Raw genomic sequence first — 115,343 nt, 5'->3', positions numbered from 1 at the left:
AAAATTGGAGATACGATTGAAATAGAATTTTACCGGGATGGGAAAGCCCAAACCGCTGAATTGCAGTTACAGGCTAGAGAATAGGTTTTTGTGAAATCGGCTTGCACGGATATCCCACCTGCCAACGAATAATCTAAATAATTTACCAAACTTAAAGAAGGGTGAAATTAACCCTTCTTTTTTTGCTTCCTTTCGATATATTTAAATAGAAGTACTTTCGTCATTTTTAAATCCCAAATAAACAAGGATTTCAAAAAAATTTGTCGAATAGTATCATTAGGTTTACAGATAGTGCACAGTTAGCGTATTATCCAGAGATTACCGAAAGGAAGTGCTATTATGATTTGTCCGAATTGCGAACAACAGACTGAACCGGGAAAATTTTGCACCAATTGTGGGGCTCAGTTGTCTGGCGAGGAAGCCGCAGCCGCTTCAGATCCAATGAACAATGTTGGCCAAGGTGCCGCGCCACCAATTGAAAATTCACAGGGAGGGGCAAAAGCCAGTGAAGGCAATGAGACAGTAGATAAACTAAAAAAAGAGGCATCTGATTTTGGAGGGTTCTTCCTAAAGCTGTTAAAAGAGCCAAGTGCAGCACAAAAAACAAGCAGCACCAGCTTAATACCCGGAATCATTACAATGGTTATTTTTTCATTATTTATTGCTTTAGGCACTTATCTTGTTGCCAGACAAATAAGTTCCATCTTCATGGAAATTTCTTTTGTTGACAGCTTTTTACTTCCATTAGGTCAGTTTCTTGTGTTATTTGCAGTCCTTGCTGTATTGACATTTGCAGGCGCAAAGCTGGCGGCACAAACATTATCATTTACCAAAGCTTTGGCTAAATTTGGCGCATATTCTGTTCCTTTTCTGGTGTTAGCCGTACTTGGATTCCTGTTATCATTAATCAGTATCCCATTTTCCGGGACAATCATCGTATTAAGCTTAATCGGACCGATATTGCTAATTCCTGTCTTCATTATTATGGAACAGCCCGCAAATGGATTTGACCGCATTTTTATCATCCTTGGGGTTTGCCTGGTTTCATTAATTGTCTCCAGCTTCCTCATCCAAAACGTTTTGGGAATGTTCATGGGTGGTATGATGGACAGTATACTTGGCGGATTTTAATTTCAGACAAAAATTCAAAAAGGCAGTTCCACAGGCTATCAGCCATGGAACTGCCTTTTTATCTGCAGGAAATTATAAAATTTTTGACCTGTGGATAAATTAACAACCGAATCAGCCACGTCCGGCTCCAGCGCCCAACGACTAGCGGACTTCCCTCACCTTCGTACGATAAAGAAGACTTGCCGATTGGTGGAACCAGAGGCTTAGTCGCACTTATACCCTTGTGGTGAAAGTCAACATCGGCTCCCTACGGTCGCCGTGTTTCCTTTATCTCCTACGGCTCAGTCCAGTCCGTACGTCACTAAACGGGCGCTTGCGCCTTTGCTCCTCTATCCAAAAAACAGGTCAACAATATTGCTTCCACGGGAACTTTTCTTATTATAGAACTCTGAATACCCACAGCTTTTACAAAAAACAACGATGAATTGGTTATTCTGAACATCAAACATTTTCGATAAACCTGTTCCAGTCATTGCGACTTCCTTGGAATCCGCATCCGTACTTCCACACTTTATACAGCCTTTACTATCTTTCATATAATCACCTCTTGCCTTTTAATACGAATAATGTGACTATTTTGTTTCAAATCCCGAAAAATTAAAGCGTGCACCTTTTCAATTTCTTGAACATTGTGCACGCTGCAATCTTTTATTATTCATATTCATCTTCATATTTATTATGATTCGGTGTGACACCCTGGTATTTACCATCTATATCAGCTGATAAAAAACCTTCCAGATCCTCCACTTCCCCGACGTTTTCATCACTGTTTGGATACATTTCATCGTAATTATCCTGGTCACCGTAGAAATCTGATGGCGTTTCAGATGTACCATAACGGCTTACTTCCTGCCACGCATCTTCAGCATCATAGCCAGTTTGCTCTTCAGCTGTTACCTCATCCGGGTTAATGTTCGGACTAAAAACCTGTTCCTCTATTGTACGGTGAGTCTCAAATATAGTGTCGCTTGCATGCTCCACACACCTGTCTGCAGCCGGGGCAGCCTCAAGTCTTTCGAAAGGTATATCGGCTCCACATTTGCTGCAAATTCCATATGTTCCTTCCTCAATAGCATGTAGCGCTTTATTTATGTCTTCCAGTTCTTTTTCTGCATGTTCATTTAATGCAAGATCCTTCCCTCTCTCAAATAGCTCTGTTCCATGATCAGCAGGATGATTATCGTAATTGGAAAGCTCGCCCAAAGATTCCTGGGAGAATTCTTCCGTTAAATCAAAATGATCCTGCAATTGATTGATTAATTCAGTTTGCCTCTCCAGCAAAGTATTTTTACACTGAGACAGCTGTTCATTTGTAATCATCATAATCAGCCTCCTTAGTAGTTATACTTTGTGTAAAAGCAATGATATCATTCTTTATTTCTGTTCCCAGAGCATGTCAATATGTGGTATATCATCCTCTAAATAGATTTTGGAAATTTGCCTGAAACCAAGAGATGTGTAAAATGTTTTCAAATAGAGCTGACCTTGTATTTTTATCGTCCTTTCCTTCCACTCATCTACAACAAAGTCCATCGCTTTCTGCATAATCTCCCGGGCAAAGTTATTTCCACGAAATTTTTTAACCACCATTACACGACCAATCGAAACTTCCGGGTATTTGGAATTTTTCGGTAAAACCCGCACACTCGCTGCAATTTCCCCATTAACCTTCAGGAAAAGATGAATGGATTCCTGATCATAATTATCCAATTCAGGGTAAGGACATTCCTGCTCCACTACAAAAACATCCACCCTTGCTTTCAAAAGCGCATACAATTCATCTTTGGTCAATTGCTTATATGTTTTTATGTGCCACCCCATAAAAATCCCCTCTTTTTTCTTTTTAATATACCATGAAAAGGAATCGCCGGTGATTTTGTCGAATAGAATTAATAGCATGAAAAAAAGGAGAACTGATAGCAATGCACGAAAATAATCAAAAAATAGGTTTTATTGGAACAGGTGTTATGGGAAAAAGCATGGCAGCAAACCTGCAAAAGGCAGGATACCCACTGAATATTTATACACGTACAAAAGTAAAGGCAAAAGAACTTCTGGAACTTGGAGCGAAATGGAAGGATTCAGTAGCCGAACTCGCCAAATCCTCTGATGTTATAATTACAATCGTAGGTTATCCAAAAGATGTAAAAGAAATTTACTTTGGAAATGAAGGCATATTGGAAAATTCCAAAGCTGGCACTGTTGTAATTGATATGACTACATCAAAGCCATCACTGGCGAAAGAAATTTATGAGAAAGCGAACTCAAAAGGTATTGACGCAATGGATGCTCCAGTTTCAGGCGGGGACATTGGTGCTAAAAACGGAAGCTTATCCATTATGGTTGGTGGTGAAAAACATACCTTTGAAGCAATTTTACCTATTTTTAACGTTCTTGGAGAAAATATTGTTTATCAGGGTGAGGCTGGAGCAGGACAGCATACAAAACTCGCTAATCAAATAACGATTGCTTCAAACATGATAGGTGTCTGTGAAGCGATTATGTACGCCAAAAAAGCAGGGTTAAATCCGGAGACAGTCCTTAAAAGCATTACAGCAGGGGCAGCAGGAAGCTTTTCTTTATCCAAACTTGCACCGCGAATGATTAAGAATGATTATGCGCCAGGTTTTTATGTAAAGCATTTTATTAAAGATATGAAAATTGCACTGGAGTCCGCACAGGAGCTTGGTCTGACAACACCAGGTCTCGCCCTTTCACTGGAGCTTTATGGGGAACTTGCTGAAAAAGGAGAAAATGACAGTGGTACTCAAGCTTTGATTAAACTTTTTGAGGAGTAATTTGGAAGTAGTAATGTGAAGCATCCGTTTAGCGATACATCAAGGATGCATCTATGAAAGTTGAGAGATAATTGTTGAGAGTTGAGAGGTATAGCAGCAAAGATGAGAGACAATGGATAAAAGTTGAGAGACAACAAAGGAATAGGTAATTATCTCTCAACTGTTCGGGATTCTCTCTCAACTTTATACAGTTTTCTCTCAACTTATTGCACACGTCTCTCAACTTTTCTGTTTTTGGACATACTTTGCGCCTAAACTTCCAGCCCTAACCTTACATAATGAGACAGGCAAAGTTTATCTATCCCCATCTTCTATCAATCCCTGGACAACGAAAGCTAAATCATCATTTCCAAAAAGCTGAAGTACTTGGAGAACAGTCTGATCAGGAATGTCATCTGATTCCTTTTTAGGGACAGTTAGCTCCAATGCTTCTGTTAAAGTATTGTTTTTTGCTTGACCAGGATAAGCTTGTTCATATACCGCCACAGGGTCCAGATCATTATTGATGCACCATTGAGCATAAATCAATACCATCATATTCTCATCTTGCTGATAGTTCTCGATGACCCGTTTTTCCATTTCATTTTTATCCACATTATTCACCAACTTTTTGCAGCATAAATACCCACATAAATGTCAGGGCCTGTTTTAGTTCAATTGGTAACCCTTTGTAATGCTGTTCCTCCACGCCTTTTTTATAAACACCAAAACCATCCAGATAGTTTAAATTACTTTCTGAAGCCAGTTGCTTGAACTCCCATGGCATCATCGTATTGCAAATGGTCTTATTTCCATGCAAACGCGGATAGCTATTTGTTCTTGGCCCAGCTGTCGGGCCTAGGAGTCCGATGCAGAGGAGTCCATCTTTTTTCACGGCATTAGAGAGATTTCTTAATGCTTCATGAGGGTCTTCTGTCCATTCGAGTACATTAATACACATAATTCCATCAAAACCCTCTCCTTCAAAAGACATATCATTAATATCTGCCTGAAAAAAAGAAATTGGTTTATTCTCTGCAAGTTTGCTGGCCAGTGAAATCATTTCCCTTGAAATGTCAACACCTGTTGCATTATAACCAGCTTTATGTAACTTTTGGGTACCATATCCATCTCCACAGCCAATATCAAGTATACTGCTTCCCTTTTCCAAATGCTTCTCTATAAATGGAATGATCTCTTTCCTGCTACCACTATCCCACATACCAGCGCTTTTTTCATTCCAGAAACCTGCCCGGTTATCCCATTGTTTCTGAGCTTCCTTACTCCAGTTAAAAGACATGTTACCCCTCCGATTCACATATCCAATGTATAAATTATAACAAAAAAAGGCTCATCCCAGAAATGAGATAAGCCTTTAAATCATCTATTATAGACGAACAACGTTAGCTGCTTGTGGTCCGCGGTTACCTTCTACGATTTCAAATTCAACGTCTTGACCTTCTTCAAGAGTTTTGAAACCTTCAGATTGGATAGCTGAGAAATGTACGAATACATCGTCTCCGTCTTCACGCTCGATGAAACCGAAGCCTTTTTCTGCGTTAAACCATTTTACTTTACCAGTCATTAAAATGACCTCCTTATACAAATATCGTGCAAAGTATAATTGAATCCAAATACTTTTACACCACTTTGATAAAGAGATCGTAAAGTATTATTCAAACTTCAATTTCCTTTTGCTTCTTTAACTTTAACCTTTTATGAATTAAAATGCAAGTAAATCGGAATTTATTTTTTAATAAAGTGTTTTTTAGGTCAAAAACTCAAGCTATTAATGATTCTGAATCTCCTTATACCTGCGTTTTTGACGATATCCATATGTGATATCTCTCACCAGTTCTTCATTTTCCATTCCTGCACCAATTGCTCCGGCGATTGTGGAAATAGAAGCAGTCAGCCAAGCAAGCCTCAAGTACTGAATGATCCCCGGTCCCTCAGCAAAATCAACGGCCTCCTTAAAGACTCCAGGAGGAATTAAAACCAATGCTGCAATTAAAAATAGGATAAACAGAATGAAATAATACATTATTACTGAAAAAGACAAAGTAAAAAATGTAGTCAAATTATATAAATGCCTCAATCTTTTTTCGTTTCTTGTAGATGGCCTTTCCCATAAATTATGAGTAACGATGATCCAGATAATCAATACACTTATTGCAGCCACCATTAAACCGCTCAGCCTCGCAGTGCTCAGAATGATGCTTAAATTCCACAGTGTTGTAAAAATAAGACCAAAGGCACCCGTGGTGAAGGCAATTGCAATAACCTTTTTGAAGGAGGACATGATACTCATTGGCCGATTGGATTGTGTCATCCCAATTAACAGTCTTATTTTTCCATTAATTCTCGGGATAACCAGATAGCGAAAATCAACATCCTTAGGGTATCTTGCCGGTCTGATTCGTTTCACTTTAACTATAGGGAAATTTTTTTCAAGTTGTTTAGGCTGTTTTACATACTTAGTTTTTTCCAAATTATTGCCAAGGTCATTTTCAGAATATGAAACCAGCTCTTTCAATATATGCAGGATTGCATTTTTGACAGCACCTCGAAAAGGCAGCCAGCCAAATGCAGGTATGGAAATCTGAGCGATGTGATTTTTATGACATGTATCTGCTGCAACAACTTCTTTGCCATAGAAGATTGGCAGGTCTGTCAGGCATATGGCGAAATCCCATCCTTTTTCATTCCTTATTTCTCCAGCTTCATCCAGAATATCGTCAACTTCTTCTGCAGAGCCTGCAAGCGGGTCAATGATCATTTCAATTTTCCAGGAGATTGTTTTATCAATTTTCTCAGCAAAAAGATCCGGCAGCATATCCATAGCTTTTTCAACAATCTCAGCGGGCAATTCTGGTGCAGCAATGAGCCCGACCGTTAATTCTTTTCCCATTCCTGCTGGCTCCTTTCCCTTTTAATGAACTAATAACTTTCCTTTTTCTGTTCAGCCTCTTCTTCCTCTTTTTTGATTTCATTATAGCGTTGTTTTTGTCGATAGGAGTATGTGATATCGCGGATTTTCTCTTTATTTTCAATACCAGTACCAATAGCACCAGCAAGTGTTCCGAGTGAAGTTATCAGCCAGACCAGACTGAAATAATATATCAGTGTAGGCTCCTCATCCAGCCCGGTCCATGCTTTGAATAGCTCTGGCGGTACAAAAATGGCAATTGCAACTAAAAATATGATGAACAGCAGGCAATAGTTAATAACTACGATAATCCCAAGGGTAATAAATGTTGTCCCATTGTATAATTTACGCCACCGCTCTTCTCCCTTTTCAGTAGATTTTTCCCACAGGTCATGTGAGAAAATCACCCAGATAATAGTTCCGAGAATTGCTAAAACGGTTAGGGCAATAAATCTGTCCGGAGTATATGCGATACTCAATTTCCATGGTGTTGGGAAAATGGAAATATATGAACCAGTTGCAAACGAGAGCGTGGTTAGCTTATTAAACGAAAACAAAGCAGTCCATGGCTGATTTGCAAATGTCATGCCCAAAAGCACACGAAGGCGGCCAAGTACACGTGACCTAATAATATAACGGACATCCACCTGCCCCTTTTCTTCATGTGTATCTACTCGCTTCGTCAGTAATAAAGTGGATTTTTCTTTTTTATTGCTTGGATGATATTTATTTTTTGTAAAACTTTTCTTCATTTGAAAAGGATCAGCTGTAAATGAATCATTCGGTGAGCAGCGGCAATACAGTTCCCTCATCATCCCTATAATAGCTTTTTTAATTCTGCTGCGCATTGGCATAAAACCAAATATGGGAATGGAGATTTGTGCAGTACTATTTTTTATACTGGCATCTGCTGCTGCCAGTTGTTTTCCGAAAAAAAGCGGCAAATCTGTCAGGCATATCGCATAATTCCAGTTATGGTCACTTTTAATATTCTCCACTTTACCTAGAATTTCATTTGTGTCCTCAGCGACTCCAATAAGCGGATCCACAAGTGTCTCAATCTTCCAGGACACATTCCTATCAATGGAATCAGCTAAAAAATCAGAAAGTTCATTTTTAAGATCCTGAGCAATATCAGCAGGTAAGTTTGGTGCAGATATAATGCCTACAGCCACAGATTTCATATATTCTGCCCCCAAAATTTCAATATAAAAAAGAACAATTAAATAATTATCTACGTGAATATATTCCCTGTTTTTTAGTTTGGAAACTAAGATTTCATATGAATTGGCAGTTGAAAGTTACTGATGAAAAGTAAGATCCACAAGAGACAATATTCCCATTTATTGATAAGGTCACTTTTTGACTGTAGTTGAAATTTTCCAGTATTCTGATAGGATATCCGTTCAAGATTGAGAATATCCGTTCTTTTCACTGGATACTAAGAGGGAGAGCTTATCCTATCAATAAATTTCCTTTTGATATCCCCTATAAAAGTTGTTATAATAATTTTTGTGCAAGATTATAAATTAATATCACACCCCAAACATTTGTATCTTGCAAATATTTTTTCGGCTTATCTTAATCTATATGAACTTCTAAAAAACCTTGTTAAATAAGGGTTTTGGGTATATACCAAGAAAAAACTTTATTTAAGTTAATATCTAATTTCACAACTTTGTTGGTCAAAAAGTTGGTCACGAAAAAACAAGAATCAGTGAGAATTGTATAGTGATAATAAAATTAATTTGCACCAAAACAAACATAACCCTGTCCTTATATAAGGACAGGGTTAAAACAAAGTTGTCTAAATTTGGGGTAGATTACTTCACTGCACTTGAAAAGGGTTCTTGGGTAAATATAGTGTTCAAATAATGTCCTAATTAAAGTGAGTAATAAAAAGCAATATCACCAGTTAAAATAGACAACAGAACAGCACTGTTTACAAGTATAAATTGGCTTTTATCTAACAGCACATCGGTTTGGTCCTATTTCCATTTCTCTTTGTTTTTCTTCTTCCGGAGTAATTTTCCCCATATTGGTTTCACGGATTTTCTGATAGGAATTCGGTTGGGGTGGCAGATTTTCAGTAACTAATTTACGGAACTCTTCGTCACTTTCAATATTCAACCCGTGGTTTTCAGCGAAAAGTGTACCAAGTTTCTTAGCAACACTTCCATCATCATTTAACTCTTCAGTAATCATAAAGTGGGCAGGTAATACAATCAGTTCTTCTGAAAGTTCACGATAACGATTATAAAGTGTATCTCTCAAATCACTTACCCAATCCTGTGCCAGGCCAGCAAGATCCGGCCTTCCAATTGAGTCAATGAAAAGTATGTCACCAGTCATTAAATATGTCTCATCTATTACGAGAGATGTTGAACCGATGGTATGGCCTGGAGAATATAAGGCATGGATGTTAATCATTATATTTCCGATACTAACATCTTGCCCCTCTTGTAAAGCTTTGTATTCAAATACTACTTCTTCCGCATCTTTTGGTGGTAACCAGTAAGCTGCTCCATTTTTTTCAGCTATTTCTCTTCCACCCGAAATATGGTCAGCGTGCAAGTGTGTATCGAATGCATGCTTGATTACGACACCTTTTTCATTTGCAAAATCTGTAAAAATATCTGTCATACGTGTTGCATCGATAACAGCTGCTTCTCCATTAGAAATAACCATATAAGACAAACAACCTTTACCAAGACGGACAAATTGATATAATTCCCCGCCGCTGTTCAAATCACCTACTTTAACTGGCTCCATATGTTCACTCCATGCTTTCATACCGCCTTTGAGGTAGGAAACTTCAAAGCCAGCATCCGAAAGCATTTCCGATATCATAACAGATGATCCTTCTTTAGCACAAACAACTAAAATCTCTTTACCAACGGGGATTTGATCCTTAATTTCTTCAACGCCATCCAGCAGTTCAAAATACGGTACGTTTAAGTGTCTAATGTTTTCCCCTTCGATTTTCCAATCCCCGAATTCCTGTTCATTACGAACATCCAAAATAAACAACTCTTCTTTACTAAAAATTTTCTTTGCTAATACTTTTGATTCCATTGCTACAAAGGACAAGATAAATACCTCCAATATTTTTAATGATTTTGTTTTTGATGACTTCGTATCCCTATCATTGTGGTATACTCATTATATATTATACCCTAGTGGGTATTTTTTATTGTAAAAAAATATTCACTTCCAAAGTTGAGAAAACAAAAAATTCACTCCATCTCTTTATTTCCCCGGTAACTCTCAAAAAAGTTATATACTATTATTAATACATGCAATCAGTCTATTTTCTATATCAGTTGCAAAGCCTTTTATTAATTCGTCATTTACCATTTCGATTAAAGCTGTTGGTTTTGGCATTCCAATTTTGGTCTTTTTGGTTTCTAAATCCTGGTACACAACAATCTTACATGGTAGGAAATAGCCTACGAGTTGATTTTCAGTTAATACGTTATTTGCTTCTTTTGGATTGCAAACTTCCAGAACTTTATATGGCTGTTCAAAATCAAAACCTTTTTTCTGCAATGTTTCTTTAATATCAAATTGCCAAAGTACCCCAAATTTTTCTTCCTTTAAGCTTTCCTCAAGTGATTGTATTGCTTCATCCATTGATTTTTCCGTTTCTGCTGTATAATGGAACATAGGCTCAAAACTTCCTTTCTAATATAGAGTTACATTTACTAATAAAATTATTTATCCAACACACCATTCCAGTAGTTCATTCCACCAACCATATCTTCTACCTTATATCCCAGTGTTTCCAATACACCGCAGGCAGCCTTACTGCGATTGCCGGACTTGCACACAATAACATAGGTTTCATTTTTATTTAATTCTTCTTTACGTAAAGCGATCTGACCGAGTGGAATATGTTTAGCTTCTGGATTTTCCCTTCTTTTACTTCATTTTTTTCCCGCACATCAAGAATTAAAACATCTTCCCCATTTTGAAGTCGCTTATCAACTGTTTCTGAATTTATTTGTTTTGCCATCCATAATCCCCTTTCTTATACCCACGCACTCATGCCGCCTTTAACATTTGTTACTTTTTCAAATCCTTGGTTCTTAAGAATTTTAGCAGCCTTTGCACTACGCATACCACTTTGGCAAATAACGACCACTTCTGTATTTTTATCCAATTCGCTGGTACGACTTGCTAAGTTGGATAATGGGATGTTTTTAAACTTTTTCTGATGATTTGCCTTATATTCACCAGGTGTTCTTACATCTATAAATTGAACATCCTTTTCCTTAAACTTATCTTTTGCTTCTTTTGTAGTTATATTCGAAATTCCTTTCGCCGGCAGGAAGAGCTTTATTACAAAGCCTGCAGCAATGATCACGATAATCCATTGTAAAATTTCCATCAATCAAACTCCTATTCTCCCAAATGATCGGTCAGAAAAAGTCCAACCATATTTTAATAGCTGTTCCCAATATCAGAACAGCAAGGATACCTTGCAATATTTTTGTATTTACTTTTTGACCGTATTTCGCACCAAGTGGCGAAGCAACTAGACTTGCGATAATCATAATGACCGCTGGTATAAACAATACTTGACCAGTCATAAGCTTTCCTGCGGTCGAACCAATTGAAGAGATAAATGTTATAGCAAGTGATGTGGCAATCGTCATTCTTGTTGGTATCTTTAATACAACGAGCATAATCGGCACTAAAACGAATGCTCCTGCAGCCCCAACGATTCCTGCTCCAATCCCAACAATGAAGGCAAAGAAAGCAGCAATCCATTTATTAAAGGTAACCTGTTCCAAAGGTATGTTATCAATGCCCTTTTTTGGGATAAACATCATCACGGCAGCAATTGTTGCCAGGATACCATAAACAAGATTAATTCCAGCTTCAGACATGGATTGAGAACCGAATCCTCCAATAAAACTACCTATCATAATGGCAGCACCCATATAAATGATTAAAGTTTTGTTTAAATAGCCACTTTTCCGATAAGCCCATACACCACCGATAGTCGCAAACAATACTTGAATGGCACTGATACCTGAAACTTCATGAGCCGTAAATGCGGATAGACCAAGCATTGCAGGGATATATAATAACATCGGATACTTGATGATTGATCCACCAATCCCAACCATTCCAGAAATGAAGGAACCAACAAAACCGATAAGAAATATTGTTATGATAAATAAAACACTATATTCCATTCTCTTAATTCCCTTCGAATAAGAGGGGACCCAATAATTTGGGTCCTCTTTTATACTATTATCACTAGGTATTAACCTTTTTTAATCCAAAACTTCAGTACCTCGTCTTCTTCGGTGCTTTTTACAATTTCATGTCCACCAGATTTCACCCATGCTGCCAAGTCATTTTCAGCACCCTTATCTGTTGCATGGACTTCGAGAATCTCGTTGCTGTTGATTTGATCCATTGCTTTTTTCGTTTTTACGATCGGCATCGGGCATGCCAATCCCTTTGCATCCAAGACTTTAACAGATTCCATGATTTATCCTCCTCGTTTTTTTTCATCCGTGTTAGAATGTCAGTGTGATATTTGCATCTTTAGCAAATTCAATAAATGTTGCAGCTCCGCCAACTTCAATTCCGTCAATAAATTGATCTTTATCCAGGTTCATAACGTCCATTGTCATTTGACAACCAATCAATTTAACATCCATTTCCTGTGCAACCTGTACCAATTCTTCGATCGAGGGTACATTTGCTTGTTTGAATCCTTCTGCAAAATGTTCCCTTCCTTCTGGTAGTGGCAGGTTTTTGTGTGCTTCCTTATGAATTAGGTTTAATCCTTCGAATGTGAAGAAAATACCTACTTCTGCATCAGATGCTGCTGCAGCCGATGCGATATTGAATACTTTATATGCGTCGAATAATCCTCCGTTTGATGCGATAATTGCTACTTTTGAGTTAGCCATGATAAATTCCTCCTGATTTTTTTTAGTTATTTTTTTCCACCGGGCCATTCCATTGTGACATGCCTGGAACAACATTTTTCACATTTTCCATGCCCTTTTCTGTCAGCTTTTGGGCAGCCAAATCGCTGCGGCTCCCTGTGCGGCAAATGATGAAAAGTTCTTTATCACTTTTTATTTCATCGATTCTGTCATCCAGTTCCCCGAGGGGTATATTTATTGCATCGGCAATATGGCCAAATGCATACTCAGCTGGTTCACGCACATCCAAGACAGTAACATTTTCATTGGCTTCAATCTTTTGTTGCAGTTCTTCCAAATCAATGACATGTTCAAATTTCTTTTCTGCTTTTATTTCGTGATCACTTGCGCGACGAATGTAATGTTTCAATACGCCGTCTTCTACTATTGTTCCTAAATACTGGTGACCGGTTCCTTCAGCCCACGCTTTAATATCTGCAGTTGATCCTTTATCGGTTGCTTTCACTTCCAATACTTTCCCTGGTTCAAGGTTTGTGATAGCTTTTTTCGTCCGTATAATTGGCATTGGGCATGCCAGACCTTTTGCATCGAGTACTTCATTTGCAGTTATATTCATCGTTGTCCTCCTTTACTTCATTTCGCCTTCCCAGCTCAGCATTCCGCCAGCTAAATTAGTTACATCATAGCCATAACCTTCAAGGAAAGTACAAGCATTGCCGCTTCTTCCCCACGAACGGCAAACTATATAATAATGTTTTCCTTTATCTAGTGCGGTATGTTTTACAAGTATTTGGCCCAGTGGGATATGCCGGGCAGAGGGAATTTTGCCTAATACTACTTCTTCATCTTCACGAACGTCAATAATATTTACGTTTTCTCCGTTCCTAATTTTTCGTTCCAATTCCTTTGCAGTGATTTCTTTCATTAAATTATCTCTCCTTTCATTCCATATACCATTACCTGTATGGGTATATAAGTATTTAAAAAAATATAGAATCATTTTACATCCAATACTATATACCCCATGCGGTATTATGTCAAGCCTAAAAAATTTCTGGTTTCCATCCAGAAATTTATCTACTTCTGACAAGTAAATTCACAGCTTCATTAATAACAGCTTCCGCACTTTCGCCATTTGCCTGTTCCTCGCGAATACACTCTTCCAGGTTCTTACTAACAATTAATGCAGAAGTACGATCTAAAGCAGTTTTAACTGCAGATAACTGTGTCACAACATCTTTACAATCCTTTTCTTCTTCCATCATTTTCAGTACGCCTCTTATTTGTCCTTCTACCCGTTTCATCCGGTTTTTTACTTTATCATCGTATTTCATATCGAAATTTCTCCTTATTCATGATATTTATCACTATATACCCTACGGTGTATATAGTCAATCCTTTTCCTTTATCCAAGTTAAAGTTACCTTCTGAGCACAATTTTAACTATTACCTCCCCCTAAGCGTTGGCTTATACTGGGGTTACCCACAAGTAATAGAAAGCCAGTATCCTAGGCAAATAGGTAGAGCGCAAAGTTTGGGATATAATGATCAAGGAAAACAGCCATTTGTATTAAATATTGAAGAAGCTGCAAAGCGAAACCGTACTTTTCGCATTGCTATATGGACTGGAAATCACATACAAGTTACATTGATGAGTATCGGTATTGGGGAAGATATTGGTTTAGAAGTTCATCCAAATGTCGACCAATTCCTACGTATTGAAGAAGGTTAGGGTCTTGTTCGAATGGGAGATACAAAAAATAATTTAGATTATGCAAGAAGGGGAAGTAGCTACGATAGATTTCTGTTCACAAATTGATACCAATAGACGGCATTTAGTATTAGGCAACGAAACTATTATGGAAGCAGTTTTAAATCGTATTATCCACGACTCTGTGAAAGACATAGGTCAGCTCCATCTCTACCATGTTTTTGACCCACTTAGGACACACTTTTGATCCACCGTTGCCAAGTGAGAACCAGTATACACACTTCCGTGTTTAGCAACAACCGCAACCCACCCATGGCCTTGTTTGTGTCCATGGTAGTGTTTTGATGGCGAATGGCAAAAATAAAGGCTTTGGGACTCAATTGCGATAGTTCCCCTAGATATCCAATCTACTCAAAGTTCATTCAGCATTGTATTAGGAAGTTATTGAAATTAGCACAAATAAATGTTAGTTTAACACCCCACTCTCTTAGATACACTCGCGCAAGTTTGTTGGCTGAAGTGGAGGTTACGGTTATCTATAATAAATTTCCGTATTATTATTTTGTTTACTTTCAGCATGACTAACTTCATTATTTATTGGAACAAACTCCAATGTAACCATGATACATGTTATTTGATTCTTGAATTTCGTGTGAAAACATTTGAAGTGTATCCATAAAATTTTCAATTAAAAAAGCTGATTCCCTGAACAGGAAACCAGCTTCCTTTTATATTTAGGCTACAACATCATAACCTTGATCCTCAACTGTTTCTCTCATATTATCCAATGAAACTTTTGCTTCATCATAAGTAACTTCGACTTTACCAGAGTTCAAATCAACTTCTACAACAGAGACTCCATCTAATTCATTAAGTGCGCCTTCTACTGACATTTTGCAGTGGCCACATGTCATGCCTTTAACATCTAAAGTTTTTGTTTGCATTACTTTTTCACCTCCTTTAGCATACTTAAATTATATCTTAACCCGCTTCAATCGAAGGGAGTTAGAAACAACACTTACCGAACTTAACGCCATTGCTGCACCAGCAATCCATGGTGCAAGTAATCCAATTGCAGCAACTGGAATTCCTGCTGTATTGTAACCGAATGCCCAGAAAAGGTTTTGACGGATATTTTTAATCGTCGCATGACTGATTTTGATTGCTTTTGGAATTAGTAATAACTCACCGCCAAGAATCGTTACATCAGCCGCTTCGATTGCCACTTCCGTTCCTGTACCAATTGCAATTCCAATATCAGCAATTGCAAGTGCTGGAGCATCATTCACTCCGTCCCCAACCATTGCGACCTTTTTACCTTGTAACTGAATTTCTTTTACCTTATCTGCTTTTTCTTCAGGTAAAACTTGTGCTATCACTTGATCAATGCCAACTTGTTTTGCTATAGCTTGAGCTGTTCTTTCGTTATCACCGGTTAACATGATAACTTCTAAACCTTCTTTTTTTAGCTCTCTGATTGCTTGTGGTGCTGTTTCTTTAATCGTATCCGCAACGGCAACAATTCCGCGGTACTCACCATTAACAGCAATCAGCATAGCAGTTTTTCCTTCCACTTCATAATCGATCATTTCTTGTTCTGCGCCACCAACTTCAATTTGGTGATTCTGCATTAGTTTTCGATTTCCAACGAGAATGGTATTGTCTGAAATCGTAGCTTCGATACCGTGTCCCGGTATTGCATTAAAATCATCTACTTCAACTAAATCAATATCTTGTTCTGTTGCATAGGCAACAATTGCTTCGGCAAGTGGATGCTCTGAACCTTTTTCCGCACTTGCGAGTAATTGTAATGCTTTCTCGTCACCTGTAAAGTTTGTTACTTCTGGTTTTCCTTTTGTGATGGTACCTGTTTTATCAAGAACTATTGCCTCTAACTGGTGAGTTCTTTCGAGGTGTTCCCCGCCTTTAAAAAGAATTCCGTTCTCCGCAGCCTTCCCTGTACCAACCATAATGGATGTAGGTGTTGCAAGTCCTAAAGCACAAGGACATGCTATAACAAGTACAGCAATTGATGCAACTAAGGCAGATTCAAATTCACCGGGTTGAACAAACGCAATCCATATGGCAAATGTTAGAATGGCAATCACTACAACAATCGGTACGAAATAGCCAGAAATTACATCGGCTAATCGTTGGATTGGCGCTTTCGATCCTTGGGCATCCTCGACTACTTTCACAATCGATGCAAGGGCAGTATCTTTTCCTACTTTTGTTGCTTCCATTTCAATCGAGCCATTTTTATTTATCGTTGAGCCGATTAAGCCAGCGTCTACTTCCTTTTCAATTGGAATGGATTCCCCCGTAATCATTGACTCATCGACAGAGGTTCTTCCCTTTACAACTATGCCATCTACAGGTATTTTCTCGCCTGGTTTTACAACTAATCGATCACCAACGGCAACTTCCTCTACTGGAATCATGGTTTCCTCGCCATTTCTAATAATTCGTGCCTCTTTTGCCTGTAAATTGAGCAATGAGGATAACGCGTTCGTTGTCTGACTTTTCGCTCTTGCTTCCAAGTACTTGCCAAATAAAATCAATGTGATTAATACAGCACTTGTTTCAAAGTACAAATGCGGCATATATTCAGGATTACCGATAGTCTTAAATGCTTCGTATAAACTATAGAAATAAGCAGCACTTGTACCTAATGCAACAAGCACATCCATGTTTGCTCCACCGTTGCGAAGATTCTTATATGCACCAACATAGAATTGCCAGCCGATGATAAACTGAACAGGAGTTGCCAAAGCAAATTGGAACCACGGATTCATGAATATATCCGGTATCGTCATATTAAATAAATGAACCAACATAGTTACTAATAATGGTGCAGCTAACACGGCCGAAATAATTAATTTCGTCTTCATATTTTTAATTTCTTTTTCTTTATGTGTTTGCTTTTCCGCTGCTTCAGCTTTAGGTTTCGCATCATAACCCAAATTTTTGATTTTATCGATTATTGCTTTTGTATCTATGAGCCCAGGGTTATATTCTAACGTGGCAGTTTCTGTTGTTAAGTTTACAGTTGCAGATCTAACCCCTTCTTGCTTATTCAATACCTTTTCAATTCGAGTCGAACAGGCAGCACAAGTCATTCCAAAAACATCTAATTCCGTATTTTCCATCAGAACACCATATCCAACATTTTCAATTTTCTTCGTAATATCTTCTATGGTAGTTTTTTCTGAATCAAAGTCTACACTAGCCTTTTCTGTTGTTAAATTGACTTGTGCTTTAACACCATCCATTTTATTCAGCACTTTTTCAACACGGGTAGAACAGGCAGCACAGGTCATTCCTGTTATTCCAAGTGTTGCATGATTTGTTTCACTCACTGTACTCCCCCCTATTTAGAAAATTGCTTTAATACACTCATTAACTCCTCAATCGTTTCTTGACCTTCACCTTGTTTGATTGCATCACTGACACAATGGTTGATATGTCGTTCGGTGACGGCAAAACCTACATTTTTCAGAGCAGACTGAATCGCACTGATTTGAACCAAAATATCAACGCAATATCGATCCTCTTCCACCATTTTCTGTATTCCGCGAACTTGCCCTTCTATACGCTTTAAACGGTTAATCACTTTTTCTTTTTCATCTTTTGTTCTCGGTTTACTTGGGTGTTCATGTAAGAATTTATCCAAATGAATCACTTCCTTTATATAGTATACCTATACAATACCCCCCTAGTGTATTTTAGTCAAATAATATGTCTTTATATTTTAAGTAACATGAAAAAAATCTCTATTAGGGTACCAATAATTTTATTCACAATCAATAAACATAAACCCGGTCCAATACCAAACCTATGCCCATCCATTAACCTTTTCAATGCTTTCGCTTGTCAGCAACCCTTTAATGTTTTCAAATTTGCTGCTCTTTTAAATCTTCTTTATCAATTGCTTTTGTCCAACGATTTTTATGAAATTGCCAATAAAGCCAAATTGCTCGAAATAGGTTGTCAAAGAATATAGCAACCCAAACACCAGCAATTCCTAATCCAAAGGATACTCCAAGCAGGTAGACTCCCACTGTCCGAATAAGCCAAATTCCAATTGTAGTAGCATACATTGGCGTTTTAGTATTTCCTCCACCTTGATATACCCCTGTTAGTACGAGAACGACTGCTAGTACTGGTTGAATAAATGCATCAATTCTTAATGCAATTACAATCTGATTTAGTACATTGCCATCACTGGTAAACAGTAAAGCAACTGGCTCTGCACCAATAAACAATAACAATCCAATCACCGACATAAATCCAACAGCAATCCACACACAATCTTGAGCATATTTTTTTGCCTTATGAAACTCATTCGCACCAATTAACTGACTAACAATGGTTGTTGCTGCGGTTGCAAACCCATACCCAATCATATAAGAAAAAACCTCAATACTCCCTGCTATTTGGTGTGCGGCAAAAGTGGCTGTGCCCAATGAAACAATAATACCAAAATACAATACCTGACCAATTCTCATTACTAATCTTTCTCCTGCTGCAGGAGTACCAACAACAAGTAATTTCTTCATAAAGCTCCAATTAATCGGATTAAACTTAAAGGTATTCATATCTTCTTTTAATAATCGTTTATAAATGATAATAAATAACCAGATAACTCCAATTAAACGAACGATAACCGTAGCAATCGCTGCCCCAACGATCCCCATTCCTGGGATAAATAAGAAGCCAAATATAAAAATATAGTCTAAGAAAACATGAATAATATTTATCCATATACTCACTTTCATTGGTGTTTTGGTATCCCCTGTTCCACGAATAATACTAGCAAGTACAAAAGATAACGCTAGAATTACTGAAGGAATTGCTATAATTTGGAAATATAAAGTACCTGCTTGAATAACTGCTTCTTCTGCTCCCATTAACTGGAGCAATGGCTCCGCAAAGAATAAAGTCATAAACCCTAGTAAAAGGCCTGAAAAGACAGCTAGGTAGATAGATTGCCAAACTGTATTTTTCGTACTTTTCCGATCATTCGCACCTGTATATCGGGCAATATATATATTGACCGCAATACCTATTGCCATAAAAACTGCGAAGTAAACTTGTAGAACAGCGTTCGTTACACCTACTGCAGAAACTTCTACAACTCCAATTTTCGAAATAAACAATGTATCAACAAACCCGATAACAGTTTGAAAAAAATTCTCGATAACTGCCGGTATCGCTAAAAACAAAATCCACCTTTTTCCTGTTATTTCTTTTGAACGAATATTCGTCACACCGTCCCTTTATATAGAATGAGAATTTTGTTGCTGAAGAGATTGGTCTTTGGGCAAACCAGAAGGAATCTTATCTAAACAACTACAAGCCACTTGATGATCACCCTGCTGAGTAACTAGGCTCGGAGGATCATGGAAACAATGTTCTTCTCTAAATGGACAACGATGGACGAATATACACCCTTTCTTCTCTATCGTAGCATCTACCTCACCATCCAAAATAATCCGGTCCCGATTTTCAATAAAGTGATTCAAATCTGTAACGACAGAAACTAATGCCCTTGTATAAGGATGACTTGGATTTCGAATTATTTTCTCTGTATTTCCAACCTCTACCACTTCACCTTGATACATCACCGCGATACGATCACACATGTAACTTGCTGTAGTTAAATCATGGGTAATGAATAGCATCGTTAATCCCATCTGTTTTTTCAGCTTTAATAATAAGTTTAATATTCCTGCTCGAACAGAAACATCTAACATCGAAGTAGGTTCATCAGCCGCAATAAAATCAGGCTTTAATATGATGGCACGAGCTATCGCTATCCGTTGCCTCTGACCCCCACTTAATTCGTGAGGATACCGATACATAAAACGCTCAGCTGGTTTTAAATCTATTGCTTCGATAGATTCTTTAATTATTTCTATTTTTTCGTTATGAGAAATTCCTTTCATATGTGCGTTAATTGGTTCCATTAATAAATCCACAACTCGCATGCCAGGGTTCAGAGTGTCATAGGGATCTTGAAAGATCATCTGCATATTAGGGAGAAACTTTGAAGTCTCTCTTTCATTTAACTTGCATAAGTCTGTCCCATTAAAAAGAATTTCACCATGGGTCTCCTTTTGCAAGCGTAATAGCATTCTTGCGGTAGTAGTTTTTCCACAGCCACTCTCTCCAATAATTCCTAATGTCTCTCCCTTTTTTATTTCAATAGAGATATTATTCACAGCGTGAATGGGAACATTTTTGCGGTTAAAGAAATGGCGACCAACTTTTTTTGTAAAGGTTTTGTTTAGGTTTTTCACTTCGATTAAATTTTCCTTACTCACGATAGTCACCCTCTTCTAAGAAACAGGCTACATGATGATCCTTTTTCACTTCTAATAATGCTGGACTTTCCTCACTACAACGGTTCATCGCATATTGACAACGTTCCTTAAATCGGCATCCCGATGGTAGATTAACTAAGTTAGGTACAGTCCCAGGAATCGAGCTTACCTCTTTATCAGGATTCAATAAATCTGGTGTTGCATTAAGTAGACCTTGTGAATAGGGGTGTCTGGAATCGTTTACAATATCATCAGTGCTAGCCCATTCTACAATTTTCCCTGCGTACATAATTGCTATTCGGTCACAAACAGAAGTTACTAGAGGCAAGTCATGGGAAATCATAATAATTGATAAGTCCAACCTTTTCTGTAAGTCTTTCATTAGAGCCATTACTTGCGCTTGTGTTAATACGTCTAGACCTGTAGTTGATTCATCTGAAATGATAAGTTTTGGATTACAAGACAAGGCCATAGCAATGGCCACACGCTGCTTCATTCCACCACTAAATTCGTGAGGGTAACTTTTCCATCTATCTTTGTCAATTCCTACTAATTCTAACAATGACTTAGTTCTTTCTAATGCTACCTTTTTGGTCACATCCTCATGCAATAAAATAGATTCGATGATTTGATCACCAATCGTATAAACCGGATTTAATGAATTCATGGCACTTTGCGGAATCACAGAAATATCCTTCCAACGAATTTTCTCCAGTTCTTTCTCTTTTGCACTAACTAAATCTTTACCATCTAGGACCACTTCACCTGAAACTATGTTTCCCGGATATTCAATTAAGCGAAGAATAGAAGATGCAACAGTAGATTTTCCACAACCAGATTCTCCAATCAAACCCAGCATTTCACCTTTTCTAACACTAAACGATACGTCCCCTGCCGCTTCAGCTGGTCCCTCTGCTGTAAAATAATGTGTTGTTAAATTCTTTACTTCTAGAATATTACTCATTAGACTTCCTCCCCTTGCGTAATCTTGGGTCTAAGATCTCTTCCATTGAATAACCAGTAAATGCGAAACCAATAACAAGAACCGTAATTAAAATCCCCGGAGGTAGAATCCACCATAACCATGCATCAGTTAGGAAGGCACTTCTTGCTTGTGCATAATATAAAACGGTACCCCAGCTTTTATTAAATGGATCACCTAATCCCAAGAAACTTAGAGAAGCCTCGATTAATATAGCTTGGCTTGCAGCTAATACAAATTGGGATAGTGCAATTGGTACAACACCTGGCAAAATATGTTTTGATAATATAGTAGATACTTTTGAACCAATTGACCTCGCTGCTTCAACATACCCTTTCGTTTTTACTGTTAACACTTGTGAACGGATTACCCGAGCAGGCCCTGCCCATGTTAAGACGCTAATAACAAAAATGATATTCCAAAAACTCGGTCCGATAAATGCTGCTAATAAAATCATTAATGGAAGAAACGGTATAACAAGTACTAAATCTACGACTCTCATAAGGAAGTTATCTATTTTCCCACCGTAATATCCAGCGATAATACCAATTAAACACCCAATTGCCACTGAGAGAAAAGCTGCTATAATTCCTATAAGTATCGATATCCTAGTACCATGTATTAATTCACTCAATATATCCTGTCCAACATCATTTGTCCCTAACAGGAAGTTGCTGTTAGGTGAAAGAAATGGTGCTCCTACTCGTGCAGTAGGATCATATGGAGAAATCAAAGGAGCAAACAATGCGATAAAAATATAGAATAAAAGAATGGCTATCCCAATCATACCTAAGTTATTGTTAGTAAATACTGTTAAATAGTGTTTCCATTTTTGTTTATCCATTACTTTTTCCCACCTTCGGATCTAAGAATGGGTACATTAGGTCAGCAATAAAATTGGCTACAATAACACTAAGCGTAATAATTAAGAAAGTCGCCTGAATTAAAGGGTAATCTCTAGCTAACACTGATTCAAACATAAGTCGTCCAACACCTGGATAAGCGAAAACAGTTTCAATAACTGTCGCCCCGGATAACATAAAACCTAGACTTAGCATGAAAACTGTTGCAACTGGTAGTAAAGCATTGCGCATTGCATGGCGATATTTGATTGTTCTATTTTTAACTCCCTTTGCTTTGGCCATCTTAATGTAGTCTTCTCCTAAAACATTCAACATGGAATAACGCATCGTCATAAATACATTTGTTACAGAAATTAAAACAAGAGAAACAAGTGGTAAAATTAAATGCTTTGTAATATCAACTACACGTTCCCATCCTGTATAATTGGACCATCCCGTTTCAGCGCCAAACACCGGTAACCATCCTAAGGTGCCTGCAAAGATAGAAACTAAAATCATCCCAATCCAAAACGATGGCATTGCACTTAGAAACATAAAAAATGTCAGCATATTAACATCCGTTCGCGTCCCACGTTTCCAGGCTGAAATTGCTCCAAATATCACACCAAGTATGGTGGCAATTACCAAATTTAATCCCGCAAGCAATAAGGTCCAAGGTATGCGATCACTTAATAATTCAATAATGGGCATTTTTTGTTGATAGGAATATCCAAAATTCCCTGTAAACATATCTTTAAGATAACTACCATACTGAACGTACAATGGATCATTTAATCCAGCATCTTCTAACACTTGTTGTTTTTCCTCAGAAGTCATAAAGCCTACGTCTTCTCCTGCTAAATACATAAGCGGATTTCCGGGCATTAGACGTGGCAGCAAAAAGTTAAGAGTCAATATTATGAAAATAACAATGCCATATTGTGCTATTTTCTGTAGCATGTATTTACTCATTCAACCACCTTCAATTCATTATTCTTTAAATTTTAAAAAAATAAAATAATTTATAAACAAAATGGGTGCAATAATAAAAATTCAGCACCCATTTTGTTTAGATTAGGATTTTTTTGCCCCTTTTTTCTTGAGAAAAAATAATCCACCAGCAATCACAATGACTCCGAGCAGTAAATACAAAAGTGTTGATCTTCCTCCTGATTCATTTGCAATTGCCTCCGTGTCAATCTCCTCTTCACCCGTAACTTCTGATGACGCTTCTCCTCCCATCACTTCTGATGCATCATCCTGTTCTTTATCTTCATTATCCAGAGTTACGAATGATAGTTTATTAATTAACCCTTTACCTAATTGGAATGTATAATCATCGTATACATTAGGATTATAGGCATTAATGATTTCTTGATAATAAAGTGTAACGATTGGTGTTTCGTCGGTAATTAATTGCTGTAACTCTAATATCAATTCTTTCCGTTCACCTTCATCTATTGCATCTTGCAGTTCAGCAGCTAATTTATCAAATTCTTCATTACTATATCCACCAATATTAACCGAACCTATACTTGGATCGGAATGAAACAATTCAATTATTCGGTCCGGGAAAATCTGCATCGTACTGGACCAACCCCATATAGATAAGTCAAAGTCTCTACCTTGACTGACATCGAAGCCAGGCCAGACAAGTGAATCAACCGTGGTCATATCCATCGCCCGTACTGATGTTTCAATTCCTATATCATTCATCCATTCTGTGATAATCTCTGCTGTACGGATTCTAGTTGGGCTATCTGAATAAACGAGCATTTCTAATGATATTTCTTCACCATCTTGTCCCTCAACAAACCCATCACCATTGGTATCTTCAAATCCAGCATTCAAAAGTGTTTGTCTTGCAGCATCCATATCATGATCGACTGATAACTGATCATTAAAAAATGGAGATTCAGGATGAATAAACCCAGGACTTCCTACCTCAGCATAGCCTAACAAAATCGTATCTATTAAATATTGATTATCTATCGCCAATGAAATAGCTTTTCTAAAATCTTTATCGGACATTGGATATCTTTCGGAATTCAATTGCAGCAATGTAGTCGAAAAGCCAGCACCTTGATCAATTTTAACATTTTCGTTACCTTCAAATTGTTTTACTAACTCCGGTGAAACGTTGGCTGACACGACATCCAACTCCCCAGATTGTAATGCTGTAAATAATGCAGTAGTATCTTCAATAATCGGGAGAATTAATTCACCAATTGGTGGCTCACCTAAAAAGTATTCCTTATTGGCTTCCAATCTGTAATATTCACCAGAACGATGTTCACTTAATTTGTATGGTCCGCTTCCAATATTATTGTCCGACTCATCAGGGTTATCAATTTCAGACCAAATATGTTTTGGTAAAATAGGTAAATCAGCTAAAGGCTGAATCATAAAATTCGGATCAGCAGCACCTAATGTAATTGTAAATTCTGTATCACTATTAATTTCAAAACTCTGTATATCAGCAAGCGGATTGGTAAAACGTGATTTTGGGTATTCATTAAAATAATCGATTGTAAATTTCACATCATTTGCAGTAAGGGGTTGTCCATCATGAAACATGATATTTTCATGTAGCGTTAAGTCATAGGTTAAACCATCTTCACTTACTTTATAATCCTTAACAAGCCAAGGAATAGGTATATTTTTATCATCAAGTTGAAACAACGTATCATACATTAAATGAACTAAATCCAAACCCGGACTCCCAGTGACATACGTATAGGGGTTTAAGGTATTTTCATCAGATGAGATTCCCACGCGTAACTGTTCTACTGTTTGCGCTTGAGTTAACATTGGAGCACTAGTTAGTAATAACACAAAAGCTAAAAGTAAAAATAGTATTTTTTTACCCAATGTTACTTCCTCCTTTTTATTTTTATTTCAGTAATTCATCTAAATGAAAATTACCCTCTCTCCTGAATGCTTCTGCAAAAGCATAGTGTCCATGAGTAGCTAGTCCGTGATATACGTGGACTGCCTGATCTAATGCTTTATGCACAGCTTGCCCCTTCTCATAGTGATTTGACAATTTTGAAAAACCCGGAACTAAGCTTTCTAGATTCGATTCAGAGAGGGAATTTTCAAAGTGCTGTCCACTGAATTCCATCTGACTTTTTAATACGCTCATTGCCTCATTTTTTAAATCCCACACATCCGATACGTCAACTACTGTATTCGGTTGATGTGGGGTCATATAATAGATTGTAGGAATCGAATGTGGTTTAAGTTCAGGCATTTTATCTAAAGCAAAATCTCTGCCCGCTAATGCAATTCCTTCTAGTATTGTAATCATTGCCTGTCTGCGGTCAGGATCTAAATCATGAAATGAATGCTCGGGATCTTGAGTAATAATAATGTCAGGCTTTATCTCTCTAACAACTCTTACTATTTTTTCTTTCGACTCAGCACTGGTGTCAACATGACCCATTTCGAAATCAGTAAAACCCATTTTGACACCTAATACATTAGCTGCTTGCAAAACTTGTTCCCTTGACTTATTACTCGACAACATAATTGATGCATAAGACTCACCACCATTTTTCACGTTCTTTGCTAATGCACCACCACACTCAACCACCTCCATACCATAAACCCCTAACAGTAATACTTTTTGTCTTTCCGCCATAATTAACACCCTTCCTGTTTTTTGTTCATTCTAAATATACTGAAAATTTTATTTAAAAATTTAAATACACTACCCCCCTAATGTATGTTATTAAAATACTACTTCTTTAATCAAAAAAAATCAAGAGGATTTATAAAAATTATATAACTTATTGTATATAAGCGGATCACATTACTTCTTTTTTTATATTCTCTATACCAAATCGATTAACAAACCTAGAAAACTTTTCTCTCTTCCCACCATTTTCACGGTAAACATCTAGAATTTTATCTACAAGATTATATAATTCTTCTGGTTGTAATTCATCAGCAAATAATTCCCCAACTTTTGCATTATAACCTTTAGCCTGCCCTCCAATATATAACTGATAATGCTCTTTTTTCTTTAATACACCTATGTCATTAACAAGTGGTTCTCCGCACCCAATTGGACATCCGGTGTATGCGGGTCTCAAAGTAAAAGGAACTTTCTGGCCAGCTATTCTTTTATTCAATTCTTTGGCAACAGGTAGCCCTTCCTCCACTTCTCCCTTACAAAAATTGCACGTCCTTAAACTTTTCACATAATTACCGACTTTGTAATAATGTAATCCAACTTCATCAAACTTTTCCTTTGCATTCTCTAGTTCATTCTCCGGGATTTTTACAATTAATTGCTGCAAAGTAGTTAATTCTATTTCAGCATCTTCTTCTAAATAGTCGCCTAAAGCAATTAATTGCTTTGGTTTTAACCAAGAACCAAAACCAATTCCACCGTTAACTGCCAATGAGATATACTTTTTATTCATAAGTAGTCCTCCATAATTTGTATATACAATTTTTCATATAATACCATACCCTTGTTATGTATGCAATACCATAGGATGAAATATTAAAATTATTCATTCTACAAATTGAATCCATTACACTGTTAACACCCAATAACTTCAAATTGATTTAAAACCAACTTAATTTTGAAACAGTGCATGAAGTCTGGTTAAAATTTACTTCATATACTCTTTTAATGTACCTTACAGTTTCTTAATTGGTGGCAAGACATTTCCTGCTATAAAAATTGAACCTACAGCTGAAGCAACTAAAGCAAGAATAATTAACCCCTATTTAAGTTTGAGACCTTACGAAGGATGAGATCGCAATTTTAATTCAATTTTTGTAATTAGATAAATAGGCTGTGCTGCAGTTAGGTTGGTTGTAAAGGAACAAATTCAAAAAAAATGTTTGGAATGGTAAAAGGATAAAGTGTTCACAAATTGTTCAAATAAATCTTTATTTTCTTATTCAGAAATTATCCACATTAGAAGATAATTAGAATATTTCAAGTTAGGACATGCATATGCTGTACTGATTAAACAACATAGAAAGGTGGTTAATTTATTGGGAGCAACATTGTATTTAGTTTTTCTGATAACCCTTCTGTTCTCGGTTATTATTGTTGTTAAGACAGCTTACAATAGAACGAAGATACCATGCATGACTGGTATGATGATAGCAATGACTTTGGGAATGAGTGTCGGTTTGCTTCTTGGTGTTATCTTTGGAATTTTATTTACAGATGACTTTTTTATAGCCACATTATTAGGGATGGTTACTGGTATGGCTGTAGGCTTTTTAGCAGGAGTGCCCGTAAGTATAATGGCCGTGTTGGATGGCCTTTTATCCGGTTTCATGGGAGGGATGATGGGCGCCATGCTCGGAGCGATGATTGCTGTTGAGTATCATGAAACGATTGTTAAAATAATGTTCTTTTTATTTCTTGCAATGGTGCTGATTCTGATTTATATGATGCAAAATGAGATTAATGGAAAGAAAAAATCTATTTATCAGAACCCTTTGGTTCCTGTTGCCCTTTTTGGATTCCTGTTTTTTATATTTAATCAAACTGGGCCCCTCTTTTTGTCATCTGAGTCAGCTGAACATAATCATTCTAAGCATAACTCAAAAGACAATGGTTTATTGATTAAAGCCAATGAATACGACTTTCTACCCAGTGATATTAACATCCAAGTTGGAGAAACGATAACGATGTCAATCGAAAATACTGGTACAGTAGAACATGACCTGGAAATTATTGACTTTGCTCCAGAGGGTGTACAGCGGAAGACCTCCCATAATCATGGCCTGTCAGCAAATACAATTCACTTACATGCGGAGCCTGGGAAAAAGGAGACTATTTCCTTTACTCCAGTTGAGAAAGGTATATACAAATTTGTTTGTACGATACCGGGGCATAAAGAGTCAGGTATGATTGGTACGTTGAAGGTTTCATAAAAGATATATAAAATGAAAAGAGCGCTGAATTGTAAACACAAAATCAGCGCTCTTGTTCAGTCTCACTTAATCGCCCGTGGGATTTATCCTAATATTTCTATTCCGTTTTCTTATCTACTTAAAAACGAGCTTTAGGGACAGTTGTCCAAAAGCCCATTTTTTGATGATTTTAACCTTAGCTTATTCCTTTAATAACTTCGCATTAATTGCAACGATGATCGTACTTAAACTCATCAGCACTGCCCCAACTGCCGGACTTAAAACAATTCCAATTGGAGCTAGAACTCCCGCTGCCAGTGGGATAGCAAATATATTATACCCTGTTGCCCACCATAGATTTTGAACCATCTTTCGGTAGGTTTTTTTCGACAGATCCATCAGCGCCACAACATCATTTGGATTGCTTTTCACAAGAACAACATCCGCGGTTTCCATTGCTACATCAGTACCTGCACCAATTGCAATTCCTAAGTCAGCAGTTGCTAATGCCGGTGCATCATTTACCCCATCCCCTGTCATTGCAACTTTCCACCCTTTATCTTTGATTTTCTTAATCTGGTTGGCCTTATCGTCTGGTAAAACTTCTGCATATACTTCGTCAATACCTAATTGTTTTGCCACCCAGTTTGCTACTTTTTTATTGTCACCGGTAAGCATAATCGAATGTATACCGTTTTCTTTTAAAGATGCAATTGCTTCTTTCGCTGTCTCACGAACCATATCCGCAAGTGCAATCATACCGATTAACTTGTCTTCAAGGAGGACAAATACCACTGTTTTCCCTTCCTCTGACATTTCATTGAACAACTGCTGATCATAAGCTAAATTATTGCTATTTACATAGCCGGGACTGACAACATTAACTTTTTTGCCATCTACTTTTCCTTGAATACCTTTACCGGTTATTGATTCGAAGTCAGTTAGTTTTCCTAGTTGAATGTCTCTTTCTTTCACAGCTTTCACAATTCCTGTAGCTATTGGATGTTCGGAGTTTTGCTCCACAGTAGATGCATATTTTAAAATATCTTCTTCGTTATATCCCTCACTAGGAACAATATCTGTTACACCAAATTCACCTTTCGTCAGTGTACCTGTTTTATCAAAAACAACAGCATTTAAATTTCGTGCACCTTCGAAGTTTGCACGATTACGGATTAACAATCCTTTCTTAGCCGAAATTGCTGTAGAAACTGCTACAACAAGTGGGGCTGCCAATCCCAGCGCATGAGGACATGTTATAACCATTACAGTCACCATTCGCTCAATAGCAACATCTAAGGAATGACCAAGAAGTAACCAAATAAATAAGGTTGCAAAACCTGCAACTAAAGCAAGGTAAAATAACCACTTAGCTGCACGGTTTGTTAAATCCTGTGTCCTGGATTTTGATTCCTGTGCTTCTTTAACCATTGTAATAACTTGAGATAAATACGACTCTTCCCCTGTTTTTTCTACTTGTATCGTAAGGGAACCTTCATTATTAACTGATCCACCGATTACTTCGTCTCCTTTAAACTTTTCGACCGGTACAGATTCCCCCGTTAGCATCGACTCATCTATAGTTGATTTTCCATCAACGATTGTACCATCAACAGGAATCTTTTCTCCTGGTTTTACTAGAACCCTATCATTATTTTTTAGTTCCGATAAAGGAACGTCCTTTACTTGTCCGTTCTCATCTAAACGATGTGCTTCATTTGGCATGAGTTTCACAAGCTGCTCGAGTGCATTTGACGCACCCATTACAGAACGCATTTCAATCCAATGACCTAATAACATAATATCGACCAATGTGGCTAATTCCCAGAAAAGCTGATGACCTCCCCAGCCAAATACGACCATGGTGCTGTATCCATATGCAATGGTAATAGCAAGAGCGATTAGCATCATCATCCCAGGGTTCTTATCTTTTAACTCGCTGATTCCACCTGTTATAAATGGCCAGCCACCATAGAAAAAGACAAATGTTGATAATACAAATAAAACGTACATATCACCCGTAAACCGCCAATCAACTCCCATGAAATCCTGAATCATTGGTGATAAAGCGAGAATCGGAATGGTAATAATTAATGAAATAAAAAACCTTTTCTTGAAATCACCAACCATATCGCCATGATCATGATGACCATGTCCTTCATGGCTACTGTGGTCGTGCCCGTGACTTTGATGACTATCGTGATTATGACCGTGCCCTTCATCCATATGATGATTTTGTGTTTCATGATTTTCTTCGTGGTTCTGTGTGTGTTTATGACTTTCATGATTGTGATGTTCATGTTCACTGTGCATGTGTTTTTTATCCCCATGTCTTGTCATTAATTTCACTCCTAATCTAATATTTGTTTGTCCATACTATTATTCTGTATAATATATCCCTTTCTTAATTTGATCATATCATACAATACCCCCGTATGGTAATTAAATAACCAATTTTTAACAAGAATAGAACTATCATCACAAATGATCGTTCTATTCTTTATTATTTTGACTATTATTAGGGGGTCTAAACTTAAATTTGGTTATTCATCCATTCCTTTTCATTACTTGAACCGTGACAATCTTGATACATTTGCTCCATTTGCTTTTCATCCATATCTGGGTGCCTTTCCTTCATGAATGCAAGCATTTCCTCAAAACTCCAACCATTATCTGATCCGTTACTAGCATAAACTGCATTACCTAACCTAAAGCCAATACAGCAACAATACCTAAAGATGTTAGCTTCTTTTTCATTATAATGGTCCTCCTTTCGCTAAGTGATTATTTCCTTGTGGTGTAACTATATAATAAATTTTTTGAGAATCTATCAAGTAAAAGTTAAAAATAGATGAATATAATCATTCTGTGTTTGTAAAAAATCTGTGCAGTTTTTATGGAGTTTTATGATATCAGTTTATATTTAAAAATAATGGGAAGTTTATATTATATAATAAATTACTAATATGGAGGTTTTATAAATGGCACACGAACAACATCAGCAACTATTACAAACTTTACATGAATGTATGACTGAGTGTAATCACTGTTATGATGCATGTCTAAAAGAGGACGATATTAAAATGATGGCCGAGTGCATTCGACTGGATAGAGAATGCGCTGATATTTGTGCTTATTTAGAACAAGCAATCTCAAGAGGCACGCCATTTGTTTCAGAATTAGCATCCGTATGTGCTACCATTTGTGAGGCTTGTGGGAATGAATGTAAAAAACATGACCACGAACACTGTCAAAAATGTGCAGAAGCTTGTTTTAAATGCGCAGAGGCTTGCAGAAGTATCGCTTGACTTTAATTATACGTTGAAACTTTAAACTACTACTTAAAAGATTGCTCACAACTCGATTATGAGCAATCTTTTTAATAATTTTTTTCAAGTAGATTAACCTATAAGATATTAAGGTGATTTAACCCATTTATACCCTACACCCCAAACAGTTATAAAATACTCATCGATTGGAAATCCCGCTTGGCGGATTTTTTCTCTGATATTTCGAACGTGAGAGTCAACCGTCCTTCCTCCGGTATCTGACTCGAAACCCCAGATTAAATCAATTAGTTGCTCCCTTTCAAATACTTGATTTGGGTTCTTAATTAAATGTCCAATCATGGCAAATTCTTTTGGAGTTAATCTGATATGATTATTCTTATAAGACAGTTCATACCTCGTTTCATCCCATAGCAAACCATTTATTTCAACACAATTATTTGGATTCCTTCTACGCAACAGTGCTTCTATTCTGGCTAATAATTCATCTTCGTTAAACGGCTTGGTGATATAATCATCCGCACCTAATTTTAACCCTTTCACAATATCACCTTTTTGTTCACGAGCAGTAACCATAATAATAGGAACATCCGAAAATGTTCTGACTTCCTTGCAAAGATCCCATCCATTCATTTCTGGCATCATTATATCAAGCAATACGATATCAAAAGACTCCTCTTCTAGGAGTTTCAAAGCTTCATCTGATTCAAGTGCTGTTTTGCAAGTATAATTGTAAGGTTCCAGATATAAAGTTAATAAATCCAACATTCGCTGCTCATCATCTACAATCAAAACTTTATTCATCTTTGCAGCCTCTCCTTAACGATATAGTGACGCATGTTCCTTCCCCCAATTTACTTTGCACTTCCATGCTCCCTCCATGGGACTCTATTATTTCTTTAGCAATGGCTAATCCTAAGCCTGTTCCACCGCTTTTCCGTGATCTTGACTTTTCAACTCTGTATAAGCGGTTGAAGATATGTGGCAGGTCTTCTTTTGGAATACCCTCGCCTTCATCTGTAATAATAACCTTAATATCTTCATTCATCTCATTTACTGCTAATGAAACATGTCCATTGTCGTATGAATGCTTTCTTGCATTATCCAAAATATTTAGTAAAACCTGTTGAAATCTTTCCGTATCAACATATACTATTGTATCCTCAGGGCAGCTAACAGAAAATGTGATATTTTTTTCTGCAAAGGCAGGTCTAATTCGCCCTGCCAGTGAATGGATCAATTCTCCTAACACGATCTTTTCACGATGGATAACAAACTTGTTTTGGTCCATTTTAGCTAATTCAAATAAATTTCTGATTAATTCAGTTAATTGTTCCGTTTCTTCCCGGATTATATCAATATATTCTCCTTTTTTCTTTTCAGGAATGTTAGGTCTACTGATTACATCTGCATATCCTTTAATATAGGTTAATGGCGTGCGGAGTTCATGCGATATGCTTGCTAAAAATTCATTTCTTTCATTTTTTAATTGGTCCAAGTCTTGTGATAATTTTGTTATAGAATTCGCTAACTCTCCCAGTTCATCTTTTCTTCCCGTATCTAATTCAACCTTTTTCTTCCCTAATCCTAACTGTTCTGTTGCCTGATTTATTTTAATCATTGGATGTGTAATAAATCTGGATAGAATAAATATGGTAATAATAGTTAATAGTATTGTAATCATACCAGCCACAAGAAACTGTTCACCCAAATGGCCAACAATCTTTTTCACATTATTTGTAGGGGCAAACATAAAGACATGGCCTTGGTGCTCTCCATTAATCGTAATTGGGCTGTCAGTCACAAGATATTTTTTCTCAGTCCAACGATTTTCTACGATTTCACCTTCTGTTGGCACGTTTTCATAATCGGTATGTTCAATTACTTCTTTCATTTCCTGTTCAATTGGATCTGAATTTATGATTATATTTCCTGTTGGATCGGTAATTATAACAGCAAAATCAGAGGCAGATTCCATCTGTCCCACATGTTCTAATGTTGGACTTTCAAAATTGTCTTCCAAAACAGCCCGATGTGTATTGCCACGTGCTAACAAATTGTCCATTACTTCTTCAATTCGATCATTGAGCAAATTAGTATATAATATAAAAAACAAAAACGATTCAATGATTAAGATGAACACGAAAAATAATAATCCGATTTTCAAAGATAGTTTATTAAACATAACAGCCCCCTTTACTGCCAATAGGTTAGTGTATCAAAGATACCGATAAGAAGGAGCATCGCACCAGCAGCCTTTTGTGTTATCGCACCTATCTTTTTGCTTTTCTTTAGAATTGCACCACTTGCACCAAAATACCAAATAAGAAAGATTACGATCAAAAGTGGTAGAGACGTAGCAATTCCGAATATAGAGGGCAATATTACACCATACAATGTTGTCAAAACTACAGGCATTAATGTTAATATAAACAAAACAAACATGGTTGGGCAAAACGCTAATGTAAAGCTCACTCCCATTAAAAAACTTCCTAAGTAGCTATCTTTCAATTTCTTTGTTGGAAATTTGATAATTCCTAACGATTTCCTAAAACGAAATAATCCCATCATAAAAAATCCAATTATGATAAGCAAAGGGCCAATTACTTTTCTAATTACAGGAAATAATTGTGTTAATGAACTATTCACTTCTCTTCCAAGCAGCCAAATAATGATGCCCAGAATGGAGAAGATAATTATTTTCCCTAATATAAAGAAGAATACATGTAACCAGGGTACTTTATCTACTAACGATTTATTCCCATATATGGTAATAGCACTAATATTACTTGTAAGCTGACATGGCGCAACAGCCCCTATGACTCCAAGTAAAAAAGCAAATAATATTGGAATATGTTCAAAACCATAGGCTAGCTCATGAATTGGTCCGCTTAATAAACTACTAATTTGATTAAATAAGTCAAACATTTCCATTCAACCCTCTTAAACTTAGTATACTTTTCCATTCTTTAAAATTTGATCCCATGATTCCGCACCATCTTTTGATACATAGGCTTGTCCTTTTGTAGTATAAATAGCATATTCTTGATTATCCTGTGGATTTTGAGCAATATAGACAGGACCGTCCTCAGTTAAATTTGGCAAATTAATTTTTTCTTGTTTTCCTTCTTCCATATCATATTTAATTAAAGATGGAGAGTTGCTATAGCTTGCATAGAATAGGTTATCTTCATTAAAAAACACTGCGGTTCCCTGTGCTGCATCTGTAATTAATTGAAATTTCGACCCAGCATCATTTGAAATATAAACACCCGCTGTTGTTGCTGCAGCAACTAAATTTGAATCAGAGGGATGAAGAGCTAATGCAAATATTTCACCTTCTAAGCCAGAAGCATTGACACTTTCCCATGACTCTCCATCATCTATACTCTTGTAAAAGCCTTGATCTAACTCAGAGTTTTTACCTGGATTCATTAAGAATATATCATGACTATTATAGCCTACTGCCAGAGCATGAAAATCTGTTTCCCCTTCAAATTTCAAACTTTCCAGAGTCTTTCCTCCATCAAAACTTCGTTGAAGACCGATTGGGTTAGGCAAATCTGAGTCTTCACCCGGATGGCCTGACGTATAAAAACCCTGGTCCACCGCATTAAACCCCATGTAATCATTAAAATTCTTTGTAGTTTCATACCATTCACCATCACGGTAAATCTTTAATCCTGTGTGAGATGCAAAATATAAACCATTATCGCCTCCAGCATAACCCATACCATGGACATGCTCTATTGACCCATCAAAAGGAGTTTCAAAGGATTCATTTTCATCACTGCTGCATCCGGCTATAATTAAACCGGCAATAAATGTTATAATCACCATTACTTTTTTAATCATTCTAACTTATCCTCCACTTCAGCCTAACTCTTCATAATCGCTACTAAAAATAATGCAATATTATACAAAAAATGTATTTATTTTTTGTGCAGAGTAATTATCATTTCTTTAAGATTGACTTTAATCGTTCATACTCTGATTCATCTATTTCACCTTTTGCCAACCTTTCCTTTAATATATCCAGTGAATCTTTTTTTCTTCCTCCATTAGCATAACTGGAAACTAGATAAATACCTAAAATTATTAAACCAGCCCAAAATATAATCATACCTACCATTGGCCATATTGAGCCGAATCCATGCATAGAGTGCATTATAATCACCTTCTTATATAACTAGTTTTCAATAGTATACAATTAAAGTATCAAGAAAATATGCATACAATCCTATCTTCATTTAAAACAGAAGATTTTAACGAAGATGTAACATAATCTGCAAATAATTTGCAAATTTGAAGGGTAACGTATCTAAGAACATACAATGAGAGGAGTATATGTATGAAATTCAAAAAATTGCTGATAGGATCTATCTTATTGCTTGCCATTTTTACGCTAGCTGCTTGTGCAGGCAACAATGACGAACCAAGCCAAAATGAAGATGCTGATACGGAAACGGAACAAAGTGCAGATGAGGCTAATGGCGATCAATCTACAGAATCTGAATCTGATTCCATGGAAGGAATGGATCATTCAAGTTCAGGTGAGGTTCCTGCAGAATTAGCATCTGCGGAAAGTCCAACTTACCCCATTGGAAGTGAAGCAGTCATGAATGCACAACATATGAAAGGAATGGATGGAGCTGTAGCAACCATTGAAGGTGCTTATAGCACAACAGTTTATTCAGTGACCTATACTCCAACTACTGGCGGAGAAAAGGTGGAGGATCATAAATGGGTTATTCATGAAGAAATTGAAAATGCAGAAGAAGAGCCCTATCAATCGGGGGATGAAGTCGTATTAAATGCGGATCATATGAAAGGGATGGATGGAGCAGAAGCTGTTATAGAATCTGCCGAAGATACCACCGTTTATATGGTAACTTATACAGATGTGCAAACTGGAGATGAAGTTACAAATCATAAATGGGTAACGGAGAGTGAACTGTCCCCGGTTAAATAAATATAAAAACAATCCACTAGAGCAATCTGGAACATTACTTACCAGATTGCTCTAAACAATGATTCCGGAAGTAAAAATTATCCACCGGAACTTTATCTAATTACACTATCATGCAAAAAATCCTATCTTGCTTATACCCCATTTTATAATTGGTTCATTTTATCTAGCATCTCAGTTTTTGTTGGATTCGTATACAATAAAGTTGTATGTATATTGGAATGACCAGCTTGATTTGCTACTTCGTGAATGCTCATACCTTTGTTGATTGCATTAGAACAAAAGAAATGTCGTAATACATGTGGAGTGATGTTCTTGCCAATTTGTTTGGAGTACCTCTGGAATGCGATGTTAACTACTGTCCGGTCCAACCGACGTTTTCTGTTACTTGGAAACAAGTAATCTGCATCAATATCTTTGTTATTTCGTTCTTTGAACCAGGATTGAAGAGCAATCTTTACTTTCTCACTCATATAAACAATTCTACTTTTATCGCCTTTTCCATCTCTCACCGTAATTTCACGGGTAATTAAATGCACATCATCTGTATGTAAACTCAATGCCTCAGATAACCGAAGCCCAGCATATGCAAATATAGTTGATAAAGCATAATAGCGAACATTACCGTCATCTAAAATTACTTGGCGGAACTTTTCTACATCTTCACACCCCACCGTTGACAAAGAAGCATATTGCTGCTGTACTTTTTCGAAATCTTTTTTACCAATTACCATTTCTGGCTGTACCGCTAATTCTTCCACCAAAAATTCGTTAAATTTAATTAAACCGCTTAGTTTTGTGTTTATTGTTCTAGGTTTCAATTTTTTTACCGTTTTCAAAAACGAGACATATTCACGAACATTCTCGTGATTTAGTTTTTGAAAGGAAATATCTTTTGATTGATCAAACCACTTTAAATAACCCTTGGCTGACTGAGTATATCCTTTAATGGAATTTTCCTTTAGGTCTTTTTCTTTCAAATAATCAATGAACTTTTCAATCATTCACTCACCCCATAAATTATGTTGGACTACAAAAACTTAATTAATCTTAAATTATGTCGGATTATCTAAAGTTTAGTCTATCAAACTATAATAAAAACACAACATAAGTGACATTATGTTGTGTTTAGAATCTAATGCATACATTTTTATTATCCATTTAACTAGTTTATCTACTTCGTAATTTTCAACTTAATGTATATAGGGGTAGCGTCAGGAAAATGCGAATATACAACGTTAAGCATTTTCCTGACGCTACCCCCATTTGAGCAAGTCCTTGCCCTTGTTTAATTCGTAAAATTTTATCGGTGTGCGGATAAACTTCCAAACCAATATCATCACCGCCATTAAAATTTACTTTCACAAGTTTATTGAAGTTCATCGACTTTTCATTTACAATCGTCATAGAAGGAGCCCCCTTGGAATGTTTTGGTTTAGTCACTAATTACATTACCAAAAGTTGGCTTCTTTTCATGTTTTTTACTTTCACCTTATGGTGATATTCTTTTGTTTTCATAACAGTTGATATAACTGGGCTAGTAATAGTTATCGTATTAAGCTATGAATAATTCGGGTTTTGATTTACTGGTAATAGTATTTTTTGTCGATTCATTCTTTGGGTATTGAATTTATATCCATAATGATATTTCTGTTTTTGTTGTAAAATCATTGTTTTCAAAAACAAATAGATATAACTATTACCCTTTCGTTCTTTTAATTTTAAGCGCTTTACTGAATCTGAGAAAACGCAATTATGTCGATATAATAAATAAGCCTTCAAAGCTCAATAAACATAGTGTTTTATCGAACTCCAAAGGCTCATTAAATTTGTGAAGTTCTATCAATATACTGGAACCTCATTTTCACTTTTTTAATCTTGATTCACTTATTTTGGATTACATTTCGCTATAATTGTAGCAAGTGTTGATACATCTGGTCTCCAAGGCTCTATATTCCATGGGTTTTTAGTTGCGGCATAACCATAGTGACAACTGTATTGATCGTATAAACCACTTTGGTTTTTCCAATAAGGGGTCCTACCAACAAAAAGCGGAAAACATACGCTAAGCAAAATTCGACACGAAGAAAGCTGATATTTCCTACATTAAGGAATACAAGAAAATTAGGTATTCCGTAAATCTATACATTTACAAACGCTTGGGAATTCCATTTGTTTCCCACTTAAAGACGTTCGTGAATGGGTGTTTTGTAATATACGAACGTTCATTATCCATACATGCATTTATGAACAATAGACTTCAAACGGATAAAACAAATTTACGCTTCTTAACGTATGTTTTCCGCGAAATGTTGGCGGTACCCCATTAAGTAAATAATAACCCACTATTTGAGCAATTTCTTGCCAATTATAACCTATTTTCTTTCCACTTTTAAAATCATATAGATTTCCATCGATGATAACATCACCGTCTGCAACCCTACAAAAGCAGAGGAAATACCGAAGTTTGGGTTATAGATGATGTCACTGGATGGGTTGATTATTGGGACGAAATTTTCTTGAAATACATCACATAGTAGTTCTAGATCTTTAATGACTTTATCATCAGGTTCATCAAAAAAAGACTCTTCAAAAGGATTGGCTGGGTGGAGTCCGGAACGGTAAATACGTTCAAGTTTAGCAAGGAAACAAGCATCTAAAATCAGTTTCTTAACATCTTGCTTGTTTTTAGTAAATGCTTTTAATTTTTTTATACTTTTTTCATACCTTTTTTCACTTTTGGACTCAATAGAAGGATGGTTCTTTAAAAATCGAGATAAAAGCCTTAACCCGCCCTCTGCTGTTAGATTTGAGTAGGCTTTATCTCTGTGTGCCTTAGCTTCTCAGGCAAGCATAATTCTCGCTAAATAATCAAACGCAGTTCCAATAACTGAAGAATTATCACTTTTTAACAGTGTATATGGAACCAATGCTAAATAATCCTTGTTGGAAAATGCTTCTTACCTGATATTGTTTGGAAATCCTTCTTGTTTGGGAGAATCTCTCTTAAAATCATTTGAACCTCTTTTATTTTTTTACTTAAGTATACTATTTATTGTTCTCAAATATTCTCTCCGTCATCAGATTTTATCCTTACGTCCAGCTTGATCTCCTCTTTCGTGCTAGTATTGTTTTTAGTAGAAAGATTAAGAACAAAAGGTAGAATGGCAAAAATAAAAAATTGAACAGCAAAACTTGCATCAATCGCACCTGAAGCTTCGAGACTATATGCCATGCCTGTCACCGGCAGGTAAACATCCTTGATAAACCCCATACCCAGGACATTGTATGGAACGTTCACTCCGAGTATTTCTTTATCTCTTTCGATTTCCTTTTTAAGTTTTTCGTTTATTTCTTGAGGTGATAACTCATCATAGGGATTTACGGCTTCCCGAACTGGTAATTCATCGAAGTTAACATCTAATGTTAAATCTATATGCTTAAAAGAAGAAGCCAGGTTATACGGACCGACTTGCTTCAACGTGTCTGCGATGGTCTGAACACTAATCATTTGTAGATTCCTTAAACCTGAAACTGTTCGACTTAGCATTCCCGTAGTAGCACCTACAATTTCGCTTAAATTACGACTTATTAGGTTCATATGGTTTATTGTATCTTGAATTGCAACATAACTAGATACCGTAGAATGTATTGTTTCCACTATAGGTAACATTTGAGTACTGATACGGTTGGTATAGGAGTGTAAGTCTGCTAATGGTCGTATCACTTGATTTGCAGCTGAAGCTATTTGTTTATATTGGTTGCTAAAGTTATAGAACCCTGCACTATCCAATTGTGATCCAATAACGACTGCAGCTAGTGCTTGTTTTTGAACAGCTTGTACCCCAGGGCTTAACGATAATTTATTAAACTCAATATGAACAGTACTTTCGTTCGTCATTAGTAAATCACCTCCCGTAAATATTTTTGGTTATACAATCTTATATCTACAGTTACGTGTAAATACAGGAATACATATATACAGAATTTTATAAGTACAGTATTGATTTTAAGATAGTACTAATCATGCTCTCGATTTTACGAGGATTTAAGAAGCCAGTTCAAAAATGCGCTTTTGTGTTTCTAGACAACGCTGAAAATTTATAAGTGGATCCTCAGATCTCGAAGTTGCTTCTTTCTCTATACTAGTTAGTTCAACGGCATTATTTATTGCAAGTTCTTTTGTATATTCAAATATTGGATTTATAAGCAAATCAAATCTATCCATTGGGAGTTCGTTGCTGATCTTTTCATAATTAGGTTGTATTATCAATTCATCCAAATGCTTCATTACATCTATAATGATTTCCTTTGTAAGCGTACCATTTTGTAGAGCGTATAAATAGACCTTTAGAGCTTCTCTAAATTTTACAACAACATCAGACTCTTGTTTCTGCTTTGATTTATTAAAAAAGTTGCTCAGAGAACACAACTTCCGGAGCAACTTTCTATCAATTATAGTGAAATCATTAATAAACTTAACTTTAATCCATTCTCAATCTGTAACATTGGCGGCTTGGAAATCTTTTTATCATTCTTACATAAAAATCAACGATTCTTGTTTCTATTATTACAAATTTCCGTATTTCATCTTCTTATTTTCTGCTTTTTTTTAAAACGTTTTTTCGGTTCATTATACCTCACCTTGATTGTTCTACGGTGATAAATAATATAAAGAAGCGATCCTATAATAAGTAAAATCGAAACGAGTTGTGCAGTCCGTAGATTACCAACTAAATACAAACTATCTGTACGCATACCTTCGATAAAAAACCTACCTATAGAGTATCCCATCAAATAAGTTAAGAATACTTCCCCTCGCAACGGATTTGATTTCCTTAATAACAGAAGTAAAACGAGAATGATAATGTTCCACATTGATTCATATAAAAATGTGGGATGATAGGTCATACCATTTATCGTCATTTGATTAATGATGAGTTCTGGCAAAATTTCATATATAAACGAGCCATCTAAAAGCTGTCCTCCATGTGCCTCTTGGTTTATAAAGTTTCCCCAGCGACCGATTGCCTGTCCTAAAATAAGGCTAGGTGCCACAATATCGGCTAATTGCCAAAATGATATTTTTTTTACTTTGCAAAATACAATTGCCGTGAGTACTCCACCGATAATTGCTCCATGTATAGCAATGCCACCTTCCCAAACAGCAAACACACGCCAAAATGGTCCGTCAGCATACCTTTCCCACTCAAAAATCACATAATAAATTCGCGCAAAAACAATTGCGATTGGTACGGCGTAAACCATAAAGTCTACAAGCAAATCTTTATCTAAACCAAGCCGTTCTGCCTCTTTTATGGCTAACCATAAGCCTAAAGCAGCACCAATGGCAATAATTACACCATACCAATAAATCGTAAGCGGTCCAATTTCCAAAAACACCCTATTCAGGGGGTCTACTGTTGTAAATATCACTTTTAAACCTCTATTCTATAATTCTTCTATTCATTTATTAAACAAGCAATAAGCCATCTAAATCCACTATTTCTATTTTTTTATTTGATTTCTGTTTAATATATCTCTTTTCTTCTAATTGGGTTAGCTTCCTACTAATCGTTTCTGGTGTCGTTCCCAAATAGGAAGCTATATCTTTTTTACTCATTGGTAGGATAATCTCATTTGATTGATCATTCCCAAGACATTGTGCTAGAAAAAGTGCAATCCGCGTTTCTACCTTCTCCGTTGCAAACAATGTTGTTTGTCTTTCGGACTGGTCTATTCTTTTTGAAAAAGCAGCTAAGATTTTTAATGAAATGGATTGGAACTTCATTAGAATTTCTTGTAGGTCTGAACGTTTTATCATGCATACACTTGTATCCATTAGTGCTTCAGCGTAGGATTCATGAATTGATTCATTAAATAAAGCATATTCACCTGTAAATTCGCCCGGACTTAATATACGTACAAGTTGTTCTTTTCCCGATTCAGCTAATCGGTAAATTTTAATTTTACCCTTATTTACAATATAAAGTGAATCAGATTGATCACCTGCATGGTATATGATTTCCCCTTTTTTATAGGAAGTAGATTTGGTTGTTTCAATGATTTCATCTAGTTGCATTGCATCCAAATGATTAAATATAGGAACCAAAGAAACGCAGGGTTTATATGTTCCAATGGTATGATGATCATAGGTATTGTCATGAGTATGCATGCTTTTCACTCCTTCGCTTAAATAATGACTATGGAGAAAAAAGACCGGCCTCCCGGCCTCTTTCCTATGCATGTGCAACTTGCATATTTGTAACTCCCATCATATTTTTGTGATTAAAACGAATTAATCGCATTGCATTTAAGATGACAAGTATTACACTTGCTTCATGGATGAACATACCTGATGCTAAGTGGACAGTTCCTGCTAAAACGCCGGCTAGTAGGACAAAGACAATACCGACAGCAAGGAATGTATTTTGCTTCATATTCCGAATGGTTGCTTTTGATAGAGAATAGGCATGTGAGAATTGTTTTAACTTATCTGCCATTAGAACGATATCTGCTGTTTCCATCGAAATGTCCGTTCCACCTTCACCCATCGCAAGTCCAATATCTGCGGTTGCTATGGCAGGGGCATCATTGATACCATCGCCAGCCATGGCTACGACACGACCTTCTGCTTTCATTTTCTTCACATATTCTACTTTGTCTTCCGGTAATAATTCTGCATGAAATTCATCTAAGCCTAATTGGTTTGCAACTAATTCTGCGGTGTGTTTATTATCACCAGTAAGCATAATGATTTTTTTGATCCCATTTTTTCTCATTTCCACTAATGCAGCTGGTGCATCATCACGGATTTGGTCAGCAATCGAGAAGATTCCTCGAACTTTTCCATCTACCGCTGCAAAGATAGCTGTATTTCCAGATTTCTCTCGTTGGATCGCATATGCTTCGACCTCTATAGGTACGTCAATATTTTCTGCATTCATTAACTTCCGATTACCGATTGCTAGACGATATCCTTCTACATTGGCACGAAGTCCATTCCCTTTAATGACTTCACCATCCTCAGGTTTTTCGCCTACATTCAATTCTCTTGCTTTTGCTTCTTTCACGATGGTTTGACCTAAATGGTGTTCAGAGATTGTTTCTGCCTGAGCAACCAATCGTAATAACTCATTTTCATCTTGATTATCAAATGTATGGATGTCTGTTACTTCTGGTTTTCCTTTTGTTAATGTACCTGTTTTATCAAAAACGAGTGTGTCGACTTTCGAGAATTTATCCATCACTTCTCCACCCTTAACAAGTACCCCGTTTTTCGCACCATTCCCAATACCAGCGACATTTGATACAGGAGCGCCAATAACAAGTGCACCAGGACAGGCGACAACTAAGAATGTAATGGCTGTGTGTAAATCTCTTGTGAAGACATAAACAAGGACAGACAATACAACAACGGCTGGTGTATAGATATTGGCAAACTTATCAAGGAACTTCTCTGTTTTTGATTTAGATTCCTGTGCTTCTTCCACAAGTTCAATGATTTTCGCAAAGGTTGTATCATCCCCAACCTTTTCGGCAATGATTTCAATGTATCCATTATCGACAATCGTGCCACTAAATACTTTGTCATCCAATTTCTTTGTTGCTGGGACAGATTCACCAGTAATAGCTGCTTCATTTAAAGATGCTTGACCTGTAATAATTTTTCCATCGACAGGAATCTTCCCACCAGGACGAATAACTACACGATCTCCTTCAACTACATTTTCTACTGGAAGGGTCATTTGCTCTCCGTCACGAATAACGGTAGCTTCCTGTGGGGCCATATCAACAAGTTCTTTTAAAGAAGATCTTGTTTTTTGCAATGTACGAGCTTCTAAATAGTCACCGAATAGGAACAAGAACGTAACGACCGCTGACTCTACATACTCTCCAATAATGATGGCGCCAATCACAGCAATCGTAACGAGTAACTCAATACTGAATGCCTTCATGCGAAGTGCTTGGAAAGCCTTAATGAAAATTGGAATACCTGCGATAAGCGTTGCTGCAAGTAAGATTCCTTGTCGTAAACCTTGATAACCTGTGACATGTGTAAGTATTGCGAGAACTAATAATGTAGCTGATATTGCGGTTATATGGTTTTTGTGTTTGTGAATATGTCGAATCATTTTTATCCTCTCATTTCTATGTTAATTTCTTATTGATATTACTGGAAAACCCAGTGTTGACATTGTTTTTTCTAATCGTTCTTCATTTACTTTTGTTTGGTCAAATACCATCCTAACCTTTCCTAGTTGAGGGAAAACATTGACAGATTTGACACCATTTAGCTGTGACAGATGATCTTCAATCTTTTTAACGCAACCCGCACATCCAAGTGGTTCAATTTGTAAAACTGCCTTCATCATTGTTTACCTCCTCTCCAACTGTTCTTTATGCTTTTATTATAGAACCCTTTGCCACTTTATTAATTGATTATAATCAAGCTTTGGTAACTTTCTTTAAAACTTCTTTGATTCCACCACCTATTTGTTCTTTGGTACATCTATTTTAAATAATGCCAGCCTATCAAGATAAAAATCGAGTAGTCCTCTTTATCTGAGAACTACTCGATTTATTTATTAGTTTATAACTGGATAACCTAGCTTTTCAATCGTTTCCTTTATTTGTTCTTTTGAAACATTTTCTTCATTATACGTAGCTTTTACCTTACTTGAGTTAAACATTACTTTTGATTCTTCCACGCCATCCATCTTTCCAAGTTTTGTTTCAATCTTTTTAATGCAAGATGGGCAAGTTAATGGTTCTAATTGAAATTTTGTTGTTGTCATATTTACCTCTCCTTTGTTTGACTATGTCTATATTATAAAACGAGGAAAGACTTCCTGCCTTGACTATGGTCAAGGAAGTTTTTTAGTGGAAGACCTATTCCTTCCATAAAAAAAGCTATCCATACCCAGCGACATCCTTTTATAAGTCTAAATTTTATTAATAGGTGAAGTAAATGAGCAGCATGAAAGACAAAGTAGTAATTATTACAGGAGCAGTATCTCAGCAATCGGATATAAACGATTATCTTCTAAGAAAGGAAATCTTTGTAAGATAATCTAAACATACCTTTTCATTCGATTTCTTCTACATCCTTTCCCGTTATAATATGTTCCTCACCCCTAATCCCCTAGATAATTCTTTTATTGATAAAAAATCAATTTAATCTTTTTTATCAAACTTTATAATGACTATGACACTCGTCTTCCATCGTCACAAACCAATCATTATAGTCCTGTTGGAAAATTGTTTTATAATATCGATTTTGAATGCGGATTTCGACATTCATTCCTATATACGCTTCGTATTCTTCTTGACCAATCCATATTCTCCAGTCCTGTTCACCTACATCAAAAATTATGATTCCTGTCCGCATCATAAACCACATTCTTCAATAGCCATTTGAACAATTTCCTCATCGATTTGTTCTTTCTTTTGCTGCGCTCCATACAGGAGGGAATTGATGGTTAATGTGTTAATGACGCGTGGCCATTCCTGTGAACACAACGAAATGGCTTCAAGGACAGATGCTGTAAAAATAGGCATCCTGGCACCACATAGTTTTAAATGATGCTCAATACAGGCGTAAACATCGTCTTTGCTCAATGACTGTAATTGATAACGCATGACAATCCGCTGTGCCAAGGGACGATGGTGATTTAAATTCAATCGCATTTTTAAATGTGGTAATCCCGCTAATATTGTGCTTTTGTGTAACCAGTATTCCACAAAGGAAATGTACCCGGAGCATATCCGAAATCGCAAAGCGTTTGAAGCGTTACCAGATGAATTGAGTAGGGGTGGCAGTTGTATAGTGAATCCGCTCGGAATTTTATTGTGGAACCTGTGATTGGAGAAGAAAAAATCATTTATGCTGACCTGGACCCAGATAAAATTGCCGAGGCACAATTTGACTTTGATAGTGTAGGACATTACTCCAGACCAGATGTCTTCCAGCTCGTTGTGAATAAGGAGAGGCAGGAAAATGTGGTTTGGAGGAAGTAACTCGTGGCGGGTGCCTGTCACTTCCTGAGTTTATCGCCAGCCCTATACCCGTATTTCCAGAGGCGGGTTCGATAATAGTTGCTCCAGGCTGTAATAAACCTCCCTGTTCCGCACAATCATATAAAAATCTGCCCTGTCCTTTACACTCCCACTCGGATTAAATGATTCTAACTTCACATAAACTTCTGTACTCCCCGGACTTATTATTTAATTTTACTAACAGAGTTGCACCGATTAAATCCGCAATATTACTAACTACTTTCAATTAAATCCTTCCTCTCAATGGAAATTAAAATAGTTACAACATATTAAAATAATTATTCCTATTGAATTACTGAGGGTAATTTATGCAGAGAGATAGGAAAGGTGACTGGGATTGGGGGGAGATTACTAAGACTGCCGATGCTGCGCCATGAAATTTTTTCACCTCAATATCTTCTCGGCTAGGATTGCGATTAATTGGCTTCTTTAAGCAGATTTGTAAAAGTAAGCTGCGTATCTGTAACGAGCGCGCTTTCAACGAACGTTTATAGCATACCTCATTCATCCATAAAGGGATTAGTATATTTTAGAAAATAATTTAAATGAAAAATGTTGATTTGGGTCAAGGAATGGAATGACAAGATTCATTAGAATTAAATATGGAATATGACAGAAAGGAGTGAAGAGAATAATATGTTCCGCAATGCAACCAGTATGAATTAACGTTTAAAAATGACGAATATAAAGGAGAGATTTAGAATGAAATTTAAATCGAAAATGGTTGGGACAGCACTTTTATCTATAGGACTGATTGTCGGAGTACCTACATTGGCTAGTGCTCATTGTGATACGCCAGAAGGACCAACATATGATGCTCTACAAGCAGCAATTGATGAAGGAAATTTTGACCATATTGCTTATTGGGTGCTGGAAGAAGACGAAGAAGAATTACGAAATATCTATGATCATGCTATCAGCGTTATGGAAAAATCTGACGACGAAGAAATTGATGAATTAGCTGAGCGTTATCTTTTTGAAAACTTTGTCCGTATTCACCGTGCAGGAGAAGGCGCCCCTTACACTGGAATTAGTCATGAACCTGTCGAACCTGGTATAGCTGCAGCTGACGAAAGTATCGCACAAGAAAGTTTGCAACCATTAGAAGACGGCGGTTTCATTACAGATGAAAATCGTGACGTTGCAGAATCAGCTTTTGAAGAGCTATTAGCTCATAAAGACTTTGATGTTGAAGATACAGAAGCCGGTCGTGAATACGTAAATGCTTATGTTATCTTTACGCATCTTTTTGAAGAAGGACATGGAGAAGAACATAGTGAAGGGCATGATCACGAAGACGGACACGTACATGGAGAAGAAGCACATGGTGATACACATGCTGAAGAATCAACCCCGTCACATGCAGCATCTCATGAAGGCCAAACTTCTAATCTAACTTGGGAGGCTCGCACCGTAGACGAAATTAAAGCTGATCTTCCTCCATATCATTCAATCGAAGACCTTCAAATTTATAAAGTGGTATGGGGAGATACATTATGGGGAATTTCACAAGCTACAGGCTTCACTGTCGAAGAGCTATCTGAAGCATTCCATATTACAAATCCTGATCTAATCTTTGCGAATGACATACTTGGAAAATAAAATCCTTTCCACCTATCTGATTGCCGATACTACTTATAAAAAACAAATGATCTATTGTTAAAATTGAGAGACACGGTAAAGCAGTATCTATAGATGATGAAGATCATGGGTTAACACAAAAAGATAAAAATGGGATACAAAGATAAGGAATGCGTGCTTTTCTTAAATAAAGAAAAGCACGCTTTCTTATTAAATAAAGAAAGAGCAGGCAGTATTATTACTAATGTGCGAACCTAAAATTTAGCATATTATTTCAGGAAAGTAAAATTATAATCTGGAGTAATTTGAAAGAAAGTCCCCTATTTTGGAGGGGACAATGTGACTCTTTACAGCATTGTTCTTTCGCTGTTTTTCCATATTGTTTCATAAATTTCGCGACATTATCAGCTAACATTGCCTGTCTTTTCCCCTTTTGTTTAATGTAGAATAAAAATTCGTCTGTAGTTTTTCCGTCATGGAAAATTCGAATGTAATTATTAAAGTGATCAATGGCTCTCTGCATGAGTGGTACGATTCTTATTTTGTTTCCTTTTCCAAATAAAATATCAAATACATATTGACTTTCATGCTCATTGGCCCGATTTATTTGAATTACTTTTTCTTTTTAGAGGTATTCCATACTTTTTACTATGTTCAATGGTCTTGCTAGTTTTTGAGCTTCACTTTTGGTCATTTTAATTGGCATCAGATCATCTCCTTAAAACCATTATGGCCATATTTTCATAGTTTTATAATTTATTTTTTTACAGGCTTAAGCCTGGGTTTATCGCTTAAGCTTCAGTGTTCTCTAATAATGACATATCTTGTTTAAAACACAAACCATTTTTGATTGATCTTATCGGAAAAATTTTGTGTACGTAGCATTAAAGAAGTAAATTTCCTCCTGATGTCGGAAATCGTGTCGTTTGCTTCGCTTTACTCCATGCTATTAAATAAAACCTATATGCGCTTTGTATCGGGTATCGAACCCTCACAAAACGACTATTTCATAAAGACCACTGAAATAGTACACTTCATTTTCGTATAGTTGCATCTGCAACTATACTCCATTCGCTTATCCATCTTTTTTTCATGCATCGAACACTCAAAAAAGAACAAGCTGCCTCTCTATCTAATATTTGGTGTTCTTCTTTTGTATCTTCCTTCTTTGTTCTCCCAATTCTAATGCTTGGCTCATAACTCGGTAAAGGGCGTGCGAAAAAGCAAAGGAAATCGGCAAAACCAAGTAGGCTAACCTGAATGATTTATAAAACATTGGACAATGATTGGCTAGAGTTTTCCCTAGAAGTGATAGTAGTGTTCTTTTCGAAAGATACGTATTTAATTCAAAAACCGACAACTTCCCTTATTACAGATAAAGAACAATATCTAAATCAAAGTCAATTTGCGGTGTATCTAAGTGAAAATGGATTAAAATATGACCGGGCAAAAATTAATATGTATTTAAAAAGAGGTAAATTACCAGAACCCACTTTAATCATAGCCGGAATGAAGTATTGGGAGAAATCCGTATGTGAAGCTTACTTGCATTCGCAAATGAATAACTAGGTTTTATTACTATTTATATTTAAAATTATTAAAGGGAAAAAGTACATGAAAATGGTATGTCTTCTAATGAAAAATTTGTTTAGATATTAATCAATATATCAAGCAACTTGACATACTTCTATTCTAAGTATTGAGTTTTATCGTTACTAGTTATATAATAATTCAAAAAACAATAAACATTTCAACCAAGGATGTAAAAAGTATGGATATCGGATATAAGGCAAAAATTGGCGATGAAATCTATTTTAAGTTCGGCATAAAAGGTATTGTTGGAAAGGTTTATGATAATTCAGTAATCGTAATAATCACTGAAAATAATACACATTTAACGTTTGAAAGGAACACAACAGTTGTAGGACATAAAAATTATAAGATCCTTACTTCTATAAAGGAAAAGAAACAAGTCTAGGGCACAAATATTCCTAAATTAATAGACTACCAAAATAGTATCCCTATTCCTATGTAGTGCAATACGAAGAAGCTTTAGCTTCGTTCATGCTTAAGCAGGTTGCTATGAAATAATGAAATCGGTTTCCTTTTTAAGGAAAATGCATTTCAACAAGTATCAATATCGAAACCATAGAAAGGAATAGAGATTTCAAAGCATGGATGAAATAGAAAAAATGTCTGAAGTATAAAGTAACAAGTTAGTGAACATCAAATTAAGTTGAATGCTGAAACATTATCCGTTTGCCAAGATATAATTCAACATCCCCACTTCCATGGACAGATGTCATATCAATGGCAAAAGAAACAATAGAACAAGAAAAAAAAGACTGGTCGAATGGTGGAAAAACAATTGTTTTTCCCGATTATATGTCAGGCATCGAGCCTGATTTTGGTTTGCTGGAGCAACCTTTTTGATGCATATTCGGTGAAGGAAAAGAAACCCATTGACTTCTGTATTCTCTTTAAAAATAAAAAACACACCGCACAAGACCTCACGATGTATTTAAGAAAAATCTTTATCCAATTGTTCTAACCATTCATTCAGCAATTCAATCTCTTCTTTTGATTCGATATTCATCCTTAAATATTCAAGATCAACAGATTAATAGTTACTAGATAAAAGTTTGAATGCCCATATTTGACCTTCTTCCGATTTCCAATGAACACCAGCACGTAATCGATCAAGTATAATATCTTCCACCGAGATTAAATAAACATAATATTCATCGTCAATTTTAACTTTTACTACTTCCTCGTAACTACCTGCTAAATAATTATCTGGTATTTCAACACAATTGACCTATATATTTGTAATTACATTTTTACAGATATACAGGTCTATTAATTTCTGTTGATTTAAATTGATAAATGGATAATTTTTCATCAAGAAACTCCAATATAGATAGCTATATAATTAATGAACTAATCACACACTACAAATTCAAACGTGTTTTATTCATTCTTTAGCTTTAATATATTCCGTGAAAAGTATCAGACGCGTGAGGAAGCTAAAGGAAATTCTACTATTTTTTCCTAATGGAAGGTATTTAATTTTGTTTCACCTTCCTTTAATTCGTAATTTACTTGATTTTTCGGTCTTTCTCAGTTCTGTATCTTCTATATCTAAATTCGCTACTTCTGACAATCGAAGTCCAATGTCAAATATATATGTGCAATTGTAAGATTCACAATGCCACAAAATAACACCTTTGATTTCCCTTTCCTTGCGTGTCTAAAAGAAAATAAGTAGGGGCTGGAAAAATCCCAGCCCCCATTAATTCCTCTTACCGAAGGAAATAAATTGATGACGCCCACACAATGGGCCAGTATTCCCACTCATACCAGCTGCGAAAAGAATATTTACTCTTCGTCATCATCCTCTTCAAAATCATCGTCGTCTTCCAATGCTTCTTTGCCGAGGTAGGCTTGCAGCATCCAGATACTTTCATCCAATTGATCCTTGAAAGCAATCAGCGTATCTTCGAATGCATCATCGCCTTCTTCTTGTGCCAAACGGATAGCGCGAACGGTTAAGCCGCGGGTACTCCTGAAATCTCCGATCACATTTTCAACCATTTCTTCTGCTTTCAAATACTTGTCAGCCGGGTCTTCCGAAAGCATGGAGTATTTTTCGAACTCGGCGGTTGTGGAAGCTGGTTTATGGCCGGAAGCGATTAAGCGTTCCGCAATTTTATCGAACCACGCTTCATTTGTGTTGTGCAGTTCTTCCAATTTGTCATGTAGAATGAAGAAATGCGGTCCTTTCACATACCAATGATACTGGTGTAACTTCACGTGCAGTGTGTGGATATTTCCCAAAATATGATCCGCAATGGCTGCTGCGTTGATTTTTGTGTGGTGTACGTGTTCTTTGTGCTCTTGCTCTTCTTGCAGTCTTTTTTGCGGTGTTTTGTCTTGTACCATGTTTCTATTCCTCCTATTATTTTTAATATTTGCTGCCACTATTACTAAACAAACTGTGGAAGTAGCTTCCATTTTAATTGTAACTTGGGATGCTTTTACCTTCGATTTGATGACTGGGTATCCCAGGTCTTCAATCGCTTGTTCAATTTTCTCCACTGTAATGGTCTCAGCGTCGAAATTCGCCTTTACCTTACTGGAGTTGAACAGGACGTTTACGCTGTAAGATCAACACCCCTTAGTCTTTTTACGGCATTGTAAATCTTTTGAATACAGGATGGACAGGATAAGGTTTCTAATTGAATGATTGCTTTTTACATCACGCATTTCTCCTTTTTATTTTTTTAATGTAAAATTACGCTTGTTCTTTTGTTTATCTTCTTTACACTTATAAGTATAAAATGTTTGCGGATATTAATAATTGACCCTGGTCACGTTTTAAAAAAACTTTCTATTCGGATGGAGATAATTCTGTTGTTATTCATCTTCCGGAATGGTATCCCCATTTTTATACGCAGGTCTTTTTAAATGAAACATTGCTTTCACAAAGAAAATAACTAAAATCACCACACCGATAATAAATATGGTGTCTGGAATACCTCGAATGAGCAGTAAATTCTGGATCATATCCTGTTGTAGAAATTCGCTTGTGCGTGATGACCAATAACCATTAACAAAAGCTTCTTTCAGTTGAATAAATCCAATTGGCATTAATGCAACAAAGACCATTCCAAACAAACCAATATTCAATGTCCAGAAGGAAACCTTGAGCCATTTATCATTCCATTTCTCCGGTTTTACGACATGCCTTAGGGAGTAGAGCATAACTGCTATGGCGAACATACCGTAAACGCCCATCATGGCTGCGTGTGCGTGAGCAGGGGTTAGCTGCTGGCCATGTTCAAAATAGTTAACTGCAGGAAGATTGATCAGGAATCCTGTTGCTCCCGCTCCAACAATGTTCCATAGTGATGTTGCAATCAGGAACCAGAACGTCATTTTATACGGAAAATGAACGCCACCCGCTTTTAGCATCTTATATTGCTCATAAGCTTCTAATACCAATAGTGTAAGAGGGATGATTTCCAATGCACTAAATACGGCACCGATGGCAATCCATATTTCAGGTGATCCGTTATAATAATAATGATGACCCATTCCTAATACACCTGAGCCCAGCAATAATATAATCTGGAAATATAACATCCGGACGACAGAGCTTTTAGTGACGAGTTTCATCGATACAAGCATGAACCCAATAATAACAACGGCAAATACTTCAAATATTCCTTCTACCCACAGATGGACGACCCACCAGCGCCAGAAGTCGGACATGGTAAAGCTGCCCTCTGGATTGATGAAGAATGCAAAAATGTAAAATGCTGGTACGGCAATGGATGCATAAAACAGTAAATGAATTAAACCGCCCTTATCCCGTTCTTTTTTCAATCCGCTATGGATGCCTCGATATAAAATAAATAACCATATCACGAGTCCAGCCACTAGAGCATATTGCCATATTCTGCCTAGTTCTAAATATTCCCAGCCTTGATGGCCTAATAAGAACCACAAGTTGCCGAGGAAACCATTGATGCCTAACCATTCACCGATCATGGACCCGCCAACGACGGTAACTAGTGCCCAGAACAGGATATCCACCAATAACCCTTGCCGTTTCGGCTCCATGCCGCCAACTTCCGGTGCTAAATAAATTCCTAAACCAAGCCATGCTGTTGCGATCCAGAAAATAGCTAATTGCAAGTGGTAACCTTTTGCAACTCCGAATGGCAATAGATCATATATCCAGTCCAATCCGAAAAACGAAGTCGGTTCGGTGTAATAATGAGCGAGTAATGCTCCAAACATAACCTGTACAAAGAACATGATTCCGACAAGCAAGAAAAACTTAGCAGATTTAACCTGTGATACGGTTACCTTTTTCTTTTTCAAATCAAATACCGGATATTTGTCCTTTGTAAAAGCAGGCTCCATCCCAAAGTGATATTTATAGAAAACATACAAAATAATTGCGATAAAGATGGCGAGCACTGTAATACTTACCGCACTCCATACGATTGCCGAATAAGACATTGTATTCCCAGCATCTTCATAGTACGGCCAGTTATTTGTATAGGTTATTTCATCTCCAATACGTTCTGTACTGGATAACCATGCTGTCCAGAAAAAGAAATGTGAAATTTGCTCTACCTGATCCCCATCAGCCACATAGGCACGATCTGTCTCAGGAAGATGTGATTCCTGAATGAGTCCCGGCTTTAATCCCCAGCCGTCCCCATTTGCGAATACATCTCGATAATATGCTTCCACCCTTTCAATGCCAAACACTTGCGCATCGGTAACATAAAGGGTGTTTTCTTCTTCATTATACCTGTTTTCACGTATTTCCTTAATGACCCGGTCTTTAATGATTGCTTTCTTAGCTTCATCTAAATCGGTATATTTTGAGCTATAATCTATATCTGCATAATAATCCTGCATACCTTCCGTATATACTTTCAATGCCTCTGCTGTATAGTCAGGTCCCATATAGGAACCATTTCCAAGCACGGTCCCATAATCCATTAAGCCATATTTTAGAAAGACGGCCTGACCACCTTTAATCGTATCTTCCGTCATGATCACTTCCCCGTCAGGTGTGACCGCTTCCATAGGAGTTGGTGCCTGACCTTTAAAAATCCCATACCCGCCAACAATAAGTGCAGTAAAGCTAAGCAATAATGTGATAATCAGAACGGTTTTGAGCAATCCATTCGCAGTGGTAGGCTTCTTATCCTGGGAATGGGGCGTGCGGTTTCTCTTCATTCTAATCTTCCTCTCTATTTAATGTTAAGAAGGCAGATAAACGAGACAACAATGCAATAAGCGCCTTTGTCTAACCTTCTTTACGTTAATTATCCAATACATGCTTATAGAAGTATTTGATTTAGGTCAATATTTCCTGTATACACGACGGCTATAGTGAAAAGACAATTTTTGTTCACAAAAAGAAATAGCGTTCCAGAGACTCTGCATATTATCCAATAAGAAAAAAGTATCCACCATTGATGGATACTTTTTCTCATTAATTATCAAACTGTATTGAATCATATGGATCAACCGTATTCCTCTTGATTCTTGCCTTTCCAAATTCTAAAGCAAAAATGGCTGTTGTTTCTTCTCCCTTTTTTAACTTACTTTCGAAACTAACATCCCTATCTGTGAAATATCTTTTAACTTTTTCAATTTCAGATGAATGTAACTTTCTTACAGTAGCATTTTGAACCCGAACAAATTCATATTTACTCTTTGGCAGAGTTGTAAAAGAAACAATATTATTTATCTCAAATTCCTTTACCTTTTGACTATTTGGGTCCGTTGAAATATAAATAACGCCCGGTTTGCTAGTATCTTCATATAAGTTTACAACCCTAACATTTGGTTTATTATTTACTGATGTACTTAGAGCTATATGGTCATGATCCTTTAGAATTCTTTTATATTCGTTCAATAAATCCATGTTACAAAACTCCCTTTATAATTAGCATTTTAGATAAGATGATTTCGCATAAAATCTTTCTCGATTACATACGTAGTTTAGCAAATAAAAGGATTAAAAAGATTGATTTAGGTCAATGTTTAACGATTTTTTTAAGAATGATCTTCTTTTAGCTCTTATTATCAAAGAAACCATTTATATTACCAAATCTGGTGCTAATGGACTCAAAGAGAACCCTTCCGAGCCCGTTACCTCCTTATTTGATTCCTCAATATAATCATCCAATTATATAAGGAATCGCCTTTACGAGTAAGTATGCTTTAAATCCCATCCAATGATAAAAGGCTACCGGATTCATGGTAATCCCCAATGTTTTCAGCAGCCTTTCCTTATTGTTAATTTTTATAATAATTTTCAACATATTTTTCAGGGTTACTATTAAACTCTTCGACACAACTTTCACAGCATAAATAATATACATTACCTTTATAAGTTAACTGTAATGCAGAACTATTTACTTCCATTTCTACACCACTTACTGTGCATTTTGTTGTCATTTTAAATAACCTCCTTGTTTTTAACTATAATTTTATTTTACTAGTATCTTTTCATTCCTTCCTTGATGTGCATCATTTTTTAAGTTCTTAGTAAACTTTTAAACTTAAAAGAAAAAGTTATCAATATGTATTTGAATTTACTATCAGTATTTCGGTTATTAATAATTTATTATTATCACCTTTAGGAGTAATATTATAAATGTAGAAAGCAAATGCATTTATTTTCTATAAAATATTTTCGGTGGTGAAGTTTAATGTCAATAAGTAAATCTTCTACAATGGTAGAACAGCTCAGCAATTGGGTCTCTTCTAGGCGTTATGATGATCTTTCTAAGGAAGCAATTCATGCTCTTAAAGGCCGTGTACTGGATTCGATTGGTTGTGCAATTGGTGCCCTGGAAGAAAAACCAGTGAAAGCGATTCGCCAGATGACGGAAATGCTCGGTGGTGAGCCACTTGTTACCTTAATTGGTGGAGGAAAAACAACACCAGATTATGCAACATTTTATAATGGTGCTGCTGTTCGCTACCTGGATTTTAATGATTCTTATTTAGCTAAGGATGAAACATGTCATCCATCAGATAATATAGCACCTGTTCTTGCAGCAAGTGAATTTGTAGGGGCAAATGGACATGAATTTTTAACTGGATTAGCCATTGCATATCAGGTTCAATGTCGTTTGTCAGATGTAGCCCCAGTGAGGGATCGTGGATTTGATCATACCGTTCAAGGTGCTTACGGTGCGGCAGCTGGAGCAGCACATGCAATGGGACTAAGCAGATTCCAAATTGCTCAGGCTATCGCAATTGCAGGTACTGGCTATAATTCACTGCGTGTAACCAGAACTGGCGAACTTTCAAATTGGAAAGGTCTCGCTTATCCTAATACGGCAATGGGTGCGATGCATGCATCATTACTTGCAAAATATGGTATTACGGGTCCAAAGGAAGTTTTCGAAGGGAATAAAGGTTTCATGGATTCGATTGCGGGTCCATTTCATATAGATTGGGAAAAAGAGGATCTTGAACGTGTAACAAACACAATTATTAAACAATATAATGCTGAAATTCATTCCCAGTCTTCAATTGAAGGCCTCTTGGAACTCCGGGATCGTCACAATATCGCATCAAGAGATATTGAGTCCATCCGGTTAACCACCTTTGACGTTGCATTCAATATTATCGGTGGTGGTGAAGAGGGTGGCAAAAAAATCATTCGCTTTAAAGAAGAAGCAGATCATTCATTACCATATATGCTTTCAGCAGCATATCTCGATGGTCAAGTAATGCCCGCTCAATATGAAGCAGATCGTATTGTAAGGGAAGATATCCAGCAACTCCTACAGAAGGTTGATGTTAAACCAGATGGACATTACAGTGATCGTTTCCCAGACGAAATGGCATGCAACATCGAAATTGAAACGAAGGATGGTCTTAGTATTTCCATTGAAAAGAAAGACTACCAAGGTTTCAAAACACGTCCAGCAACGTGGGATGTATTAATGGAAAAATATAATGAACTAACAAGTAAAATTGACCGCGAGCTTGCAACAAAAATTGCCGAAACCATTCAAAATCTCGAGGAAATTGAAATTAATGAACTTACAGATTTGCTTGGTCAAATAAAAATTGTGGAGGATGATCAGTGATGAGTAAACAAAGAGCGTTCCAAAAAATTCGTATGAACAACCGCCAGGAAAAACCGCGTACCCGTGGCATCACCGAAATTCGTGGTCCATACTATACTGTAATGGGAAAACGTTATCTACAGGATGTTTTAGAAACAATGGGTGACTATGTTGACAGTTTAAAGTTTGCTGGAGGAGCATTTACATTGTACCCAGAGGATAAATTGATAGAATTAACAGATCTTGCACATCAATATGATGTTAAAGTATCGACAGGTGGCTTTATGGAAACTGTTCTTACACAAGGTCCTGAGGCCGTTGAACATTATATTAATGAATGTAAACGAGTTGGGTTTGATATTATCGAAATTTCAACAGGATTCATTACCATACCAACAGATGATATTGTTCGAATCGTTGAAAAGGTACAAAAAGCTGGACTACTAGCGAAACCAGAAATTGGAATCCAATTTGGTGCAGGTGGTACAAATACAATTGCACAAAATGAAGCAGCTGGTATATCTGATCCTTCAAATGCCATTGAAATTGGCAAACGCTGTCTTGATGCAGGAGCTTATATGTTAATGATTGAATCAGAAGGAATTACAGAAAGTGTCAATACGTGGCGTACGGAAATAGCTAATCGCTTCGCATCTGAATTAGGTACAGAGAAAGTTATGTTTGAGGCAGCAGATCCTGATGTGTTTAATTGGTACATTAAAAATTATGGACCTGAAGTCAATCTCTTTGTCGACCACAGTCAAATTGTTCAACTGGAAGGATTGCGCCGTGGAATTTGGGGAAACAATGACCTTTGGGGCCGTGTCCTTACATTTGACGATGGTAAAAATTAAATTGTAGTCTAGCAAAAGTGCTGTTCTTTATGACGGGAAGATTTGCTGGCATGATCTCTTTACAGTGGGTAAGTATTCCAACTCCAAGTAAAGGTATCATGCCAGTCTTTTTATACAATAACTAAAAGTTCTCAATTAACCCATACCAATAAAGGATCAAGATTTCAACTAATTTATTGGTGGAAAACTCAATCGGCTCCATAACCATAGGGGTGTATGTACATCTATCGGATCAATGCTTGTTCCAGTAAGTGTTTCTCTCCAATTTTCAGCAACAATCTGCCTGTCTTTAGTGGTTCCTCTTAAAACTTCTTCTGAACATAATCCAAGTTTAACTGTAGCTTTTAAAATATGGGTGTCTGGTGCAATAGAAATCAATTCCCGATTTTTCCATTGGATATATGCATACTTTTCTAAAACATACATCCAGTAATTAAATAGTTTAGTGCCAGACAAATATGAAAATTCTGATTTTCGCTTTTCTTGAATGATATATTTTAAAATAGCTATATCATAATGTGCTGTATCTATTAATTTGTACATTTTTCTGTTCCGATGAATGAATAATCTCCCTGGCTATCCTTTGCTGAATTACCGGATGCCTATTTGGCTGTAGGGCAATTTTGTAGTGAATTAAGATATTTTTCAATTCGTCATTACGCTCTACCACTGCAATCGGATCAAAAATCCAACGGGCGTTTGGCTCATTGTAAGCATTAGCTATAGACTGCCATAAAGGGTATACCGGTCTTTGGTAATCCAAAGCTACCCCAAACGTTAAAACATTTGGAAGTTCATCCTTTGGCACTATTTCAACTAAAACATCTTCGGGTAATTCTTGACCACCGAGGTGCCCAAGTTTATACATGGCTAGTAGAGATTTAACTTTCTGTAATACTATTTATTTGCCATTATCTTCCTCCATATCCCCTTTAAATATAATAATCAATTTATTCATTTCTAGCGGATTATATCCACTTACTCTTTTTATCTCATATATTATTGTCATCGACCAGCAAAGTCATGGGAACACCGGTTATTCCATATTGTTCAATAACTTCTGGTTCCTCATATATGTCATGTTCTTCATACTTTATATCATTAGTCGATAAAAACTTTTCTACAGTTTGACAAGGGACGCAATTTAGTTTACTTAATTTTATAATTTTCATGTCTTCCTCCTCTAGTTACTTATGATAATTATCCCTAATAATTATAATTTATATTTTTCGTATTTATATTTATTGTACACAAAAGATAGTAAAAGTTTATTGACATAGATCAAATTTTTTAACTCCTTTTGGTGATAGTATAGTTTTATAGACACACAAATAAAGAAAGGGGATATAAAATCTCATTAACTTTATATTGGCATCCGCAATGTCAAACATGCCGTAAAGTAAAAAAGTGGTTGGATGAACATGAAGTTTCCTATACCGCAAAACAAATCGTAAATGATCCCCCAACACGGGAAGAACTTCTCGATATGTATCAAAAAAGTGGACTTGAATTAAAAAGCTTTTTTAATACACATCATAAGAGGTATCGTGAATTGGGAATAAAGGATAAAACAAAGAAAGCAACAGAAAATGAATTACTGGATTTATTGGCTTCAAATGCAAGAATAATAAAAAAGCCCATTTTAACAGATGGTCAAATTGTTATTATTGGATTTAAAGAACAGGACTTTATAAAATTACTTTCCGAGTAATACAGGATAAAAGATTGGTATCTAATAATAACGGATTCTGTAATAATCATAAATATTTAACAAATGTAAGAGAAAATGACCATCAAATGGTATATCAATTTTGGTGGCCATTTTTGTTGATATAAAAGGGTTTGTAATCATGTTAAAAAATTAGGAGGATAATGATGGGAGCTCGCTTTTTGCTAGGTAGGTCTGGTAAAGACAAAAGTGCCAGAATTCTTGACGAAATAAAGACGAAAATAATAAATGATCCACAAGGCCCTCCCGTATTTTATATTGTTCCAGACCAAATGACTTTTCAGCAAGAATATGCATTACTTAACGGGAAGGATATTCAAGGCAGCATTCGTGCTCAGGTCGTAAGCTTTTCCCGTCTGGCTTGGCGCATTCTTCAAGAAACGGGTGGCAGTTCAAGACAATTTATTAGTTCCATTGGTATTCAAATGATGCTTAGAAAAATCGTGAAAGACAACACGTCTGGTTGGCAATCCTTCCAAAAGGGAATAAGGAAACAAGGCTTTTTAGAACAACTTGAGCAAATGATTACTGAATTTAAACGCTACCGGATAACACCAGAAATGTTAGATAAAGAGATTTCAGAGATGAATCATGTTGTTCACAAAGAACCAACGGAAATTGCTCTATTAAAAAAGCTCACAGATATATCCTATATTTATAAAAAATTAGAGTATAACTTAAAAGATAAATATATTGATAGTGAAGATCAATTAGCTTTACTGGCAGAAAAGATCAATCAGTCAACATCGTTATCTAGTGCAGAAATTTACTTTGACGGATTCCATCGGTTTACACCAAAGGAACTCCAAGTTGTTGAAGCATTAATGAAGAGTTGTAAAAAAGTTACATTTGCACTGACTTTGGATGATGAAAAACAAACGGTTGTAAATGAATTAGATTTGTTTTATCAAACATCAGAAACGTACCAAGTCCTAAAATCAATTGCAGAGGATAAACAGATTGCGATAGATGAAATTGTTAGACTAGATTCAAAGTATGAGAAATTTAAGGATAGACCTTTTTTTGCCTATCTTGAGGAAAACTTTAATGTTTGGCCAGCAAATGCCTATCAGAAAGAAGCACCAATAAAAATTCAAGCAGCTGCACATCCTCGTGCTGAAGTTGAAGGAGCCGCACAAGAAATCATTCGTCTCGTTCGTGATGAACATTATCGATTTAGGGATATTGCTACCTTTGTCCGACAAACAAATGTCTATCATGATCTTATTGCAACGATTTTCCGGGAATATAATATCCCCGTTTTTATTGATGAAAAAAGAACAATGTCAAACCATACATTCATTGAGTGTATCCGTTCAACTCTTGAGATTGTTGAAGGAGATTGGCGTTATGATGTAATCTTTCGTGTATTGAAGACTGGATTTATTCCATCCACAGACACAGAATATCCATTAACATATGATGCGATTGATGAATTAGAAAATTATTGCCTTGAATATGGAATCCGTTCTAGAGAACAGTGGTTTAGTGAGAAACCGTGGATTTTTCAGAGATTTCACGGATTTGACCAAACCAAGCAAACAGATGCAGAAAAAGAAAAGGAAAAACGGATTAATCGATACCGAAAGCAAGTTGTTCAGGGACTTAAAGATGTTGATGAAAACTTTAGAAAGTCCAATACAATGAAAGAAAATTGCCGAATATTGTATGAATGGCTTGAAAGGAACGAAGTACCTGTATATTTAAAGGCATTACGTACCTTTTTTGATGGCCAAGGGAATATTGAAAAAAGTCGTGAGCAGGAACAAGTATGGATTGCATTCATTCAGTTGTTAGATGAAATGGTCGAAATTGCTGGAGAAGAAACGATGACTCTAGCAACCTTTAGATCAACATTAGATGCGGGCCTTGCTGCACTAAAGTTTTCTCATGTACCACCAAGCATGGACCAAGTTATTGTTGGAACGGTTGATAGATCTCGAATAAGTGGTGTTAAATGTGCCTTTTTGCTCGGTGTTAATGATGGCATTTGGCCAATGAAGCCAAAATCAGACAGTGTAATCAATGAGCAGGAACGAGAGTTGTTAAATAATCATGGATTAAAATTGGCTAATAGTACAAGACGACAGTTACTTGATGATTGGTTTTATATGTATCTTACATTTACTCAAGCAACGGACAGGTTATGGATTAGCTATCCATTAAGTGATGAAGAAGGAAAGCCGAAAATGCGGTCCCAATTAATTAAACGGATGGAGGATTTTTTCCCTGTTTGTACAAATCATGGCCTACTTCAGGATTCAGATGAACTTATAAAAGCGGATCAGTTCATTACAACGCCTTTAAAAACAAGGTCTGCTTTAATAACCCAACTAGCCAGGAGTAAAAAGGGATATCCGATTCAACAAATTTGGTGGCATGTATTAAATTGGTATATTCTCAATCATGAAAAATATGGCTTAACCTATAAGATCTTACAAAGCTTATATTATCAAAATAGACCAGTTCATTTATCAAAAGAAACGGTGAATAAGCTTTATCCAAAGCAAATTAATGCTAGTGTAACAATGCTTGAGACATATTATCGTTCACCTTACGATTATTTTGCTAAATACACTCTAGGTCTTAAAGAACGAAAAATATATAAACTTGATAGACTAGATATTGGGCAACTTTTCCATGAAGCATTAAAAAAAATTTCGGAATGGATTGAGGACGATGGTAAGGATTTTTCTAAATTAAGTAAAGAGGATGCGGAAATCTATGCAAAAAAGGCTGTAGCACTATTAGCACCAATTTTGAAACATCAGATTTTGCATCGTTCTAATCGCTACAAATATATGGAACAAAAATTACAAGATGTCATTGCAAAATCTGTATTTATTTTAAGTGAACAAGCTAGAAAAAGTAATTTTATTCCGATTGGAGTCGAACTTGGTTTTGGTAAAAATCGAACATTGCCACCAATAAAAATACCTCTTAAAACAGGATTTGAGGTTCATTTAAGCGGACGAATTGATCGTGTAGATAAAGCATTATTCCAGGATGAACTGTTTTTAAGAATTATTGATTATAAATCAAGTTCTAGAGGGCTTGATCTTACCGAAGTATACTATGGTTTGGCATTACAGATGCTAATCTATTTGGATGTTGTCTTATCCCATTCTAAACACTGGCTTGGTGTAAAAGCAAAACCTGCTGGTGCATTGTATTTTCATGTGCATGATCCTATGATTTCAACAGGTAAAATGTTGGGAGATACAGATATTAAAAATAGAATTTTAAAGAAGTATAAAATGCAAGGGATACTTTTAGATAATAAGAAAATTGTAAAATTCATGGATACAACACTTGGAATAGGTGCAAGCTCGATTATACCAGCTGGTATCAAAAGTGATGGTAGTTTTAATAGCTATTCAAGGGTCGTGGGATATGAAACATTTTATTACTTAATTCAGCATGTAAAAAATTTGGTTATTCATGCGTTTACCGATATTACAAATGGATTTATTCGTTTGAACCCTTATCAATATAAAAATAAAACAGGCATTACATTTAGTCCGTATCATTCCGTATCCCAATTTGATCCTAGTCTAGAAGGAAATGAGTACCGGAAACTGAAAGAACTCACGGATGAAGAAGTACTGGACTTAATTATGAAATGAACCACAGGGACAGGTTGGTCCTACCGGGTTTTGCAGAGGACTATGGTGCCTGTCCTTGAGGTCCCTAGTCACTGTGATTCCTACTTCTCTTCATCATCTGAACTACCTTCAATACGCTCTTCTATTTCTTTCTTTACGTCATGCCACCATAAAGCTTCTTCTGGTTCCTCTAAAGTTTCCTTTATTTCAGCTTTTTGGGATCATATTACTTCTCTCACTAATGCACCACTTAGCTAAAGACCTTTTCATACAATATTAGCATAATACTCCAGTTATTTTACCAAAAAATAAAAGACAATCAATTTAATGATTGTCTTGTTTCACTCTTGCCCCGTTACTTTAAGAACATTTCTTCACCATCTGATTTTTTTCATTTATAAAGTTATCTTTTTTTGATCAAAACTGCTTAATTCTGTAAAAAAAACCGACTACATGTCAGTTTTTTAAAGTATATTTATTTTGTTTTTGAAATAGTATTAACAAGTTGTTTCAATGCTTCGTTAATCGGTGTAGCTGAGCGACCAAGGACTTTTTTGAAATCATTACTTTCAAAATCCAGAGTATCTTCCCGTATGCCTTTTTGAATTTCAACAAGTATAGGTATAATAAAATCTGGTATATCAGCATTTTTCATACTATCAGCATAGGCAGTGTCATCAACCTGTTGTACAGTTATTTCTTTCCCTATTACACTGCTAAGAATAGCAACAAATTCTTCTTGAGTTAATGGTTTTCCGGAAAACTCGTAAACTGTATTTTCGTGCCCCTTTTCAGAAAGTACTGTTGCAGCAACTTCTGCATAATCTTGTTGCAGTGCCCAGCCTACCTTGCCGTTTCCTGCTGAAGTTACCCAAGGAGCACCTGCTAAGGCACCTTCAATCCCTGGAATTTCATTTTCTAAGTACCAGTTATTTCGTAGGAATGAGTAAGGTATTCCTGTTTTCAAAATTGCATGTTCTGTTGCCTTATGGGTTGGAGCCATAGTATTTTTACTTTCCTGTGCGTTCGTTAAGCTGGTATAGGCAATAAATTTAACTCCTGCACGTTCTGCAGCCGCCACTGCATTAGAATGTTGGCGAATTCTTGTTTCATTGTCGCCATCCGCAGAAATAATTAATAAGCGGTCAATCCCTGCAAAAGCATGATCTAATGTTTCTGGATGGTCATAATCTCCTTGTCTAACTTCCACGCCACTAGCACGAAGCCCTTCAGCTTTTTCTGGAATGCGAACACTCACTACTAAATCACTTGCAGGTACAGATTTCAATAATGATTCTACAACTTTCGAACCTAATTTTCCTGTTGCTCCTGTAACTAATATTTTCATTATATTTTCCTCCTATCCGATCACCTGTAACAGCATTAATTACATGTAACTATTTTAATTACATGTAATTGTTTTGTCAACATGTTACTTGTTTATTTCTTATTTTGTTCATAATTTGGTATAATAAACTTGTAATTGAAATAGTTACATGATGAAATAATTAATAACAGTTTGTTAAAAGGTGGTGGCTGAACATGTCTATCAGCAGCCGATTTGCTGTTGGAATTCATATATTGACTCTAATTGAATTAAACAAAGAAGGGGTATCATCTTCTGAATTCTTATCTTCAAGTGTTAACACGAATCCAGCCGTAATAAGAAAGCTAATGGGAATGCTAAAAAAGTCCGGTTTAATAGAGGTACGTCCAGGTATCGCAGGGGCTAAACTTACCAAGGAGTTATCTGATATTACACTGTTCGACGTTTATATGGCAGTAAATGTTGTACAGGAGAAAGAATTGTTTAGTATCCATGATAGTCCTAATCCTGATTGTCCCGTAGGCAGGAACATCCAGAATACAATTGAACCATTATTCATATCAGCACAAATAGCAATGGAGAAGGTATTAAGAAATGTTACTTTAGAAGATGTTGTGAAGGATATTGCTACTAAAGAAAATATTTGTTAAAAAAGGTATTCTAATGGAATATCTTTTTCTAACTTAAAGTAACCGTTAGCAATAGGTAAGCGTTTGAGGTTATCTCCGGCTTTTCCCCTGCTCCACACGGAACGTGCCAGTTTCCAAGCATTCCGCGCTCCATCTAACGATGTCTTCCTAAATTATAAGTTTCAAGTTACTCTTGTTGATTTGGGTTATTTGATTTGCTCTAACTCACATTCTTCCCGATATTTATTAATTTTCTTAAGCATCGGTTCTGTGAGGCCCAAACTTTTCTTGAGTATATCTATCTTAATTGTATCTTTTATATGGATAAGTTTATGCACGTCTTTGTGTAGAATTCGTAAGTTATGAAACTTGTCAGTCAGTTCCACCAAATTGTATTGGGATATAGTGATGACAGTGCACATCTTGTGCTTGAAGAAATAATCCTGTGATTTCACAGTTTCCTTTTTTCATACTGTATCGACTAATCCTATTATCCATATATTCGACACTGCGTGTCGGTATCCTCGATTCCATCAATAAAACTATTTCTTGTTGAATATTCTTTCTCCTTTATTATTGTTTTTTAATTTCCTTTTTATCAGTCAATTTTAGTATTCTGATATATGAAATTATAGAATTAGTAATGGCCAGAACTATAATTGCAATAAATATATACATATCTTTTGATTCTCCTGAAAGATCCAACTCATCGATAAGAACAGCCATTGTTAAAACACTGAATCCAGAACAAACCACACAGATTATCGAAATAACAATTGTAGCTAGCCAATTAATAAATCTTTCTTTCAAAAATACAATATTGAGAGTCAATCCAATTAAAACAACCAAAACGAATAAAATTTCATACCTAATATAAGTAAAAACAACTTCATATTCCATCATTACAAGCTACCTCCTTCTATTTACCTTTATCTGATCTCCCCCATTCTTAATCTACAAGTAACGGTCATTAATTACCTCCCTTATAATTAAAATTCTAAATCTTTAACAATTTGAGATTTTTAAATTTTCAATACGTCATATATTTATTCATTTCGACACCCCCCATATTAGGAATAACTAACTGTACACATCATAAACCATTTGTAATTATTATTCATTAGTTTTTTCATTTTTCGTAAAATAGAAAAATTTAGCAAGTAAAGTTACTATTTTTTAATTTAAACTGGAAACAAACATCACTTTTTCCCTGCATTAGTAAAAATATAAAATGGGGTGTGAACTTTATATATTTATATAGATTGAATTAATCTAGTAAAATTGTAAGAAAGCGTACTGCTATCTTACAAAATCTTAGTAGATCCCGGCGGTGTCTCTTTTGGATTTACTTTGCACTTATTTCAGGCGTTATTTTGCATTTGTGACACATGCAAAATAACGTCTAAATTGACGATTATGATTTTACCTGTCTATTATACTTGTATCAATAGAGTACACCCTATTGATAAGTTTTTAATTCCTTGATATTATTAGCTTGATAGCCTCTCAATAACACCTATCAAATATACATATTTAAATGAGGAGAAAAAATGATCTATGGATATGCTCGAGTAAGTACAAAAGACCAAAACCTTGGAACCCAAATTGAACAACTCACAAAATTTGGAGTAGACGAAATTGTAGAGGAGAAAATCAGTGGTGTTTCTAAACAGAAGCAACAATTGGATGAACTTCTTTCCAAGATCTCTACTGGTGATACCTTAGTTGTGACTCGAATGGATCGTCTTGGTCGAAACACTGTTCAGTTGTTGCAGCTAGTTGAACAGCTTCGTGAACAGAACATACATTTTGTTATCCTAAACTTAGGTATTGATACAAGGACACCTACAGGTAAATTCTTTTTAACTGTAATGGCAGCATTTAGTGAGTTAGATAGAGAAATGATCAAAGAAAAACAGCGCTCAGGAATTAAGTTAGCCAAACAAAAAGGAAAATATCGAGGAAGGGTAAAGAAATATACAGATAAACATCCAGGAATGAATCATGCCATTGAATTACGAAAAACAACAGATAAAACTGTTAAAGAGATTTGTACAATTACAGGAGTCAGTCAGGCAGCGTTTTATCGCAAACTAAAAGAAAATGAGATGATACTGTATGAAAATGGCAAGAGGTAGAGAATTGCTTACACCGGAACAGCGACAGGCCCTGATGCAAATTCCTGAAGATGATTGGTTGCTAGGAACCTACTATACTTTTTCCAAACGGGATTTAGAAATTATAAATAAACGAAGGAGAGAAGAAAACCGTTTAGGGTTCGCCGTTCAATTAGCTGTTCTTCGGTATCCCGGTTGGCCATACACCCATATCAAAAGTATCCCGGATTCAATCATACAGTATATATCGAAACAAATCGGTGCCAGTCCGTCTTCGCTTAGTCTATATCCTCAAAGAGAAAATACACTTTGGGATCATTTGAAGGAAATTCGAAGTGAATACGACTTTGTAACTTTTACTCTAAAAGAATATCGAATGGCATTTAAGTATCTTCATCAATCAGCTTTGGAAAATGGTGACGCTATTCATTTGTTACATGAATGTATAGATTTTCTAAGAAAAAACAAAATCATCCTACCTGCTATCACTACACTTGAAAGAATGGTGTGGGAAGCAAGGGCAATGGCTGAAAAGAAGTTATTCAACACGGTTAATCAATCTCTAACAATTGAGCAAAAAGAAAAACTTGAAGAGATTATTTCCTCGCAGCATCCATCCGAATCCAATAAAACGATATTGGGTTGGTTAAAAGAGCCACCGGGTCATCCTTCACCCGAAACTTTTCTAAAGGTAATAGAACGACTCGAATACATACGAGGAATGAAATTAGAAACAGTGCAAATTAGTCATTTGCATCGCAATCGACTGTTACAGTTGTCTCGCTTAGGTTCTAGATATGAGCCTTATGCATTCCGTGACTTTCAAGAAAATAAACGATATTCGATATTAACCGTCTATTTATTACATCTTACTCAGGAGTTAACGGATAAAGCTTTTGAAATTCATGACAGACAAATACTCAGTCTGTTATCAAAAGGTCGTAAAGCTCAAGAGGAAATTCAGAAACAAAACGGTAAAAAGCTGAATGAGAAAGTTATACACTTTACGAACATCGGACAAGCTTTGATCAAAGCAAAACAGGAAAAATTAGACGTTTTTGAGGTTTTAGAATCCGTTATTGAATGGAATTCTTTTGTTTCTTCGGTGGAAGAGGCTCAGGAACTTGCACGCCCTGCTGATTATGATTATTTAGACTTACTGCAAAAACGATTTTATTCTCTTAGAAAATATACGCCAACGTTATTAAAGGTACTGGAATTTCATTCTACAAAGGCAAATGAGCCACTTTTACAGGCTGTTGAGATTATCCGAGGAATGAACGAATCCGGAAAGCGAAAAGTGCCTGATGACTCACCTGTGGATTTTATTTCAAAGCGATGGAAAAAGCATTTATACGAGGATGATGGTACAACAATTAATCGTCATTACTATGAAATGGCTGTTTTAACAGAACTTCGGGAGCATGTTCGGGCAGGAGATGTTTCCATAGTTGGCAGCAGACAATATAGGGATTTTGAGGAATATTTGTTTTCGAAAGATACATGGAATCAATCGAAGGGGAATACGAGATTATCAGTTAGTTTATCATTCGAAGACTATATAACGGAGAGAACTAGCAGCCTTAATGAAAGGTTAAAGTGGTTAGCTGCTAATTCCAATAAGCTAGATGGGGTTTCTCTTAAAAAAGGAAAACTGTCACTTGCACGCTTAGAAAAAGATGTTCCAGAAGAAGCAAAAAAATTTAGCGCAAGCCTTTATCAGATGCTACCAAGAATAAAATTAACTGATTTACTCATGGATGTGGCTCATATAACAGGATTTCATGAGCAATTCACTCATGCCTCCAATAATCGAAAACCAGATAAGGAAGAAACAATCATTATCATGGCTGCCCTTTTAGGAATGGGAATGAATATTGGCTTGAGCAAGATGGCCGAAGCCACACCCGGACTTACATATAAGCAACTAGCTAATGTATCCCAATGGCGCATGTATGAAGATGCAATGAATAAAGCCCAAGCCATATTAGTAAATTTCCATCATAAATTACAGTTGTCCTCCTATTGGGGCGACGGTACAACATCCTCGTCAGATGGTATGAGAATGCAGCTAGGTGTTTCATCACTGCATGCAGATGCAAACCCACATTACGGGACTGGAAAAGGAGCCACCATCTACCGTTTTACTAGTGACCAATTCTCTTCTTACTACACAAAGATTATTCATACAAATTCAAGGGATGCGATTCATGTTTTGGATGGATTGTTGCACCATGAGACGGATCTAAATATAGAAGAACATTATACAGACACGGCCGGTTACACAGACCAAATATTCGGATTGACTCATTTATTAGGATTTAAATTTGCTCCTAGAATAAGAGATTTATCAGACTCAAAATTATTTGCAATAGATAAAGCATGTGAATATCCAAAATTAGAAGCCATTTTACGTGGACAAATAAATACAAAGGTCATTAAAGAAAATTATGAGGATGTTTTGCGATTAGCTCATTCCATAAGAGAGGGAACAGTTTCAGCGTCCCTTATTATGGGAAAACTAGGTTCCTATTCAAGACAAAACAGCTTGGCTACGGCCTTACGTGAGATGGGTCGAATAGAAAAAACGATCTTTATTTTGAATTATATATCGGATGAATCATTAAGAAGAAAAATACAAAGAGGATTGAATAAAGGTGAAGCCATGAATGGATTGGCAAGAGCCATTTTCTTTGGAAAACAAGGTGAGCTTAGGGAACGAACCATACAGCATCAATTGCAAAGGGCCAGTGCCTTAAACATAATCATTAATGCCATCAGTATATGGAATACCTTACATCTAACAAAAGCAGTTGAATATCAAAAACAGGCTGGTGGTTTTAATGAAGAATTATTGCACCATATGTCGCCTCTAGGTTGGGAACATATTAATTTGCTAGGAGAATACCATTTTAATTCCGAGAAAATGGTCTCGTTAGATTCTTTAAGACCATTGAAATTTTCTTAACGTTGTTAAAAATGGGGGAATCGTCTCGAAAATGTGCTTAGCGTTGTAAATCCGCATTTTCCTGACGGGACCCCATATAGATTTGTAATCATTCAATTTCTTTCCTCTTTCTAATGTTATTAACTTATCTGGCACCCTACTACCGCTATCTTCACAGTTTACTTTCATTGTTAGCATAATTTTTTAGTCAAGTTTTATGTAAAAACCTTAGCCTTCTTTTATTTGTAGAAACTTCACTTTTTTCTCGACAATTGAAAAAAATCATTTTAATCTTAAGTCCATCTTTGCTACCCTTTTAATAACATATTTGAAGATAGAGGATAAGACATAAGTTGAAATACTAATTCATTTGTCTCACCCTCTGTTTACTTCAATATTAAATAATAGAGAATCTTATAATAGGAATTTAATGGAAATCAGTGTCATAATCCGTTATATTAAGATAAGGCTAACAATAAATATACTATATGCAATAGAATTTGTTTAACTTGAAAAATACAACTAAGTTGATGAGTTTATCAAACTTGAGTCGAACTTTATTTATTTATTTATTAGTGAAGACAGGATGAATATTAAACTCGGTTTCTTCAGTAATTAGTTGATATGAGTACAATAAGTCACCCATTTTTTCTATATGTCTTTGTAAATAGGTAGGAAGCATGGGATCCAAATCAACGGATACTGAATGTCGTTCTTCTTGAATACAAACCCTTGTTGTTACCCCAGAACCAGCAAAGAAGTCTAGAACAACATCATTTGGGTTACTCAAGGATTTTATCAGTCTTTCAATAAGTTCAACTGGTTTTTGTGTTGGATGCCCGACTCTTTCTTTTGAATTACCATTTAATCGGTTTATTTCCCAAACGTTTGTAGGGTTTTTCCCCTTTTCAACGGTTGCAGGATTAAGTCTTTTATCCGTAAGATATGTTTTTTTAGTTTTATCATCGTATGGGATTCTTACAGCATCTAGATTAAAGGTATATTTTTTTGATTTAACATACCATGCAATTTCTTCATGCCTGTTCGCAAAGAAACGGTGTGCACCCATACCATTTTTATAATTCCAAATGATAAGGTTAACTAGTTTTAAATTTGAGTGATGTCTAATGTAATGCATAAGTTCTAGAAGATCACCGGATTTCTCATTTTCAAATTGAATACCACCAAAAATAACAAAGCTTCCATTTTCAGTTAAAATTCGTTCGGCTTCAAATAACCATTTTGAAGCCCATTCAATGTAGTTATCAAAGGTATCCCAATTCGCCATATCGATGTTATACGGGGGATCAATTAAAACTAGTTGTACACTATTATCAGGAATTTCTTTCAAAAGATTTACACAATCATCAATCGCAATTAAATGTTTTGTTTTATCTGGTTTACCTATATCCCTGTCACTAATATGCTTTTTTCCAGTTTTATTCATAAGGTTTAACATTCTATGCCCTGAATTATAGTGAGAACGGTTAGCCATACTAAAGCTCCTTTATTATCTGAATTTTTTTGAGGGGGAATAATTTTGCAATTACAAGAATTTATACAACTATATGCTAACAAGATGAATGATATCGAAAAAGATTTTGTTGAACAAGTTTTTTACCCTTATGGTGGCGAAAATGCGTTAGATTATTTAAGGGTACAAACGCCGTTTGAAGATTCACAGGCAAAAAAAAGAAGATTAGATTTCACAATAGAAACCGAAAAGTATAAATACGTTATTGAAATCGATGGTTATACATATCATGCTGACGGTGCTGCTAGAGTGTCGCCAGATTATTTCGATGATCTATTAATTAAACAAAATGATTTAATACTAAATGGTTGGAAACTACTTAGGTTATCATATAACCAAATAAGAAATGAACCCATTTTATGTATCGATACTATCAGAAGGGCATTTAAAAGTGACCCTATGATTAACCCTATTTTTGCTGGTAAAGATCAATTAGAACCAACATTTCCACAACAAGTTGCATTAAGCAGTGTTGAGTTCAATCGTAAAAAAGGTAAGAAAAAGGGTATTGTAGTACTTCCAACTGGAATAGGTAAAACTTACTTTTCCGCATTTGATGCAATGCATTTCAATGGGAGAACCCTTTTTATTGTACATAGGGATACAATATTAAAACAGGCATATGAATCATTTGAGGATGTATGGAAAGGGGTTAGTAAAGGTTACTTTAATGCGGAAACAAAAGATACCACATCAGATTTGATTTTCGCTTCAAAAGATACTTTATATCGTGACGGCAATTTAGAGATGTTTGCTCCTGATGCTTTTGACTATATTATTATAGACGAAGCCCATCACTCAAGTGCACAAACATACAAAAAAATCATAGAATATTTTGAGCCCAAATTCATGCTTGGCATGACAGCGACACCGGAACGACAAGACCGAGCAAATATATTAGAGCTCTTCGATTATAACTTATTTCATGAAATGAATCAAAGAGATGCAATTGAGTCTGGATACCTAACAGGCTTTAAATACTATGGCTTGAAAGATGATATTGATTATACAAAAATAAAACATAATGGTAGGAGATATGACTTAGCAGACCTGGGTAGAAAATTAAACATAGAAAAAAGGAATCAAGCTGTGTTTGATAAATTTAAAGAACTTTGCCCAGATGCGAAATCATTAGGCTTTTGTGTCACCATAAAACATGCCGAAGATATGGCAAAGTACTTTAAGGAGCAGGGAATTAGTGCACAAGCAATACATAGTGATACACAAATATTAAGTCCTGCACAACGAGAAGCATATATTCAAGATTTCAGGGATAATCAAATACAAATCCTATTCACAGTTGATGTATTTAATGAAGGAGCCGATTTCCCTGATGTAGAAGCATTATTATTTTTGAGACCAACAGAATCTAAAACTATATTTACCCAACAATTAGGGAGAGGATTAAGATTAAGCCCCTACAAAGAACACGTTATAGTCCTTGATTTCATTGGAAACTTTAAAAAAGCGGATAGGATAAAAGATTATCTTAAAAGTGGCGGATATAGTAATCAACAGACTAAAGGTGGAACAGGTAATAAAAATCGTTTTGGAGAGAAAGGTTTCCTAGATTATCCTTTAGGTTGTGAAGTTCATTTTGATGAGTCCGTTGAGGAAATGCTTGAAAGCTTGGCAGAAAAGGACAAAGAGATCACCAAAGATGACTTGGTAGACAATTATTATGATGTAAAAGAAAAAATTGAAAGAAAACCATCACAAAAAGATATTAATAATAGCAATATTAGTAAATATAGATTATCCCTATACACTAGATACTTTGGATCGTGGACTAAGTTCTTAGAGTTTATTGGCGAAGCCACAAAAGCAAGTTACCATTACCCACAAGGCACCCATTTAGGGCATATATTCTATGCAATAAAATCCATTGGCGACAAGGAGTTAGATATAAGACTTGAACTTGATACTGTTTACCCTGTGGAAGGTATTGGTTTAACAACGTATGGAAGAAAGTCTAGGTATCTACTATGGGCTTGTATGGAACTTGACCTTATTTTAGATGATAGAGAACCGGGTGCTAATAATGAGCGGTATCAAACACTAACTCCTAAAGGTAAAGTACTGTACGATATACTTAATAAGTATGTAACTGATACTGACTTCTATGACTTTAAAGAAACAAAAGCAGAGGTTTCTTGGAGTATGAATCATAATGAGAAGTATTTTAATAACCTTATTAAATCCCTACCAGACAATGATAGACAAAGGTTAGCAAGGATATTCTTAGAAATGGATGCTGTTAACCATTTGCTTAGATTCTTATTTCATATAAAACAAAATGAGCAAGTTCTAAATAGAAAAGCCGATATATACAATGAATACTTTGATACTCCTTTTATTAGACAATATTTTGAAGTCAATGGTATAAAGCAGAAATCCGAAGAAGGAGCGGAAAGAAGGTTGCCATTTTTACTAAATGTCCTGGAAGCATTAAAATTAGTAGAATTTGTTAATCAATCTACTATTAAAATAATTAAGTTGCCTATGATTAATAGTTTATTTAGTAACTCTTTAGAAAATCAAGAGAAAAATAAAATTGCTGCAGAAAAATATTATGTTGAAGGTACAATGCCTTCTCCAGATATTGTTGCTGAATTAAAGACCTTATTTGGGAAGGATTTTCTAACTCCTAATTATTTTATTATTGAATTAGATGATTTGGTAAGAACTTGGTAAAACCTCTTAAAAAGGTTGTCTTTGTTTAAATATTTTCCAAATAAAAAAACCCAAGGTATTGAATATCAATATACTTGGGTTTCTTCATTATTATAGTACTACGTATTTTTGAAAGTTTATTATTATCATTATTTCTTTAAGGTGAATTTATCTTCTCCGTCTATATCACATACAGCTTTTAACCAATCCAAGATTTCCTTATCAGATGGAATTGAATCCAATTCTTGTTCATGAACTAGATTAATTATATGGGACTGAATTTCCCTAAAACTTCTTTTTTCTATTAAATACTCAAGTGGGAAACTTTGGAATATGCTACTATCATTTATATTTAATTTTAGTTGTACTAATTCATCAGGTGTTGGTTTTCTATAAGTTATAAATGCACTTTGGGGATTTGTGTCATTTAAATGATTTGTATGGAAAGTAGTGGATCTATCATTTCCTACAATATTAACATACTGGAAACCTATTCTATTTATCATCAAGTCCCTAAGTTCATTCCAAATATCATTAAATTTGCTTTGGAATACAACAGTGAAATATGCTCCTGGTTTTAGGACCCTGTAAACTTCACTAAAAGCTTTCTCAATTTGTTTTCCCCATTTTTTTACATATTCTATTTTTTTCTCAAAATCCATAGGTATTATAACTTCATTTTCAATATCTTCTTTTTCCTTTAACCATGCACTATAAAATAAATTTAATTCTGCATATGGTACAACACCACCATATGGTGGATCTATAAAGGCATAATCAATAGAATTATCTTCTAAAGGTAGTTGATTTGCGCTGTTTTTAATTATTTCTAGATTTTCTCGTACTTTTTCACTTTCTATTTGTTCCTGAAGAAACATTTTTGCTTTTAAAATTGTTTTGTATTTTCTTTCAAAAACAGTAAGGACATTTTGTTCTTTACCGACTGGCGGGACATGATAAACATTTTTAATTCCTGAGGTTGTAAACAATCTTTTACTCGACCTAAATAAGGATTCAGTAAATACAAACATAAAAAACTCTTGGATTTCATTTTCCATATTCTCTTCAATATAGTTATAAATAATTTTCAGGGCAATAAGGTTACTTTTTGGAAAAAGGTCACTTACTGCTGAATCAATTGGAAATCCAGGCCAACCACCAATTCTTGGATAACAGCGGTTATAGATGATTTTCTCATCTGGCGACCAAAGATGACCATATTTTTGGTCATATTGTTCAATAATTCTTTCCCAATCTTCTATATCTGAGACTGTAACAGGTCTTTTGTCAGTTTTTTTACCTTTAACTATGTCTGTTATTCTTAAATTGACTTCTACAGGTTTTCTTCTTTCAGTTAGTCTTTCCTTGTGTTCATCTTTACTTATATTGATTACAAAACCACATTTATTACATCTATACTCTGATCGTTTACCTGTTGAAGTGTTATGAAGTTCTATTTCATTTTCACAATTTGGACAAGAATAAATATTACTTGTTATTATTGATTCTGCGTACCCGTTTAATCCATTGACTGTTTTAGTTTTATATAAGCCGTTAATAACTTCACTTAAGTCTCTCTTTAGTTTTTTAAAGGCTTTTTCTACTTGTTCAATATTTACAGGGACAAAAGTGTTTTTGGTAATGTGTATTGCGTTCGGACTGTTATCAACTAAGATTGCTTTACGGTTTTCCAAAAGAGCAGCAATACCTGTAGTCCCACTACCGCAAAATGAATCAAGTACAACTCCACCTTCTTTGGTGTATCCCTGAATATACTTTTGTATGTTTGGATAGTATATTTTACTAGGATACCCATATGCTTTAAAAATTGGATTCCTCAACCGTTCCTTATCATTTAAACTAACATTATCAGCATTAAATGTATTTGATATTTTACTTTCATTTTCAGTATTCTTTGTTAAAATTTCTGTCATTTTTCATTCATCCTCCTTATATAAGATAACATTTATTATTGAATTAATAAACATCCTTCTCTTTTCAGGGCACTTGCTCTTCTATTGCAAACTGAGTTTTTGTTCTATTCTATTTTGACACGATTCATACTATTTGCATTTTATCCTTGGTATATTATCGATAATTTTAACCGCCACTTCTCTTGATTGTTCAACATTCTGTTTATCTCTCCATTCTGTCGGTTTGCGATTTTTTAACCATATATGCGGTTAAATTAGCGGGAACATGTTTTATTGTTTTTTCATCAATTCTTTTCCTTTTTATCGTACGTATCTTCAGTTTTAACTTCCTCAATTTCATACCCTACTGCTCGTTTGAGTAGGGTATTTCCGTTTGATAATCAGCAAGCTTTTTCCACCGATATTATTTTTTAGGTGCAATTCCAATATTTTCGCAATTTGTTCATCAGTTTAGATTTTATATCTCAAAAGCTGTAAAACTACCTTCATCATTAAAATCTTGTATTTGTACTACTTTTTCAGAAAAAGCTTTGACGGTATCACATCGATATCCAATTATAAGCGATAACACATTGAATTCTGTTCTTTGTTTTTGCTTCTCAAAATCATTTATGAAATTTTTCGTTATACTAGCTTCTCCATCTGTCACAAATACAATATCTGCTCTCTTAAAACTACTTTCACTCACAATTTCCACGGCTTTTTCTAAAGGGGCTTGAAAATTAGTTCCTCCACCAATAAATCTTTCACAAAGAGCTACCATCGCTTTTGCATCAATCTTTCCTTTTTCATAAACATATTTATGTGCCCTTGAGGAAAATGGTATTAAGGCAAAGTCGCGTTTTTGCCTTTTGGCAATACTCATCAATGCTAATGCAAAACCTTTGGATTGAGTATCCAATTTATTCATACTGCCTGATTGATCTAAACAAAGAATAATCGGACCCTTCCCCAATGTTTCTTTCCCTTTGAAATCAAATTGACGTACTTTTTGTTTTGCAAAACGTCTTTTAAACTCAATCCTAGTTGTTTCGTTCTTGTATAAGCCCAATTCAGACGGCAATATCCTACCCAAATCATTACCGAAGGTTATGCCACTTCTTGTGGTTGCATGATTGAATTTGGATTTCTGCTTTTTACGAGCAATTTGCTTAAATCTTCCAGCCCATTCTGCAATCTCCTTCATATGGCTGCTTTCGGATATTTTATCTGCCAGTTCCAATTGATTACGAAGAGGTATTTTTTTGAGTTCAGCTTCAGCATTTCCTCCATTTGTACCTCCCATTAGTGATTTCACTGAATTCTTAGTGTCTTGAGTATCTTTCATAGCCTGTTGCAATGACTTTGAAAATCCAGTCTGATTATCTTTTAAAACCCGCTCTACCTGTTCATGTAGGTTCTCCATGGCTTTCTGTAAATCATCTTTTAAATTTTGATTCTCATTTCCGAGACCTTGTGTACGCTGTTGATGTTCCAATTGGTTCTGCATCCGCTCAATATCTTTTAGCTGCTGGTTCAGTTCTTCATTGGCTTCTCTTTGTTCCTGTAACCACTCATGTGTTTTCTTGCCGAACTTGACTGTTCCAATAGCTGAAGATAAATCATCCAAACGTGTATATTCCCGGTATTGTTCAAAATTCTCATCATTCATGATCCGTTGCATGAATGTATGATTCGTCCGTAATTCTTGGCTGACCTTCTTTTGGTCAATTAATTTCGGGTCCATCTTATATAATGAACCCCAGATATCTGCAAGAAGCCCTTCAAAGGTCGGGAATGGTTTTTCAAATTGATTTAAATCCTGTAGCCCCTTGGACATACTAAACAACTTTTGAAATCTGCGTCGGTCAAATTTATCCGTATTTATCACAGATTCATTTATATCTCTTTTAATTTCACTCATTTTCATCCCTCCATATAAAAGTAAAAGAAGTGCCAAAGGAAAGCCCTTCAACACTTCTTCTTTTTTTATTCTAACTATACCGGTTCTTCAATAGGTTCCAATACGGAATTGGTCAGTATCCCCAAATCCCTTTTTAACCGTTCACTTACTATTTCAATATCCCTGCTTCTAACTGGATATTTTGTTTTTGTTTCTTTCAGTTCCTTGGAGAGTGATTTTATCTTTTGAGTCGCTTCCAATACATAGCTAGTAGAATCGCTCTTATTTAATCCTTTCATAATATCATCGGCTTCTTCATTAACCGCTTCGAGCATACGAGAAACAACATCTTGTGCATGTCTTCGGATAATGTCAGAGACCTGCACCTTTTGCTCTACATCTTCCCAAAGCACGTGCTCTAGGAATAGAATGTCTTTTATTTCGACTATCTGCCGCTGCTCAATCAAGGCTTTTGCCTGTAATATGGAATAAGAACGCTGCAATCTCCGATCCGAAGGTACGATACCTTCATCCCGCAGTTCCTGCCAAATATCAGCCATCTTTTCATAGATTTCATCTGGAATATCTACCATCTCACAGAGAAATTGAAGGTTTTCCAATTCCTCCAAGGAAATTTTGGGCATTTGCTGTAAATGTCTTGTTCCTTTCATCATCGCAATTAGGTTATCCCGACTCTTGATCGTATCAACTTCAAACCGCAACATAAAACGGTCAAACAAGGCATTCAAGCCCGCATCTTCTTCAGGGTATTCGTTACTCGCTCCAACCAACGTCATAAGAGGCATGTCCACTTCCTCTGTACCATTTTCAAAAGTTCTTTCATTGATTGCTTTTAACAAGGAGTTGAGGATTTCAGAACTCCCCTTGAATATCTCGTCAAGAAACACAAGATGGGCTTCAGCCATTTTATTTTCCGTATTATGTTTGTATATACCATGTTCCATATCTTTTAACATAATACCGCCAAACACCTCATCCGGTGTGGTGTATTTCGTTAATAACCATTGAAAATATTTGGACTCATCTATCATTTGGGACAGTTCCATCGACAAAGCACTTTTTGCAGTACCTGGCGGGCCAATCAATAACAAATGCTGCCTTGACAACAATGCTACTAATATCCCCTCGATTTGGCTTTCACGTTCCATGTATTTGTTATTTAATGCCTCTTTTATTTGCTTCAGCTTTTTCATATTATCAGACATATATATAATCCTCCCTTACATTTCCGCCATCATTCTAGCAATCTCACTTCGAATCGCAAAAATAGCTTGTTCCATTTGTTGTGATTCTTCATTAAGGATTGACTTATAATTGCGGTAGTTTTTAATAATTCCATTTGCTTCTTCAATCAATACTTTTACTTTTCCTTTATTTAAATCATCACTGTTTTCACATCCATCTAACACGGTGTTTAGATGCTCCAGAAGCTTATTATTCACCATATTACGGTTACTTGTATTATCAATAACAGGAATTTTATAAGCCTCACTATTCTCCAATGACATAATAAAGTGAACAAGCTTTGACAGCTCGATATTCATTACAGCCGGAACAAAATAAATGCCTCCACTTTTTCGTACTGGAGTTGGAGCAAATGATTGTAATAACTTGCTCACCATTATACGTAATTGCTGGGCTGAATAATGGTTTTTATAAATAACAAACTTTCTCTCAGCCTCTTGGTAAAGCTCTCTGATAATGGGCTTATCTGCATCTAAGCTCATAGTGCTTTTCTCTTTGTCCAGCGTGATAATACCCGCCTTCGATTCGTAGGATAAACGTTTACCATTTTGATCAACTGTTTCGATAACTATATTTCGTTGTACCATACCCTTATCAGAGTACACCTCACGAATTAGAACATTTTCAAACACACTTGGATTTGAAGTTGCCTTTCGCTGTTCAATTTCTTTTGTAGCACGTCGGAACGCATCTGCCGAACGAATGGGTTTTGGCATCCAAACCTGATCCAGTCCAGCATCATTCAATTTCAGTTCCAACTCTTTTGTCTGAACCAATTGCTTTCCCACGCTGTACCATGTTAAATGACCAAGAAACGATTCTGTTTTCCCCTTATTAACTGCAGTGAGGTCTTGTATATTCATCATATAGCTCATTTCCCTTCTTTGAATTTCATGAAAAAAAGACAAGGTAAGCTACCCTGCCTCATTTCATGTACATACCCAAATGGATATTAAATCTTTTCCATGACCTAACTAATTAGAAGATGCTAAATATTCCTTGCAATAGCGTAATATAGCCTGATCAAAAATTTTATATATTTCCGATTTGTAGTAATCCCTTTCCCACTTGGTTGCCGATTGAAGTAATTCTAACCTTAAATCATCGACTTCGGAAAATTCTTCAGGAGTTAGAATATCTTTTAGTATGGGTGTCTTCATTGGAACAACCTCCAATTCCCGTATATTAGTCATTATATTAATATTTTATAAGCAACAAGTGATGGTCATGCTTGTACATTTATTTTTCTTTAAGTTCGTCTATCTTAATTTCCTTCGTTAAATCTGCTTTTATCTTTCTGTTTATTCTCTCATTCGCCTCCAAATTCGCATCAGACATTTTCCTTATCAGTCCTTCTCCTGCATAGCCCGCCAATATGGCAATCAGAACTAGCCTTTCTATTTCAACTGGTCCAGCCACAATAACTCCCACTAGTGCAGCAATTGAACCAAAGGCACAGTCCAATAAGAAACCGGGATTCCAAGATGTTTTATTTATCTTTGGCTTTTTGATATGCTTGTTACTTTTCGTGTGTGTCAGCAACCCCATAAGGATGCCAATCATGATTGTTATACATAACTCAACAAGCAACGTCTTCACCCCTTAAGATGGTAAAGAGCAATTCTCTTCACCGTCATTTCAAGTAAAATCATTCTCTTTTTTTAAACATGCTTAATATTCTTCTGGCAGCATTACCGTACAAGTAATTGTTTCTTTCGATTTGTCAATTATAATCCAGATTTGTTCCGGTATCATCACCAGCAATTCATCAAGAATATTGTTGTTTCCATCTGTAACAGTCGTTTTTAGGCGGTTCTTTTTGAACGCAAAAAAGTAGCTTTTATCTTCATGTTTTATCGCTGCTCTGATCAAACTTTCCATATCATCAGCTGTAAGGATGTTATTTTGGAGGTATAAATCAATACCTGGTGTAGCTACAATTATTATTTCTTTTATCATTTATAATCGCACCCTTTCATTTTTTAACCAACCGGGTAGAGATGTAATTCCTTATATTGCGTTAAAATGTCTTCAAAATGATCATCTGCCCAATCCTCAAAGCACCCTAAGTCACAAAAATAAACTTCAGCCTGCTCATCGAACAGAGCATCATCACAATCTATGGAACTCAGACACAGCCCGCATGAAATTTTTCCATTCATTTTTAACACTCCTTATTAGCAAAAAAGTACTCCAATAAGCTTCCAACTTCCCGCTTTTCAGAGTACTTTCTAAACTACCTATTTTTATTTTTCAAATGTAAATAACCTTTGACCGTATCCTTTAATTCAATCTCTAACTTCCCATCAAGACCAAAGCACTTATTAACGATGGTCACCTCATCCTTTAACTGATACTTTTCAATCAATCGATCAATATATCCCTCCGCATCAAGTTGACACATAGGACCTCTTGATTCAATTGTTACATGCTTTGCACGTAATCGAACCCAAATTGATTTGTGGTTATCGAACTCCTCAATAAATAAAATACATTTATTGTAATTTTGGGGCATTATAAATACCCCTTCTCTTTTAGACTGACAAATTTCCGATCACCAATTATAATGTGATCCAGAATCTCTATACCAATCATCTTCCCCGATTCCACCAACCGACGGGTAACATGAATATCCTCCTGCGATGGAGTTGGCGATCCACTCGGATGGTTGTGCAGTGCGATGATTGAGGCTGCTGAACGTTTGACCGCTTCACGGAATAACTCCCTCGGATGAACAATCGAAGCATTCAGACTGCCAATAAAGACTATCTTTTTATGAATAACTTGATTCTTTGTATCGAGATATACGGCAACAAAATGCTCTTGTTTCAGATGTCGCATTTCTTCCATCATGTAGTCTGCAGCATCCTCCGGTGAACGTATGGTATACTTATGATTTTTATCCCCCGTTCGACACCTTTTACTAAGTAAAAATGCAGCATGTAGAGTCAACGCCTGATTATGCGTTAAACCTTCTCCTTTTATCTCTTCTATTGTCATATCAACCAAATTATTAAGCGGATAATCACTTAGCTTCTGAACAATATCGGTATTGGCAGATGGCCCGAGAATCACTGACAATACATCATGGTTACTAACTAAACCGTGATCACCGATGGAGTCATAAGTTGTAACAGCTTCTCTTGCTTTTTCTATTGCATTCATTTTATCTCCTTTCCACGCAAGACAGGTACCAGATGGCACCAGGCTTGCGTGCCATCTGATTATCATGCCTTGATGGAAGGCTTTATTTTTTGTATAATACTAGTAACTTAATTTTAACTACTTCTTTTTACGTGACGTAAATCTTTGCGTCACTTTTTTTGTGCCCAGTTGGGACAGCCTCTGTTCTTCCCAGCCCAATTTATTAATGTTGGATTTGGAAATGCTAAACATACTCCATGGATCTACACCATCCAATGCCATTTCACGAGCTATCTCTTTTAGTTCCGCATTACTAAATTTCCAGGAAATAGATTCATAGAAATTCCAAACCTCTTCTCCAGTGTCCACAGCACCATAGTCTTTTACAAAGGTTTTTAATTCATCTTTCATTTGTTTAAGCGCAGCTTCCAGTCGATTAATTTCATTGGCCAGCTGAATTGCTTCCTCATAACTATCTACTTCATTAGCTTGAAGTTGTGTTGCTACACCCATTATTTAATCCCACCTTTCCCCATTTTCACAAAAGAACCCGTGCCACGAAATTCCAATTCTTTGGCTGTGATCATCAGGAAGATTAAATAAGCTTCTTTCAAACTTAGCTTCCTAATTTCCTTTTGGCTACTAAGATGAAAGAATCGTTCTCCCTTTCTCACCAAAAATTGGTTCTTTTTTTGTTCATCCGTATAAGCGATGAACACCTTCTTTTTCTTCTTAAGCATCTGAATCCTCCTTTAGATATTTTTTATAAAATAAAAAAGCCGATTAACTCCGTTAAGGAATCAATCAGCTTTTTATTAACCATTAAAAATGCATAGCCTGAGCTATACAATCTTAATAATATATCCTATTTTCATTTTGGCAGTATACCCGCCGGTTCAACTTCTCCTATGAATAATCAAGTGGATACATTGGAGTACATGAACAATGTTCTTAACCTTTTTGCCGAATCTCCTTCTAAAATTGAAGGCATGACGACTTTCACAAAAAGTGAATCCACAACTAAATAATTATATTTTTATAATAACCATATAATTTCCATTTGTCAAACTATTATTTAGGCAAATATGTTATTATAAAATTAACAATAGACTGGCTTCGCATGAGGGGTTAGGTGCACCGGTTACCTTCTGGGATATTTCCCATGGGAGGAGGTGCTGCCTATGGATATGAAAGATGTGTTAACGCTGATGATATCATTCGGCATGTTAATTGCGTTTGTCATGTCCGAAAAAAATGAAAAATAATCCCTCATGCGCTTTAGTCGGGACGTGAGGGATTAATCTTGCGTACCTTCCCCCTCTTGATGGGGTTGGTCTATTGTACCGTTCCATGTTACCAGCATGGGACGGTTTTTAATATTGTATGAATTTCTATAATTATTATACCACGAATCGGCTTTCTGTACACCTTTATAAGTCAATTCCATTACAGTTAATAATCTAATTTAAATAGTCGCCCCTAACCTTCTGGTGGTAACCTTGAAATAAAGATTGATCAAATGAACACCGCAAAGCTACATTTTGGGCAAATGAAAAGAATCCATTTTGAAAATAGATCGATCAAAACGTATTCTTCTCTTGTGAACAGATGTAAAGTTTTTCTGGCTATGATCTTCTGCAATCGCGCCCGATAATTGAAGATAGCGAATTATTTAACCCATTTCAATTTTAGCAAAAAGTTTTAATTCCTTTTGACATTCACGTTAACGTATATGTTATTAATAATAGGTAGTATTAAGAATGACAGACAAGGAGTTGTTTTAAATTTATACAATCGGAGACATCATAAATAAAGTAAATATCAGCAGAAGAACATTGCATTATTACGACCAGATTAATCTGTTGAAACCAACCACTGTCAAAGAGAATGGATATCGTTTTTACGATAAGCAGGGCTTAATAAAGCTCCAAACCATTCTTGCTTTAAAATCAATGGATTATTCATTAGATCAAATTAAAGCATTACTTGACAAAGGTGAAACACCTCATAAAGATGCTGATGATGCTTGGCAGCAATCATTAAATGAACAAATAAATTGTGCCTCAAAGAAGATAGATGAATTAAAGAGAAAGCAATTTATTTTAAGAAGTATGTCCCAAACAATTGAAATGTCAGGTAACTATAATGAAGAGCATATCATTGAATTGATAAAAAGAATCGAAGGATCCTATTTTATTGATGGTGAAATACCAGCAACTTTTCCATCCGATATATTTACTGAAGATGAAGTAAAAATTCTTGAACAACTGCCCTTAATAGGAAGCGATGACGCTCGGATACATAACACCCTTAAACTTGTCAAGGAAACCCGTGAAAATATGCATGTTCCCCCAAATTCGCCTATCGCACAAGAACTTGCAAAAAAATGGAGACAGTGTATAACAAGTTGGTTCAAAGGAGATGTAAAACTACAAGAAAAATATTTTAACTTTATTGATTCAGTCAACAAAAATAACCAAGTTATCTTCGGTTTGGATGAAAAGCTAATCAACTATATTGACAAAATTTTGGATCACTTAAATCAAGAGGAGATTGACAAATCATGAGTTTAGCTAAAGAAATGGGCAATCACAAGGATTTTTTTAAACATTTAACATTATTTATAATAGTTCACATCATTATTAATGTATTGATACGGATGGAATCTACCCCACAATTTTTTTCTGGTATCAAAAAGTCTATCTTAAATGGCAATATATGGTTTTACCATGAAGGGACAGGAATATTTATTACAGCCATATGGCTTGCCTTTCTTATATGCCAAGGATTTTACGTGCTTATTATTAAAAGTAAAATTGAAAATGAGAACAACGAATGATAAGCGATTTTATTGTTGATTACAAATGGTATTTTTTTATTGTTGGAGAAATCATTTTTTGGGGTAGCATTATTGGTTCATTACTATTTAGGTACATATTCAATATGAAGAAATTGAGTAGGTATCTTATTTTACTTTGGTTACTAAGCGATTTATGGCTTTTAACACTTGGTATATTTGTCTATGTAAAAACAGGGGAATTTGATACATTTCAAATTATAATTATTATTGCCATTATTTATGTATTTACAGAAGGTAAAAAAGATTTAGAAAAGCTTGACCGTTTTATCAACCGAATGACAGTAAAATGGAAAAAATAACTGATTTCTTGTTACACAATCGCCCAATGGTGCAATATTGGCGCGAATCCTTATTAAAGATTCGCGCCCGATAATGAAATAAACTCAAACTCCCCTTCTTTCTTACAAAACCTTATATTTCTTTGTATAACCTAGACAATAAGTTATAACCCGGGTTTACCTCCCATGTTTCATAGGGAATAAAAAACTTTGATTTCATTGCATCAAGCGTCCGAGATTTTGTTGTGGGCGGGTTATATATTGATCTATGTTAGAGTTGTTTATTTCTATATATCTGGCTTCTTTTATTTCTTCCGGTTGAATTTTTATTTCCCCACTAACATATTCGGCTTTAAAAACTACCGATAGGTTATACTTCGTCGCATTATAATAGACACCCGTTATACCTACAGGGCGAATTACAATCCCCGTCTCCTCTAAAAATTCTCTGCAAACCGCCTTGTCTAACGGCTCACCTACTTCAACATTTCCCCCGGGCATTTCCCAAGTATCTGAACGCCAGTGAGTCCTAAGTAATAAAACCTCATTTTTTTCGTTCATTACTAAAGCAGAAACTGAAACAGCATGTTTTGGTGGTTCATATTTCACTTAATATCACCTCCTCATGTATTAGATTCACCAACCCCTAGTAAAATCCTTCTTGGGTTAAATAAATCTTACTTTAAGTGGAAACTTCACAATCTATTCCAAGGCTTAAGCTAGAATGTAGGTGTTGTGCAACAATATGGCCCTTATACGTAATAAGGGCGCTGGTTCTTGCTCCATTATCGCGTCCGTTTGCAGAGGATTACAAAGAATACAGTTCTATTATTTTTTCTATGGGTAGTTTATTCGGATTACTCATATCAACAAAATAGGGCAACTGCGATTTTTGAGTTTTAATTGCTTGTATACTAGTCGGACTATCCCAGCTAGGATAAACTCTAATTGCCATTTTACCCTTTGTTGAACTGGATCTAAGAATGTTCTGCTTGAAAAGAATTTCTTTTGGAAAAATAAATTGCCCAAACTCATTTTCATTTTTAAAGGTAGTTATAACTAATAAATCAGGTGCTTCCTCATATGAATAGGGTTGATTTTTATTATTTTCATCTTTTTCCCAAAATGCAACAAACTGCCCTACTTTGGTAGGGGTTATATTCGCAACTCTGAATCGAACTGTTCTAGAAGGTAATTCAAATGTACCCGCACCATACTTAGAATTTTGCTTTTCTTCCTGAATCGACTTTACAGTTAAGTGATTCGGCTCATAAATCATTTTATTTACATAAGTTAATGCTGTATAAAAGTTACTCATTTCTTCACTCCTAAAACCTTCAACTAATGGTCCGATTCAGGCACACTGTATCTTCAACAACTGCGCCCGATTGTTGAAGATTCATGTTTGTCAGGTATTCAACCAAAATAGACTTTTTGAATATCATTGATCGTTTGAATCAAATCATCTTTCAGGTCATCGGGCGAAATGATTTTTATATTTTTTCCATAGCTTAAAATGACGGAGATCGCATAATCTCTTGAATAAAAAATTGTCTTTACATCAATAAAATCTCCGTGATGTGTGAATTCTACAGGGAATTGCTCAAGCACTCTTTCTTGTGCACTTAAGTCAAAGCGAAGATGGACGTTTGTTCCTTGTTCCCGAACAACAGGACGCTTGTAATCTGCTCTTAAATAAAATTGTTCTTCTAACACTTTTAGATTAGACATCCTTGAAACACGAAAATAGCGCTTATCTTTTCGTGATAAACAGTAACCATCTAGGTACCAAATTCCTCTCTCCCATAAAAGATTCAATGGTTCTATCTTTCTTTCTGATATTTGACCAGTAGCATTTGTATAGGTAAGAGCAATCCTTTTCGATTGATCGATGGCTTCCATTATAATACGAATAATTTCTTTCTCTTCTTCTGATGCGCTTAAATCGAAAATAATTTTATCCTGGCGCTCTGCATTTGACAGAGAGGGTTGTAAGGAACTTATCTTATTGATTAAAGATATGAACTGTTGGCCGCCGATGGCACCGTCTGCACTCTTTAAAAGATTATAGATTACAGAAAAGTCATCGATAGAAAAATGCTGCTTTGTCAAGAAAAAACCGTCCATTATCTCATAACCGCCATCTGTTCCAGAGAATGAAGTAACTGGTATACCAGCTTGGTTAATCAATTCAATATCACGATAGATTGTACGAACAGAGACCTCAAACCTAGAAGCAAGTTCTGTAGCCGTTACTCGTTTTTTCGTTAACAATTCTATTGTAATACCGAGCAGACGATCAAGTCTCATTTTTTTCCACCTCATACTAATAATCTTTTCTAACTACCTCAGTTCGTAGGGGATATCCTTAATAATAATCTTTTTTCTACATAGAGATATTATCAACAACTGTATTCTCAAGGGTTGTCAATTCCGCTAATTATAGAATGGCACCTTGTTAAATAAAGCTCAAGCATGGAGGCACCTTAATTAATTTTTCATTTTTGTGATTATCAAGCAGGAAAATACATGCCTTGAATTGGATAAAAAGCAAGCCAACTTATCTAAAAAACGAGTGAGTATTATGGTTGGAGCTGACGGAAAAACATACGTAAGTCTTCAGTGAAAAGTTTAGGTTGTTCAAATGCAAAGAAATGTCCGCCTTGTTCATATTCCTTCCAATACACAATGTTATGATCTTTTTCCGCTAAGCGCCTGATGGCTGTATCGTGAGAAAGGGATAACAACACACCAGTCGGAACTATACCACGACCTTTTGGTATCCAAGCTGATTCGTCATGCATGGACTCATAATAAACCTGGGCTGATGAACCGGCCGTTCCGGTAAACCAGAATAGGCTAACATTCGTCAGCATACAGTCGCGGTCAATTGATTCCTCGGGCAAACCATCCATTGGATCCGTCCATTTTTTGAATATCTCGACAATCCAGGCGAGTTGACCGATTGGAGAATCATGTAGTCCATAAGCTAAGGTTTGGGGGCTTTTGGACTGAATTTGCAAATAACCATCATTAAACGTTTCTAACCTTGTCATTCGTGTTTGTTCATCTTCCGTTAAATTATCCAGCTCACCTTCTTCACCTGATGGAAAGGTAAGTAAAGCATTTAGGTGTAGCCCCATGATTCGCTCCGGAACAAGATGCCCCATTTCGGGAGCAATAAAAGCACCTGTGTCACCGCCATGTACCCCGAACTTTTGATAACCAAGCCCATCCATTAAATGAATAAAAGCATTCGCCATACGGCTAGGAGTCCAACCTGGCTCACTCAATGGTATGGAATAACCAAAGCCCGGTATTGATGGAATAACAAGGTGGAATGCATCCGCAGCTTGTCCGCCATGGGACCTAGGATTGGTTAAGAGATCGATAACATCTAGGAACTCAACAAATGATCCTGGCCAACCGTGAATGAGCATCAACGGAGTTGCATCAGGTTCGGGCGACTTAATATGAAGAAAGTGAATGTTTTGCCCGCTAATTTTCGTTATAAACTGGGGGAATTCATTGAGTCTTGCTTCATGTCTACGCCAATTATAGCTTTTTTTCCAATAATCCGCCAGTTCCTTCAAATAACTTTTTGGAATACCACGCTCCCATCCGGTTCCCGCAAGTTCTTCCGGCCAACGGATGCGGCCTAACCGTTCTTTTAAATCATCAAGATCGACTTTTGAAACCTCGATTCGGAATGGTTGAATGGAATCAGATGCTTGCTTTAAAGTGTACTTTGCTTGTTCGTTATTAAAATTACTCATATAAAAAAACACCTTCCTATATTGGAATAATCATATAATAAAACATTAATCCTGACATCTTGTATGTCAGGATTAGAAAATTTTAAATAATAAATTAATCAAGTATATAAAACGGTCGTTTTTTGTCCTTTTATTAGAAAATCGATAAAAACCTTTAAGAAAACTTGTTAAGTAAACGTCTGACAAGAAAAGAGCATTTCCTCAAAAGCCTCTAAACCTACTTGAACAATAAGAGTGTTTTTCACTATAAGTTCTTAAACTATCTGAGCCTTCAACAGTCAATGTTGAGCTCCAATTCTTATTCCAGAATGGTTTGCAATAGGTAAGCCTTTGAGGTCATCTCCAGCTTTTCCCCTGCTCCACACGGAGCGTGCAGGTTTCCCCGCACTCCGCGTTCCATCTAACAAAATATACTGAGTTATAAGTTCCTCGTTACTTCATGTTTGGGATTTTCAAATCGTTTCAAGCTCACATTTCCTACGGAAACGATTGACTTTATTTATCATGTCTCCAGTAAGCTGAAACCCTTGTATAAGTCCATCAATCGTCTTTTTATTAGTGGAATGAATTAACTTGTGTATCCCTCTGTGTAGGATACGAAGGTTGTCAAATCGGTCATTTCCGCCAAGACTTATTGGTACATAGTGGTGACAATGAACATCGGTCGCAGGCAATTCCACGCCTGTGATTTCACATTTTCCCATCTTCATGCTGTACCTGCTGATTCGGTTATCCATGTATTCAATACTTCGGTTTGGAAGTGTTGATTTCATGAGTAAGCCTATTTCACTTTGGATATCTGAGCGCAACTTTTTGTGTATTATGTTCCTTCCTTCTTCCGTGAAGGGCGTCATTTTTGGAGTAAACCCGAAGGCATTCACCGTTTTTACATCCGCAAGTGGAAATAGATATACACCAGCGATTTGAAATGTTTTAAATCTATTAACATACATCTTTTTATAAGTTGGTGGCGGATTAGCCGGATGACCATATTTTCCTACTGGTCTAAGATGATTGTAGATGAACGCACCAAGATCATAGGCAAGACGTGAAAACTCGAGATTAACCTTGGTAGCCCTTTTGAAATATTGATGAATTCCCAAAACAAAACTATTGAAAAGCAACGCATTCATTGCCGAGGGAGAGGTCCTAATTCTTTGAATTAGTTTCTTTGCCTCTTCTTTCATTTTGCGTTTTTTACTCGCTTTAATGCCGGTGCGTGCAACACGTTTTTTACCCTTTATGTCAGCCCGGATGGTGAATCCAAGAAATTCAGATTCTCTCTTTCGCAAATTCACTATCTGTGATTTTTCAGGCGAAATGTCCAACCCCAAACGGTCCTTGAGAAATAGCCTCACGGCATGATACCATTTTTGAGCTGTTTTTCCATCCTTACATAAGATTTTAAGGCAAGTAGACCACTGGAACCTCCCCAGTAGCCCCTCTCAGAACCGGACGTGAACCTCTCGATTCATCCGGCTCCCATTATTCAGCCGTAGGCTTGATACCTAATTCCCAATGTTTAAAAAGTCTGGGGTTTTGTTTCGCAATTCTACCCATAAAATGTTCTGCCCTTTTCTTATGTCTAGCTAATCTCTTATATTTCTTTCTTGCCCACATAATTAAGGCTTTATTAATATGCCTTAAGGCAGAGTACATTTCGGATTTATAGAACTTACCATAGTAATTAATCCACCCTTGAATTACGGGATTAAACATATTTGATAGATCATTGAGATCTTTTTCCGCTTTCAATTGTAGTTTCCAGTCTCTCACTTTTTGCCGAATTGATTTCTTCGATTTATTGCTGATGGCAGGAGTGAAATTCACAAAATGTTTTCCCCACCTATTCTTTGACAGTCGTGGTCTGAATGTATAGCCTAGAAAATCAAATGAGATATTTTCATGCTCTTCTTTTCTATCTGCATCCTTACAATACACAATTTTCGTTTTATCTGGATGTAGTTCAAGCTTACATTCTCTCATTCTTTTATCTAGAAATTCAAGCATTCTCTTTGCTTCTTCCTCTGTCTTGCAGTGGATGACTGCGTCATCTGCATACCTAGCGAACGGATTGTTTTGGTGATGAATAGCCATCCATTTATCAAATGTATAATGAAGAAATAAATTCGCTAATACCGGGCTAATTACACCACCTTGCGGTGTCCCTGATGTGCGTTCTATTCTTCCTTCTTTTGTTTGAAAGGGTGCTTTCAACCATCTCTTAATGTATAACTTTACCCAGTCTATTTGCGTATGCTTTTCTACTGCTTTCATCAATAAATCGTGATCGATATTATCAAATAATCCCTTTATATCGAATTCAAGTACCCAATTGTACTTCCAGCATCGTTTTCGAGTGGTCTCTATCGCTTGAGTAGCACTTTTCATAGGTCTGTATCCATAGGAATCAACATGAAAGGACGGTTCGACCGAAGGTTCAAAATATAATTTCACTGTCATTTGTGCAATTCTATCCGCAACCGTTGGAATTCCTAGTATTCTTGTACCTCCGGCTTTTTTCGGTATTTCCACGGCTTTAACAGCTGGAGGAAAGTAACTCCCAGATGACATTCGATTCCATACTTTATACAGATTATCTTTGAGGTTCCCTTCGAATTCTTCGAGGGATTCCCCATCAATTCCTGCTGACCCTTTGTTTGCTTTTACTTTAAGGTAGGCTTCATATACTATGTTTTTAGATATTGCATATGGCTTTGTTTTATTCATAAGTTCCTCCCATTTGCTGGTTGACTTGTTTATAAAACTGAATAACATAACCCCTTTGCTCCATCTCCGTTAGGAGGTTTCATCGCTACTACGAGTTATTCCGCCCCTATACATGGCATTGGTACTCTGATTCTCATGGGATCTCCACTTGAAATCTCTCCCTTAACATCCATGTCGTAGGTTCCCACGTTCCACACAAAAGCCTGCATTAAGTTCACGCCGCCTTTATACCGGTCACCGAACGGACAATAAACAGGTTTCCTCCGAACTTATCCTGAGTTAACGACTCCCCCTCAGTTTTGATGACATCACTACGCTTTCGATACTTCTTAAGCGGTTCAATGGTTTTCGTCTCCTTAATACATACCTGACAGAATCTGGTTCTGCCTTTTCCCTAACGCTCAATACCATAGCTTTTGACTACAGCACCTTAGGGTGGTTTGCAATCTCTACCTGTATAGCGATTGCGAGAGGCCTACTCTCATCTTAAGTGCAGCATAGCATCCAAGGCGTACTTATCAAGCATACTTCGTTTGCTTTCGTGGCGCACAGTCATCTGCATAACGTACGAGATAGCCTTCCTTCAGATTAGTACGCTTTTTGGCTAGTGTTTCACCAGTCCTGGATTGAAAAGATTTAGAGAGAGGGAAGAACTCCCACTGTCCTGCAACCCATTGGTCGAGGTCATTCAGCACAATGTTTGCAAGTAAAGTTGATAACAGTCCACCCTGTGGAACACCTTGAAATGGCGTTCCTTCACCATCTATTTCAGCTTTGAGCATTTTGCCAATACAAGCTAGTACCTTTCGGTCTTGGATTCCCATATTCCATAGTTGCTTAATAAGCAATGTATGGTTAATATGGTCAAAGAATCCCTTTATATCAATGTCCACCACAAAATGAAAATGAGCTTGATTGATTAGAGATTGAATTCTTGCCATGGCGTGATGCGCGGAACGTAATGGTCTAAATCCATAACTATGATTATAGAACTGGGCTTCCGCAATCGGTTCGAGTACCTGTTTAAAACATTGTTGAATGATTCGATCTAACATACAAGGGATGCCAAGAGGTCTCCACTTTCCATTATCTTTTTCAATCCATTTTCGCCTAACCTTTTTCGGACAATAGTTTTCTAGCTGGTTTTGGATTTCCATCATGAGTTTTTCTTCGGACCATTTTTTTATATCGCTTATCGTTTTTCTATCCGTTCCAGGTGTCTTAGACCCTTTGTTGGACTTGATAGTACGATAAGCAAGCAAGATATTTTCTCTTGATGTGATAACACCATAGAGATGTGAAAAAGCTTGTTGTTTCAAACTTTTATCATACAAATCCGTAAACGTTTCCGTCATATCGTAGTAATCCCAATATCGCAAAGCTTGCACTGTGGCATCCCTCCTATTGGAGTGATGTTCCCACGTTCCTACCCGACCGGTGCAATGCACATATGGAAAATAACTTTTCAATTCGCTAGACTTGGGGCTGTTCCTCCACTCCCGTTACAGGAGGTTCATCAGTCATACCCCTACCCTCGCAAGGATAAATGCCCTTCGGCATAAGCCTTATAGCAAACGTTTTGGATGACAGTCCTTGTTTCAACGTTCCTTGTTTTCCAAGTCCCTTACAACCTAGCTATCTATACTGAACGTAGGTGTTCCCCTGGAAGCCTGTGAGCTGGATACCGCCTTTGTCCGGTATAGCGTGTTTCATAGGGCGCATTTTTACTGCACACCACTCACCCTATCGTTGGATAGGACATAAGTTTCCCTATGTTCAAACTTTAGACCTGTATATTCGGTTATTCGTCAGTTTCATTCCTCTGAAACCATTCTCACCATATCCAGTTTTTCAGCCGTGCGGCATATCCGTTGGCATACCTTCTTATTAAAAGTGGCTCTAGCCTTCGTTCTGCCGAATCCACCTGTACTTCAAACCCCGTGACCTGTCAGCCACGACGCATGCAGGAGTATTGACGGGATGGTTTTAGGAAACATGGTTCCTTCATTCCCATCCTTAGTTGTAAAGTTAGAATTCATAAATGAATTCCCCGCTTTTCACGCTTAGAAGCGTTTATAGCGGAGCTTGTCGCGCGCGCCCGTTTACGGAATATTGGAAAGTAGGCTTAGCGTGGTTGAGTGATAAAAAGGTGACGAGACCCCTATAAGAACAAAAGCGCAAGCCCCGTTTAGCGGCGTATGGACTGGACTAAGCCGTAGGAGATAAAGGAAACACGATGAGCGTAAGCGATATCGTGCTTGACTTATCGTACGAAGGTATCGGTCAGTCTATTAGCCGCTGGGCGCTGGAGCTGGATGTGGCCAACTCAGTTAATAGCTTTATAGAGCAAAAATTTTATACTTTCTTGTCTTATAAAGAAAAACACATTGAATTGGGGAATTCAATGTGTTTTTCAGCAGCTTCTCAAATGAGAAAGGTACTTTCTTATTATTTAGGCTTAACAGCTTTAAATTCGTCAATAGTTTCAGGGGTATTTTTACCTTCCTTTCCTTGGAAAAGGTCGATATTAACGGTCACATCCATACAGCCAAGGTATTTTCCATTTTTATCACGTACTGCCATGAATTTTTGGTAAATTTGGCCAGATTCACCAGAGCGTTTTGGGAACCAAAATTCCCATTCGTCGCGTGTTCCTGAACGGAAATCATTCAACAATTTTTCAACGTAGTGAGCCACTTTTGGGTGAAGCTCAAGCACAGGGCGACCTATCGCTTCTTTACGGCGAGCATGCACGCGATTTGGATTATTTGAATACCAGCGGAAAATATCGTTAGCATCGCAAAAGCCCATTTCAAATGGCAAAAGTTTGATGATTGAATCCAAAGTGCTTGCTTTAATTGCACCAGTCTCAAAATTAATCACAGCTTCAGGACTAATTAAATCTGACAATTTTTCTTCAGACATCTACAAAACTCCTTTATGAGGATAATATAATATAAACTAGACTCCCCTTGTTATTTGCAGCATGCATCTTCCTTACGAGGTAACCATATTCAGTTACCTCTTTTGTCTATAAAATTATTATTCATCTTCCGGAATGGTATCCCCGCCTTTATAAGCAGGTTTTTTTAAATTAAATACTGCTTTCACACAGAAAACAACTAAGATAACTACCCCTACAATAAAAATGGTGTCTGGAATAGCGCGAACTAGTAGTAAATTCTGTATAATATCCTGCTGCAGAAAATCACTAGTGCGTGATGACCAATAGCCATTCACAAAAGCTTCTTTCAGTTGAATAAATCCAATTGGCATTAGAGCAACAAAGACCATTCCAAACAAACCAATATTCAATAACCAGAAGGAGGCTTTGATCCATTTATCATTCCATTTTTCTGGTTTCACAACATTTCTTAACGAGTATAGAAGTACTGCTATTGCAAACATACCATATACACCCATCATTGCAGCATGCCCATGAGCAGGGGTTAGCTGTTGACCATGTTCAAAATAGTTAACAGCTGGAAGATTGATTAGGAATCCTGTTGCACCAGCCCCAACAATGTTCCATAGTGATGTTGCAATTAAAAACCAGAACGTCATTTTGTATGGGAAATGAACACCACCGGCTTTTAGCATCTTATATTGTTCATAGGCTTCTAATATTAAAAGTGTCAGGGGTATAATTTCTAGCGCACTAAATACCGCACCAACAGCAACCCATATTTCAGGTGAGCCATTATAATAATAGTGATGACCCATTCCCAATACACCTGTGCCAAGCAATAATATAATCTGGAAGTATAGCATCCGAACTACGGAGCTTTTTGTTACTAGCTTCATCGAAACAAGCATATATCCAATAATAACAATGGCGAATACTTCAAAGATCCCTTCTACCCATAAATGGACAACCCACCACCGCCAGAAGTCGGACATCGTAAAACTTCCCTCTGGATTAATAAAGAATGCAAAGATATAAAAGGCTGGCACGGCAATTGATGCATAAAATAGCAAGTGAATTAAACCACCTTTATCCCGTTCCTTTTTCAATCCATTATGAATTCCACGATATAAAATATATAACCATATAGCGAGACCAGCTACCAGTGCATATTGCCATAATCTGCCTAGTTCTAAATATTCCCATCCCTGATGACCTAATAAGAACCATAAGTTTCCAAGATATCCGTTGACACCTAACCATTGACCGATCATGGAACCACAAACGACTATAACCAGTGCCCAAAATAGGATATCTACCAATAATCCCTGACGTTTTGGCTCGATACCGCCAACGTTCGGAGCTAAATAAATTCCCAAACCTAGCCATGCGGTTGCAATCCAAAAAATAGCTAACTGTAAGTGAAACCCTTTTGAAACTCCAAATGGTAATAGATCATAAATCCAATCTATTCCGAAAAATGTATCCGGTTCTGTGTAATAGTGAGCAAGCAATGCGCCAAACATTACTTGTATGAAAAACATAATCACAACTAGCAAGAAAAACTTAGCGGATTTAGCTTGTGAAACAGTTATCTTTTTGTTTTTCAAATCATATTCTGGATAATTACCTTTCGTAAATGCTGGTTGCATCCCAAAATGATATCTATAGAAGAAATACAAAATAACTGCGATAAAGATTGCAAGTACTGTTACACTTACCGCACTCCATAGTATTGCTGAATAAGACATTGTATTTCCAGCATCTTCATAATATGGCCAGTTGTTCGTATAGGTTATTTCATCTCCAATTCGTTCTGTACTTGATAACCATGCTGTCCACCAAAAGAAATGTGAGATTTGTTCCAGTTGATCTCCTTCAGCAACATAGGTACGATCAGTTTCTGGAAGATGTGACTCCTGAATGAGTCCTGCTTCCAATCCCCATCCGTCCCCATTTGTGAAAATATCACGATAATATGCTTCAACTCTTTCAACACCGAATACTTGTGCACCGGTAACATAGAGGGTGTTCTCATCCTTTTTAAACCTATTTTCTCGCATTTCATTAATAACTCGATCATTTATAATTGACTTTTCTGACTCATCTAAATCTATATATTTTGTTCCATAATCTAATTCAGCATAATAATCCTGCATTCCTTCTGTATATACTTTCAATGCCTCGGCGGTATAATCAGGTCCCATATAGGAACCATTTCCAAGCACAGTTCCATAATCCATTAGCCCGTATTTTAGAAAGACTGCCTGCCCTCCTTTAATGGTATCTTCTGTCATGATAACTTCCCTGTCTGGTGTAACTACTTCCATTGGGGTTGGTGCTTGGCCTTTAAAGATCCCATACCCACCAACAATAAGTGCTGTAAAACTAAGTAATAATGTAACAATCACTATCGTTTTTAATAGCCCATTCGTAGTTGTTGCCTTATTATCTTGGGAATTAAGTGAACGATTACTCTTTCTTAGCATTCTAATCACCCTTTCTAATTTATATTTTAAGTAGAAATGAATCTACAAATAAGTAACCACAAAAGGAAGCTTTGCAATAGCCATCCTTTACCATAACTATCCAACAGTTCCTTATATAATTCTGTGATTTCCGTCACGTTTTTCTAATGAATACGGTTACCCAGTTATTAATGTCATTTATTGTTCACAAAAACAAATAGTTTCTTAAAATTAGAAAATAGATATTCAGCAAGAAAGATTATTGGAACTTTATTTATCAAAGAATAAGATGTGATCATACTTTAACGAAAGTTGTCTTTATAAGAAAAACGATTAACATATTAACTTTTAAGTTCATGTTCATTCATGGGCTTTTTTGCGTTTAGTCTTATCACTAAAGAAAATTTCTTTCTTACAAAACTGTAAGATAGGTGTCATCTAGATAGATGGATAAGAAATAGCTTTTTTCCTATAATGAAATCTACAGCAAGGACATCCAATAATTATTAAGGGAGTGAGTTGAACATGAAAAAAGCCATTGAAATCATTACATCTGTTATCGGAGTTTTGGTAGATGGCAAACGGGTGGCAAACCAATTAAATCAATTTAATTAAGAAAAAATCACTCATTCAGCTATTAACTAGAATGATTCATATAAATTATTGAATAAGGAGCTTGAATAAAATGAAAAAATTACTAAGTGTATGCTTAACGGCCGTTTTTGCAGGATCGTTGATGACGAGGTGCAGTGCTATAACAGAGATGTTTGAAAAAGCAAATGGAGTGATCTTATATGGAGACCACAATCAGGTTGCAGAAGTATTTGAACAAGAAAAGGATGATCTAAAAGAAAAAAATGAATATAAATTTAAAATAGCGACAGATCATGGTCAACAAATTTTAATTTTTAATGAAACTACGGCAAAGGCTCTTGTTGAAAAAGAATTGTTTAATGAAGTCGTAAAGGGTGACGAATCAGAACCAATTTCATCATTACCAGAATTGAAGGATAAAAGTATTCTTTTTACCAAACAAGATGATGTAAACAAGGTTACAATTGATGGACAGCCATTATCAGTATCAAATGAGGGGAATATCGTAATGGGAGAGCTTATGGGGACATGTTCTTAGTCGTAAGTGATGATAAATGGTCTGCTTTGAAAGGAAAAGAAAAAGCTATGGGTGTTATAGAATATGATAAAGACCCAGCTGAAAAATTACCAGAATTCGAAGTTGAAAAAAGTTCAGCTTATCACAATAAATGACTAAAATAGGGAAGGTTCTATTTCATTTAGATAGACCCTTTTTTCCATTAAATGTTGCTTTGTAAAAGTTTGATTAAAAATACCTCATAAGTCGGCATTTTACGATAAAAAGAATCCATTTTGAAACAAAATGAATTTTCACCTAGAATATTTAAGTTCTGTTTTATAAAAAAGTTTGATCATTTTCTACCTGTTTTGCTCTACAAACTTTACTTTTTAAACAATCGTCAGCAATAGGTAAGCGTTTGATGTAATCTCCGGCTTTTCCCCTGCTCCACACCAAGGACGTGCTAATTTCCCAGCATCCGGCGCTCCATCTAACAAGATGTACTATGATGATAAGTTACTCGTTGCCTTCAAACAAATAGGCCACATCCAAATACCTTTTGTTTAAAAGCTCGCACTGTGTAAAATCACACATTCCTACCCGATCGGTGCGATGCACGCTTATAAAACCACCGTTCCATTCGCTAGACTTGGGGCTATTCCTCCACTTCCATTACAGAAGATTCTTTGGTCATACCCCTACCCTCACAAGGATAAATGCTTTTCGGTATATACCTTATAGCAAACGTTTCGAGTGACAGCTCTTGTTCCAACGTTCCTTGCTTTCCAAGTCCCTTACAACGTAGCTATCTGTACTGAACGTAGGTGCTTTCTTTAAGCCTGTGAGCATGATACCGCCATTGTTCGGTATAGCGTATTTCAGAGGGCCAAGTTTTACTCTACACCACTCACCCCAACGTTAGTTGGGACATAGCTTTATACTATGTTCAATCTTTAGACCCTTAATTTCGGAAGTTTGTCAGTCCGCTCCAATTGGAACATTCTCACCATATCTAGTTTTTCAGCCATCCGGCATATTAGTTAACATACCTTTTCCGTTGGAATGGCTTTAGCCTTCCTTCTGCCGACTCTACCTTTGCTTCGAACCCCATGAACTGTCATTCATGACGCACGCAGGAATCTTGATGGGATTGTTTCAGGAAACTTGGTTCCATCATTCCAATCCTCCGTTGTAAAGTTGAAATTTAACTCGTAAACTTCCTGCCTTTCGCATTAAATACGCTTATAGCAGAACTTGTCGCGCTGGCCCGATTGTTGAATTGTCGCAATCCAGCTTATCAGCGTCAAAGTAATTGTATCAAACTTTATTATAAATTATCGATCTTTATTTCAAATTATCAATCTTTATTATAAATTATCATCTGGAAGATGGTTCGGCATCAATAACGAGCTCAACAATACGATTGGGTGTGATAGTAGAATAAAACTTAAATTTTCAAACGACTTTATTGTCATATTTTTAAGTACAATGAAGTATCTTACATCAATGGTTAAACAACTTATTTTAACCCCGTCCTATGAACGGGGTTATGCTTATTTTGAGTTTTTAATATTAAATAACTTTATTGTCACTTTACATTTATTTATTTACTTTCTTAAAGAGGCGTTGGAGAATAATACCTGAATAAAAGGATAGTTATTTTTCGACACCCATCTTTCGCAATTTAATTTTTTGAAAATGAACTACCTATCTGTTAATGGAATATCATCATAATCTTCAACATCCAAGTCATAGACCTCATCTGTTGCCAGGCTATTAAATATACCGTATAGTCCAGTTTCAATTCCCTTAATCAACTGCCCCATTTTCTTTTGGCCAAAGTTCTGTGTTTGGCCAGTTACTTCAAATATAACAGCACCACTACCATTTAAAGCAAAAGACCCGAGAGCTGTACCTGGTAAATCCAAGTCTTGCGGGTACAGTGAAATATTCCCAAATGGTGAATTACCCATTTGCTGCAGGGCATCGTATGCAGCAACATTTAATTGCTTAGAAAAGTCAACATTATAATCATCCGCATATTCTTGATATTTTTCGCCCTCTGGTGTATCAGGGTGCGGTACAAATACGCCAGATAAAGATAATGTAACCGGATCATCCGTTCCTTCAATGACATATTCACCTTGGTGATGTAAATCCATAAATACATCCACAGTACCAAATTGATTTTGCAAATCTTTATAGACATCTCGAACGGTTTGGGCTTCTGGTGTAATAAACCATCCCGGTTCTGAAGAATTATTTGGGAAATCCTCTGGTTGTGGTACATAATCTAGGTCAGGGTTAAAGTCACGATTCACATCAAAACCCGGATTAGAGGTATAATCCCAATACTGGTTGGTGTACGTATAATAATTCCAAGATGGTGCTACACCCTCCAATTGCGGGAATTGCTGTAATACCTCCTCCCATGTCATTTCATTTCCTCGACGATTTAATTCGGTTGCATCTGGATTAATCATTGGCATTGCCACAATAGTGAGTTCCTCTCTTAGCTGTCTCATTTCGGGAGAGTTATTTTTGCCAATCCTTTTAATTATATTTATCAATGCCTTTGTTCCAGCTTTTTCATTTCCATGAATTTCGCTTTGGATTAACACAACTTTATCACCTGAACCTATTGTTGCCTTATAAATTTCGCGGCCATGATTTGAATAACCTGCTACATTCACTTCAACGTTACCATTACTTGTTTGCTCAATTTGTTTAAGTGTTCTGGTTAGTTCAACATGACTGATAAAACCTGAAATAGGTGGTTTTTTAATTTCTGACGCATCTGAAACAACTGGTGAATCAACTATAGGATTTAACATACCTGCACCTAATAAAATTGCCCCACTTAACAGTGCAAACTTTCCTCTGCCCTTCATCATAACGCCTCCATAAATTTATTTATATATAAAACTATTCTTTTAATTATACCGTTTTCCTGCAGATAATTTAAAAATGAATCTAACGTACTCTACAGTTTTTGACATATCGAAACTTCTTCCCTAACAACTCTTCAAATATTAGGTTTATGGAACCTATATGAAAGCACTAGTTATTGTTGCTGTTAACTTACTTAACAGGTCATAAATGCAATATAAAAACACTACATAGATCAATTACCATGCAGTGTTTTTATAAAACTATTATTATTTATACATTCCCAAGCAAAAGGACAGTGCCCACATAATCTGGATGGTTCAGCCTGGAATAGTTTTAATGTTTCGTCTGTAAATATTTCTAGCAGCTCCAATTTGTTATTAATTTCATTTGCGGTAGTTAAAGCCCATTGCCTTGCTTGATCCATATCTTCATAGGTAAATATATTACTGCTTCTTTTCCTAAATCGAAGAAAGAAATAACTACCTTCCACAAAATCCAATCCCTTTAATTGGCTAATTACCCAACTATAAAGTGCCACTTGTCTACTGTCCAATACATCATATGGAATACGGTTTGTCTTCCAATCGGTAATTGAACCATTTGGCTGGTACAGATCAATATAACCTTGGATTAATGGAACATCTTTTTCCGTAGATAATGGGAGTTTAAAGTAAATCTCTGTTTCGCCCATGTTTGGATGAATAGGTGCTTTATTTACTAAAGCAGAAATATCATCCTGATTAATGTCTTCATGAAAATCTGCTTCAGCATATCCATTTAAAACGGCTTCATCATGTGGTACCCCTTTGATTTTATCTTCAATTGCCTTATGAACAGCTTTTCCTAATGCCAATGGCTGTGTTACCGGTTCCTGTTTTCCAAGAATGTACTTGTTGTAGAATCGATAAGGACACTGCTCGTAAAGATTTAATCGAGAAAAAGAAAATATCATTATTTCACCTCTTTTAAAAGACATTTCAAGCATTCAACCATTAAAAAAGGGAGATAGCCCTATGCTCTCTCCCTCTTAATAGCTTTTAAGATTTTAAAACGGTAAATCACTATCATCAATATCCATAGGCTGAGTCTGTCCAACGTAAGAATTTGCATGTGAATTGTTGGATGGTTGTTGGTCAGTGCTTCGTTGACTTGTTCCTGAACCATTATTTCTTGTATCCAGGAATTGCACGTTATCAGCAACTACTTCAGTAATAAAAACCTTCCTCCCATCCTGTCCTTCAAATGAACGGGTTTGAATACGTCCTGTCACACCAACCTGAGAACCTTTCCCACAGTATTGAGCAGTATTTTCAGCAGGTTTTCTCCATACCTGAACGCGAATAAAATCTGCCTCTTGCACATTTTCCTTATTTGTAAATGGGCGGTTAACTGCCAGTGTAAAATCAGCAACCGCAACTCCATTTTGTGTATACTTCATTTCTACATCCTTCGTCATTCTTCCAATTAATTGTACGTTATTCACTGTTCATACACTCTCCTTATTATTGATTTTATATTTTCAGCTTGTTATACTTAATCAAGCTAAATGATTTTGTGTAGCACGTTCCTTATTGGGATGTGCCTTTTTATTTTCTCTATAAAAGTAATCTGCGAAAATTACATAAACGAGTAGGTTTTCAATTTCAAAATCCATCGTTTTAATACATGCCTTCCATGCAGCACGCCCTATTTCCATACCTTCTATTGCCCATTCCTTCCGAGCATATTCAGGTTTTAGGAACTCATCCTGAATCATTTCATACATGTTTGGTACCGTTGAATCCCAACATCTTTTGATAAACCAAATCAGTAATTCTTTCCGTCTTTCCAGTTGGTTTTCTAAATGGGCAATGCACATGAAAAGCGCATAATTTCTAACCAACTCTTTCTTCACATAATTTTCCCAGTCCTGAAATACTTCATCTTTCTTCTCTTGGAACTCTTTGAATGACTTTCTTTTATACTCTTTCCAGCCGATTTTCTCCAATTGGTATGGATCCAGTCCAAATGCTGGGTGAATTGGTGTTTGACACTTACCAAAGTATTTCTGTTTTACTTCGGTAAATGACCTTCCACTTAATTTCGCTTCAAAATCCAACACCCCACCTGATTCTGCACAATACCAACACTTGTACAATTGATAATCTATATTCAGGGAAAGATAGAACTTCTTTCTCTTATTTGAGTCTTCTTTACAAAAGGGACATTTAGCTAAAGATTCCTTTTTGCCATAAGTTTTGGGATTAAATTGCAAGTCATATGCTAAAGCAACATCCAATATGTTAGGCAACATTTTAAACTACCCTGCTTGTTGGCTAGGTTCAATTATATCGACAAGAAAAAGAAAGCCATTTTCCTTATTTAATGCTAGGGAAACAGTGCTTGCCTGCTTGAGTCCTTTAGCTTTTTGGACTGCATCATCGCCGCGTGCGATTATTAGAACCGAATTTCCTTCAATTGTTCCAGCAATCTTAGCGAATTTGCCTGATGCTTTTTCTCCAAATTCCACTTTTTGAATCATTACCTCATAAACTTGACCACTAGAACCCTTTGACGATTCTTCTCTTGTTTTTCCCTGTTGGGGGTTCGCTTTATTCTGGTGTTCATTGGTAGAATTAGATTCTTCTGATTGAATCCCTTTCAGGAAATTAAAATCATTTTCTTGATAGATTGCCAGATTCAAGGTTGCCCCTTTTGGAACCTGTTTTAATGAATCAATGAGATTATCCTGTTTGACCAAAACATTTACTGTTTCAGCAGAGTTTTCACCTTGAACCTTAAGCAAACCGTATGGGACATTTTTAGAACTTGTTTTTACTTCAAATCCTTTGACAATTACATTTTTCATAGTTGTAACTGCGTCATTTTCAACCCGTTCATCAGTCCCAGCTAATTGGCTCTCACTTTGATTTTGGGGTTGTTGAACAGACTCATCGAATGGAGTTGCTTCCACATTTTCAATCGATTCACTCATCCCCATTTCTTCCTGTGTATGCAATCCACCAAGAGGAAACTGGCGACGTAAAACGAAAACTTCGGCAATCTTCACGATCATTGAACTTGGAAGGGTATCCCATACATTTGGATTGCCATATTTAGAATTCAGCTTTCCACTGTTTGCATTGAAATACTCTGCAAAGTCCACAAACACAGCAACAGCATTATGATTTTTATGCTGCATTATCGCATAAGCACCAAGTATTTTTCCTCGCTTGGTTCCAAATCTGTGTTTGACTGTACCTTCTGCAGGAAGAAATTCAAATTCATCGCCCTCTTTAACCACATTCGCATTCGGTGGTCCGACATATCCTGGTTGGCGAGTGGCTACACGCAACAATCCATCCCTCGTGGTTACGAATTGCGTTTTTGCACCACGTTTCGTTTCATATCTTTGAAAAACAATATCTCCCAACAATGGATTTAATCCAAATTGCTCACAGACTTCAACGAAGTGTTGTGCTTCGTCCTGTGTTCCATTGGCTGGTTCGATAAATCTGTTCCAGATCAAGGACTTTTCATTGTTTGAAAAATTAATTGCCTTTTCCATTCTTCACTATCCTCTCCTTTAAATTTTTTCCACGAAAAAAACCGATGACTCATAAAAAAACCATCGGTATTTTAGTGGATGCTAATTCAACAAGAAAAATTTTGTTAAACCATGGCATCACTCCTTTCAAATTTAAAATACAAAAAAGCCAACAAATTCCACTTGGGAATCCATTGGCTTTTAATAATCTTGAGTATAAAACTGGCTTGGCCTAGTCTCTTTTAGTGAAACACACCGTTCCATATCTCTAAAAATGAATCCAGAGTTTTGGATAGTTGTTTTTGTCTAAACAAAAACTTTTGTGTCGGGTCTCCTTCATAAACGAAGGTGTAACGACTTTCACCAATAAGATGACTAAATGTCTTTAAATACTTGTTGACAGAATAGCAAATCTTTTAACGGGTGTCAAGAACATCACTCTGCAAATTCGCTAATCAGGAAGCTGGCAGGCTTATACACACTTTCCCGTCTCCATCCCCATTAAACGATTTGGATCTTGTTTTGGTCCACCAGCAGCTTCATAAAATGCTTGTGCTCCTGGTTGTATATCAAAGTCACCACAGTCACGTCCGGTCCAGTTAAATCATATTTTAATTCTCCAGAATATGGTGCATCTCCTTGATGATCCTCGTCATTTCCAATATCATTTGATTGTCAATCATAGTAGAGAAAGCCATCCTTCGTAACATATCCTTCCATGCTCCAAATACCCTTTTCAGCATTAGGGGCTTACTCACCCACCATACCGTCATTATCATTATCGCGCATATAGGGATATAACCAATGATCACTCGTTATTGGCATACTATAACCTGCTTCTTTTGCTTCTTTAATCGTCACCTGTCCATTACCGTTTGTATCAACACTAGAAATATCACCGTTTGTGTTTGAACTAGTCGAATCGGATGGCTCACTATCTGTTATACCGAGTGATGCGTTTACTTCATCAGGGTTCACATTGTCAAATGTATCAACGATCTCGTTACCCATTAAAGTATAGGTATACTGATAACTTGAAGGAATCTGCGTTTCCGTATTCGAATATGTGATAATTGCTTCAAAATTAGTGGCTCCACCAGCGCTACGGATCGCGTCTTCCATATAAGCTTGATCACCATGTCGGTTGAGAGTACTTTCTTGTGGGGTAATATTATAAGCATTCGATACCCCTCCGAGAGAATCAGCAATGATATGTCCTTCATCTAAAACGTCACTTTCGACGCCAGGAACCTTTGCCTCATCAGAATAGTATCTGCCAGACGATAAAACAGGTTCGTTACTGTCATCTTGTAGAATGATTTCGTCAGCAATGACACGTACTAGTTGTCCGTGCTCATTAGTAAATGCCCAATATTCACGGTCCCCATATCCAATGTCAACGACAACGTTAGGTTCACGGTAACCAGACAAATCACCACCATCAACTTCAATAAGTTCGTATCCTGAGAACAGTTCATTATTTGGTTGGGTTTGTGTTTCCTCCGCAACTGGAGCACTCGGAGTTTCCTCTACTACTGGTTCATCTACAACCGTAGTGACAGTTTCTTCTTTTTCATTATTTTTATTTGTTTCAACTGCGGTTACTTCTTGTGAATCTGTTTCTACATCTGTATTGGATGTATCTTCTACGTTGGTACAACCAACCATAAAGATGATCGTTAAAAGTAAGATTAAACAGTTCATTTTCTTTTTCATTTTTGGACTCTCCTATAATAGTTTCATATTGTTCATTCTAAAAATCTCTGAATGTTAACATAGATTAACATTACTACTATTAAAATAATCAAAAGAAAGAGTAAAAAAGGACCCATTAGTTCTTCTACCTGCCTCCTTCATTATCCATTACTTTAACAGTTGAATTTTACCACATAAAACAACTTCAATAGCATTTTCCAGAACAATTCGTCATAATTTATTAAAAAATGTAAGTTTCCTTTGATGAGAGCAATTCAGAAGCTATATAATGAAGTGAAGAAATTAATGGTTTTCTAGCATTTTATAAAGACGAGTCATCATTAGAAAAATTGGAATTAGCAAATACCAATTGCTTTGAGAATCCCCCTCAAGAAATGGCTAGTATTTAATCCACCATTACAGTTAATGGTCTCTTGTATTCCTGCTAAAAATGTGTATTTTACACACAATTAATTATGCCTCTTTAACAAATTCTCCGTTATCATCTAAAAAGTAAAACAGATTTTGAATACTACATTTCTTGTGAAGCAACTCTTCATCAGTTGTCATTCGGATTTTTTTATTTTTTATATGAACCTTTAGCGATTGCAGATGCTTGAGGGATTCCGTGATTACGATAATCCGGTCTGAAAAGCTTTTATTTTGCCATTTCAAAAACATTAATAGATCATTTATATCCCCACGTGTCACATAAACGAACAATGGATTCTTTTTATATTTCATAACACCTATAAATGGTTCGGGGGCTGGTATTATTGCTGAATCAGGAAAATGATGATACAGTTCGAAAAACAAAATACGTTTTAAAACATCCTGTATCCGATATTCGACCCAATAGTTGATTTTAAAACCATGTGCATCCGCAATGATTGCACCTACTGTTCCCAGCGAATAGATAGGAATAATCATTTTATCCAGTGTCATTTCATGGCGGACCAGTTTTTGTTCCCTGACCATTTTACGCAATCGTTTTTTATCTAAGGCAAATAATCGGGAGAGTTGCCTTCCCCCGATTATGCCTACCGCTGCTAAAGCCTTTAAAGCTTTGTTTTCTTTCGGTGATTCTCCATTAATATAAGCTGGTCTGTTTAAATTAGAGGGTATACGTCTCCAATTCAGTTGCCAATCATTAGATAAAGAAAATGGGCTGGACATATTTCTCACTCCTACATGACACGGATAATGCGGGTACGCACTTGCTCATCTTTAACGTTAATATTCTGTACCCTTACCAATACCCGGTCACCTTTTTTGACATTTTGGAACTTCAAATGACTAGCCAATGAATCGACACCTGGTTCCAGATTCACAAAGACACCGTATTCTCGTACGCCAGAAACTACTCCGACATATTCTCCACCTTTTTGATAGCGTTTTGTGCAATCCGGCCAAGGATTTTCCTGTGCTGCCTTTGCACTCACCTTCACTTTTTTAGCTTCTTTATCAATAGATATTACTTTTACTTTTAGTACATCCCCAGTACTAAATTCATCATGTAAATTATCAATCCAGCCATAACGAACATCCTCAATTGGAATGACTGCTTCAATTCCACCGATATCAGCCCGTAAAATATGTTGACCTACATGGTGGATGACCGCTGGGATATGGTCTCCCTCTTCTATTTTTCTTAAAGTAATGTCCGCCATTTGTTCCAAAGCTTCCAAACGAGATCCAGTAAATATCTCCGCTTCCCTGTCATAGTTGACCACTTTGAACGCTACAGTTTGCCCTGTCATGGCTCGTAATTGTCTAAGGTTATCTGCTCCGGCAAATTCCATTGGTATTAAACCACGGATGGTACCTACTGTTACAATCGCACATATTTTTTCATTTTCCTTCGTCCCGAAATTTTCAATCCCAGTAATGGGGGCTTGTAAGATTTTTTTGTTCTGGTATGCCCCATATACTTTTCTCCAGTCTTCACTCGCATGTTCTATCTCTTGATCTACCATTTTTGTTGGATCAAAACCCTCAATTAATATAGTATTTTCTTCTAACATAAGTCATCTCTCCTTTTTAATATTCAAGTGATCTTGCACAAATACCCGAAATTACATCATTTTTGATGTATCGTACCCCATTTGCTTTAGTAACCCTAATATCTCTAAGAAATGTTTCTCTTGAATTTCAATTACTATATCTTTCATATATGGATTTCCAGCTTCATCACCAGTTGTATAAGGATTACTTTCTCCTTTTTCCAACTCTGGAATATACATTTTTGTAGCCAATAATTTAAAATTAAACAAACTTGTTTTCATGTATCAATTCTCCTCACATAAAAAAAGCCCTTCTCTTCAAAGGCTTCAATCACCAAAAGTTATCGTGTGATGATGGTGGTGTAGATACCTCTTCTTTTTTTGACTTTTCTTCTTTCAAACTAGTACTCTTCATGTGGATACTCTCCAAATTTGATCGTTGTAAATCCTGGTCTATCTTTAATGGGCTGGATGGATTGTCCTGCTTTATTAAATTGTCTGATTTTATGGGATCAGCTTCGTGTTCAGTTACTGCTTCTGTTAAAACGTCTTTTGTTGGTGTTGTTAAATCTTTAGGGCTATTCTTTAAAATACGTTTTGTTTGCTTGATCAGACCAGCCCCGGAATTTCTAAGTTTGGTAGTGAGCCGCTTATCTTCCCATTCTCGCAAACCCTGCCAGTTCTCGGGGACAATATCTCCTACAGCAAGGGATGGCTTTTGCATTTGACCATCGTACATCATTTTGTGGATATAGTTATACTTCGGTAAGTTGTCCATGATGTCAGTGGGATCAAATCGATATTCTTCTGATTCTGTATCCCGATAGGAATCCGGGAATAGGACTGGCATGAATATCCGATGTTTATAGGTGGATTGTCTAACGATTATTTTGTCTTTTCCAAACTCATCTGCAAACTCCTGTGCATCATCAGAGGATACACCACCAAAGCATAGCTTGTTTCTGCAATTTGTCATAATTGTTTTCTTCATGGCTCTTGCACCGATCTTCCCTGATTCAATTTCCAGTTGTCCAAGGGACTGTGTTGCCAGAATACCGGAAACTTTATATTCGGCAGCAAGGGATAGGAAAATCTCCACATCCGGGTTAATATAACGAGAATATTCATCCACGATCATGAAATGTGGGATTCGTGATTTTTCTGTTCCTTCACGACGGAATGTGCCATTTTGTAGGTGCATGATGATGAACTGGCCAAATGCATCCCCAGCAGACTTCAGTTTTCCTAGTGATGTATTGACAATAAGGACTCCACCTTCTTCAAAATGCTTATCAATGTCCATATCACTTCTTCCTGTCATAATCTCCCGAAGCATATCGTTACTTGTGATATTCTCTAGCTGTGCCCGAAGCCCAATGACAAATTGGCGATATTTATCGGCCATGTTACCTAAAAGTTCCGCTTCAAAGAAATGGACTAGATCTGTAACACCGTCCCGTGCTTTTAAATCTTCCACTTTTTGCTTTAATACTGTGGTATCACGCAATGTGTTCATGACATCAATAATATCCATGTCGTCCCCGTGAAGTTCTTTAAGAAGCTTCGTTACGTTTCTCGCTGATAATTCCTGTACAGTCGCGAAGAAGGCATCTTGTTTGCCAAAAAGACCTTTTAATACAACGACCGTTGCCTCTGCAACATCGTTGATTTCCCCTTCCATCGGATTAAACCGGTTACTTTCATTTATTCGTTCCGGATCAATATAGATATATGGAATATCCAATTCATCACAAAAGCTCTTTACTTTTCTTGCAAAGCCGCCCTTTGGCTCAATGACTGATAAGCCCAGTTTTTTCCCTTGTTTCTTTTGCAGCAATAATTGGTAAATCATTGGTTCCAGAATGGATGCTGTCTTACCGGAACGGGTTGCACCGACCACAAGCATATGGGTGAAAAAGTCCTTTCCTTTCCAAATAATCGGTATATCTTCATGTTCCATCGAGTTACCCAATACGGTGACAATTTCGTTGTTTTTTCTATGCTTTGATTTTTTCAATTCCTTTTTGAATTCCGTATATCCTTCTGCCGGCTTCTCTCTGATTCGCTGATTACCGCGCTTTTTTCGATAAGAAAATTCTGCACGCATATACATTACGTTCAGGTAGATTCCTAATAGTACGAACAAGACCAACGACAGCTTCAGCATGGAATCATCCGTGATGATGGTTTCCCATTTCCACTTGGAATAGATGAAGCTGGAGATGCTCATTACCACCAATAATGTAAATGACACGGATACCAAACGATCCAGCTTTTTATGTTCTGTTTCCCTTACTTTCTTTAGGATGAAGTAAGAAAGCAGAATGACTGTACCGGACCCAATTGGGATGATGGGGGCTGGGATGAAAACCTCATTGAACATCAGTGTAAAACCTGCTATTGAAAACAGTAGGAATAATATTGACACGGTAATGATTATCTATCTCACCCTCTTTCTACAAAATAAAAAATACCGCTGTGGTAGCGATACAGTTTTGTTTGAATTATTTAGTTTTGATTAATGATATTTCACGGTGTCTTTCCGTTTGAAATTTTCAAGAGATAATACAAAAGCCATTTCATCTTTCATCAAGTCACGCATTACCTTTAGTATCCGCTTCTGGATATAGGGCTCAAATGTTTCCAGCTCACTGTTGAATGCACCCTCAGAACTGGTTAACCTTGTTATTTCCATTAGTTCCGGCATAATATCGTAGGTTTTATAGCCTTTATTACTTTTCTTCGGCACAATTATTCCTCCATTTTTAGATTATTGTGTGCTGCTTTAATCTCACCTTGTGTCACTTCAATGAAATCCACGTGATGAACACTTTCCAATAGGTTTTGATGAATTGCCTTCAAGTTTGGCTCTGTCACGACCAATACCTTCCTTCCGTCCATTCCAAAGTCTTCTTTTCGGTACCGTTTGATGTTATAGATTTTTACTAAATCTGAATCCAGTAAATTAACCAGATATTTTTCTTCCCCATTGTGACTCACTACCTGGTTTAATCCTTTAAATACTTTTCTACTTTTAAAAGACGTTTTGAAGAACAACTTGGGTTTAAGTACTTTTTCCAGGTAGGAATTGAATTTCTTTTCACTTCCTTCGAATGCAGTAAGATAGTCTTTTCCGAGTCCTCTTGGAAAAACCTTAAAACTTTGGCTTTTGACCACCTCGTCACTGTCTTTGAACCTATTGATGATTGATTGAAAACTACCACCTCCCCTGCAAATGAATAGATAATCTCTAAATTTGTGCATAGCTATTTCAGAAGCAATCTTTTCTACATTTTTGATACTGGTGTTTTCCAGGAATGAATAGAGAACAAATTCCTTATCCGATGAGTTTTTTACGATTCCTTGAATGTTAACTCCACGATTTAAATTATGCTGCTTCTTCGCATCTCTACTATCTTGTACCTCCCAATTTGATTGTCGCAGTGTCATAAGGATTTCGTTTGTCATGAACAAGAATGGTAAATGCCGAATCCTGACCCGCAGATCATAAGCTCTTCGTTCAATAGAATAGCCCTGCTTTCGCAAGCAGGCTATACCCGTTTCGGTGATACGGTGGTAGTTTCCCTGTCTGCATTGATTTGGATTATATCCTTTAATTGGAGTTGTAATAATGTAACCGCTATTTCTTAGGGCACTCAACTTTTTGTATGTGTACCATTTGCTGATATGGTAGTAAACCATGATTTGTTCGGTACTCAATGCCCGGAAATCGTAAAGCCCTTTTAATATTTCGACATCTCTTGGTTGGAGTTCTTTTACAATTGATTTTGCCATTCTTTCACCTGCCTTTTGCTGTGCGTAAGGGCTGTTTCGTTTCGTCTTTTCTCCGTTAGACTATGAACTGACTCAACAAAACTTCCCGTTTTTAATACATCATTTGCTTGCTCACAATTTCGAGCAAAAAAACCTTTTGTATCAATTGTTATTTAAGCTACTCATATATCCAACATCTTAGAATATTGGACTGTCTAATATTACGTTTTGTCAGATTCTTTAATATTGGATATATAAGATCTTTATTTTTAAGAATCCAACTTAATTGTAAATTCACTCCCATATTCCAGACGTTTCATCCATGGAAATATTGCTCGGTTTAACCAACGTATTAGCTTGTTTTCCTTTGCTAAATTCCTTTTCAATCTCTTTCTTTTCACCTGCCTTAGGAATCTGTCTTATCACTTGATGGTACTTTTCCAAATAGGCCAGAAAGTTAGACAGATTACTTCTCTCCAACAAGTAGACTTGAATGTGATTTTGATTATCGGAATATCCTTCTTCAAATATCGAGATATTCTTCCAGCAGTCATCCTTAATAATGTTTGTATGACGGATGGCATCAATGATTACCTTTCGATTTCGATTATCCAGATCACGGATCCGTTTATCTTGAAAGTAGTAACTGATAACAATGCTCGCCTTATCGAATTGAGTAATATTTTTTTGATTTTCATTAGATTCATTTGTAATTCGGTAATAGTAATTTCGAACAAAAGACATGTATTCCCTATCATTCTCTTTATACAATGGCAGTAGCCCATCGTAGGAAAATTGAAATACAGGATAGTCATTGGTTGTTAATGGTGAAATAGCAGCCATGGGATTCGATTCCCCATCCATGTTGGGTTCCTGTTCATACATGCGTTTCATCGTTTCTTCCCTAAGCCTTTCTAGGCTTTTCAATATCTCCATATAATGGCTGTTAGACAAAAACTGCACCTCCCTTCATAAGTGGCAACGTCCGACGTTCTTATCCATCAAAAAAGATTGATAAATCAATATTTCTACTGAACAGCGTCGGACGTTAATGCTATGCTGACAGAAAAAATCAATAACGTCTGACGTTTTCAATAGGAAATCCATGTATTCCAAAGGCTTACACCATTAAATTACGTCAGACGTTAATATTTATGGCAGCGATAAATTAAAATTCTCCAAATAAGTTAAAGGATCTACTGCTACGTCATTTATCAATATTTCAAAATGAAGATGCGGTCCTGACGAATGTCCAGTAGATCCGATGACTCCAATTCTTTCACCTGCCTTCACTTCGCTTCCAACAGGAATTCCTTTTTGAGCCAAATGTGCATATCTTGTTTTCGTACCGTCTCCGTGGTCAATCACAACCATGTATCCATAACCTGATCCATTTTCCAAACCACCCCCTATCGTTCCATTTAGCTCACTTACAATGACTGTTCCGCTACGAAAAGCTACAGCAGGCTGACCATATATTCCAGGTGCAGCTATATCGATACCAGCGTGTAATCTTCCCCAACGTTGGCCAAAAACTGATGAAACTACTTTTGTAAATGGAACCACCCAGGCTGTTTCTCCTTTTATTTCAACTTCATTTGTGTTTTCACAATTCATTGTAAGACCACCTAATTTTTCAACGAAATTCAAAACATTAGGTACCCAGTATTGATTCAAACCATCCGGG

At 36.3% G+C, this 115,343-nt stretch carries 116 protein-coding genes and 4 pseudogenes (2 of these 120 running past the window's edge); 26 read left to right on the top strand and 94 right to left on the bottom strand.

Features of this window, described 5'->3' with window-relative positions; translation table 11 throughout:
* A protein-coding gene (locus tag CIL03_RS09030; RefSeq protein WP_240508035.1) for a S1C family serine protease crosses the window boundary here: on the top strand, nt 1-84 show its end. Its footprint begins 1,299 nt before the window's first position; the window shows 84 of its 1,383 coding nt (coding positions 1,300-1,383); the start codon falls outside the window, past its left edge; the stop codon is at nt 82-84.
* Between the two features lie 255 nt (nt 85-339).
* Nucleotides 340-1,131, top strand: coding sequence for a zinc ribbon domain-containing protein (locus tag CIL03_RS09025; protein ID WP_094885526.1), 792 nt, complete (start codon nt 340-342; stop codon nt 1,129-1,131).
* Nucleotides 1,132-1,460: 329 nt separating this feature from the next.
* Here the strand turns inward: CIL03_RS09025 and CIL03_RS09020 are convergent, their stop codons facing one another.
* From CIL03_RS09020 to CIL03_RS09010, 3 genes are all read right to left on the bottom strand, one after another.
* Nucleotides 1,461-1,667, bottom strand: coding sequence for a zinc ribbon domain-containing protein (locus CIL03_RS09020; protein ID WP_094885525.1), 207 nt, complete (start codon nt 1,665-1,667; stop codon nt 1,461-1,463).
* 115 nt (nt 1,668-1,782) lie between these two features.
* Nucleotides 1,783-2,451: a TraR/DksA C4-type zinc finger protein gene (locus CIL03_RS09015; protein WP_094885612.1), complete on the bottom strand. Its 669-nt coding sequence runs from the start codon at nt 2,449-2,451 to the stop codon at nt 1,783-1,785.
* A gap of 54 nt (nt 2,452-2,505) precedes the next feature.
* Entirely contained in the window at nt 2,506-2,952 is a 447-nt protein-coding gene (locus CIL03_RS09010) for a GNAT family N-acetyltransferase (protein WP_094885523.1), read from the bottom strand.
* Between the two features lie 101 nt (nt 2,953-3,053).
* On the opposite strand from CIL03_RS09010, the gene CIL03_RS09005 reads away from it, so the two are divergent.
* Nucleotides 3,054-3,929, top strand: a complete 876-nt coding sequence (locus CIL03_RS09005) for an NAD(P)-dependent oxidoreductase (protein ID WP_094885521.1) — start codon at nt 3,054-3,056, stop codon at nt 3,927-3,929.
* Between the two features lie 294 nt (nt 3,930-4,223).
* Here CIL03_RS09005 and CIL03_RS09000 read toward each other — a convergent pair whose 3' ends face one another.
* The 16 genes from CIL03_RS09000 to CIL03_RS08930 all read right to left on the bottom strand — a co-directional run bounded on the left by CIL03_RS09000 (nt 4,224) and on the right by CIL03_RS08930 (nt 14,083).
* Entirely contained in the window at nt 4,224-4,523 is a 300-nt protein-coding gene (locus tag CIL03_RS09000) for a hypothetical protein (RefSeq protein ID WP_094885520.1), read from the bottom strand.
* 1 nt (nt 4,524) lies between these two features.
* Entirely contained in the window at nt 4,525-5,208 is a 684-nt protein-coding gene (locus CIL03_RS08995; protein WP_094885518.1) for a class I SAM-dependent methyltransferase, read from the bottom strand.
* A gap of 87 nt (nt 5,209-5,295) precedes the next feature.
* On the bottom strand, nt 5,296-5,493 hold the full coding sequence (locus CIL03_RS08990) for a cold shock domain-containing protein (protein ID WP_036577114.1): 198 nt from the start codon (nt 5,491-5,493) through the stop codon (nt 5,296-5,298).
* A gap of 204 nt (nt 5,494-5,697) precedes the next feature.
* Nucleotides 5,698-6,819 carry a hypothetical protein gene (locus CIL03_RS08985; protein WP_094885517.1) on the bottom strand — a complete coding sequence of 374 codons (1,122 nt, stop codon included), beginning with the start codon at nt 6,817-6,819 and terminating at the stop codon, nt 5,698-5,700.
* A gap of 29 nt (nt 6,820-6,848) precedes the next feature.
* Entirely contained in the window at nt 6,849-8,021 is a 1,173-nt protein-coding gene (locus CIL03_RS08980; RefSeq protein WP_094885515.1) for a hypothetical protein, read from the bottom strand.
* Between the two features lie 778 nt (nt 8,022-8,799).
* Nucleotides 8,800-9,912: an MBL fold metallo-hydrolase gene (locus CIL03_RS08975; protein WP_420855406.1), complete on the bottom strand. Its 1,113-nt coding sequence runs from the start codon at nt 9,910-9,912 to the stop codon at nt 8,800-8,802.
* 201 nt (nt 9,913-10,113) lie between these two features.
* Nucleotides 10,114-10,503 (bottom strand): DUF302 domain-containing protein, encoded by a 390-nt coding sequence (locus CIL03_RS08970; RefSeq protein ID WP_094885513.1) that lies wholly within the window; start codon nt 10,501-10,503, stop codon nt 10,114-10,116.
* A gap of 47 nt (nt 10,504-10,550) precedes the next feature.
* On the bottom strand, nt 10,551-10,715 hold the full coding sequence (locus tag CIL03_RS20090) for a rhodanese-like domain-containing protein (RefSeq protein ID WP_240508041.1): 165 nt from the start codon (nt 10,713-10,715) through the stop codon (nt 10,551-10,553).
* Nucleotides 10,691-10,852 (bottom strand): rhodanese-like domain-containing protein, encoded by a 162-nt coding sequence (locus CIL03_RS20085; RefSeq protein ID WP_240508034.1) that lies wholly within the window; start codon nt 10,850-10,852, stop codon nt 10,691-10,693. The genes CIL03_RS20090 and CIL03_RS20085 overlap by 25 nt, the downstream gene beginning before the upstream one ends.
* 15 nt (nt 10,853-10,867) lie before the next feature.
* Nucleotides 10,868-11,227 carry a rhodanese-like domain-containing protein gene (locus tag CIL03_RS08960; protein WP_094885511.1) on the bottom strand — a complete coding sequence of 120 codons (360 nt, stop codon included), beginning with the start codon at nt 11,225-11,227 and terminating at the stop codon, nt 10,868-10,870.
* 31 nt (nt 11,228-11,258) lie between these two features.
* Complete coding sequence (locus CIL03_RS08955) at nt 11,259-12,041, bottom strand: sulfite exporter TauE/SafE family protein (RefSeq protein WP_094885510.1); 783 nt, start codon at nt 12,039-12,041, stop codon at nt 11,259-11,261.
* Nucleotides 12,042-12,112: 71 nt separating this feature from the next.
* Entirely contained in the window at nt 12,113-12,340 is a 228-nt protein-coding gene (locus CIL03_RS08950; protein WP_094885508.1) for a sulfurtransferase TusA family protein, read from the bottom strand.
* 31 nt (nt 12,341-12,371) lie between these two features.
* Entirely contained in the window at nt 12,372-12,770 is a 399-nt protein-coding gene (locus tag CIL03_RS08945; RefSeq protein WP_094885506.1) for a DsrE/DsrF/DrsH-like family protein, read from the bottom strand.
* A 22-nt stretch (nt 12,771-12,792) separates the two neighbouring features.
* Complete coding sequence (locus CIL03_RS08940) at nt 12,793-13,365, bottom strand: sulfurtransferase TusA family protein (RefSeq protein WP_094885504.1); 573 nt, start codon at nt 13,363-13,365, stop codon at nt 12,793-12,795.
* 12 nt (nt 13,366-13,377) lie between these two features.
* On the bottom strand, nt 13,378-13,674 hold the full coding sequence (locus CIL03_RS08935) for a rhodanese-like domain-containing protein (protein WP_094885503.1): 297 nt from the start codon (nt 13,672-13,674) through the stop codon (nt 13,378-13,380).
* Nucleotides 13,675-13,822: 148 nt separating this feature from the next.
* The gene (locus CIL03_RS08930) at nt 13,823-14,083 is read right to left on the bottom strand and encodes a metal-sensitive transcriptional regulator (protein WP_094885501.1); all 261 of its coding nucleotides are present in this window, start codon (nt 14,081-14,083) and stop codon (nt 13,823-13,825) included.
* A gap of 200 nt (nt 14,084-14,283) precedes the next feature.
* Here CIL03_RS08930 and CIL03_RS08925 point away from each other — a divergent pair, with 200 nt between their 5' ends.
* A complete protein-coding gene (locus CIL03_RS08925) occupies nt 14,284-14,481 on the top strand; it encodes a cupin domain-containing protein (protein ID WP_240508033.1) in 198 nt (65 codons plus the stop codon).
* Between the two features lie 713 nt (nt 14,482-15,194).
* Here CIL03_RS08925 and copZ read toward each other — a convergent pair.
* The 11 genes from copZ to CIL03_RS08870 form a co-directional block, all read right to left on the bottom strand.
* Nucleotides 15,195-15,404 (bottom strand): copper chaperone CopZ, encoded by a 210-nt coding sequence (gene copZ / locus CIL03_RS08920; RefSeq protein WP_094885499.1) that lies wholly within the window; start codon nt 15,402-15,404, stop codon nt 15,195-15,197.
* Nucleotides 15,405-15,434: 30 nt separating this feature from the next.
* The gene (locus CIL03_RS08915) at nt 15,435-17,819 is read right to left on the bottom strand and encodes a heavy metal translocating P-type ATPase (RefSeq protein ID WP_094885498.1); all 2,385 of its coding nucleotides are present in this window, start codon (nt 17,817-17,819) and stop codon (nt 15,435-15,437) included.
* Between the two features lie 11 nt (nt 17,820-17,830).
* Nucleotides 17,831-18,133, bottom strand: a complete 303-nt coding sequence (locus tag CIL03_RS08910; protein WP_094885496.1) for a metal-sensing transcriptional repressor — start codon at nt 18,131-18,133, stop codon at nt 17,831-17,833.
* 220 nt (nt 18,134-18,353) lie between these two features.
* Nucleotides 18,354-19,730, bottom strand: coding sequence for an MATE family efflux transporter (locus tag CIL03_RS08905; RefSeq protein WP_094885494.1), 1,377 nt, complete (start codon nt 19,728-19,730; stop codon nt 18,354-18,356).
* A gap of 9 nt (nt 19,731-19,739) precedes the next feature.
* Nucleotides 19,740-20,786, bottom strand: coding sequence for an ABC transporter ATP-binding protein (locus tag CIL03_RS08900; RefSeq protein WP_094885492.1), 1,047 nt, complete (start codon nt 20,784-20,786; stop codon nt 19,740-19,742).
* The gene (locus CIL03_RS08895; RefSeq protein ID WP_094885490.1) at nt 20,779-21,750 is read right to left on the bottom strand and encodes an ABC transporter ATP-binding protein; all 972 of its coding nucleotides are present in this window, start codon (nt 21,748-21,750) and stop codon (nt 20,779-20,781) included. The genes CIL03_RS08900 and CIL03_RS08895 overlap by 8 nt, the downstream gene beginning before the upstream one ends.
* Nucleotides 21,743-22,612, bottom strand: coding sequence for an ABC transporter permease (locus CIL03_RS08890; protein WP_094885489.1), 870 nt, complete (start codon nt 22,610-22,612; stop codon nt 21,743-21,745). The genes CIL03_RS08895 and CIL03_RS08890 overlap by 8 nt, the downstream gene beginning before the upstream one ends.
* Complete coding sequence (locus tag CIL03_RS08885) at nt 22,605-23,582, bottom strand: ABC transporter permease (protein ID WP_094885487.1); 978 nt, start codon at nt 23,580-23,582, stop codon at nt 22,605-22,607. Before CIL03_RS08885 ends, CIL03_RS08890 begins: the two co-directional genes overlap by 8 nt.
* A 102-nt stretch (nt 23,583-23,684) precedes the next feature.
* Nucleotides 23,685-25,481 carry an ABC transporter substrate-binding protein gene (locus tag CIL03_RS08880; protein ID WP_094885486.1) on the bottom strand — a complete coding sequence of 599 codons (1,797 nt, stop codon included), beginning with the start codon at nt 25,479-25,481 and terminating at the stop codon, nt 23,685-23,687.
* A gap of 22 nt (nt 25,482-25,503) precedes the next feature.
* Nucleotides 25,504-26,253 (bottom strand): PIG-L deacetylase family protein, encoded by a 750-nt coding sequence (locus tag CIL03_RS08875; RefSeq protein ID WP_094885484.1) that lies wholly within the window; start codon nt 26,251-26,253, stop codon nt 25,504-25,506.
* Nucleotides 26,254-26,419: 166 nt separating this feature from the next.
* Nucleotides 26,420-27,040 carry an NAD(P)/FAD-dependent oxidoreductase gene (locus CIL03_RS08870; protein ID WP_094885482.1) on the bottom strand — a complete coding sequence of 207 codons (621 nt, stop codon included), beginning with the start codon at nt 27,038-27,040 and terminating at the stop codon, nt 26,420-26,422.
* A gap of 586 nt (nt 27,041-27,626) precedes the next feature.
* Between CIL03_RS08870 and CIL03_RS08865 the strand changes: the two genes are divergently transcribed.
* On the top strand, nt 27,627-28,520 hold the full coding sequence (locus CIL03_RS08865; protein ID WP_094885481.1) for a plastocyanin/azurin family copper-binding protein: 894 nt from the start codon (nt 27,627-27,629) through the stop codon (nt 28,518-28,520).
* Nucleotides 28,521-28,700: 180 nt separating this feature from the next.
* Here the strand turns inward: CIL03_RS08865 and CIL03_RS08860 are convergent, their stop codons facing one another.
* A complete protein-coding gene (locus CIL03_RS08860; protein WP_240508032.1) occupies nt 28,701-30,839 on the bottom strand; it encodes a heavy metal translocating P-type ATPase in 2,139 nt (712 codons plus the stop codon).
* 641 nt (nt 30,840-31,480) lie between these two features.
* Between CIL03_RS08860 and CIL03_RS08855 the strand changes: the two genes are divergently transcribed.
* The gene (locus CIL03_RS08855) at nt 31,481-31,807 is read left to right on the top strand and encodes a four-helix bundle copper-binding protein (RefSeq protein ID WP_094885479.1); all 327 of its coding nucleotides are present in this window, start codon (nt 31,481-31,483) and stop codon (nt 31,805-31,807) included.
* Between the two features lie 108 nt (nt 31,808-31,915).
* On the opposite strand, the gene CIL03_RS08850 is transcribed toward CIL03_RS08855, so the two are convergent.
* The 5 genes from CIL03_RS08850 to CIL03_RS08830 form a co-directional block, all read right to left on the bottom strand.
* Nucleotides 31,916-32,590 carry a response regulator transcription factor gene (locus CIL03_RS08850; RefSeq protein ID WP_094885478.1) on the bottom strand — a complete coding sequence of 225 codons (675 nt, stop codon included), beginning with the start codon at nt 32,588-32,590 and terminating at the stop codon, nt 31,916-31,918.
* Nucleotides 32,583-33,971, bottom strand: a complete 1,389-nt coding sequence (locus CIL03_RS08845; protein ID WP_094885476.1) for a sensor histidine kinase — start codon at nt 33,969-33,971, stop codon at nt 32,583-32,585. The genes CIL03_RS08850 and CIL03_RS08845 overlap by 8 nt, the downstream gene beginning before the upstream one ends.
* 11 nt (nt 33,972-33,982) lie before the next feature.
* Complete coding sequence (locus CIL03_RS08840) at nt 33,983-34,714, bottom strand: cytochrome c biogenesis CcdA family protein (protein WP_094885610.1); 732 nt, start codon at nt 34,712-34,714, stop codon at nt 33,983-33,985.
* Between the two features lie 21 nt (nt 34,715-34,735).
* On the bottom strand, nt 34,736-35,641 hold the full coding sequence (locus tag CIL03_RS08835; RefSeq protein ID WP_094885474.1) for a F510_1955 family glycosylhydrolase: 906 nt from the start codon (nt 35,639-35,641) through the stop codon (nt 34,736-34,738).
* 100 nt (nt 35,642-35,741) lie between these two features.
* A complete protein-coding gene (locus CIL03_RS08830; RefSeq protein ID WP_094885473.1) occupies nt 35,742-35,954 on the bottom strand; it encodes an SHOCT domain-containing protein in 213 nt (70 codons plus the stop codon).
* 183 nt (nt 35,955-36,137) lie between these two features.
* Here CIL03_RS08830 and CIL03_RS08825 point away from each other — a divergent pair, with 183 nt between their 5' ends.
* Complete coding sequence (locus tag CIL03_RS08825) at nt 36,138-36,758, top strand: YdhK family protein (RefSeq protein ID WP_094885471.1); 621 nt, start codon at nt 36,138-36,140, stop codon at nt 36,756-36,758.
* Nucleotides 36,759-36,901: 143 nt separating this feature from the next.
* On the opposite strand, the gene CIL03_RS08820 is transcribed toward CIL03_RS08825, so the two are convergent.
* The 13 genes from CIL03_RS08820 to CIL03_RS19680 form a co-directional block, all read right to left on the bottom strand.
* Nucleotides 36,902-37,759, bottom strand: a complete 858-nt coding sequence (locus CIL03_RS08820; protein WP_094885470.1) for a tyrosine-type recombinase/integrase — start codon at nt 37,757-37,759, stop codon at nt 36,902-36,904.
* Nucleotides 37,760-37,943: 184 nt separating this feature from the next.
* A complete protein-coding gene (locus CIL03_RS08815) occupies nt 37,944-38,162 on the bottom strand; it encodes a cupin domain-containing protein (RefSeq protein ID WP_094885469.1) in 219 nt (72 codons plus the stop codon).
* Nucleotides 38,163-38,315: 153 nt separating this feature from the next.
* Entirely contained in the window at nt 38,316-38,537 is a 222-nt protein-coding gene (locus tag CIL03_RS19590; RefSeq protein WP_108721242.1) for a restriction endonuclease subunit S, read from the bottom strand.
* Between the two features lie 105 nt (nt 38,538-38,642).
* The gene (locus tag CIL03_RS20385) at nt 38,643-38,828 is read right to left on the bottom strand and encodes a DUF2599 domain-containing protein (protein WP_206207681.1); all 186 of its coding nucleotides are present in this window, start codon (nt 38,826-38,828) and stop codon (nt 38,643-38,645) included.
* A 988-nt stretch (nt 38,829-39,816) separates the two neighbouring features.
* A complete protein-coding gene (locus CIL03_RS08805; protein WP_094885466.1) occupies nt 39,817-40,656 on the bottom strand; it encodes a hypothetical protein in 840 nt (279 codons plus the stop codon).
* A 147-nt stretch (nt 40,657-40,803) separates the two neighbouring features.
* The gene (locus CIL03_RS19685; protein ID WP_133087824.1) at nt 40,804-41,046 is read right to left on the bottom strand and encodes a hypothetical protein; all 243 of its coding nucleotides are present in this window, start codon (nt 41,044-41,046) and stop codon (nt 40,804-40,806) included.
* 296 nt (nt 41,047-41,342) lie between these two features.
* Nucleotides 41,343-42,188: a prolipoprotein diacylglyceryl transferase gene (gene lgt / locus CIL03_RS08795; RefSeq protein WP_094885609.1), complete on the bottom strand. Its 846-nt coding sequence runs from the start codon at nt 42,186-42,188 to the stop codon at nt 41,343-41,345.
* A 40-nt stretch (nt 42,189-42,228) separates the two neighbouring features.
* Nucleotides 42,229-42,930 (bottom strand): Crp/Fnr family transcriptional regulator, encoded by a 702-nt coding sequence (locus CIL03_RS08790; protein WP_094885463.1) that lies wholly within the window; start codon nt 42,928-42,930, stop codon nt 42,229-42,231.
* Nucleotides 42,931-42,994: 64 nt separating this feature from the next.
* Nucleotides 42,995-44,890, bottom strand: a complete 1,896-nt coding sequence (locus CIL03_RS08785) for a heavy metal translocating P-type ATPase (protein WP_094885462.1) — start codon at nt 44,888-44,890, stop codon at nt 42,995-42,997.
* Between the two features lie 21 nt (nt 44,891-44,911).
* The gene (locus CIL03_RS08780; protein WP_094885461.1) at nt 44,912-45,130 is read right to left on the bottom strand and encodes a heavy-metal-associated domain-containing protein; all 219 of its coding nucleotides are present in this window, start codon (nt 45,128-45,130) and stop codon (nt 44,912-44,914) included.
* Nucleotides 45,131-45,343: 213 nt separating this feature from the next.
* The gene (locus CIL03_RS08775) at nt 45,344-45,553 is read right to left on the bottom strand and encodes a heavy-metal-associated domain-containing protein (protein ID WP_094885460.1); all 210 of its coding nucleotides are present in this window, start codon (nt 45,551-45,553) and stop codon (nt 45,344-45,346) included.
* A gap of 392 nt (nt 45,554-45,945) precedes the next feature.
* Complete coding sequence (locus CIL03_RS08770) at nt 45,946-46,146, bottom strand: hypothetical protein (protein WP_094885459.1); 201 nt, start codon at nt 46,144-46,146, stop codon at nt 45,946-45,948.
* Complete coding sequence (locus CIL03_RS19680; RefSeq protein ID WP_133087821.1) at nt 46,146-46,445, bottom strand: hypothetical protein; 300 nt, start codon at nt 46,443-46,445, stop codon at nt 46,146-46,148. Before CIL03_RS19680 ends, CIL03_RS08770 begins: the two co-directional genes overlap by 1 nt.
* 132 nt (nt 46,446-46,577) lie before the next feature.
* On the opposite strand from CIL03_RS19680, the gene CIL03_RS08765 reads away from it, so the two are divergent.
* Nucleotides 46,578-46,775 (top strand): hypothetical protein, encoded by a 198-nt coding sequence (locus CIL03_RS08765; RefSeq protein WP_206207680.1) that lies wholly within the window; start codon nt 46,578-46,580, stop codon nt 46,773-46,775.
* 19 nt (nt 46,776-46,794) lie between these two features.
* On the opposite strand, the pseudogene CIL03_RS20080 reads toward CIL03_RS08765, so the two are convergent.
* Nucleotides 46,795-47,040 (bottom strand): annotated as a pseudogene (locus tag CIL03_RS20080) (pyridoxal-phosphate dependent enzyme); the annotation flags it as partial.
* Nucleotides 47,041-47,516: 476 nt separating this feature from the next.
* Here CIL03_RS20080 and CIL03_RS08760 point away from each other — a divergent pair.
* The 4 genes from CIL03_RS08760 to CIL03_RS20235 all read left to right on the top strand — a co-directional run bounded on the left by CIL03_RS08760 (nt 47,517) and on the right by CIL03_RS20235 (nt 50,828).
* Nucleotides 47,517-48,416: a DUF6448 family protein gene (locus CIL03_RS08760; RefSeq protein WP_094885458.1), complete on the top strand. Its 900-nt coding sequence runs from the start codon at nt 47,517-47,519 to the stop codon at nt 48,414-48,416.
* Between the two features lie 1,239 nt (nt 48,417-49,655).
* Nucleotides 49,656-49,964 (top strand): hypothetical protein, encoded by a 309-nt coding sequence (locus CIL03_RS08750; RefSeq protein ID WP_094885454.1) that lies wholly within the window; start codon nt 49,656-49,658, stop codon nt 49,962-49,964.
* A 202-nt stretch (nt 49,965-50,166) separates the two neighbouring features.
* Nucleotides 50,167-50,373: a DUF2187 family protein gene (locus tag CIL03_RS08745; RefSeq protein ID WP_094885453.1), complete on the top strand. Its 207-nt coding sequence runs from the start codon at nt 50,167-50,169 to the stop codon at nt 50,371-50,373.
* Between the two features lie 332 nt (nt 50,374-50,705).
* Complete coding sequence (locus tag CIL03_RS20235; RefSeq protein WP_276282839.1) at nt 50,706-50,828, top strand: hypothetical protein; 123 nt, start codon at nt 50,706-50,708, stop codon at nt 50,826-50,828.
* Between the two features lie 945 nt (nt 50,829-51,773).
* Here the strand turns inward: CIL03_RS20235 and CIL03_RS08740 are convergent.
* The 4 genes from CIL03_RS08740 to CIL03_RS08720 all read right to left on the bottom strand — a co-directional run bounded on the left by CIL03_RS08740 (nt 51,774) and on the right by CIL03_RS08720 (nt 56,387).
* Complete coding sequence (locus CIL03_RS08740; RefSeq protein WP_094885608.1) at nt 51,774-52,337, bottom strand: Dps family protein; 564 nt, start codon at nt 52,335-52,337, stop codon at nt 51,774-51,776.
* Nucleotides 52,338-52,811: 474 nt separating this feature from the next.
* Nucleotides 52,812-55,157 carry a nitric-oxide reductase large subunit gene (locus CIL03_RS08730; protein ID WP_094885452.1) on the bottom strand — a complete coding sequence of 782 codons (2,346 nt, stop codon included), beginning with the start codon at nt 55,155-55,157 and terminating at the stop codon, nt 52,812-52,814.
* Nucleotides 55,158-55,416: 259 nt separating this feature from the next.
* Entirely contained in the window at nt 55,417-55,851 is a 435-nt protein-coding gene (locus CIL03_RS08725) for a pyridoxamine 5'-phosphate oxidase family protein (protein ID WP_094885450.1), read from the bottom strand.
* A gap of 374 nt (nt 55,852-56,225) precedes the next feature.
* Nucleotides 56,226-56,387: a YHS domain-containing protein gene (locus tag CIL03_RS08720; RefSeq protein ID WP_094885449.1), complete on the bottom strand. Its 162-nt coding sequence runs from the start codon at nt 56,385-56,387 to the stop codon at nt 56,226-56,228.
* A 254-nt stretch (nt 56,388-56,641) separates the two neighbouring features.
* Here CIL03_RS08720 and CIL03_RS08715 point away from each other — a divergent pair, with 254 nt between their 5' ends.
* Nucleotides 56,642-58,036, top strand: a complete 1,395-nt coding sequence (locus CIL03_RS08715; protein ID WP_094885448.1) for an MmgE/PrpD family protein — start codon at nt 56,642-56,644, stop codon at nt 58,034-58,036.
* Nucleotides 58,036-58,869, top strand: a complete 834-nt coding sequence (locus CIL03_RS08710) for a phosphosulfolactate synthase (protein ID WP_094885447.1) — start codon at nt 58,036-58,038, stop codon at nt 58,867-58,869. Before CIL03_RS08715 ends, CIL03_RS08710 begins: the two co-directional genes overlap by 1 nt.
* Before the next feature lie 168 nt (nt 58,870-59,037).
* Here CIL03_RS08710 and CIL03_RS20070 read toward each other — a convergent pair whose 3' ends face one another.
* Together CIL03_RS20070 and CIL03_RS08700 are read right to left on the bottom strand one after the other, a co-directional pair.
* A complete protein-coding gene (locus CIL03_RS20070) occupies nt 59,038-59,412 on the bottom strand; it encodes a hypothetical protein (protein ID WP_240508031.1) in 375 nt (124 codons plus the stop codon).
* A 449-nt stretch (nt 59,413-59,861) separates the two neighbouring features.
* A complete protein-coding gene (locus CIL03_RS08700) occupies nt 59,862-60,041 on the bottom strand; it encodes a glutaredoxin family protein (RefSeq protein ID WP_094885446.1) in 180 nt (59 codons plus the stop codon).
* A gap of 179 nt (nt 60,042-60,220) precedes the next feature.
* Here CIL03_RS08700 and CIL03_RS08695 point away from each other — a divergent pair, with 179 nt between their 5' ends.
* Nucleotides 60,221-60,580, top strand: a complete 360-nt coding sequence (locus CIL03_RS08695; protein ID WP_094885444.1) for an arsenate reductase family protein — start codon at nt 60,221-60,223, stop codon at nt 60,578-60,580.
* Between the two features lie 164 nt (nt 60,581-60,744).
* Nucleotides 60,745-64,224 carry a helicase-exonuclease AddAB subunit AddB gene (addB, locus tag CIL03_RS08690; RefSeq protein WP_094885443.1) on the top strand — a complete coding sequence of 1,160 codons (3,480 nt, stop codon included), beginning with the start codon at nt 60,745-60,747 and terminating at the stop codon, nt 64,222-64,224.
* A 454-nt stretch (nt 64,225-64,678) separates the two neighbouring features.
* Here the strand turns inward: addB and CIL03_RS08685 are convergent, their stop codons facing one another.
* A complete protein-coding gene (locus tag CIL03_RS08685; RefSeq protein WP_094885440.1) occupies nt 64,679-65,551 on the bottom strand; it encodes an SDR family oxidoreductase in 873 nt (290 codons plus the stop codon).
* Between the two features lie 194 nt (nt 65,552-65,745).
* Between CIL03_RS08685 and CIL03_RS08680 the strand changes: the two genes are divergently transcribed.
* A complete protein-coding gene (locus tag CIL03_RS08680; RefSeq protein WP_094885439.1) occupies nt 65,746-66,180 on the top strand; it encodes an Rrf2 family transcriptional regulator in 435 nt (144 codons plus the stop codon).
* A 552-nt stretch (nt 66,181-66,732) separates the two neighbouring features.
* On the opposite strand, the gene CIL03_RS08670 is transcribed toward CIL03_RS08680, so the two are convergent.
* Nucleotides 66,733-67,062, bottom strand: coding sequence for a hypothetical protein (locus tag CIL03_RS08670; protein WP_094885437.1), 330 nt, complete (start codon nt 67,060-67,062; stop codon nt 66,733-66,735).
* A 647-nt stretch (nt 67,063-67,709) separates the two neighbouring features.
* Between CIL03_RS08670 and CIL03_RS08665 the strand changes: the two genes are divergently transcribed.
* On the top strand, nt 67,710-68,297 hold the full coding sequence (locus CIL03_RS08665; protein ID WP_094885436.1) for a recombinase family protein: 588 nt from the start codon (nt 67,710-67,712) through the stop codon (nt 68,295-68,297).
* Nucleotides 68,278-71,244: a Tn3 family transposase gene (locus CIL03_RS08660; RefSeq protein WP_094885434.1), complete on the top strand. Its 2,967-nt coding sequence runs from the start codon at nt 68,278-68,280 to the stop codon at nt 71,242-71,244. The genes CIL03_RS08665 and CIL03_RS08660 overlap by 20 nt, the downstream gene beginning before the upstream one ends.
* A 544-nt stretch (nt 71,245-71,788) precedes the next feature.
* Here the strand turns inward: CIL03_RS08660 and CIL03_RS08655 are convergent.
* Nucleotides 71,789-72,718, bottom strand: a complete 930-nt coding sequence (locus CIL03_RS08655) for a DNA-methyltransferase (protein ID WP_094885433.1) — start codon at nt 72,716-72,718, stop codon at nt 71,789-71,791.
* A gap of 45 nt (nt 72,719-72,763) precedes the next feature.
* On the opposite strand from CIL03_RS08655, the gene CIL03_RS08650 reads away from it, so the two are divergent.
* Entirely contained in the window at nt 72,764-75,451 is a 2,688-nt protein-coding gene (locus CIL03_RS08650) for a DEAD/DEAH box helicase family protein (RefSeq protein WP_094885432.1), read from the top strand.
* A gap of 128 nt (nt 75,452-75,579) precedes the next feature.
* On the opposite strand, the gene CIL03_RS08645 is transcribed toward CIL03_RS08650, so the two are convergent.
* The 12 genes from CIL03_RS08645 to CIL03_RS08590 form a co-directional block, all read right to left on the bottom strand.
* Entirely contained in the window at nt 75,580-77,364 is a 1,785-nt protein-coding gene (locus tag CIL03_RS08645) for a DNA methyltransferase (protein WP_094885431.1), read from the bottom strand.
* Between the two features lie 457 nt (nt 77,365-77,821).
* A complete protein-coding gene (locus CIL03_RS08640) occupies nt 77,822-79,267 on the bottom strand; it encodes a VWA domain-containing protein (protein WP_165767922.1) in 1,446 nt (481 codons plus the stop codon).
* Between the two features lie 74 nt (nt 79,268-79,341).
* A complete protein-coding gene (locus CIL03_RS08635) occupies nt 79,342-80,472 on the bottom strand; it encodes an AAA family ATPase (protein WP_094885429.1) in 1,131 nt (376 codons plus the stop codon).
* A 15-nt stretch (nt 80,473-80,487) separates the two neighbouring features.
* Nucleotides 80,488-81,378 (bottom strand): DUF6744 family protein, encoded by an 891-nt coding sequence (locus CIL03_RS08630; protein WP_133087820.1) that lies wholly within the window; start codon nt 81,376-81,378, stop codon nt 80,488-80,490.
* A gap of 108 nt (nt 81,379-81,486) precedes the next feature.
* The gene (locus tag CIL03_RS08625) at nt 81,487-81,672 is read right to left on the bottom strand and encodes a hypothetical protein (RefSeq protein WP_094885427.1); all 186 of its coding nucleotides are present in this window, start codon (nt 81,670-81,672) and stop codon (nt 81,487-81,489) included.
* Between the two features lie 79 nt (nt 81,673-81,751).
* Nucleotides 81,752-82,102 carry a DUF4257 domain-containing protein gene (locus tag CIL03_RS08620; protein WP_094885426.1) on the bottom strand — a complete coding sequence of 117 codons (351 nt, stop codon included), beginning with the start codon at nt 82,100-82,102 and terminating at the stop codon, nt 81,752-81,754.
* Nucleotides 82,103-82,183: 81 nt separating this feature from the next.
* Entirely contained in the window at nt 82,184-82,471 is a 288-nt protein-coding gene (locus CIL03_RS08615; RefSeq protein ID WP_094885425.1) for a hypothetical protein, read from the bottom strand.
* A gap of 23 nt (nt 82,472-82,494) precedes the next feature.
* Nucleotides 82,495-82,674, bottom strand: a complete 180-nt coding sequence (locus CIL03_RS08610) for a hypothetical protein (RefSeq protein WP_094885424.1) — start codon at nt 82,672-82,674, stop codon at nt 82,495-82,497.
* Nucleotides 82,675-82,748: 74 nt separating this feature from the next.
* Nucleotides 82,749-83,027, bottom strand: coding sequence for a hypothetical protein (locus tag CIL03_RS08605; RefSeq protein ID WP_094885423.1), 279 nt, complete (start codon nt 83,025-83,027; stop codon nt 82,749-82,751).
* Nucleotides 83,027-83,677: a RadC family protein gene (radC, locus tag CIL03_RS08600; RefSeq protein WP_094885422.1), complete on the bottom strand. Its 651-nt coding sequence runs from the start codon at nt 83,675-83,677 to the stop codon at nt 83,027-83,029. The genes CIL03_RS08605 and radC overlap by 1 nt, the downstream gene beginning before the upstream one ends.
* 117 nt (nt 83,678-83,794) lie before the next feature.
* The gene (locus tag CIL03_RS08595; RefSeq protein WP_094885421.1) at nt 83,795-84,169 is read right to left on the bottom strand and encodes a hypothetical protein; all 375 of its coding nucleotides are present in this window, start codon (nt 84,167-84,169) and stop codon (nt 83,795-83,797) included.
* The gene (locus CIL03_RS08590; protein ID WP_094885420.1) at nt 84,169-84,396 is read right to left on the bottom strand and encodes a hypothetical protein; all 228 of its coding nucleotides are present in this window, start codon (nt 84,394-84,396) and stop codon (nt 84,169-84,171) included. Before CIL03_RS08590 ends, CIL03_RS08595 begins: the two co-directional genes overlap by 1 nt.
* A 441-nt stretch (nt 84,397-84,837) precedes the next feature.
* Between CIL03_RS08590 and CIL03_RS20375 the strand changes: the two genes are divergently transcribed.
* From CIL03_RS20375 to CIL03_RS08575, 4 genes are all read left to right on the top strand, one after another.
* Nucleotides 84,838-84,921: a putative holin-like toxin gene (locus CIL03_RS20375; protein WP_420855403.1), complete on the top strand. Its 84-nt coding sequence runs from the start codon at nt 84,838-84,840 to the stop codon at nt 84,919-84,921.
* 519 nt (nt 84,922-85,440) lie between these two features.
* Entirely contained in the window at nt 85,441-86,223 is a 783-nt protein-coding gene (locus CIL03_RS08585; protein ID WP_094885419.1) for a MerR family transcriptional regulator, read from the top strand.
* A complete protein-coding gene (locus CIL03_RS08580) occupies nt 86,220-86,495 on the top strand; it encodes a 2TM domain-containing protein (RefSeq protein WP_094885418.1) in 276 nt (91 codons plus the stop codon). The genes CIL03_RS08585 and CIL03_RS08580 overlap by 4 nt, the downstream gene beginning before the upstream one ends.
* Before the next feature lie 104 nt (nt 86,496-86,599).
* Nucleotides 86,600-86,815 (top strand): hypothetical protein, encoded by a 216-nt coding sequence (locus tag CIL03_RS08575; RefSeq protein WP_133087819.1) that lies wholly within the window; start codon nt 86,600-86,602, stop codon nt 86,813-86,815.
* Nucleotides 86,816-86,927: 112 nt separating this feature from the next.
* On the opposite strand, the pseudogene CIL03_RS08570 reads toward CIL03_RS08575, so the two are convergent.
* The 9 genes and pseudogenes from CIL03_RS08570 to CIL03_RS08530 form a co-directional block, all read right to left on the bottom strand.
* Nucleotides 86,928-87,355 (bottom strand): annotated as a pseudogene (locus CIL03_RS08570) (NUDIX hydrolase).
* A gap of 247 nt (nt 87,356-87,602) precedes the next feature.
* Complete coding sequence (locus tag CIL03_RS08565) at nt 87,603-88,112, bottom strand: MepB family protein (RefSeq protein ID WP_094885416.1); 510 nt, start codon at nt 88,110-88,112, stop codon at nt 87,603-87,605.
* 98 nt (nt 88,113-88,210) lie between these two features.
* Entirely contained in the window at nt 88,211-89,104 is an 894-nt protein-coding gene (locus CIL03_RS08560; protein ID WP_094885415.1) for a helix-turn-helix transcriptional regulator, read from the bottom strand.
* Between the two features lie 272 nt (nt 89,105-89,376).
* Complete coding sequence (locus tag CIL03_RS08555) at nt 89,377-90,570, bottom strand: epoxide hydrolase family protein (RefSeq protein ID WP_094885414.1); 1,194 nt, start codon at nt 90,568-90,570, stop codon at nt 89,377-89,379.
* Between the two features lie 452 nt (nt 90,571-91,022).
* Entirely contained in the window at nt 91,023-91,898 is an 876-nt protein-coding gene (locus CIL03_RS08550; protein ID WP_240508029.1) for a group II intron reverse transcriptase, read from the bottom strand.
* A gap of 157 nt (nt 91,899-92,055) precedes the next feature.
* Entirely contained in the window at nt 92,056-93,300 is a 1,245-nt protein-coding gene (gene ltrA / locus CIL03_RS08545; protein WP_094885412.1) for a group II intron reverse transcriptase/maturase, read from the bottom strand.
* A 551-nt stretch (nt 93,301-93,851) separates the two neighbouring features.
* A pseudogene (locus CIL03_RS08540) lies at nt 93,852-94,688 on the bottom strand (reverse transcriptase domain-containing protein); the annotation flags it as partial.
* A gap of 1,060 nt (nt 94,689-95,748) precedes the next feature.
* Entirely contained in the window at nt 95,749-96,225 is a 477-nt protein-coding gene (locus CIL03_RS08535; RefSeq protein ID WP_094885410.1) for a PAS domain-containing protein, read from the bottom strand.
* Nucleotides 96,226-96,342: 117 nt separating this feature from the next.
* Nucleotides 96,343-98,694, bottom strand: a complete 2,352-nt coding sequence (locus tag CIL03_RS08530) for a nitric-oxide reductase large subunit (protein WP_094885409.1) — start codon at nt 98,692-98,694, stop codon at nt 96,343-96,345.
* Between the two features lie 664 nt (nt 98,695-99,358).
* Here CIL03_RS08530 and CIL03_RS08525 point away from each other — a divergent pair.
* A pseudogene (locus CIL03_RS08525) lies at nt 99,359-99,939 on the top strand (lipoprotein BA_5634 family protein).
* Between the two features lie 1,530 nt (nt 99,940-101,469).
* Here CIL03_RS08525 and CIL03_RS08520 read toward each other — a convergent pair.
* The 5 genes from CIL03_RS08520 to CIL03_RS08500 all read right to left on the bottom strand — a co-directional run bounded on the left by CIL03_RS08520 (nt 101,470) and on the right by CIL03_RS08500 (nt 106,205).
* The gene (locus tag CIL03_RS08520; RefSeq protein WP_094885407.1) at nt 101,470-102,657 is read right to left on the bottom strand and encodes a M14 family zinc carboxypeptidase; all 1,188 of its coding nucleotides are present in this window, start codon (nt 102,655-102,657) and stop codon (nt 101,470-101,472) included.
* A gap of 233 nt (nt 102,658-102,890) precedes the next feature.
* Nucleotides 102,891-103,610, bottom strand: coding sequence for a PD-(D/E)XK nuclease family protein (locus tag CIL03_RS08515; RefSeq protein ID WP_094885406.1), 720 nt, complete (start codon nt 103,608-103,610; stop codon nt 102,891-102,893).
* A gap of 93 nt (nt 103,611-103,703) precedes the next feature.
* Entirely contained in the window at nt 103,704-104,114 is a 411-nt protein-coding gene (gene ssb / locus CIL03_RS08510; RefSeq protein WP_094885607.1) for a single-stranded DNA-binding protein, read from the bottom strand.
* Nucleotides 104,115-104,195: 81 nt separating this feature from the next.
* Nucleotides 104,196-104,951: a hypothetical protein gene (locus CIL03_RS08505; RefSeq protein ID WP_094885405.1), complete on the bottom strand. Its 756-nt coding sequence runs from the start codon at nt 104,949-104,951 to the stop codon at nt 104,196-104,198.
* A 6-nt stretch (nt 104,952-104,957) separates the two neighbouring features.
* Nucleotides 104,958-106,205 carry a RecT family recombinase gene (locus CIL03_RS08500; RefSeq protein ID WP_094885404.1) on the bottom strand — a complete coding sequence of 416 codons (1,248 nt, stop codon included), beginning with the start codon at nt 106,203-106,205 and terminating at the stop codon, nt 104,958-104,960.
* Between the two features lie 44 nt (nt 106,206-106,249).
* On the opposite strand from CIL03_RS08500, the gene CIL03_RS19815 reads away from it, so the two are divergent.
* On the top strand, nt 106,250-106,420 hold the full coding sequence (locus tag CIL03_RS19815; RefSeq protein ID WP_165767920.1) for a hypothetical protein: 171 nt from the start codon (nt 106,250-106,252) through the stop codon (nt 106,418-106,420).
* 514 nt (nt 106,421-106,934) lie between these two features.
* On the opposite strand, the gene CIL03_RS08495 is transcribed toward CIL03_RS19815, so the two are convergent.
* From CIL03_RS08495 to CIL03_RS08455, 9 genes are all read right to left on the bottom strand, one after another.
* The gene (locus tag CIL03_RS08495) at nt 106,935-107,900 is read right to left on the bottom strand and encodes a DNA/RNA non-specific endonuclease (protein WP_094885403.1); all 966 of its coding nucleotides are present in this window, start codon (nt 107,898-107,900) and stop codon (nt 106,935-106,937) included.
* Between the two features lie 453 nt (nt 107,901-108,353).
* Nucleotides 108,354-109,055, bottom strand: coding sequence for a hypothetical protein (locus CIL03_RS08490; RefSeq protein WP_094885402.1), 702 nt, complete (start codon nt 109,053-109,055; stop codon nt 108,354-108,356).
* An 11-nt stretch (nt 109,056-109,066) separates the two neighbouring features.
* Complete coding sequence (locus CIL03_RS08485) at nt 109,067-109,903, bottom strand: S1 RNA-binding domain-containing protein (protein ID WP_094885401.1); 837 nt, start codon at nt 109,901-109,903, stop codon at nt 109,067-109,069.
* A gap of 51 nt (nt 109,904-109,954) precedes the next feature.
* Nucleotides 109,955-110,164 (bottom strand): hypothetical protein, encoded by a 210-nt coding sequence (locus tag CIL03_RS08480; protein WP_094885400.1) that lies wholly within the window; start codon nt 110,162-110,164, stop codon nt 109,955-109,957.
* 49 nt (nt 110,165-110,213) lie between these two features.
* Complete coding sequence (locus CIL03_RS08475; RefSeq protein WP_240508028.1) at nt 110,214-112,265, bottom strand: type IV secretory system conjugative DNA transfer family protein; 2,052 nt, start codon at nt 112,263-112,265, stop codon at nt 110,214-110,216.
* Between the two features lie 135 nt (nt 112,266-112,400).
* Complete coding sequence (locus tag CIL03_RS08470) at nt 112,401-112,631, bottom strand: hypothetical protein (protein ID WP_094885399.1); 231 nt, start codon at nt 112,629-112,631, stop codon at nt 112,401-112,403.
* A gap of 2 nt (nt 112,632-112,633) precedes the next feature.
* Nucleotides 112,634-113,677 (bottom strand): hypothetical protein, encoded by a 1,044-nt coding sequence (locus CIL03_RS08465; protein WP_094885398.1) that lies wholly within the window; start codon nt 113,675-113,677, stop codon nt 112,634-112,636.
* A gap of 273 nt (nt 113,678-113,950) precedes the next feature.
* Nucleotides 113,951-114,610: a RusA family crossover junction endodeoxyribonuclease gene (locus CIL03_RS08460; RefSeq protein ID WP_094885397.1), complete on the bottom strand. Its 660-nt coding sequence runs from the start codon at nt 114,608-114,610 to the stop codon at nt 113,951-113,953.
* Nucleotides 114,611-114,808: 198 nt separating this feature from the next.
* On the bottom strand, nt 114,809-115,343 hold the 3' portion of the coding sequence (locus tag CIL03_RS08455; RefSeq protein ID WP_094885396.1) for a M23 family metallopeptidase. 515 nt of this gene lie beyond the right edge of the window; 535 of the gene's 1,050 nt are visible here — the last part of the coding sequence; its start codon lies off the right edge, out of view; its stop codon occupies nt 114,809-114,811.

Origin of the sequence: Virgibacillus indicus, assembly GCF_002266285.1 — a bacterium.
GTDB lineage: Bacteria > Bacillota > Bacilli > Bacillales > Amphibacillaceae > Virgibacillus_K > Virgibacillus_K indicus.
This window is presented reverse-complemented; position numbering and strand designations above follow the sequence as displayed.

What these genes read in the sequence shown, in the direction of transcription:
- CIL03_RS09025 (WP_094885526.1), top strand. Translation starts at nt 340, where the DNA reads ATGATTTGTCCGAATTGCGAACAACAGACTGAACCGGGAAAATTTTGC.
- CIL03_RS09020 (WP_094885525.1), bottom strand. Translation starts at nt 1,667, where the DNA reads ATGAAAGATAGTAAAGGCTGTATAAAGTGTGGAAGTACGGATGCGGAT.
- CIL03_RS09015 (WP_094885612.1), bottom strand. Translation starts at nt 2,451, where the DNA reads ATGATTACAAATGAACAGCTGTCTCAGTGTAAAAATACTTTGCTGGAG.
- CIL03_RS09010 (WP_094885523.1), bottom strand. Translation starts at nt 2,952, where the DNA reads ATGGGGTGGCACATAAAAACATATAAGCAATTGACCAAAGATGAATTG.
- CIL03_RS09005 (WP_094885521.1), top strand. Translation starts at nt 3,054, where the DNA reads ATGCACGAAAATAATCAAAAAATAGGTTTTATTGGAACAGGTGTTATG.
- CIL03_RS08995 (WP_094885518.1), bottom strand. Translation starts at nt 5,208, where the DNA reads ATGTCTTTTAACTGGAGTAAGGAAGCTCAGAAACAATGGGATAACCGG.
- CIL03_RS08990 (WP_036577114.1), bottom strand. Translation starts at nt 5,493, where the DNA reads ATGACTGGTAAAGTAAAATGGTTTAACGCAGAAAAAGGCTTCGGTTTC.
- CIL03_RS08985 (WP_094885517.1), bottom strand. Translation starts at nt 6,819, where the DNA reads ATGGGAAAAGAATTAACGGTCGGGCTCATTGCTGCACCAGAATTGCCC.
- CIL03_RS08980 (WP_094885515.1), bottom strand. Translation starts at nt 8,021, where the DNA reads ATGAAATCTGTGGCTGTAGGCATTATATCTGCACCAAACTTACCTGCT.
- CIL03_RS08975 (WP_420855406.1), bottom strand. Translation starts at nt 9,912, where the DNA reads ATGGAATCAAAAGTATTAGCAAAGAAAATTTTTAGTAAAGAAGAGTTG.
- CIL03_RS08970 (WP_094885513.1), bottom strand. Translation starts at nt 10,503, where the DNA reads ATGTTCCATTATACAGCAGAAACGGAAAAATCAATGGATGAAGCAATA.
- CIL03_RS20085 (WP_240508034.1), bottom strand. Translation starts at nt 10,852, where the DNA reads ATGGCAAAACAAATAAATTCAGAAACAGTTGATAAGCGACTTCAAAAT.
- CIL03_RS08960 (WP_094885511.1), bottom strand. Translation starts at nt 11,227, where the DNA reads ATGGAAATTTTACAATGGATTATCGTGATCATTGCTGCAGGCTTTGTA.
- CIL03_RS08955 (WP_094885510.1), bottom strand. Translation starts at nt 12,041, where the DNA reads ATGGAATATAGTGTTTTATTTATCATAACAATATTTCTTATCGGTTTT.
- CIL03_RS08950 (WP_094885508.1), bottom strand. Translation starts at nt 12,340, where the DNA reads ATGGAATCTGTTAAAGTCTTGGATGCAAAGGGATTGGCATGCCCGATG.
- CIL03_RS08945 (WP_094885506.1), bottom strand. Translation starts at nt 12,770, where the DNA reads ATGGCTAACTCAAAAGTAGCAATTATCGCATCAAACGGAGGATTATTC.
- CIL03_RS08940 (WP_094885504.1), bottom strand. Translation starts at nt 13,365, where the DNA reads ATGAATATAACTGCAAATGAAGTACTCGATGCAAAAGGTCTGGCATGC.
- CIL03_RS08935 (WP_094885503.1), bottom strand. Translation starts at nt 13,674, where the DNA reads ATGAAAGAAATCACTGCAAAGGAATTGGAACGAAAAATTAGGAACGGA.
- CIL03_RS08930 (WP_094885501.1), bottom strand. Translation starts at nt 14,083, where the DNA reads ATGAAATACGATGATAAAGTAAAAAACCGGATGAAACGGGTAGAAGGA.
- copZ (WP_094885499.1), bottom strand. Translation starts at nt 15,404, where the DNA reads ATGCAAACAAAAACTTTAGATGTTAAAGGCATGACATGTGGCCACTGC.
- CIL03_RS08895 (WP_094885490.1), bottom strand. Translation starts at nt 21,750, where the DNA reads ATGAGTAATATTCTAGAAGTAAAGAATTTAACAACACATTATTTTACA.
- CIL03_RS08890 (WP_094885489.1), bottom strand. Translation starts at nt 22,612, where the DNA reads ATGGATAAACAAAAATGGAAACACTATTTAACAGTATTTACTAACAAT.
- CIL03_RS08885 (WP_094885487.1), bottom strand. Translation starts at nt 23,582, where the DNA reads ATGAGTAAATACATGCTACAGAAAATAGCACAATATGGCATTGTTATT.
- CIL03_RS08875 (WP_094885484.1), bottom strand. Translation starts at nt 26,253, where the DNA reads ATGGCGGAAAGACAAAAAGTATTACTGTTAGGGGTTTATGGTATGGAG.
- CIL03_RS08870 (WP_094885482.1), bottom strand. Translation starts at nt 27,040, where the DNA reads ATGAATAAAAAGTATATCTCATTGGCAGTTAACGGTGGAATTGGTTTT.
- CIL03_RS08860 (WP_240508032.1), bottom strand. Translation starts at nt 30,839, where the DNA reads ATGACAAGACATGGGGATAAAAAACACATGCACAGTGAACATGAACAT.
- CIL03_RS08855 (WP_094885479.1), top strand. Translation starts at nt 31,481, where the DNA reads ATGGCACACGAACAACATCAGCAACTATTACAAACTTTACATGAATGT.
- CIL03_RS08850 (WP_094885478.1), bottom strand. Translation starts at nt 32,590, where the DNA reads ATGAATAAAGTTTTGATTGTAGATGATGAGCAGCGAATGTTGGATTTA.
- CIL03_RS08845 (WP_094885476.1), bottom strand. Translation starts at nt 33,971, where the DNA reads ATGTTTAATAAACTATCTTTGAAAATCGGATTATTATTTTTCGTGTTC.
- CIL03_RS08840 (WP_094885610.1), bottom strand. Translation starts at nt 34,714, where the DNA reads ATGTTTGACTTATTTAATCAAATTAGTAGTTTATTAAGCGGACCAATT.
- CIL03_RS08835 (WP_094885474.1), bottom strand. Translation starts at nt 35,641, where the DNA reads ATGATTAAAAAAGTAATGGTGATTATAACATTTATTGCCGGTTTAATT.
- CIL03_RS08830 (WP_094885473.1), bottom strand. Translation starts at nt 35,954, where the DNA reads ATGCACTCTATGCATGGATTCGGCTCAATATGGCCAATGGTAGGTATG.
- CIL03_RS08825 (WP_094885471.1), top strand. Translation starts at nt 36,138, where the DNA reads ATGAAATTCAAAAAATTGCTGATAGGATCTATCTTATTGCTTGCCATT.
- CIL03_RS08820 (WP_094885470.1), bottom strand. Translation starts at nt 37,759, where the DNA reads ATGATTGAAAAGTTCATTGATTATTTGAAAGAAAAAGACCTAAAGGAA.
- CIL03_RS08815 (WP_094885469.1), bottom strand. Translation starts at nt 38,162, where the DNA reads ATGACGATTGTAAATGAAAAGTCGATGAACTTCAATAAACTTGTGAAA.
- CIL03_RS08805 (WP_094885466.1), bottom strand. Translation starts at nt 40,656, where the DNA reads ATGACGAACGAAAGTACTGTTCATATTGAGTTTAATAAATTATCGTTA.
- CIL03_RS19685 (WP_133087824.1), bottom strand. Translation starts at nt 41,046, where the DNA reads ATGAAGCATTTGGATGAATTGATAATACAACCTAATTATGAAAAGATC.
- CIL03_RS08790 (WP_094885463.1), bottom strand. Translation starts at nt 42,930, where the DNA reads ATGCATACTCATGACAATACCTATGATCATCATACCATTGGAACATAT.
- CIL03_RS08785 (WP_094885462.1), bottom strand. Translation starts at nt 44,890, where the DNA reads ATGATTCGACATATTCACAAACACAAAAACCATATAACCGCAATATCA.
- CIL03_RS08780 (WP_094885461.1), bottom strand. Translation starts at nt 45,130, where the DNA reads ATGATGAAGGCAGTTTTACAAATTGAACCACTTGGATGTGCGGGTTGC.
- CIL03_RS08775 (WP_094885460.1), bottom strand. Translation starts at nt 45,553, where the DNA reads ATGACAACAACAAAATTTCAATTAGAACCATTAACTTGCCCATCTTGC.
- CIL03_RS08770 (WP_094885459.1), bottom strand. Translation starts at nt 46,146, where the DNA reads ATGCGGACAGGAATCATAATTTTTGATGTAGGTGAACAGGACTGGAGA.
- CIL03_RS19680 (WP_133087821.1), bottom strand. Translation starts at nt 46,445, where the DNA reads ATGCGATTGAATTTAAATCACCATCGTCCCTTGGCACAGCGGATTGTC.
- CIL03_RS08760 (WP_094885458.1), top strand. Translation starts at nt 47,517, where the DNA reads ATGAAATTTAAATCGAAAATGGTTGGGACAGCACTTTTATCTATAGGA.
- CIL03_RS08750 (WP_094885454.1), top strand. Translation starts at nt 49,656, where the DNA reads ATGATTTATAAAACATTGGACAATGATTGGCTAGAGTTTTCCCTAGAA.
- CIL03_RS08745 (WP_094885453.1), top strand. Translation starts at nt 50,167, where the DNA reads ATGGATATCGGATATAAGGCAAAAATTGGCGATGAAATCTATTTTAAG.
- CIL03_RS20235 (WP_276282839.1), top strand. Translation starts at nt 50,706, where the DNA reads ATGGCAAAAGAAACAATAGAACAAGAAAAAAAAGACTGGTCGAATGGT.
- CIL03_RS08740 (WP_094885608.1), bottom strand. Translation starts at nt 52,337, where the DNA reads ATGGTACAAGACAAAACACCGCAAAAAAGACTGCAAGAAGAGCAAGAG.
- CIL03_RS08730 (WP_094885452.1), bottom strand. Translation starts at nt 55,157, where the DNA reads ATGAAGAGAAACCGCACGCCCCATTCCCAGGATAAGAAGCCTACCACT.
- CIL03_RS08725 (WP_094885450.1), bottom strand. Translation starts at nt 55,851, where the DNA reads ATGGATTTATTGAACGAATATAAAAGAATTCTAAAGGATCATGACCAT.
- CIL03_RS08720 (WP_094885449.1), bottom strand. Translation starts at nt 56,387, where the DNA reads ATGACAACAAAATGCACAGTAAGTGGTGTAGAAATGGAAGTAAATAGT.
- CIL03_RS08715 (WP_094885448.1), top strand. Translation starts at nt 56,642, where the DNA reads ATGTCAATAAGTAAATCTTCTACAATGGTAGAACAGCTCAGCAATTGG.
- CIL03_RS08710 (WP_094885447.1), top strand. Translation starts at nt 58,036, where the DNA reads ATGAGTAAACAAAGAGCGTTCCAAAAAATTCGTATGAACAACCGCCAG.
- CIL03_RS20070 (WP_240508031.1), bottom strand. Translation starts at nt 59,412, where the DNA reads ATGTACAAATTAATAGATACAGCACATTATGATATAGCTATTTTAAAA.
- CIL03_RS08700 (WP_094885446.1), bottom strand. Translation starts at nt 60,041, where the DNA reads ATGAAAATTATAAAATTAAGTAAACTAAATTGCGTCCCTTGTCAAACT.
- addB (WP_094885443.1), top strand. Translation starts at nt 60,745, where the DNA reads ATGGGAGCTCGCTTTTTGCTAGGTAGGTCTGGTAAAGACAAAAGTGCC.
- CIL03_RS08685 (WP_094885440.1), bottom strand. Translation starts at nt 65,551, where the DNA reads ATGAAAATATTAGTTACAGGAGCAACAGGAAAATTAGGTTCGAAAGTT.
- CIL03_RS08680 (WP_094885439.1), top strand. Translation starts at nt 65,746, where the DNA reads ATGTCTATCAGCAGCCGATTTGCTGTTGGAATTCATATATTGACTCTA.
- CIL03_RS08670 (WP_094885437.1), bottom strand. Translation starts at nt 67,062, where the DNA reads ATGATGGAATATGAAGTTGTTTTTACTTATATTAGGTATGAAATTTTA.
- CIL03_RS08665 (WP_094885436.1), top strand. Translation starts at nt 67,710, where the DNA reads ATGATCTATGGATATGCTCGAGTAAGTACAAAAGACCAAAACCTTGGA.
- CIL03_RS08660 (WP_094885434.1), top strand. Translation starts at nt 68,278, where the DNA reads ATGAAAATGGCAAGAGGTAGAGAATTGCTTACACCGGAACAGCGACAG.
- CIL03_RS08655 (WP_094885433.1), bottom strand. Translation starts at nt 72,718, where the DNA reads ATGGCTAACCGTTCTCACTATAATTCAGGGCATAGAATGTTAAACCTT.
- CIL03_RS08645 (WP_094885431.1), bottom strand. Translation starts at nt 77,364, where the DNA reads ATGACAGAAATTTTAACAAAGAATACTGAAAATGAAAGTAAAATATCA.
- CIL03_RS08640 (WP_165767922.1), bottom strand. Translation starts at nt 79,267, where the DNA reads ATGAGTGAAATTAAAAGAGATATAAATGAATCTGTGATAAATACGGAT.
- CIL03_RS08635 (WP_094885429.1), bottom strand. Translation starts at nt 80,472, where the DNA reads ATGTCTGATAATATGAAAAAGCTGAAGCAAATAAAAGAGGCATTAAAT.
- CIL03_RS08630 (WP_133087820.1), bottom strand. Translation starts at nt 81,378, where the DNA reads ATGATGAATATACAAGACCTCACTGCAGTTAATAAGGGGAAAACAGAA.
- CIL03_RS08625 (WP_094885427.1), bottom strand. Translation starts at nt 81,672, where the DNA reads ATGAAGACACCCATACTAAAAGATATTCTAACTCCTGAAGAATTTTCC.
- CIL03_RS08615 (WP_094885425.1), bottom strand. Translation starts at nt 82,471, where the DNA reads ATGATAAAAGAAATAATAATTGTAGCTACACCAGGTATTGATTTATAC.
- CIL03_RS08610 (WP_094885424.1), bottom strand. Translation starts at nt 82,674, where the DNA reads ATGAATGGAAAAATTTCATGCGGGCTGTGTCTGAGTTCCATAGATTGT.
- CIL03_RS08605 (WP_094885423.1), bottom strand. Translation starts at nt 83,027, where the DNA reads ATGCCCCAAAATTACAATAAATGTATTTTATTTATTGAGGAGTTCGAT.
- radC (WP_094885422.1), bottom strand. Translation starts at nt 83,677, where the DNA reads ATGAATGCAATAGAAAAAGCAAGAGAAGCTGTTACAACTTATGACTCC.
- CIL03_RS08595 (WP_094885421.1), bottom strand. Translation starts at nt 84,169, where the DNA reads ATGGGTGTAGCAACACAACTTCAAGCTAATGAAGTAGATAGTTATGAG.
- CIL03_RS08590 (WP_094885420.1), bottom strand. Translation starts at nt 84,396, where the DNA reads ATGCTTAAGAAGAAAAAGAAGGTGTTCATCGCTTATACGGATGAACAA.
- CIL03_RS20375 (WP_420855403.1), top strand. Translation starts at nt 84,838, where the DNA reads ATGGATATGAAAGATGTGTTAACGCTGATGATATCATTCGGCATGTTA.
- CIL03_RS08580 (WP_094885418.1), top strand. Translation starts at nt 86,220, where the DNA reads ATGAGTTTAGCTAAAGAAATGGGCAATCACAAGGATTTTTTTAAACAT.
- CIL03_RS08575 (WP_133087819.1), top strand. Translation starts at nt 86,600, where the DNA reads ATGAAGAAATTGAGTAGGTATCTTATTTTACTTTGGTTACTAAGCGAT.
- CIL03_RS08565 (WP_094885416.1), bottom strand. Translation starts at nt 88,112, where the DNA reads ATGAGTAACTTTTATACAGCATTAACTTATGTAAATAAAATGATTTAT.
- CIL03_RS08560 (WP_094885415.1), bottom strand. Translation starts at nt 89,104, where the DNA reads ATGAGACTTGATCGTCTGCTCGGTATTACAATAGAATTGTTAACGAAA.
- CIL03_RS08555 (WP_094885414.1), bottom strand. Translation starts at nt 90,570, where the DNA reads ATGAGTAATTTTAATAACGAACAAGCAAAGTACACTTTAAAGCAAGCA.
- ltrA (WP_094885412.1), bottom strand. Translation starts at nt 93,300, where the DNA reads ATGAATAAAACAAAGCCATATGCAATATCTAAAAACATAGTATATGAA.
- CIL03_RS08535 (WP_094885410.1), bottom strand. Translation starts at nt 96,225, where the DNA reads ATGTCTGAAGAAAAATTGTCAGATTTAATTAGTCCTGAAGCTGTGATT.
- CIL03_RS08530 (WP_094885409.1), bottom strand. Translation starts at nt 98,694, where the DNA reads ATGCTAAGAAAGAGTAATCGTTCACTTAATTCCCAAGATAATAAGGCA.
- CIL03_RS08520 (WP_094885407.1), bottom strand. Translation starts at nt 102,657, where the DNA reads ATGAAGGGCAGAGGAAAGTTTGCACTGTTAAGTGGGGCAATTTTATTA.
- CIL03_RS08515 (WP_094885406.1), bottom strand. Translation starts at nt 103,610, where the DNA reads ATGATATTTTCTTTTTCTCGATTAAATCTTTACGAGCAGTGTCCTTAT.
- ssb (WP_094885607.1), bottom strand. Translation starts at nt 104,114, where the DNA reads ATGACGAAGGATGTAGAAATGAAGTATACACAAAATGGAGTTGCGGTT.
- CIL03_RS08505 (WP_094885405.1), bottom strand. Translation starts at nt 104,951, where the DNA reads ATGTTGCCTAACATATTGGATGTTGCTTTAGCATATGACTTGCAATTT.
- CIL03_RS08500 (WP_094885404.1), bottom strand. Translation starts at nt 106,205, where the DNA reads ATGGAAAAGGCAATTAATTTTTCAAACAATGAAAAGTCCTTGATCTGG.
- CIL03_RS19815 (WP_165767920.1), top strand. Translation starts at nt 106,250, where the DNA reads ATGACTCATAAAAAAACCATCGGTATTTTAGTGGATGCTAATTCAACA.
- CIL03_RS08495 (WP_094885403.1), bottom strand. Translation starts at nt 107,900, where the DNA reads ATGAAAAAGAAAATGAACTGTTTAATCTTACTTTTAACGATCATCTTT.
- CIL03_RS08490 (WP_094885402.1), bottom strand. Translation starts at nt 109,055, where the DNA reads ATGTCCAGCCCATTTTCTTTATCTAATGATTGGCAACTGAATTGGAGA.
- CIL03_RS08485 (WP_094885401.1), bottom strand. Translation starts at nt 109,903, where the DNA reads ATGTTAGAAGAAAATACTATATTAATTGAGGGTTTTGATCCAACAAAA.
- CIL03_RS08480 (WP_094885400.1), bottom strand. Translation starts at nt 110,164, where the DNA reads ATGAAAACAAGTTTGTTTAATTTTAAATTATTGGCTACAAAAATGTAT.
- CIL03_RS08475 (WP_240508028.1), bottom strand. Translation starts at nt 112,265, where the DNA reads ATGTTCAATGAGGTTTTCATCCCAGCCCCCATCATCCCAATTGGGTCC.
- CIL03_RS08465 (WP_094885398.1), bottom strand. Translation starts at nt 113,677, where the DNA reads ATGGCAAAATCAATTGTAAAAGAACTCCAACCAAGAGATGTCGAAATA.